At 52.1% G+C, this 115,343-nt stretch carries 78 protein-coding genes (2 of these 78 cut by a window edge); 20 read left to right on the top strand and 58 right to left on the bottom strand.

The window, feature by feature from the left end; translation table 11 throughout:
* Positions 1 to 913 carry the 3' portion of a histidine--tRNA ligase gene (locus PBOR_RS12090; RefSeq protein ID WP_042211875.1) on the top strand. 365 nt of this gene lie to the left of the window's left edge, so 913 of the gene's 1,278 nt are visible here — the last part of the coding sequence; the start codon falls outside the window, past its left edge; it ends in the stop codon at positions 911 to 913.
* A 497-nt stretch (positions 914 to 1,410) separates the two neighbouring features.
* Here the strand turns inward: PBOR_RS12090 and PBOR_RS12085 are convergent, their stop codons facing one another.
* The 8 genes from PBOR_RS12085 to PBOR_RS12050 form a co-directional block, all read right to left on the bottom strand.
* A complete protein-coding gene (locus tag PBOR_RS12085) occupies positions 1,411 to 3,189 on the bottom strand; it encodes a glycoside hydrolase family 2 protein (RefSeq protein WP_042211874.1) in 1,779 nt (592 codons plus the stop codon).
* Between the two features lie 95 nt (positions 3,190 to 3,284).
* Entirely contained in the window at positions 3,285 to 4,925 is a 1,641-nt protein-coding gene (locus tag PBOR_RS12080) for a response regulator (RefSeq protein WP_042211873.1), read from the bottom strand.
* Entirely contained in the window at positions 4,918 to 6,729 is a 1,812-nt protein-coding gene (locus PBOR_RS12075) for a sensor histidine kinase (protein ID WP_245648138.1), read from the bottom strand. The genes PBOR_RS12080 and PBOR_RS12075 overlap by 8 nt, the downstream gene beginning before the upstream one ends.
* 29 nt (positions 6,730 to 6,758) lie before the next feature.
* On the bottom strand, positions 6,759 to 8,075 hold the full coding sequence (locus PBOR_RS12070) for an ABC transporter substrate-binding protein (RefSeq protein ID WP_042211871.1): 1,317 nt from the start codon (positions 8,073 to 8,075) through the stop codon (positions 6,759 to 6,761).
* Positions 8,076 to 8,120: 45 nt separating this feature from the next.
* On the bottom strand, positions 8,121 to 9,785 hold the full coding sequence (locus PBOR_RS12065) for a family 43 glycosylhydrolase (protein WP_245648137.1): 1,665 nt from the start codon (positions 9,783 to 9,785) through the stop codon (positions 8,121 to 8,123).
* 134 nt (positions 9,786 to 9,919) lie between these two features.
* Positions 9,920 to 10,753 (bottom strand): carbohydrate ABC transporter permease, encoded by an 834-nt coding sequence (locus PBOR_RS12060; RefSeq protein WP_042211869.1) that lies wholly within the window; start codon positions 10,751 to 10,753, stop codon positions 9,920 to 9,922.
* A complete protein-coding gene (locus PBOR_RS12055; RefSeq protein ID WP_245648136.1) occupies positions 10,754 to 11,647 on the bottom strand; it encodes a carbohydrate ABC transporter permease in 894 nt (297 codons plus the stop codon). It lies immediately after the preceding gene.
* A gap of 94 nt (positions 11,648 to 11,741) precedes the next feature.
* The gene (locus PBOR_RS12050) at positions 11,742 to 13,046 is read right to left on the bottom strand and encodes an ABC transporter substrate-binding protein (protein ID WP_042211868.1); all 1,305 of its coding nucleotides are present in this window, start codon (positions 13,044 to 13,046) and stop codon (positions 11,742 to 11,744) included.
* Positions 13,047 to 13,806: 760 nt separating this feature from the next.
* Here PBOR_RS12050 and PBOR_RS38560 point away from each other — a divergent pair.
* Positions 13,807 to 14,052 (top strand): transposase, encoded by a 246-nt coding sequence (locus PBOR_RS38560; protein WP_081972010.1) that lies wholly within the window; start codon positions 13,807 to 13,809, stop codon positions 14,050 to 14,052.
* 803 nt (positions 14,053 to 14,855) lie between these two features.
* Here the strand turns inward: PBOR_RS38560 and PBOR_RS12045 are convergent.
* The 18 genes from PBOR_RS12045 to PBOR_RS11960 form a co-directional block, all read right to left on the bottom strand.
* Positions 14,856 to 15,398, bottom strand: coding sequence for a hypothetical protein (locus PBOR_RS12045; RefSeq protein WP_042211867.1), 543 nt, complete (start codon positions 15,396 to 15,398; stop codon positions 14,856 to 14,858).
* 83 nt (positions 15,399 to 15,481) lie between these two features.
* Complete coding sequence (locus tag PBOR_RS12040; RefSeq protein ID WP_042211866.1) at positions 15,482 to 16,387, bottom strand: M23 family metallopeptidase; 906 nt, start codon at positions 16,385 to 16,387, stop codon at positions 15,482 to 15,484.
* 45 nt (positions 16,388 to 16,432) lie between these two features.
* Positions 16,433 to 17,782, bottom strand: a complete 1,350-nt coding sequence (locus PBOR_RS12035) for a hypothetical protein (protein ID WP_042211865.1) — start codon at positions 17,780 to 17,782, stop codon at positions 16,433 to 16,435.
* Positions 17,783 to 18,172: 390 nt separating this feature from the next.
* Complete coding sequence (locus PBOR_RS12030) at positions 18,173 to 18,445, bottom strand: CD3324 family protein (protein WP_042211864.1); 273 nt, start codon at positions 18,443 to 18,445, stop codon at positions 18,173 to 18,175.
* Positions 18,446 to 19,047: 602 nt separating this feature from the next.
* Positions 19,048 to 21,081: a methyl-accepting chemotaxis protein gene (locus PBOR_RS12025; protein WP_042211863.1), complete on the bottom strand. Its 2,034-nt coding sequence runs from the start codon at positions 21,079 to 21,081 to the stop codon at positions 19,048 to 19,050.
* Between the two features lie 262 nt (positions 21,082 to 21,343).
* On the bottom strand, positions 21,344 to 22,387 hold the full coding sequence (locus PBOR_RS12020; RefSeq protein WP_042211862.1) for a bile acid:sodium symporter family protein: 1,044 nt from the start codon (positions 22,385 to 22,387) through the stop codon (positions 21,344 to 21,346).
* Between the two features lie 135 nt (positions 22,388 to 22,522).
* On the bottom strand, positions 22,523 to 23,533 hold the full coding sequence (locus PBOR_RS12015; protein ID WP_042219299.1) for an L-rhamnose/proton symporter RhaT: 1,011 nt from the start codon (positions 23,531 to 23,533) through the stop codon (positions 22,523 to 22,525).
* Between the two features lie 254 nt (positions 23,534 to 23,787).
* Positions 23,788 to 24,741, bottom strand: coding sequence for a radical SAM protein (locus PBOR_RS12010; protein WP_042211861.1), 954 nt, complete (start codon positions 24,739 to 24,741; stop codon positions 23,788 to 23,790).
* 204 nt (positions 24,742 to 24,945) lie between these two features.
* The gene (locus PBOR_RS12005; protein WP_042211860.1) at positions 24,946 to 26,196 is read right to left on the bottom strand and encodes a stalk domain-containing protein; all 1,251 of its coding nucleotides are present in this window, start codon (positions 26,194 to 26,196) and stop codon (positions 24,946 to 24,948) included.
* Positions 26,197 to 26,371: 175 nt separating this feature from the next.
* Positions 26,372 to 27,331, bottom strand: a complete 960-nt coding sequence (locus PBOR_RS12000; protein ID WP_052429447.1) for a nucleoside hydrolase — start codon at positions 27,329 to 27,331, stop codon at positions 26,372 to 26,374.
* A 405-nt stretch (positions 27,332 to 27,736) separates the two neighbouring features.
* Positions 27,737 to 28,918, bottom strand: coding sequence for a MalY/PatB family protein (locus PBOR_RS11995; RefSeq protein WP_042211859.1), 1,182 nt, complete (start codon positions 28,916 to 28,918; stop codon positions 27,737 to 27,739).
* 80 nt (positions 28,919 to 28,998) lie between these two features.
* On the bottom strand, positions 28,999 to 29,361 hold the full coding sequence (locus PBOR_RS11990; RefSeq protein ID WP_042211858.1) for a LytR/AlgR family response regulator transcription factor: 363 nt from the start codon (positions 29,359 to 29,361) through the stop codon (positions 28,999 to 29,001).
* A 158-nt stretch (positions 29,362 to 29,519) separates the two neighbouring features.
* Complete coding sequence (locus tag PBOR_RS11985; protein ID WP_039303936.1) at positions 29,520 to 30,209, bottom strand: S1 family peptidase; 690 nt, start codon at positions 30,207 to 30,209, stop codon at positions 29,520 to 29,522.
* A 31-nt stretch (positions 30,210 to 30,240) separates the two neighbouring features.
* The gene (locus PBOR_RS11980; RefSeq protein WP_042211857.1) at positions 30,241 to 38,949 is read right to left on the bottom strand and encodes an FN3 associated domain-containing protein; all 8,709 of its coding nucleotides are present in this window, start codon (positions 38,947 to 38,949) and stop codon (positions 30,241 to 30,243) included.
* 81 nt (positions 38,950 to 39,030) lie between these two features.
* Positions 39,031 to 46,845: an S-layer homology domain-containing protein gene (locus PBOR_RS11975; RefSeq protein ID WP_081972009.1), complete on the bottom strand. Its 7,815-nt coding sequence runs from the start codon at positions 46,843 to 46,845 to the stop codon at positions 39,031 to 39,033.
* A complete protein-coding gene (locus tag PBOR_RS11970; RefSeq protein WP_167549534.1) occupies positions 46,846 to 52,398 on the bottom strand; it encodes a hypothetical protein in 5,553 nt (1,850 codons plus the stop codon).
* A 485-nt stretch (positions 52,399 to 52,883) separates the two neighbouring features.
* Entirely contained in the window at positions 52,884 to 53,537 is a 654-nt protein-coding gene (locus tag PBOR_RS11965) for a deoxynucleoside kinase (RefSeq protein ID WP_042135585.1), read from the bottom strand.
* A complete protein-coding gene (locus PBOR_RS11960) occupies positions 53,534 to 54,157 on the bottom strand; it encodes a deoxynucleoside kinase (RefSeq protein ID WP_042211854.1) in 624 nt (207 codons plus the stop codon). The genes PBOR_RS11965 and PBOR_RS11960 overlap by 4 nt, the downstream gene beginning before the upstream one ends.
* A 234-nt stretch (positions 54,158 to 54,391) precedes the next feature.
* Between PBOR_RS11960 and PBOR_RS11955 the strand changes: the two genes are divergently transcribed.
* From PBOR_RS11955 to PBOR_RS11945, 3 genes are read left to right on the top strand one after another with little or no spacing between them, the layout of a single operon-like run.
* A complete protein-coding gene (locus PBOR_RS11955) occupies positions 54,392 to 55,918 on the top strand; it encodes a stalk domain-containing protein (protein ID WP_042211853.1) in 1,527 nt (508 codons plus the stop codon).
* 15 nt (positions 55,919 to 55,933) lie between these two features.
* Complete coding sequence (locus tag PBOR_RS11950) at positions 55,934 to 56,521, top strand: DUF2441 domain-containing protein (protein WP_042211852.1); 588 nt, start codon at positions 55,934 to 55,936, stop codon at positions 56,519 to 56,521.
* 22 nt (positions 56,522 to 56,543) lie between these two features.
* Entirely contained in the window at positions 56,544 to 56,801 is a 258-nt protein-coding gene (locus tag PBOR_RS11945) for a hypothetical protein (protein WP_042211851.1), read from the top strand.
* A 159-nt stretch (positions 56,802 to 56,960) separates the two neighbouring features.
* On the opposite strand, the gene PBOR_RS11940 is transcribed toward PBOR_RS11945, so the two are convergent.
* Together PBOR_RS11940 and PBOR_RS37685 are read right to left on the bottom strand one after the other, a co-directional pair.
* A complete protein-coding gene (locus tag PBOR_RS11940) occupies positions 56,961 to 57,944 on the bottom strand; it encodes a phosphotransferase enzyme family protein (protein ID WP_042211850.1) in 984 nt (327 codons plus the stop codon).
* Positions 57,945 to 58,288: 344 nt separating this feature from the next.
* The gene (locus tag PBOR_RS37685) at positions 58,289 to 58,468 is read right to left on the bottom strand and encodes a hypothetical protein (protein ID WP_157764017.1); all 180 of its coding nucleotides are present in this window, start codon (positions 58,466 to 58,468) and stop codon (positions 58,289 to 58,291) included.
* Between the two features lie 386 nt (positions 58,469 to 58,854).
* On the opposite strand from PBOR_RS37685, the gene PBOR_RS36950 reads away from it, so the two are divergent.
* Positions 58,855 to 59,001, top strand: coding sequence for a hypothetical protein (locus PBOR_RS36950; protein ID WP_157764016.1), 147 nt, complete (start codon positions 58,855 to 58,857; stop codon positions 58,999 to 59,001).
* On the opposite strand, the gene nspC is transcribed toward PBOR_RS36950, so the two are convergent.
* Together nspC and PBOR_RS11925 are read right to left on the bottom strand one after the other, a co-directional pair.
* Entirely contained in the window at positions 59,002 to 60,138 is a 1,137-nt protein-coding gene (nspC, locus tag PBOR_RS11930; RefSeq protein ID WP_042219296.1) for a carboxynorspermidine decarboxylase, read from the bottom strand.
* Between the two features lie 26 nt (positions 60,139 to 60,164).
* On the bottom strand, positions 60,165 to 61,364 hold the full coding sequence (locus PBOR_RS11925) for a saccharopine dehydrogenase family protein (protein WP_042211848.1): 1,200 nt from the start codon (positions 61,362 to 61,364) through the stop codon (positions 60,165 to 60,167).
* A gap of 774 nt (positions 61,365 to 62,138) precedes the next feature.
* Here PBOR_RS11925 and PBOR_RS34975 point away from each other — a divergent pair.
* A complete protein-coding gene (locus tag PBOR_RS34975) occupies positions 62,139 to 62,411 on the top strand; it encodes a hypothetical protein (protein WP_218918898.1) in 273 nt (90 codons plus the stop codon).
* Positions 62,412 to 62,450: 39 nt separating this feature from the next.
* Here the strand turns inward: PBOR_RS34975 and PBOR_RS11915 are convergent, their stop codons facing one another.
* The 5 genes from PBOR_RS11915 to PBOR_RS11895 form a co-directional block, all read right to left on the bottom strand.
* Positions 62,451 to 63,185 carry an alpha/beta hydrolase gene (locus tag PBOR_RS11915; protein WP_042219294.1) on the bottom strand — a complete coding sequence of 245 codons (735 nt, stop codon included), beginning with the start codon at positions 63,183 to 63,185 and terminating at the stop codon, positions 62,451 to 62,453.
* 48 nt (positions 63,186 to 63,233) lie between these two features.
* Positions 63,234 to 64,262 (bottom strand): FecCD family ABC transporter permease, encoded by a 1,029-nt coding sequence (locus PBOR_RS11910; RefSeq protein ID WP_042211847.1) that lies wholly within the window; start codon positions 64,260 to 64,262, stop codon positions 63,234 to 63,236.
* Between the two features lie 31 nt (positions 64,263 to 64,293).
* Positions 64,294 to 65,304: a FecCD family ABC transporter permease gene (locus tag PBOR_RS11905; RefSeq protein WP_042211846.1), complete on the bottom strand. Its 1,011-nt coding sequence runs from the start codon at positions 65,302 to 65,304 to the stop codon at positions 64,294 to 64,296.
* A gap of 110 nt (positions 65,305 to 65,414) precedes the next feature.
* The gene (locus PBOR_RS11900) at positions 65,415 to 67,070 is read right to left on the bottom strand and encodes a helix-turn-helix domain-containing protein (RefSeq protein WP_081972359.1); all 1,656 of its coding nucleotides are present in this window, start codon (positions 67,068 to 67,070) and stop codon (positions 65,415 to 65,417) included.
* A 105-nt stretch (positions 67,071 to 67,175) separates the two neighbouring features.
* Positions 67,176 to 68,015: a helix-turn-helix transcriptional regulator gene (locus tag PBOR_RS11895; RefSeq protein WP_167549533.1), complete on the bottom strand. Its 840-nt coding sequence runs from the start codon at positions 68,013 to 68,015 to the stop codon at positions 67,176 to 67,178.
* 156 nt (positions 68,016 to 68,171) lie between these two features.
* Between PBOR_RS11895 and PBOR_RS11890 the strand changes: the two genes are divergently transcribed.
* Entirely contained in the window at positions 68,172 to 69,992 is a 1,821-nt protein-coding gene (locus tag PBOR_RS11890) for an acyltransferase (RefSeq protein ID WP_042211844.1), read from the top strand.
* A gap of 135 nt (positions 69,993 to 70,127) precedes the next feature.
* Here PBOR_RS11890 and PBOR_RS11885 read toward each other — a convergent pair whose 3' ends face one another.
* Positions 70,128 to 70,742 carry a TetR/AcrR family transcriptional regulator gene (locus PBOR_RS11885; protein ID WP_042211843.1) on the bottom strand — a complete coding sequence of 205 codons (615 nt, stop codon included), beginning with the start codon at positions 70,740 to 70,742 and terminating at the stop codon, positions 70,128 to 70,130.
* Positions 70,743 to 70,949: 207 nt separating this feature from the next.
* Between PBOR_RS11885 and PBOR_RS11880 the strand changes: the two genes are divergently transcribed.
* On the top strand, positions 70,950 to 72,395 hold the full coding sequence (locus PBOR_RS11880) for an MDR family MFS transporter (protein WP_042211842.1): 1,446 nt from the start codon (positions 70,950 to 70,952) through the stop codon (positions 72,393 to 72,395).
* A 122-nt stretch (positions 72,396 to 72,517) separates the two neighbouring features.
* Here the strand turns inward: PBOR_RS11880 and PBOR_RS11875 are convergent, their stop codons facing one another.
* Positions 72,518 to 72,724 carry a hypothetical protein gene (locus tag PBOR_RS11875; protein WP_042211841.1) on the bottom strand — a complete coding sequence of 69 codons (207 nt, stop codon included), beginning with the start codon at positions 72,722 to 72,724 and terminating at the stop codon, positions 72,518 to 72,520.
* Positions 72,725 to 72,742: 18 nt separating this feature from the next.
* Complete coding sequence (locus PBOR_RS11870) at positions 72,743 to 73,360, bottom strand: ATP-dependent Clp protease proteolytic subunit (RefSeq protein ID WP_281192349.1); 618 nt, start codon at positions 73,358 to 73,360, stop codon at positions 72,743 to 72,745.
* A gap of 171 nt (positions 73,361 to 73,531) precedes the next feature.
* Here PBOR_RS11870 and PBOR_RS11865 point away from each other — a divergent pair, with 171 nt between their 5' ends.
* Both PBOR_RS11865 and PBOR_RS11860 read left to right on the top strand, forming a co-directional pair.
* On the top strand, positions 73,532 to 74,296 hold the full coding sequence (locus tag PBOR_RS11865) for an RNA polymerase sigma factor (protein WP_052429445.1): 765 nt from the start codon (positions 73,532 to 73,534) through the stop codon (positions 74,294 to 74,296).
* 55 nt (positions 74,297 to 74,351) lie between these two features.
* Positions 74,352 to 75,236, top strand: coding sequence for an NAD-dependent epimerase/dehydratase family protein (locus PBOR_RS11860; RefSeq protein ID WP_042211839.1), 885 nt, complete (start codon positions 74,352 to 74,354; stop codon positions 75,234 to 75,236).
* On the opposite strand, the gene PBOR_RS11855 is transcribed toward PBOR_RS11860, so the two are convergent.
* Positions 75,225 to 77,216, bottom strand: a complete 1,992-nt coding sequence (locus tag PBOR_RS11855; protein ID WP_218918897.1) for a methyl-accepting chemotaxis protein — start codon at positions 77,214 to 77,216, stop codon at positions 75,225 to 75,227. The genes PBOR_RS11860 and PBOR_RS11855 overlap by 12 nt on opposite strands.
* Positions 77,217 to 77,425: 209 nt before the next feature.
* Here PBOR_RS11855 and PBOR_RS11850 point away from each other — a divergent pair, with 209 nt between their 5' ends.
* The 3 genes from PBOR_RS11850 to PBOR_RS11840 all read left to right on the top strand — a co-directional run bounded on the left by PBOR_RS11850 (position 77,426) and on the right by PBOR_RS11840 (position 79,903).
* Complete coding sequence (locus PBOR_RS11850) at positions 77,426 to 78,343, top strand: helix-turn-helix transcriptional regulator (RefSeq protein WP_042211837.1); 918 nt, start codon at positions 77,426 to 77,428, stop codon at positions 78,341 to 78,343.
* Positions 78,344 to 78,406: 63 nt separating this feature from the next.
* A complete protein-coding gene (locus tag PBOR_RS36180; protein ID WP_042211836.1) occupies positions 78,407 to 78,925 on the top strand; it encodes a DUF1761 domain-containing protein in 519 nt (172 codons plus the stop codon).
* Positions 78,926 to 79,333: 408 nt separating this feature from the next.
* Entirely contained in the window at positions 79,334 to 79,903 is a 570-nt protein-coding gene (locus PBOR_RS11840) for a YdeI/OmpD-associated family protein (protein ID WP_042211835.1), read from the top strand.
* 909 nt (positions 79,904 to 80,812) lie between these two features.
* On the opposite strand, the gene PBOR_RS11830 is transcribed toward PBOR_RS11840, so the two are convergent.
* From PBOR_RS11830 to PBOR_RS11795, 8 genes are all read right to left on the bottom strand, one after another.
* Positions 80,813 to 81,220, bottom strand: a complete 408-nt coding sequence (locus PBOR_RS11830; RefSeq protein ID WP_042211833.1) for a VOC family protein — start codon at positions 81,218 to 81,220, stop codon at positions 80,813 to 80,815.
* Positions 81,221 to 81,522: 302 nt separating this feature from the next.
* Positions 81,523 to 82,695 (bottom strand): N-acetylglucosamine-6-phosphate deacetylase, encoded by a 1,173-nt coding sequence (locus PBOR_RS11825; protein ID WP_052429444.1) that lies wholly within the window; start codon positions 82,693 to 82,695, stop codon positions 81,523 to 81,525.
* The gene (locus PBOR_RS11820) at positions 82,689 to 83,468 is read right to left on the bottom strand and encodes a glucosamine-6-phosphate deaminase (RefSeq protein ID WP_042211832.1); all 780 of its coding nucleotides are present in this window, start codon (positions 83,466 to 83,468) and stop codon (positions 82,689 to 82,691) included. Before PBOR_RS11820 ends, PBOR_RS11825 begins: the two co-directional genes overlap by 7 nt.
* Positions 83,462 to 85,105, bottom strand: a complete 1,644-nt coding sequence (locus PBOR_RS11815) for a response regulator transcription factor (protein WP_042211831.1) — start codon at positions 85,103 to 85,105, stop codon at positions 83,462 to 83,464. Before PBOR_RS11815 ends, PBOR_RS11820 begins: the two co-directional genes overlap by 7 nt.
* Before the next feature lie 19 nt (positions 85,106 to 85,124).
* Complete coding sequence (locus tag PBOR_RS11810) at positions 85,125 to 86,924, bottom strand: sensor histidine kinase (protein WP_042211830.1); 1,800 nt, start codon at positions 86,922 to 86,924, stop codon at positions 85,125 to 85,127.
* A gap of 117 nt (positions 86,925 to 87,041) precedes the next feature.
* Positions 87,042 to 88,403 carry an ABC transporter substrate-binding protein gene (locus tag PBOR_RS11805; protein WP_042211829.1) on the bottom strand — a complete coding sequence of 454 codons (1,362 nt, stop codon included), beginning with the start codon at positions 88,401 to 88,403 and terminating at the stop codon, positions 87,042 to 87,044.
* Between the two features lie 150 nt (positions 88,404 to 88,553).
* Complete coding sequence (locus tag PBOR_RS11800) at positions 88,554 to 89,342, bottom strand: carbohydrate ABC transporter permease (RefSeq protein ID WP_042219287.1); 789 nt, start codon at positions 89,340 to 89,342, stop codon at positions 88,554 to 88,556.
* 64 nt (positions 89,343 to 89,406) lie between these two features.
* Positions 89,407 to 90,261, bottom strand: a complete 855-nt coding sequence (locus tag PBOR_RS11795) for a carbohydrate ABC transporter permease (protein WP_081972358.1) — start codon at positions 90,259 to 90,261, stop codon at positions 89,407 to 89,409.
* Between the two features lie 474 nt (positions 90,262 to 90,735).
* Between PBOR_RS11795 and PBOR_RS11790 the strand changes: the two genes are divergently transcribed.
* The 3 genes from PBOR_RS11790 to PBOR_RS11780 are packed head-to-tail and all read left to right on the top strand — an operon-like array spanning position 90,736 to position 93,787.
* Positions 90,736 to 91,500 carry a sugar isomerase domain-containing protein gene (locus PBOR_RS11790; protein ID WP_042211827.1) on the top strand — a complete coding sequence of 255 codons (765 nt, stop codon included), beginning with the start codon at positions 90,736 to 90,738 and terminating at the stop codon, positions 91,498 to 91,500.
* Entirely contained in the window at positions 91,497 to 93,308 is a 1,812-nt protein-coding gene (locus PBOR_RS11785; protein WP_052429443.1) for a family 20 glycosylhydrolase, read from the top strand. The genes PBOR_RS11790 and PBOR_RS11785 overlap by 4 nt, the downstream gene beginning before the upstream one ends.
* Positions 93,308 to 93,787: a GNAT family N-acetyltransferase gene (locus PBOR_RS11780; RefSeq protein WP_042211826.1), complete on the top strand. Its 480-nt coding sequence runs from the start codon at positions 93,308 to 93,310 to the stop codon at positions 93,785 to 93,787. Before PBOR_RS11785 ends, PBOR_RS11780 begins: the two co-directional genes overlap by 1 nt.
* A gap of 125 nt (positions 93,788 to 93,912) precedes the next feature.
* On the opposite strand, the gene PBOR_RS11775 is transcribed toward PBOR_RS11780, so the two are convergent.
* On the bottom strand, positions 93,913 to 94,680 hold the full coding sequence (locus PBOR_RS11775; protein ID WP_042211825.1) for a class I SAM-dependent methyltransferase: 768 nt from the start codon (positions 94,678 to 94,680) through the stop codon (positions 93,913 to 93,915).
* Between the two features lie 656 nt (positions 94,681 to 95,336).
* Between PBOR_RS11775 and PBOR_RS11770 the strand changes: the two genes are divergently transcribed.
* The gene (locus tag PBOR_RS11770) at positions 95,337 to 96,320 is read left to right on the top strand and encodes a zinc dependent phospholipase C family protein (RefSeq protein WP_042211824.1); all 984 of its coding nucleotides are present in this window, start codon (positions 95,337 to 95,339) and stop codon (positions 96,318 to 96,320) included.
* A gap of 1,337 nt (positions 96,321 to 97,657) precedes the next feature.
* Here PBOR_RS11770 and PBOR_RS36945 read toward each other — a convergent pair.
* Positions 97,658 to 97,828 carry a hypothetical protein gene (locus PBOR_RS36945; protein ID WP_157764014.1) on the bottom strand — a complete coding sequence of 57 codons (171 nt, stop codon included), beginning with the start codon at positions 97,826 to 97,828 and terminating at the stop codon, positions 97,658 to 97,660.
* A 178-nt stretch (positions 97,829 to 98,006) separates the two neighbouring features.
* Between PBOR_RS36945 and PBOR_RS11765 the strand changes: the two genes are divergently transcribed.
* On the top strand, positions 98,007 to 99,164 hold the full coding sequence (locus PBOR_RS11765) for a glycosyltransferase family 4 protein (RefSeq protein ID WP_042211823.1): 1,158 nt from the start codon (positions 98,007 to 98,009) through the stop codon (positions 99,162 to 99,164).
* A 195-nt stretch (positions 99,165 to 99,359) separates the two neighbouring features.
* Positions 99,360 to 100,754 carry a helix-turn-helix domain-containing protein gene (locus tag PBOR_RS11760; protein ID WP_052429442.1) on the top strand — a complete coding sequence of 465 codons (1,395 nt, stop codon included), beginning with the start codon at positions 99,360 to 99,362 and terminating at the stop codon, positions 100,752 to 100,754.
* A 294-nt stretch (positions 100,755 to 101,048) separates the two neighbouring features.
* Here PBOR_RS11760 and PBOR_RS11755 read toward each other — a convergent pair whose 3' ends face one another.
* The 9 genes from PBOR_RS11755 to PBOR_RS11715 form a co-directional block, all read right to left on the bottom strand.
* The gene (locus tag PBOR_RS11755; RefSeq protein ID WP_042211822.1) at positions 101,049 to 101,450 is read right to left on the bottom strand and encodes a MerR family transcriptional regulator; all 402 of its coding nucleotides are present in this window, start codon (positions 101,448 to 101,450) and stop codon (positions 101,049 to 101,051) included.
* Positions 101,451 to 101,637: 187 nt separating this feature from the next.
* Positions 101,638 to 102,672 carry an SDR family NAD(P)-dependent oxidoreductase gene (locus tag PBOR_RS11750; protein ID WP_174479813.1) on the bottom strand — a complete coding sequence of 345 codons (1,035 nt, stop codon included), beginning with the start codon at positions 102,670 to 102,672 and terminating at the stop codon, positions 101,638 to 101,640.
* A 579-nt stretch (positions 102,673 to 103,251) separates the two neighbouring features.
* Positions 103,252 to 104,346, bottom strand: coding sequence for a response regulator (locus tag PBOR_RS11745; RefSeq protein ID WP_042211821.1), 1,095 nt, complete (start codon positions 104,344 to 104,346; stop codon positions 103,252 to 103,254).
* Complete coding sequence (locus PBOR_RS35415) at positions 104,347 to 108,336, bottom strand: PAS domain S-box protein (protein WP_052429441.1); 3,990 nt, start codon at positions 108,334 to 108,336, stop codon at positions 104,347 to 104,349.
* 278 nt (positions 108,337 to 108,614) lie between these two features.
* Positions 108,615 to 109,532 (bottom strand): helix-turn-helix transcriptional regulator, encoded by a 918-nt coding sequence (locus tag PBOR_RS11735; RefSeq protein WP_042219279.1) that lies wholly within the window; start codon positions 109,530 to 109,532, stop codon positions 108,615 to 108,617.
* A gap of 191 nt (positions 109,533 to 109,723) precedes the next feature.
* Positions 109,724 to 111,118 carry an ABC transporter substrate-binding protein gene (locus PBOR_RS11730; RefSeq protein ID WP_042211820.1) on the bottom strand — a complete coding sequence of 465 codons (1,395 nt, stop codon included), beginning with the start codon at positions 111,116 to 111,118 and terminating at the stop codon, positions 109,724 to 109,726.
* 124 nt (positions 111,119 to 111,242) lie between these two features.
* The gene (locus PBOR_RS11725) at positions 111,243 to 112,067 is read right to left on the bottom strand and encodes a carbohydrate ABC transporter permease (RefSeq protein WP_042211819.1); all 825 of its coding nucleotides are present in this window, start codon (positions 112,065 to 112,067) and stop codon (positions 111,243 to 111,245) included.
* Positions 112,064 to 112,975 (bottom strand): carbohydrate ABC transporter permease, encoded by a 912-nt coding sequence (locus PBOR_RS11720; protein ID WP_245648251.1) that lies wholly within the window; start codon positions 112,973 to 112,975, stop codon positions 112,064 to 112,066. Before PBOR_RS11720 ends, PBOR_RS11725 begins: the two co-directional genes overlap by 4 nt.
* Positions 112,976 to 113,294: 319 nt before the next feature.
* A protein-coding gene (locus PBOR_RS11715) for a choice-of-anchor I family protein (protein WP_042211817.1) crosses the window boundary here: on the bottom strand, positions 113,295 to 115,343 show its end. Its footprint extends 2,061 nt past the window's final position; the window shows 2,049 of its 4,110 coding nt (coding positions 2,062-4,110); its start codon lies off the right edge, out of view — the gene reads right to left on this strand; it ends in the stop codon at positions 113,295 to 113,297.

Raw genomic sequence — 115,343 nt, 5'->3', positions numbered from 1 at the left:
TGACGCCGATGTCGTCGGCATTGCCGGCCCGCAGGCTGAAGCGGAGCTGATGCAGCTGGCTGCGGAGGTCTTCCGCAGACTGGAGATTCCGGTGGTGCTAAAGTGGAACAACCGCCGGTTCCTGGGTGAAATTCTCGGTGCGGTCGGTGTTCCGCCGGAGGAGCAGCTGTCCGTGATGCTGACGCTCGACAAGCTGGCCAAGATCGGCAGCGGCGGGGTGCTGGCAGAGCTGACGGATAAGCAGCTGACGGCTGAGACGGTTCGGCTGATTTCGGAGCTGCTGGAGCTGGATAATCCGGGGTTCGGGCAGCTGGTGGAGAGATATCAACTGGACGGGCAGCCCGGTGCGCTTGAAGTACTCGCCTTGCAGCAGCTGATTGATGCGATTGGACTAGGCGCCGTTTGCGTCTTCGATCCTTTTCTCTCACGCGGCCTCTCCTTCTATACCGGAACCGTCTACGAAATCTTCGATGCTTCCGGCAGCTATACTTCAAGCCTGGGCGGCGGAGGCAGATATGACGCGATCATCGGGAAGCTCGTCCGGCGTGATGATATCGAGTACCCGACGGTTGGGATCTCCTTCGGCATGGAGTCGATCATGGCCCTGCTGGGCGAACGCCCGGCAGATACGGCGGACCGTTCCGGCGTCCTGATCATTCCGATCGGCGGATATCTGCCGGAGGCTCTGGTTGCCGCCGCTGCGCTGCGGTCCGCCGGCATCCGCACGGGTGTAGACACCGGCTCGCGCAAGCTCAAAAAAACGCTGGCCGCAGCTTCAGCCAAGGGCATCCGGTATGTCATTATGGTTGGTGAGTGTGAAGCGGCTGAGGGCAAGCTGCGGCTCAAGGATATGACGCTGGGGAGTGAAAGCTTGGTTACGGTAGAGGAGGCGGTTCGGCTGACTGCCGGGTAAAACTTATTGAGTCTGCTCCAGGTCCAAATTCACTCTCAGACAAACAAGTTTGCATACGCTCCACTCACCAGCTTTGGAATACAAGCGCTGGCGGCTGATAGATGTACGTTTGCAGGATTGCTAGCAGCTTGCTTGACCTCTGGGACTGCTCATTGTTGAAATTTGTGCAAGATTTCTGTCAACCGGGTGTGCCAAGCCTAAAAATGTTGTACTTTTTGCAGGATTTCCGCTCAGTTGGCGGCTGCCTTCACAAATTGTTGTACTTTTTGCAAGATTATCATCAGATTGGCGCATCCCGGGCACAGATTGTTGCATTTCGTGCAACAATTCCCTAAAACGGGATTTAAAAAGCACCGATTGTTGTATTTGGTGCAGGATTTCCCATAGCTCCGTGCTAAAAAAGTTAAAAAGCTGCCTCCGTACGATTTCCGTACCGGAAGGCAGCTTTTTTATAGCTTAGACTTAACAGTATGAGCTTCGCTTAACTATTCCTACGCTTATTTCCCCTCATTAATCGCCCGGATCAGCTCCAGCGGCAGCTTCGGTACGCGGTCATAGGTCAGCAGGCCGTTGATCTCCTGCTCCACATCCGTAAGCTGGGTGTAGCAGTAGCCCTGCACCACCCCGGAGAGCAGCAGCGGCTGTATCACCGCCCGCAGACGCGTGGCGAAGTCTTCGTCGTTCTCTGCGCCGGAGTAGCCCCAGCCGTCCCAGTCGCTTTTTTTGTAGGCGACGCCGCCGAATTCTGTAATGAGAATCGGCTGATCCGCATACGGGAAGCCTTCCACCGCCAGCTTGCGGTTGCCCGGCAGGCGGCTGACGGCCTGCTCCACGGAGGAATACCGCTGTTCCAATACCTCGCGCCGCCACTCGTAATCGTGGATGTTGAACAGATCTGTCGTGACCAGCTCCCAGCCGTCATTGGAGACAACCGGCCGCGTCGCGTCCAGCGACTTGGTCAAATGGTACATCGTCTGGGCATGCTGCTGCTGCCTTTTGTCGGCAGCGATGTTCGGCACGCCCCAGCTCTCGTTCAGCGGAACCCAGACCACAATCGAAGGGTGATTGTAATCCCGTTCGATGCTCTCCTGCCATTCCTGGGTGAAGCGGCGCACGTACTCTTCTGAATATTCATAGGCATTGGCTGCTTCCCCCCAGACGAGTAACCCCAGCTTGTCGCACCAGTACAGGTAACGCGGGTCCTCCAGCTTCTGGTGCTTACGCGCACCGTTGAAGCCCATCTCCTTGGTCAGCTCGACATCCCGGCGGATCGCCTCATCGCTGGGCGGTGTCAGGTTGCCATCAGGGAAATACCCCTGGTCCAGCACCAGCTTCATGAAATAGGGACGGTTGTTGAGGCAGAGCTTGCCGCTTTCGATGGAAATTTTGCGCATCCCGAAGTAACTGGTCACCTGATCCAGCACCTTCCCGCCGTCCAGCAGGGTGAAGGTAACATCATAGAGATTCGGCTGCTCCGGCGACCACCAGTGCCCGTGCCCATGATCGTTGAAATCACTGAGGGTAATGCTCCGGGACTCTTCCAGGTTGCGCACAGAGTACACGTCACTTGAAATCGGCTGTCCTTCAAACGTGATCTCCACCTGAAGTTTCAAGGAATCACTGTTCAGCTCTCCATTACTGGTTAGCGCACCTTTAATGAAGGAACGGATCTCAATGCTCTTACGGTCAATATCCGGCGTCAGCTTCACCTTGCCGAGATAGACGGAGGATACCGCCTCCATCCACACGGTCTGCCAGATCCCCGTTGTCCGGGTGTAGAAAATGCTGGCCGAATCGCTTTTCCAATATTGCTTGCCCCGGGGCAAAGTCACGTCCTTGCTGTAATCCACAGCTTTGACCACCAGAATATTAGGCTGGCCCGCGGGCGCCAGTGCAGCGCTAATTCCGGCATGGAACGGCGTATGCCCGCCCTCATGCTTCGCCACCAGGATCCCGTTGAGCCAGACGGAGGCTTCGTAATCCACAGCGCCGAAATGCAGCAGAATCTCTTGTCCTTCAAATGCCTCCGGGATCTCCAGCTCCCGCCGGTACCAGACGATGTCATGAAATCCGGGATCAGCGATCCCGCTCAGGCTGCTCTGAAAAGCAAACGGAACCTGTATCCGCCGGGCCAGCGGTTTATTTCCCAGATGCCACTGCTCCCGGCTGCCTACATTGTCGTCGTCAAAAGCAAACTCCCACTCTCCGTTCAAATTCACCCAGTTGTCGCGCATGAATTGCGGACGCGGATATTCCGTACGTTGCTGATTCGTCATTTTACATCCTCCAGTATCCCGTGTGATTAGATTTCATCGCGATCAACTTTGCTACAGTCCTTGTTAGTCCTTATTAATCCATACTAGTCCTTACGTCAGTCCTTCCTATCAATTAGAGCCGCCTGCACGTTACGAGTGCTGTCCCTGTATTCTTTAGGCGAAAGACCGCAGCAGTTTTTGAACACCCGGTTGAAGTGGCGCACATTGCCAAACCCCGTCTCCTCAGCGATCCTGCTGATTTTCTCACCTGTGAAGGCCAGCTTCTTGCGGGCTTCTTCTATCCGGATATGTGTCAGGAACTCGATAAAAGTAACGCCGGTCCTCTGCTTAAACAGATTGCTGAAATACGCCGGGTTCAAATACACCTCATCCGCCACTTCCTTAAGGCTTAGCGGATGATCATAATGCTGGGTAATATAGCGTTGGGCGGCAGTTACCGGATCGATATCCTTCACCTCTCTGGACTTCGCAATGCAGCCGGTCAGGGTAAGCAGCAGTCCGCGGCATTTCTCGGCCAGTTCCTGCCGCGAAGACAGGCTGCACACATCGAACAGCACCTTGCGGATATCCTTTGACCCCAACCAGGATTCGGTAACATTAAGCTCTTCGGATAATTCGTAGTAGTACAGCAGCAGCTTGCAGATTTGCTGATGAATGCTCTCCGGCGATTCTGCCATACTGCACAGCTCTTCAATCATATGTTCAACAATCGGGCCGATGCTGGCCACTCTGCCCCCGGTAATCGACTTCTCCAGCATCTCCCATGACCATTTCAAGGGTCCGCTTCCCGAATGGGGGCGTTCTGTCATTTTGGCATAATCGAGCAGCTTATCACCGCCTTCGATCAGCCGGTACAAGAGGGCGATTCCTGCTTCATTGTAAGCTTTCGGAATGCCCGGCAGTCCTTCCGCCGGATTACTGACCCCGATGGTTACCGTCAGGTTGGACAAAGAGCGGATCTGTCTGCGGATCAAATCTCCCAGAGTTCCCGGTGCCGATAAGGAATGCTGCGGCTCAGCTATATTCAGCAAAGCCACGACCTCGGTATCCGACAGCACGAAGCTTATGCCTGTCGCATGGCGGTCAATCATTTCCTGGACTACCTGCTGGATATACAGGAGGAACAGGGAAGCATCGCCCCGCTGATAACGCTCCTTCTCCACCGAATGCTTATCCAGCTTGATCACCATGCAGATGAAGTAGGGATGCCCGAAGGCAAAGCCCATCTCCCGCAGCAGCTGCAGGTCGCTATCTTCTGTTTTGCCTTTCAGCAGACTCTCGATCAGATGACCGGCCACATGCCGCTTCAGCACAGGCTGGACCTGCCACGGTTCATCCCTCCGCGCAGGCAGCGCCTTGCGCTCCGCCAGTTCCCGCCCAAGCCTCTCCAGCACACGCCCCAGCTCCTGGCGTTCGACCGGCTTCATCAGATAATCCTTCGCCCCCTGGCGCATCGACTGCTGCACATAAGCGAACTCGTCATAACCGCTGACCACGACGGTCATCAGATCCTTGAAACGTCCTCCCGCCATCTGCTGCAGCTGGATTCCGTCCATCCGCGGCATGCGGATATCGGTGAGCAGCACTTCAGGTGACAGCTCGGCCAGCTTGTCAAGCGCATCATAGCCGTCAGTGGCTTCACCCACCACCTCCCAGTTCCCCTCCAGGCTGGTGATCATTTTGCGCAGACCTTTGCGGAAGACAGATTCATCGTCAACAATCAGTATTTTAGGCAACTCCGTCATCCTCCCTTGCTCTGCCCTGATGGATAATAACCGGCAGCTTCAGCACTGCCTTGAAGCCCTGATACGGCATACTCTCCAGTGAAAGACCATATTCATCGCCATAATGCAGTACAATCCGGCGGTGAACATTCAGCAGACCGTTGCCTGAGCGTCCACCCAGATCCTTCGTATTCCGCAGATGCAGCCGGAGCGCCTCGAGCGCTTCCGCATTCATGCCGATGCCGTCATCCTCGACGGTTATTCTAAGCACCTGACCACTGCAGTCTGCGGTCAGCGAAATCCGTCCCCGGCCTATGCCCTGATCCAGCGCATGGTTGATGGCATTCTCCACCAGCGGCTGGATCATCAGCGGGATGACCTCGCAGCCCAGCAGCGAAGGCTCGATGGTCATAGTGAAGTGAATGCGCTCTTCATAACGCATCTGCTGGATTGTCATATACCCGCTGACATGGTCCAGCTCATCCTGAAGCGTCACATGCTCCTTGCGTCCGCTGAGGCTGTAGCGCAGCAGCTTGCTCAGATTATTGGACATTGTAATAATCTCTGGACTGCCCTCAAGCTCGGCATACATGCTGATAGAGCCCAGTGTATTGTACAGAAAATGCGGATTGATCTTGCTCTGCAGCGCAGCAATCTGCGCATCCTTCTCCCGGATCTCCGTCTCATAGAGCAGATACCCCAGCTCACTGAGCTTGGCAAGCATGCCGTTAAATGAATGGCCCAGCATCCCCACTTCATCCGTACCGCTCACCGGAAAAGCCATGCTGAGATCGCCGCGCTCGACACTGCGCATCAGCCGGCTCAGCTTGCGCAGCGGCTGGGTGATCCGGTAGGCGATGAACACATACAGCAGCAGGGCCAGGCCTACACAGATGATGCCAATAAGAATAATGTATGTGCGCAGAACCTCGGTATCTTTCATCAGACTGGATACAGGAACAACCCCCACCGTGGTCCAGCCTGTCACTTCAGAAGTTACGTGGGCCATCAGCAGCCCTTCGCCCTCCGACTTCACATGACTTACTCCTTCACCAGAAATACCAGGAGACAGGGAAGGCGCTGCCTTCGGCAATCCATGATCCTTACCGATGACCAGATTGCCGGAATCATCCGTAATGTACAGCAGCTCCTTGGCATCCAGCTTTACTTTGGACAGAATCTCACTGATGAACTTGGGGTCCACATCAATGACAATGTACCCGAGGGTCACCCCGTCATCGAAGCTGCGCAGCTCCCGGACAATGGAGAAGGCCCGATACACATTTCCGCCGCTTGCACTCAAGTCATGCGTGGCAACATACACGGGCTGCCCGTAGTGCCCTTTGAACTTGTTCAGCCAGCTGACATTTTCTTCGAGCTTATAAGTCGTCACATATTGGCTCTCCGGCATGACCACATAGGAGGCACCGCCGGTGCCGTATAATGAGACCCCCAGAATATCCACCCGGCCGTTCAGAAACACCTGAGTGACGAAGCTGTTCAGTCCGCTGATCTCATCCAGTGTCAGAGGTTCACCGGGGGCACGCTTGGTTGCAAGATAGTCGGTAACCTTGGGATATTGATAGGGCATTACGGTCAGCCGGTTCAGCTCATTCATATAGGTGTCAATATTCAGGGTAAGCTGCTTCAGCGTCTGAAGCTGATAATCTCCAACCTTGCGCTCTGTCGTTTCGGTGAAGCGTGCGAAGGCGAAATAGCCCATCAGTCCCAGCGGCAACACAATGAATACCACATTGATAAGAATAAGCTTGCGCGCGAGCGCCAGATTCCTGAACCAGCCGCGAAATGATTTCAACCGCATTCTCCCCTTTAATCCTTTTGCATTTATTTCTTCAGCTGAAGGTTAATGCTGTCCACCGCTTTTTGCAGAGCCTGCTCCGGGCTTTGCTCTTTATAGATCATTTTTTCAAACTGCCGGATAATCTCTTCATTAATACTCCACTGCTTCACATTTCTCGGCCAGTAGGCTACGGAGTTGGCGGTATTGGCATAATCACTGCGGAACTTCAGTGCAGCATACGCTCCGCTCTCCACGACCTTCCGGGAACTCGGCACATGCCCTGCTTCTGCCCACATCACTCCATGCTCCACCGCCCAGCGGGCAAAAATCATAGCAGCATTACGTTTCTCCGCACTCATCTCGCTTTTGGCCGGAATAGCCAGCGTATGCGAATCTCCCCAGACCGCCGGATGATCGTAGATGACCGGAACCGGCACGACGCCCAGCTCCAGTTGCTCATCCTGCTCAAAAGCGCCGGTTCCCCAGACACCCGTAATCAGCATAGCGGCCTCTCCGTCATAGAACAGCTTGAAGGCATCATTAATATCCGGCGGAATCAGCTCCTGCTCATACAGGCTGTTCACGAACTCCAGTGCCTGAAGCGACTCCTTATTGTTAAAGACAGCCTGCGTACCTTCCGGATTATAAAAGACACCGCCGCCCTGCATCTGATTGTACAGGCTCCACCACAGCCACACGGAATCAATACGTGTGCTGGGCAGAGCCAGCGGAGCCACTCCGGGCGGTAACTCCGCCTTCAACTGTTGCAGGAATTCCGTAAACCCCTGCTCTCCTTTGCCGATCAGCGGTTTGTCCCCGGCATCCAGCAGCCCGGCTTCCTTTAAATACTTCTTATTGTAATAGAGCACTAACGTATGCGTATCCAGAGGTACAGCATAATGGGCACCGCCGTAGACCGTGGACTCAGCGATTTTGGTATTGAACTGGCTCCAGTCCAGCCCGCTATCCGCAGCGAGTCCGTCAAGCGGTTCAATATAACCGTTCTGCACGAATTGCGGCAGATTGGTAGCGTGAATAATGGCTAAATCCGGTGCATTACCGGACAGAATCGCCGTGCGCAGCCGGGAATAATAATCATCCAGCCGGGAGTTGATCTGATCGATCCGGATATCCCCGTGCTCCCGGTTGAACTGCTGCACCAGTTCGGTCATGAAAATGTTGTCTCCGCCGCTGAATGGAGTCCAGTACTCCAGAGTTACCGGCTCAGCGGCAGCCTGTGGAGATTCTTCTGCCTCATCTGTACCGCAGCCGCCCATGACCAGCAGCATAGTCAGCAGCAGAATTGAAAGCGTAATCAGTTTATTCCGTTTGTGCCCGCAATAGTATCTCGTATCTCTCATATGTTTAAGCCCCCGTCATGCATGCAATCTATGAATCTACCCGGCTTATTCACTCTTCTGCCATATATCCATATAATCTATACCGAAGCTGCCTTGTCTGTCAAAAAGAATGATTTCATTCCTACCGCTCTGCAATTTCAGCTCCAGCTCAATGAAGGATAATTGGTTTCGTTCCTGAGATTCCAGGGTCGATACGATCGTAGAATCCCCGTTCACCGCCACCTCCAGCTTCGCGTCCGGTGAAGCGTTAAGGACAGCTAAGGAGACGGTGTAAGTACCGCTTCGTGGAACGTGAATATTGCTTAAGCGCAATGCAGCATCACTTCCGCTCAGATTTGCCGCTGCCCCGCCCGAGGCATACGGGTTATCCTGCACATCAGCATTCCCCTCCAGCGTCTGGGCTTCACCTTCATACCGGGGAATTTCAATGGCCTTCAGTTCAGCTGCGCCTCCCTCCGGCAGCTCAATGGCTACTGTATTCATCCCGGCTGTGAACGGCAAGCTCAGATAGGCGTATCCGGTCAGTCCCTCCCCGGCAGGCAGCAACTGAAGCGTAGACGGTGGTCCAGCATTCACTGAGACCGCCGCGGCGGCCGGTTCTCCCCCCGGATTCACATAATGCGCCAGCAGCGGAGTATCGCTATCTACTGTAGACGGCAAGGACGGGAACTCCAGCCGGTTCCCGCTGCGGATGGCATTCTCAGCCTGGAATACTCCCATTCCAGCGGGAACCTCAAGCGCCGTGCTCAGCGCCAGCGGCTTCCCGAACACCGGCAGGCCGCCATCGTCCCAGCTGACCGGCTGGGCCCGTGCTTTGCGGTTGTTCCAGCCGTCCGCCGCTCCAGTAGTCGCGTGATAGACAATCCACTGCTCGCTGCCATCCGGCGACACCGTAAACGAGTTATGCCCCGGCCCGTACACTCCGGCGGCTTCATCCATTGCCAGCAGCGGCTGCTCCGCCTTGGTCCAGTCTGCCGCCTCCAGCGGATTGCCGCCGGGCTTCAAGGCCAGCAGGCCCAGACTGTAATACGGAGTCCAGCTGCCCGCGCCGGAATAGACAATGAAGACGCGCCCGTCATGATGAAGGACCGACTGGCCTTCATTGATGTACGGCGGACCTCCGGCCTGCTCCCACGGAAGCAGAGGCTCGCTCAGCAGCACCCTCGGTCCGCTGATCGTCAGCGGATCACTCATTGGCGCAATATAGGTGTTCTGCGCAGTGTTGACATCGCCTTCCCAGCCGGACCAGACGAAATACAGCTCATCATCCACTTCCATTGCCAGCCCGTCGATCGCCCACTTGTTGGTATCGTCGGTGACTTGGCCCTTGAAGGTATAATCGCCCAGCGGATCACCGCTGTCCCCCTGCAGCACATACATCCGGTGATTCTCGTTATTGCCATCATCTGCGGCAAAATAGATATACCAGCTGCCCCGGATGTACTGGAGCTCGGGCGCCCAGAGATTCGCCGAGTAGGCGGTCTCCGCCGGCGGATACCATACCACCTTCCTCTCGGCCTGGCGGAAATCCATTGTGCGTGACTTCATCACCATAATATCCGTTCCGTTATGGGTGAAGGTCATGTAATAATATCCATCCTTGTAGATCATGCTCGGATCAGGAGTATCAATCTCGGCAAGTGTGTTCTTAAACGTCCCGCCATGCCCGTTGTAGACTTCATCCGTCCCGCTATTATTGTACTGCAGCACCAAATATGCACCTCCCGCCAGTATAAGTAACAGAACTGCCGCAAGGGAGTAGATTATTCTACGTGAGTTCTTACCTGTCCATGCCTTCCGCGGTTTCGCTGATATCTTTCCCATATGCTTCCCCCTATCACCCGCTATTTCACACCCGAGCTGGTAATCGCCTTAACGAACGACTTCTGCCCTACGATGAAGATAATCAGCACCGGGAGCGCTGCGATGGTAGTCATGGCCATTAATTTGCCGTAGCTCTGGGTGTAGCTTCCGGTGGCCATCATGGCAATCCCTGCGGTGATCGTCCGCATCTCCGGCGAGGTGGTTGCATACAGCGGCCAGACAAAGTCATTATAGATTCCCATGAAGGTGAAGATACCCAGCGTCATCATGATCGACACTGCCGAAGGCAGCAGGATCCTGGCATACAGATTCCATTTGTTCACCCCGTCGATCCGGGCCGCCTCTTCGATTTCTTTCGGGAAGGAGACAAAGAACTGGTACAGAAGGAACACTCCGAACGCCCCGGCTGTAGCCGGCAGAATCAGCGCCTGATACGTGTTGATCAGCCCCAGTGTATTGAACTCAATGTACATCGGCAGAAAGGTCAGCACGCTTGGAATCATCAGCGAGGCAATGAACATGGACAGCAGCGTACGGCGCAGCGGCAGATCCGGCAGCCGGGCCAGGGCAAATGCCGCCATCGAATCGATCAGCAGCACGATAGCTGTACCCACAATCCCTACTGACAGGGAATTGATGATCCAGCGCAGAATCGGTGTATTCATCAGCTCCCCGCTCAGCCCCTGAACGAAATTATCAAGCGTGGGCTTCTGCGGGAAGAAGTTCATCCGCCCGGAGAGGGCTTCGAAGTCATTTTTGAACGCAGTGGACAGCATCCACACGAGCGGCAGCAGCACGAACAGTGCAATCAGGATGGCCAGCACCAGCAGGCCTATTTTTTTGGCTTTACCCATTTATACCTTCTCCTTCCGGTTCGTAAGACGGAACTGCACGATAGACACCATCATGATCAGCAGCGCCATCAGAATCGCCATCGCAGAAGCCGAGCCGATATCCTTGCGCACGAATGCCTGGTCCAGCACATTGATCAGCAGCACCTTGGTCGTGTCTCCCGGCCCTCCGCGCGTCAGCAGAAACGGCTGGGCATAAATGTTGAAGGACGCGATTGTTGAGGTAATCATCACGAACAGCATCACCGGCCGGATCGAAGGCAGTGTAATCGACACGAACCTGCTCCAGGCGCCCGCCCCGTCAATAGCAGCAGCCTCGTAATAATCCTCAGGCACCTCATTGAGTGCATTTACAAAAATAATCATATTGAATCCGATCGTCCACCAGAGCGTTGTAAGCACCAGTGCAATCCATACCCAAGGGGTAGCTGTCAGCCACGGAATACCCGTCAGGCCCAGCTTTTGCAGCAGACTGTTAATGAATCCGGCATTGGTATCGAACATCATCAGCCAGATCACGGCCATAACGGAAGCCGACAAGGCATAAGGCAGGAAATAGAACGTCCGGAACAGCCCCCGGAGCTTCGCCGGCAGTGCATTGACCAGCATCGCCATCCCCAGCCCCACAACGATCAGCAGCGGCACGGAGTACAGGACAAACTGGAAAGTCGTCCACAGCCCGCGGAAGAAGATACTGTTCTCATAAGTCCCCGGGGTGAAAATCGTTATATAATTGCGCAGCCCCACAAAAGGATGCGCGGCAGACAGCAGCTCAAAGTCCTGCAGGCTGATCACAAAACCGTACAGGATCGGAAACAGCAGAAACAGTCCGAAGGCTGCAAGATAGGGCAGAATGAACAGGAATGAGGTGAAGCGGGAAGTCCATGTGCTTTTCAAAAGAGATTCCTCCATTTCTTCGTATAGGGAAAAGCGGGAAGCTATTCCGCGCTCCCCGCCTTTGCTTACCGAAAAATCCACTTCATCATAAGTGTTATTTCATCGCCTGACGGGATTTGGCTACAGCATCATCCATGGCCTGCTGCGGTGATTTTTTGCCGAGAATCGCATTGCTCAGCTCGCTCCACACCGGCTCAACAATGGTGCCCCAGTTCAGCACATTCGGTGCAAACTGTACGGAGGAGAAGCTCTGGGATACGGTACTCTGGAACTCCATAGCCTTGAATTCTGCACTGTCCATAACGGTTTTGGAAGCTACCGCCTGACCGGATTCCGCCCAGTCCAGAGAGTTGCCGGAGACATATTTCAGGAAATCACCGATACCGGCCAGCGTATTGCTGTCTGTCACAGCCTTCGGAACCACGAAGCCATGCGAGCCTGCATAAATAGCCTGCTTCGCTTTGCCGATCTGCGGCATTACTGCTACGCCATAATTAAGCCCGGCTTCATCAAACTGCGACTTCATCCACGGTCCGTTGAACTGGATCGCATTCTTGCCCTGCAGGAACAGCGTGTTCTCGCCGTCCTGCTGCACATTAGCCGGGGAGATTCCCTTGTCGACCATATCGCGCAGCCACTGCACCATTTCTACCGCTTCCGGAGAATTGTAAGCTACGTCCGTTCCGTTCCACAGCTCTCCGCCATTCTGCCAGACAAGCGACGGGAAGATGAACTGCTGCGGCCAGAGGGTAGGCACTACATATCCGTAGACTCCCTTGGATTTATCCGTCAGCTTCTCCACTGCCGCGTCGAATTCAGCACGGTTTGTTGGCGGGGCGGTGACTCCTGCTTTCTCGAACAGATCCTTGTTGTAGTACATCACCACCGGGTGAATGTCGAGCGGAATAGTGTACAGCTTGCTGTCGATGGTAGCGTATTTAACGGGTGCTTCGGCAAAATCAGCAGAATTAATTCCGGCAGTTGCCGCCAGCTCATCCACAGCCTGCAGCTGATCCTTGCTCTGGTAGGTAGGCACCTGATCCACGTGCATAATCATCAGGTCCGGCCGTTCCTTGCCGGTGCTGAGCGCTACATCCAGCTGCTTGTAATACTCACCATTCGGCTGGATCACGAAATTCACTTTGTATTTATCCTGGGAACTGTTGTATTTATCTACGATCTTCTTCATGAACGGGCCATCCGAGCCGGAAAATGGTGACCAGAACAGAAGCTCTGTTTTCTTGCCGCTGCTGCTGCCTTCTCCCTGCGTCTCCTTGCCACTGTTGCCGGCGTTTGCGCTGTTGTTCTTCGCGTTGTTCCCCCCGCAGGCAGCTACTACCATTGCCAGCATCATGACCATCAGTATTAGTGATGTTACTTTTTGCATGGATCGTTTCATCTGTGTACTCCCCTTTTACCCGGTAATTCAAAGCTGGCTGCGCTTTGATGTCTTTATGTTACCGCCCCGGGGGATCGCAAAAAATGTCCTCAGTCTAGGATCAATGGACATATTTACAGATTGGCGGGCACGCTGCCGGAGTCTGCCGGATGACTTCAACACTCAAGGGGGGCCGAATTCAACGGCGGCTCCCGGCGGAACAAAATCGCTTTGAGGGCGATCAAGCAGCACAAAAAAGTTCAGTTAACGCAACTTGCCCTTTCCGTAATTGAAAGGGGTTCCCTCCACCTCATTCCCTCGCAGTGACACATTGTATTCGGTTTTTCGCATACATTTGGCCCTGTTACCTTCACAGTGACACATTATATTCGGTTTTTCACTTACATTTGGCTCGGTTACCTTAGCAGTGACACATTGTATTCGGTTTTTCACATACATTTGGCTCAGTTACCCTCGCAGTGACATATTGTATTCGGTTTTCCGCATACATTTGGCTCGGTTACCTTCACAGTGACACATTGCTTTTACAGCTCATTTCCTCCATAACTCACTGCGGGAATCTCATCAATACATCGCATAATTTTCCGGCATAACCACCTGGAATAATTTACTAAAAAAACAAAAAAAGGCTGGTCAGATACCTCCCAATACATCAAAAAAAGCTGCCCCACCGGCATAATCACCGGGGAACAGCTGATATTGGAGAAGCAGACCGCAAAGGGCTCTGCTATCCCCGCCAGCGTCCGGCGGGGTCTAAGTTATTCAAGCGCTTCAAACCTTGCGTGGCGTTGCTGAAACGACAGCGACAGGAATCGTAGCTGAGGTATGTTCATTCACTCGATTTGGAAATGCGAAGGCTTTTATGGGTTACACCGGTTTAGTGCCACGAGAATATTCAAGTGGTCAGAGTCGATGGCAGGGGAAGATTACAAAATCCGGGAATACTCACCTTCGCCGCTTGTTGGTAGAAGCCGCTTGGAGTTATCGTTATAAGCCAGCACTGTAAGGAGAGATAAAAAAGCGCCAACAAGGTCAAGATCCCGGAATTCAGTCGATTTCTTGGAAGGATCAACACCGGTTACATCGAAAATACACAGCGATGCTATCCAAGGGGACGCCCAGTGGAAAAGCAATTGTAGCTGTAGCACGAGAGTTAAGTGGGTTTATTTGGTCTGTTGCTCGAGAAATTGAAGAAGCCAGAAGACAAGGATTGGCCTTAAGTCAAAGGTCGGAGGGGAAATGTTTGCAGGTTTAAGAATCACCCAGACCCAATAAACAAAAAGAATTTAAAAGCTGAGTTGAAGGCAAAGAGAAAAGCCGCAAGAGAGAATCCACGTAAACGCTATGTGCCTAACCCTAGAGGTGAAGATGCACGCGCACAGTTCGTGGTGCACTCTCTGCAGACTGAGGGAAAACATGCGGTATACCAAATCCGCGAATATCAGACTGCTCACCGACGATACCTTTTGCCTTCTAGTTCAGCTTGTTCAAACCCCTTCTTGTTATAAAAGGAAATGGGGAAAACCGAAGGAGCTACAATTCCGTTTGACAGTCTCGTTCATATCAGCGATTGGATCAACGGTCCGTTCGCGCAGCGTCCTCACCTAGCGCAACCGTCTATCCGACTCTAAGAACAAGGGGCGTTCCAGCCATTTCTTGGCTTATGGGACAGCCCCCTAGTATCTCCATGCTCATCTCGTGCAGTTTGCCTGCGCAAGCAATAGGGATAAAGCTGTTCCTCTTCGCTTAGCTGGTACCCGATTCATGGATACCGGGGCTACGATGGTATCTTAGGAGCTTTAATGCTCCCTATTTGTCATTGTTGTACATCTCTAATTTCAATACATACATGCTCGATTCCAGGTTATAAATACCGAGTGTATCAGAGGTAACATTAAATGAATTCATGTTGTCCACGATTTCTTTCCGTCCACCAGACGCCAAGAGAACCCCCCAATTTGCATGAGACTTTCCATCGGCAGTTATAGTAACATCACTCATATCGGCGGTTAAAACGGTAACACTTGCGCTGGGATAACAGACAAAAACACTATATTCCCATGGGTTACCTCCGTCATCATTCATGCTTTCGGTTCGAACTTCATAGACATTGGTTACTTCAAGTTTGAGTCCGCCATCACTAAACGTCTTAGTTTCTCCGATTTGTGTCGGACTTGGGATTTGTGAAGGTGTTTGAGGTAAGGTTGAAGTCGGTGTTGAACTCGAATCGATGCTGGGGTTCATAGTTTCAGTAGGCATACTGTTGTTATTGCATCCGACTAACAACATCAACAACATAGTGATAGTAATGAGTATTCCCGAAGCACGTAGCATTTGATTGGAGTTGTTCATTAAAGATTTCTCCTTCCCCGAATGTTTCTGAACTTCGTACACCCACGCAGATAGCTGCGTGGGTGTACTCCGATGACACTATCTTATGAGACTGTGTTTGTCCAGTATCCATACGTGTAGGAGCTCGCGTTAGGATTGTTATCCGGCTGATAGAATTTTGCAGGACCGAAAGCTGCCTGAGATACACCACTTCGCATAATTCTTATCATCCATTGTACGGATGTCCCCGAAGATACCTTTCCGGTAAAATTATAATTGTAGGTATCGCCAGATCTAGGTATAACACCTCCATCAGTCCACGAACCCGAGGTTGTGCGATAGTACATTCTGACTTCGGAAAAGTACTCTTTAGCGCCGTCATTCATTATATAAGAGGTAAAAGACGCAGTGTTGCTACTCCATGTCACTTGAGCATAAGCGTCTAGGTGTTTCCCAGAATTCCAATTCGTCGAAGATAAATGCCTGTAATTGACCTCGTTTCTGAGCCATACCAAGCCACTTGATGTTGAACAGATTCCAAAATGAAGGTGTGCAGCGGTGGTTCCTTGATTGCCTGACTTGCCTATCAGAGCACCCTTGCTCTTCTTTCCTGCTGCCTCCCTACTATTCATATGATAAAACCTGATGTGATAATCTCCATCATCTTGTAAATTATTGTTGTTTGCATCCACCAAAAAATCGATATCATACGAACCTGTAACACTTATACCAGTTGACCAACCGTCATACGGCGCGTATACATTCGTATTCAACGGTGCATTTAGGTCTACTCCATTATGGGGATTTGTTCCACTCGAACGCGGCTGATTCCACTTGCTGTTAACTGCCACAAACCCAGAGGTTGAACTGCTAGAAAGCGGCGAGTTGAAATTAACGGTAGATGGCGCTGTATTCCCGAAAACGATACTGTAATCGGCCGCGAATACGTTTGATGTGAAAAGTAACGAAATGGCTATGGAGAGTGTAAATGCTGCTAATTTAAATTTCATTTTTTTACCACCTTTCCTCGAAATACTATGCTATTCTGTCACTTATTACTCCTCTTGTGATTTGATCAGGAAGCTGGAGTGTTCGCTTCCATGTTGCGTATCAACGAGTACTGCATCATCATCTATCCAAAGGAAACGGGCATTAGTCCCTTTCACGGCCCGAGCGTTTTGCAGCGAACTGGAGAGCAAATCATGTGATTTCGTAGATAAGTCAACGAACATTACGTCGTCAACGCCAACCATCGGGTCCTCACCATAACCTACAGCAACTTTACTTCCCGATGGCGAAAAACGGGGTTCGCCATCAAGATATCCGGATAGACTGGTAATTTCAGATACCTTCCCTGTTGATACATTGACACTACTAATGAAAGCAGTGGTATTAGAACTGCCTTCTTCGTAACTTGAGAACACGATATTTTCATTTTTAACGTCACTGATACGTAAATTCGGCAGTTTTGGGACATCTATATTGACGGCCCTTTTACTATTAACATCAATCATACGCGTGTCACTGAGTGCTCCTACAACAACATTGCTATCATTTATGAACCCAATAATATCGTTGTTATAGGCCGGATTAATCAATTGACTTTCCTCTCCGGTATTAAGATCAATTTCCCAAATAGACGTCTCGTTAAGCTCGATACTATCCCGATTCGTTCGATAAACGACATAATTCCCATCAGGACTGATCTTTACGCCATCGACCCAAGTAAGGTACGCATCCGGATGAAGCTTCGTGATCTCACTGCTGATTTCAGCTTGCGCTTTGCCGGAGTATTCATCGGACGAGAGTTTTTCTGCGGACATTTTTTCTGGATCTATGCGCCAAATCCCCATATCCGTATATGCTATAAAGATATTTTTTTCACTCAAAGAAATAAAGCCACATGACTGGTTCCCCCATTCGGAAGGAAAAACAAAGCTATCATTACCAACGCTTGCTTTATAAAATAAACTACTGTACTCGCCGTTCGATTCATCTGTAATGGAGATGTTAAATGGTGACAGCTTAACCTCTGTTGTCTGCTCTCCAACTAATGAATACGCTCTCATATGTTCGGCGATAAATTGTTCACGAACTTCGGCAAGGTTGTTTATGCCAGGAATATCTTGACCTTGTGCATCTACTGTGCCGTTAGGGTAAAGTATACTCATCATTTCCGTATACTCTTTGTCGTCAATTGAATCGACCAATAGAACCGCACCGTGCTCGCCCACCATAACATTACTGACATTTTCTTCGTACGGAACAGCCATTAGCATATTATCGCTCGAAATGGGCTCATTTGCTGCTTGTATTGCTTGAGTGGTCGCACCCCAAAGAAGAATAAGCGCAGCTACTATAACTATAATTCCCGACCACTTTTTCCTAGTCATAATCATAATCATAATCATTCCTTTCCTACGTTCAGAAGTGATGAAGAAAGAACAGAGCGCATGCTTGCTTTGATGAAAACGACTATCCCCCTTAGAAAATTGATTTCGTAAAATACCTCACGCCTCTCGAGTGACTTACTGATGTTTGCGTAATATCCTCATTTGACTTCTATACAATTACTAATTTACCATATATATTCATTCGATATTATCAAACTATATTACTAAAAATACTACACAAAATTACACCATTCGACTTTAGTAAGTCTCATTCTAACCCGACTGGAAGCTATCAGCCATTTCAGTTGCTCTATTGGATATAGCAGCTGCAATTCATTTTTTGCGCAAAAAAAGAAAGAGTCCTGTTCGACTCCTTCTCTCTTATTTCAATATAGGTGCTGCTCATATTTGCTTGCTTCCATATACAATCTTCTTGATGCTGTCGCCTGACAGGTAAAATTGCTCGGCAATCTCGGTTACGCTTAAGCCCCTGGCATAATGTTCGCGGATGGATTGATTCCGGTCACTCAGATAGGTTCTGCCGCCTGAGTTCTCCCCCCACTTTTTGCGCTGTCCTTCCGGCTTGGGGATATAGAGCATCCCGCCTTGCATATATTTCTGAACTTCCTGCAGCAGCTGCTGCGGTAATATCAGATCTGCATTTACATATTTCATATAGCTCCGCTCCTTTAAAGTATTGAACTTGTAAAGGCAGCAAAGTCTATAGAACAGACCAATTTATGCGGCGAATCGTTGCAGCGGAGACTTGCTATCAGCTCTACACAACAACCACTGCCATGTCGTCCATAGACTTTGCGTAGAGCTGAGCATTAATCTTCTCATGAAGCGTCCTCCTTCCATTATCTGACTTGGCTTATATTTAATATAGCATACCGAACCTTCGTTTTCCTCCATAAAACCCAGCTTACACCGTAATTCACCATTTGCAGAAGCATCGGGTTGAGGAATGTTGAGATTGTGTGGTCTGGCTGAGTGTAACGGAATGAGCAGCGCTTATTTATGCCAAAAGCTTCTTTTACGCAGGCTAACGGACACCAGTGCACTTAAACGCGGATATTCACCTCCATTATGCTTGCGGTGAAACTGAACTCAGGTGATGGCCACAATCCGAAGAGTAGGTGATCTGCCAACAAAAAAAAGGGACCCCGCCAGCGTCCGGCGGGGTCTAAGTTATATTAAAGGGGGGTTATGTGTTTAATATATACCCCAAAGCTTAAAATCAGATGAAGCGCGGGTAAAAATCTGCTGAACCCGGCTTAGATTTTGAACTTCTCGACCAGAACCTGCATCTCCTTGGCGCTCTGCGTATTCTCATCAGCCATGGTGGCCTCATGGAAGGTCTTCTCCACAATATCCGCCGTCTTCTCGGCGATATCCTGCACACCGATCGCGCCTTCGTTCACAGTAGCCGCTACTTCATTGACAGCGATGGCGATGCTGGACACCGTTTCGTTCAGGTGATCGGCTGCCTCCTCGAACTGGTTCATCAACTCGTTAATCGTTGAAGCATCACTGTTATACTGCTGGCTGACCTCTGTCAGCCGCTCATAATCACCCAGCACATTCTGGTCAATGAACGTCAGCATTGCTTCGGAATGCTCGATCATCTGCTCTACAGAGCTGTATACACTTTTAACGACGCCCTGGATGCCTGCCGCAGTCTCCGACGACTTCTCGGCCAGCTTGCGGATTTCACCCGCGACAACTGCGAATCCGCGGCCGGCCTCTCCCGCCCGTGCAGCTTCAATCGCCGCATTGAGGGCCAGCAGATTCGTCTGGCTTGTAATGGAGAGAATCGTATCCGCCAGCACATTGATCTCGTTGATGGCACCCGATTGCTCTATAGCCTTCTGCATCTCGCCGCGCACCGAGCCATAGATCTGTTTCGCATTCTCGGTGGAAGTTACCGCATCATGCTGAAGCGCCAATGCCCGCTCCGTAATTTGCCCGGATACGCCGGAGCCTTCTTTTACCTTGCCGGAGATCATTCTGACATTGTTCTCAATCTCATGAATCGCTGCCGTCATCTCCTGGGTAGATGCCGCCGTTTCTTCCATTCCTGCCGACAGCTGCTCCGTAGTGGCTGAATTATCATGCGCATTCTCTCTGACGTCGATGGACAGCTTCTCCAGCGTCTCCGCATTATCCAGCACTTTCGAGGAAATCGAGATCAGGCTTCCGGCCATCTCACGCAGAACGGCGCGGGTATGGAACATTGCCTTGGCAATGGTGCCTGTCTCATCTTTATTTTTGGTGAGGTATTCATACTGGTTGTCATACTTCAGATCCAGCTCCGCCGTGCGGTTAATCAGCTGGGTAAGCTTGATAATCGGTGAGGAGATACGGGTAGCTACAGTAACCCCAATCAACAGCGTAAGCAGCAGGCTTCCCACTCCGAGTAAAATAATAAAATTCGTCATTTTCTGTACAGGCAGCATGATCTCCTCCAGATCTCCGGTCAGTACCAGGGTCCAGTGAGTCTCCGGGAGAACGGTGAACGCCGCTTTTTTCTCCGCGCCTTCATATGTGTACTGCACCGTTCCATCCGGTACGGTCTCGCCCGCCTTCACACGCTCCACAACCGCTTTGATCGCTGCATTCTCAACCACGGAACCGATCTTCGTTTCATCCGGATGGTAGAGGATATTGCCGGTTTCGTCGACCAGATAGGCGTAAGATGAGGGCGCATTGGTCACCTTCGCATCGGCAAGATACTTAATAACACTGTTCGCATTAACCGCCGAAGCGACGAAACCTATCATTTTGCCCCCGCTCTTCACAGGATGAACAAAGGCCAATACATAAGCTCCGGTGGATTTAGATTTCAAGGTCTCACTGACGACAGCTTCACCTGTCTTGAATACATTCTTCGTGTAGTTTCTTTCGCTGAAATCGGTGCCGACCAGCTTGGTATCACTGTCTGCAACCGCAACTCCCTTCATATCAACTACAAACATATGCTCCAGGTTGCCTGCATCCTTGACTAAGCCCTGAAGCTTCACATTCACTTCATTCTGCAGTGCATCTCCGGTAGTAAGTTCGCCGTTTCCGGCCTGAAGCAGCAGTTCCGCGATTTCGCTTTCACCTGCAACTAGCTGCATGCTGCGTCTCTCTTTATCAATCATTGCCGCAATAGTCTGCGCTTTGTTAGTGTTTACTTGCGCCATAGAAGATTCAGTCAGATTCAAGATGGTGCCAGTGGACTTGGTGTACGTAAAAACCCCCATTAATGCTGTAGAAATCAGTGTAACGACAATCATCATAACCGATAGCTTCATACGAATCTTCATAGTTTTCTACACCCTTCCGCCTTTATCTCATCCACTAGTACCAGTACAGCTAAAAACTGTAACATTTATTACAATTACTATCGGATTTCCCACAGAAATAATTAATATTGCTAGACGAATTTTCGGAAATAATATCGCATTTTGTCGAATCATAGTGAAATATAACTATTTTTATTTATATTCAGCCTGAAAAACCCGCAAGTCCCCCCAGCCGCATACAGCGGTACCGAACAAGGAGGAATTGCGGGATTCCAGGTAAGTTCTATAATGAAATGCGGCCCTCGGCAGGTGTGACCTTTGGCCCTCCTGGATGAACCAGGGATTCTGCCTCCAGTCCGGCCTGCAACAGACGTTTGGCCCGGCTGCGGATGAACATGCCGGAGCAGGCGGCCAGAATCTGCTGGAACAGCATGCCGGAAATGACCGGCAGAGCGACGGCTGGCGGGAAGTATTTCACCGCCAGTACCGCCCCCGCACTCAGATTGCGCATACCGGAGTTGAACTGTACCGCAACAGCATCCTTATAATCCCAGCGGAGGCGGCGTGAGACTACAGCACCGATGACATAACCGAGTACGACTGTAACGAAGGTAACGGCAATAATCAGGGCCAGCTTGCCGTCCGGATGCTTCAGATACCGGGCAATGCTGGCGCCATTGATCGAAACCACGGTGAACAGGCCTACTTTGACAAATGGCGCCAGCGGCGGGCCGCAGACTGCCGTAACCTTGCCTTTGCTGAACTGATTAAGCAGCATCCCCGCTACGGACGGCAGCACCACCATGTACAGCAGACCCCGCATCATTTCACCGATCTCAATCTGTACGCTCGCCCCCATCAGCAGATACAGAGTCCCCGGTACAACCAGCGGGGAGAGCAGCGTATCAATCAGGATCAGAGCCAGTGTAAGGGCAATATTCCCGCCATGCATCGATACCCAGACCACACTGACCACACCGGTCGGAATGGCGAAGAGCAGCACATACCCTGTAACTGTATACGGATCTCCCGGGAAAAAGGCCATTGCTGCCAGCCAGCCGATCAGCGGCATCACCACATGCAGAATAATCAGCAGGATGATCAGTTTCTGCGGTTTGGAGAGAACCGCCAGCAAGTCACGGAAATTGGATTTCAGACTGCCGATCAGCGTCATAAAAGCAAAAATCCACGGCACCAGCCAGGTGAACGGCAGTAGCGCCGCCTCGTTAAGCACACCAACCACAATGGCTGTAGGTGTGAGCAGCGGCATTATTTTCTCAAGCACAACATTGGAAGATATTAATCCGCGTCTTATTGCACTAAGCATGTTGTATCCCTCTATGTATGGCGGGCCACACATTCCTTCTCTGCAGATTTCTTGGTCTTGGTTAACACCTCTAATGAAATCATAACAGAACCAAGCCGCCCGGAAGAGTGAAAAATTGCCAATTTGCGGAATATCCTACGCCATGCTGTTGGCGATCCCCACCACAATCCAGGACAGAATCAATATTACATTCCCCCACAGCAGCAGCTTCTTGGGAGCCGCGAACCCTTTCCACTCCCCATCCTTAAGTCCCCACGCATTGCTGATGATCAGTGACAATCCGTTGAAGGCAAGCCAGCCCACGACCGAGCCGAGCGGACCCAGCAATGCCGTTGCCTTGGCGTAGACACCAAGTGCCAGGAACCAGACAGCCGCGGTTAACAGTGCCTTACCGTAAGCCGGGCCTGCACCTTTGGCGAAATAATCCTTATAGGTGCGGTTCCTGATTAACAGAATAAAGGCATACGCGAAGTTAGCGATGAAGCCGCCGGACAGCGTAATTACCCAGGAAATAAGATTGGCACTAATCCTGGCTGTTCCATCTGCAACGGCAATATCCGCAGCCTGGCTCGCATAGGAGAAGCCGATATTCATCGCAGCAGAGCCCAGCCCGGCAGCTGAAGCGATAATTAGGCCCTTGGTCAGGTTAGTGCCGGAGCTTGTCCCTTGACCGGAAGCAGTAATAATCTTTTCTTTGAGCAAGCCGGCCTTGGTGATTACAGCAACGCCGGCCAGCATAATTACTGTGCCGGTCAGCAGTACCGTAAATGACCATGCCGCCGGGATATTGCCAAAGATGAACAGCGGAATCAGCGAACCGAGTGATGCCGAAATCCCCATATTCACGCCGTAGGTCAGCGAGACACCGATGGAATCAATCGCTTTGCCGAACATGATCGAGCTGATGCCCCACAGGAAACCGCAGAAGGAAGCCGTCCACAGCACATCAGCAGGCGTCTGCCGGATATAGCTGAAGAAGTTGGGCACTTCGATCCAAGTCCAGACAACCGGAATAATTAATATCCCTACCAGCGAGAAAATCGTCCAGAACGCTTCCCAGGAGAACGGCTGGTATTTCTTCATCCCCAGCCCGAAGCTGCCTTGGAAGCAGCAGGCCAGCAGCAATAGTAAAAATCCGTAAATCATGATGAAATCCTCCCAGTCCATATGTGTTATATCTGTTTCTATAGTAATGAAGCAGAAGGTTTCTGCATTGTTATACAGTTCATGCTGATGATTATACATGAAATTTTTCATTTATTGTTGAAATAAAGTCATAAATACCTGTCATTCCAGGTCATCCCCAGTAAAAAGCAGGACCACAGCTGTTCAGCTGTGATCCTGCCTGGTAGTAATGCGCAAAACAGTGTCCGCACATGATATCTTCTGCCGCCGCCGGACTATACCCCTTGCGGGAAAAGCGCATCAAGCGCCGGGCAAGGCCGCTTCTCCAGATACTTTTCGAGCGGTGTTGGCATATTGCTGTACAGATCTTTCAGCGAGGTGCCACTGTAAATATTGCCGATAATAACCGGGTGGCATAGCTCGGAGATCAGAATATCGCCATTCCCGTGCAGGTGAAGCTGCTTCATACCCTCAATACAGTGCGGGAAGTAGACTCCCGGCTGTTCCTCGAAGCCCATAGCGTCCATGAACCGGTCCATACAAGTGAAGTAGAGCGTGGTATCCTCCGGTTTACGGGCGATCAGCTCGTTCACGGCATTCTTCAGCTGTTCACGGGCGGCGATCGCTTTCCAGCCGGTATGCCCCATAATAATGCTGTTCTGGATCTCATGCGTTCTTACACCCATGGAATACACATGATCGTTGATCTCGCGCATATTGTCCTGCGTTTCGTTGAACAGCAGCGTTTCCAGTACCACATTCACCTTTGTTTTGGCGAACATGGTGATGTTCTCTCTGATTTTGTGATAGATGCTCGTATGAATATTGTAATAACGCGAGAAGGCTTCGGCGGTAGTGAAATTGAAGGAAATATGTATAGTAGTCAAGCCGGCATCCACCAGCTGTCCGATCCGTTCTTCATTCAGCAGACTGCCGTTCGAATTAAGCTGGGTCTGAATCCCGCGGGAGGTGCAGTAAGCCACAATGTCCACACAGTCCTGGAACTTCAGCGTCACCTCACCGCCCGAGAGGCGCACACGCTTCAGATTAGGCAGCTCCTCCAGAATGCGGATAACCTCCTTGCCGTTAATGCTCTGTCCATCATTTCTATTATAAGCGCAGCAGTAATCGCAGCGGAAATTGCAATTCGAGGTGACTCCGACTTCCAGCCCCTCCAGCTCATAAGTCATCGGTTTATCCAGTTCCAGTGCTTTGTATTTCGTACTCATGCTCTATAGTCCTCCTATATTTAGAATCATCATTGAAAAGGTCAACCTATAGAATTATACAGGTTTGTCCGTCAGGTTAATGTGACATTTGATATCGGTGTGAAATATATACATGCTTATATTTGCAAAAAAGACTGCTGCACGGTCTCATTCACCATGCAGCAGTCTCTATTGAATTATGAAAGATAATAGCTTGCAGCCTTGTTATAACTCTACCGTTTCGCCCATTCTGCTGAACACCGGCTGGCCAATGAGACCCAAACGCCAGATGGCGATTCCTTTGAGGCCATAACGCTTGGCCAGGCCAATCTTCGCATTGACCGAGGAATCATTCTCGCTGAACACCGAGATGCCGAGAATCAGTTTGTCTTTGCTGACCTGCTGCAGGGCCAGCCGGATACTTTCATCCACTTTATCCATCGGCTCCGGCCCCTTCTCGCCCTCGTAGGCATAGGCCATAATGACCAGATCGTCAGCGAGCGAAGCAAGCGTTTTGTAATCATAGCCTTTATAGGAGCTGTTGAGCGGATGCAGAATCACCGTCAGCTTCAGACTGGCAGCGCGTGCGGCCACGGAGAGATTTTTGACAAAAGCATTATACTGGCTCTGCACAAGTGCCTTATCTCCGGTCAAGCCGAGTCCTTCCAGATCCAGTCCGATGCCCTGGAATCCCTTCTGTGAAGCCAGATCCACAATACTTGCAATCGTCTGCTGCTGCAGCTGCGGGTCCTCCAGATTCTTGCTCAGTTCCAGAGCTGAGTCACTGGAGTAAACCATCAGATACGGGGCTGTACCTCCCGCTGCGGCATTCTGGACAATGGATTCCGGCGTTACCTCTCCTGCAGCCTCCGGCCACCAGAAATCCTTACCGGTTGTAGTGAATTGACCGGCCGGGTCAATCCGGCTCCAGCCGAAGGCTACCGCATCAAAGCTTGGAATGAGTGAAACTTCGCTATAGGCCTTCTGTGCATAGAATCCTAAGGTGTACAAATCCCGCTTGGGCGATGTAATCGATACGGTCTTGGAAGCCTGATTCCAGGAAGCAACCGCCCCAAACTGCTGGCTGAAGAACTTGAGCGGAATCATCGTCGTCCCGCGGATATTCTGCGGCGCTACATCAAGCTTCACTACCGCCCCGTTCACGGATGCATTTTTGCTGCCCAGGGTCAGGATAACTTTTACCGGAGCTGCTTCACCAGCGGACTTCTGCGTAGCAGTAATCTGGCGGGCCGCCTGATTCCATTCCACCCCAATGCCCAGTGCCTCAGAGATCGCACGGAAGGGTACCATTGTCGTTCCGCTCATCATGGCGGGTTCTACCGGAAACGGCAGCGGATATCCGTCCAGCAGAATACTTACACCGCCTGGTGCCGCCTGTGCAGCACTTGCAGGAAGTGCCGAGTAGCTCCCCAGTGAAATCGCTGCGCATAATACTATTTTAGCCAGATGCTTCATTAATTAGTTCCCCATTCTCTATTAGATAGATTATGAATCTCTCAACCTTACATCCCCTACCATTTTACCAAACCAGGTAATTATAGCAAATTAATAGATTGTAACTATTGGGAGATTCAAATGTCTGCTATGGAAGTAGGGCTGCTGAAGCATAATCATTTCACTTATACCACACTCACATAAACGCATTCAAAAAGACGCCAACCGCCCGTTCAGCCTCCACATCCACCGCCACCTCAATGAAATGTCCAACCTTCGGCTGCGGCCGCAAATCTGCCACGACCATACCTGAGGTGAACTCTCCCTGATGCTCCACGCGGACCTTCATCCTGCGCGTAGTCACAAGATCCGGCTGCAGCGCAGCCATGAGGGCAAGCGGATCATGCAGCGGCGCACTGTTGATCAGATAATTGGCTTCCCGGTAAAATTTGAAATAGTACTCCAGCGACTCCTCCATGAAGTCTATGATGGATTTGTTCTCTTCGCGTCCATGGCGCTTCAGCAGCTCAAGATGCTCTGAGGTAATCCGTGTCTGCAGTGTAACGTCCAGCCCGATCATCAGCACAGGCAGGCCAGAGGTAAATACACGGTCAGCTGCTTCCGGGTCGCCCCACAGATTAGCTTCGGCCACCGGAGTCACATTGCCCGGCTTAAAGACCGTGCCGCCCATGACCACTACCTTCTTCAGCTTGGAGGTCAACTGCGGGTCCAAATCCAGCGCAAGCGACAGATTGGTCAGCCGCCCGAGCGTTACCAGCACAATCTCACCCGGGTTCTCATCCGCCATCCGCGCAATGAACTCTGCCGCCGTCTCCTGCACCGGCACCTGCCGGGAAGGGGGCAGCTGAACACCGCCAATCCCGTTCTCCCCATGCACATGGGTCGAGAAGCCCGTGAGCTCACGGACCAGTGCCTTGGACGCTCCAAGCGCTACCGGGATTTCATACCCCGGAGCGGCGAGTTCGAGCAGCCGCAGCGTATTGTCCGCCGCCTGCTGCACATCAATATTGCCAAACACCGTCGTAATCCCCTCAACCACCACATCCGGTGTGCGGAGGGCATACAGAATAGCCAAAGCATCGTCTATTCCTGTATCACAGTCAATAATCATCCGGGTTATATTGCTATTGCTCATCTCTATCTCTCCCACTCTCTATATATACTTACTCTGCCAGCCGTACTGCCCATCTTAACACGGGTCTGCGGTCTGCTCAATAAGCGGTTGTGGTTGATGCGCATGCCGGGAACGAGGGGAAGACCGACTTGAGTTGCGTTGAGAATGGAGCTTGCTTGTTGATAGAGGAGGTATGCACTTAATTTCCTGTGAGGCAGCAAGGGGTGTTGACCGCGAGGTTGGCGGGACACCTTCAACCTTCGCAGGCAGCGGTATAACAAGAAATCCGCTACCCCTAAGGGCGCGGATTTCTTGATCGCAGTAAATGTTTTAATAAAGCGTCTGATTTATGGTATGCTACTTTTCGCTGCTTGCAATTGCACACTATACAACTATATGCCGCAGCTAGAAGCATACGTATAAGCTTTATTGCTGAACATAAGGGGCAGCAGCCTGAGTGAACCGCTCCAGCGCTTCGGCAAGAATGGAACGCGGACAGGCCAGATTGATACGCAGATGGCCTTGGCCTTCCGTACCGAAGACAGAACCTTCGTTAAAAGCCACCTTGGCCTCACGGTACATCAGCTTCTTGAGCCCGTCCGCATCCAGCCCCAGTGCACGGCAATCGATCCACAGCAGATAGGTGGCTTCGGGTTTCATTGGCTTCACCTGCGGCAGATGCTCGGCGAGGTAGCTGATGGCATACTCGGCATTACCGCTGACATGCTGCACCAGCTCATCGAGCCATTCTCCGCCTTCATTATAAGCCGCCTCAACCGCCTCCGGCGTGAAGAATGGCGACATGTGCAGACTGAGTGCCTTCAGCTTGTACTCGAATTTCCGCTTCAGCTCGGGACTAGAGGTTACGATATACGAGGTTTGCAGGCCCGGCAGATTGAAGGTTTTGGTCGCTGCCAGCGTGGTCAGAGTAATATCCGACAGCTCCGGCGACAGGGACGCAAACGGGATATGCTTGTAGCCCGGCATTGCCATATCGCAATGGATTTCATCCGAGATTACCGTTACACCATACCGCAGGCACAGCTCTCCAAGACGCAGCAGCTCTTCCCGCTCCCACACTCTGCCGCCAGGATTATGCGGACTGCACAGCAGCAGCAGCTTGGCGCCGCCGGCCATCAGCTCTTCAAGCTGGATATAGTCCATAACGTAATGGCCTTCTTCGAGCTTAAGCGGATTGACCGCCACCTTACGGTCATTCATCCGGATCACATCATAGAAAGGATAGTATACCGGCGACTGCAAGATTACCTGGTCTCCCGGCTTGCTGAAGAGCTCTACGGACAGGCTCAGCGAGGTCACAATTCCCGGGGAATCGGTGATCCATTCCTTCTGAATCTCCCAGTCATGACGTCTGCGGTACCACCCGGCAATTGCCTCTTTGTAGGAGTCACTCGTCACACTATAGCCGTATACCCCTTCCTGCACACGGCGCAGAATCGCTTCCTTCACGGCAGGAGGGCTCTCAAAGTCCATATCCGCGACCCAAAGCGGAAGAATCTCCTTGTCTCCGAACAGCTTCTCGGACTGGTCCCATTTGTATGAGCGGGTATTGCGGCGGTCAATGATACGGTTAAAATCGTACTTCAACTAAATCACCCATCCTTTCTGCTTGTCCGTTTATTGTAACATGGAGAGAGACTTCCGGCATCCTGATTCAGTCTGATGCTTCAGCTACCCTTATGCAGCCGTTCGAGTGACTGGCCCAGGCGGACCTCCTCCAGCGGCTTCAGCACATAATCCACAATGTCTTGGTCGAAGGCCCACAGGGCATGCTGTTTGCTCTCTGTAACAATCACAATCTGAATATCCGGCAGCTTCTTTTTTACCCGTTCGGCTACAACCATTCCTTGCTGGCCGGGCAGCTGAAGATCCAGAAACAGTACATCCGGCTGCAGCAGAACAATTTTGTCCACAACATTCTCGGGATAGGCCGACATTCCAATCACATTCACCTTGCCTGTATGCTGCAGCATGGAAGACAGCTTATAGAGATCCTTCTGGTTCATATCCAGCAGAAATGCCTTGATCATCGGGGTTCCTCCTCCTTCCGGACGGGTGAATTACGCAGTCTATTGATACAGGTTTCTAAAAAAAGTGCTGTCCCCGCGTTTGCTCCAAACGTCAGAGGACAGCCATTGTTATTATTATGCAGCGGCCACCCTTGGCTAAGCCGCTTCTGGAATGAACACTACTTGAAGGATGCCGGCAGCAGGCTGCGCAGATCCTCCATATTTACAACCAGATGAATGTTATTCATCGTCCGCAGAGAACCGGAGATAATTCCCGCAAGCTGGCCATGCGTATCCAACAGCGGACCTCCGGACATCCCGCTTGCCACCTGGGCCGAAGTCAGAATCCGGCTTCTTCCGTTGATCTCCGCAGCAGGCGTGTTGACAATCCCTTCGGTGATAATCGCTGTATTCTTAAGCGGATAGCCCAGTGCGAATACAGCTTCTCCATGCTTCAGCACGTCTTTGCGCAGAGGAAGATATGCATATGCATTGCCCTTCTGCTTCATAGCAGCAGGACTTGGCAGTTCAAGGACTGCCACATCCTTAAGCTCATCGAATTTCGTGACCTTAATCGGACTGATAATACTTCCATCTGCCATCACCCCTTCCATCCGCTCTGCACCTTTGACCACGTGATACGCCGTTGCCGCTGTTCCGGCCGGTGACAGGATAATTCCTGTCCCCGTGGAACTTGCGGTACCGTCACTTTTGAGTACCCGCAGATAGAACATGGCTTCATTCGCAATTCCGTAGCTCTGTTCAGCGTTATACACGCTTGGTGTATCGGCGCTGGTAGTGCCTGAATAGAAGAGCACCGCCGAGATCAAAGAGAAGATCAGGCTTACGGCAAGCAGTTTTGTTTTCATCCGCCAATCTCCTTCATAAAAGAACTACAAATTATTGCACAACCGACATGATATCTTTGTATGCCCAGTGTGTTGCCGGTAGATCCTTGAACCGTACAGCTGTTACAGTCAGCTTCTTCGTACCGGCGATCCGGTTGATCAGCACTACAGCCTGAGCACGGGTAATCGGTGATCCCGGCTTAAAGGTACCGTCAGGGAAGCCTTGCACATAACCCGCTTTGGACAGCGCGTTGACATAATTCTCTGACCAGTGGCCCTTCAGATCCGATTGCTTCGTAACTCCGGCCGCTGTAACATCCAGCTTCAGCACTGTAGTCATGATCTTGGAGAACTCGGCTCTCGTCAAGCTCTTCGTTCCTCCGAAGCCGCCGTCCGGATAGCCTTCAATTATGCCTGCCGAAGCGAAGAATCCGGTCAAAGCCTCGTTGCCTGCACTTACATCATTGAACAGGTTTCCTACATTCACTTCTTCCATATCCAGCAGCGGAGCAAGAGATTGGATCAGCTCATATCTGGTAATGGCTGCATTAGGCATAAACAAACCATTCGGATAAGCAGCGATATACTTAATTTCTCCTGCGTTGCTCTTCAGGCTGTACTTGGCATTCTCCACTACATAATCAATGGTGGTCACAGTATCATCTTTATCTGTGATCATTTTGATCGTCATGGTCTTGGTAATCAACAGCTCACCGGTGTATTTCATGCTGTTTAATGTCGGTGTACTTCCGTCCGTTGTATAGTAGATCGTTTGCCCTTCTGGAGCTGTCAGCTTCAGCTTGCTGTTCTTGGCAATCTTCACTGGAGCTTCACTGTCTCCGTTCACCGTCGTAGTGCCGGCAATAGCGGTAATCACCGGAACAGGGGTCGGAGTCGGAGTTGGGGCCGGTACAGCGCCACCACCACCACCACCGCCGCCGCCTCCGCCGCTGGAAACTAACAGCGTCCAGGTCCAGGCCGATACCTTGCTATACTCTTTGCCCGGAACAATGGTGATTGCTTTAACAGTTGTCTTGTCCTTCAGTACAATCGCTTCACTGTATAGCTGAGAAGCTTCGGTAGGATCTGTGCCGTCGAGCGTGTAATAAATTTGGCCGCCCGGCTCCGCTGTTGTCAGCTCTACCTTCACTTCCGCCGAGAAGCTCAGCTCCTCAGGTGTTGCAGCTGGTGCGATAGCGGCCGGATCCGGGTATTGCAGTGCAGCTGCATTAACTGTAATGCTTCTGCTCTGTCCTCCTGCTGTTGCCTTCAGTACTGCGCTGCCGCCCTGTTTCAAGCTTCCTGCAGCACCGTTCACTTCAGCCTTGGACGGATCTGCGCTCCAACCCAGTGCTCCGCTGCCGCTCAAGTTGAATGCCGAACCCACACGGTTAATCAGATCCTGCGGGTTCAGTATAACAGCCGCTGAAGCAAGAGTTCCTTCTTCTGTTCCGTCAAAGGCCAGAAGCGCCGGATAGAATGTGTTCTGTGCTTTCCAGATTCCGGCATCCAGACCTGCCGGAAGATTCGGGCTGGTAAGCTCTGTGCCAAGCAGCCCCATTGCACTGCTGCTGTTGCCGGCTACTGCTTGGCCATCCAGATTGTAGAAGGCAATATTATTCTTCAGCATCTGTCTGTTGAATAAGGACTGGCTGATGGTTGCATGGTCTGACTTCTGTCCGGCTATCCCTCCGAAGAAGGCCTGCAGCGGCAGAATTTTACCTTTCACACCAGCTTTCACTTCTCCGGTATTCAGGGAAGAAGTAATAGATCCGCTCTCCGCCAGACCGGCGATACCGCCAGCCCATGCTGTAGACATTCCTTCTGCGTAAATGGCACCGGCAGAATAGCTGTTCTTGATCTCTCCCGCGTTCAGACCGCTGATCCCTCCGGCTATAGCCTGGGCCGAAGCCACATGGATATCGCCATAGACAATCGACTCTGAAATTGTACCTTCCGCACTGTTCTCACCAGCTATTCCGCCGGTTGCCAGTGTGGCAGTAACATCAATATTGCCTTTGGACACTGCCTGGTGAATGACTCCGGCGTTGCGTCCGGCAATTCCGCCTTTACGGCCTTGTCCCGAAAGAGAAACTCCGTCATTAGCAGCCTTCTCAATGCTGCCTTGATTCACACCTGCTGCTCCGCCTGCTGTGGCACTGCCAGCTACGGAACCACTGACGTTAACATTCTGGATTACTGCGCCTGCATGATTGATCCCTGCAGCAACACCGGAATTTACTGCGCCGGAAATATCCGCTCCGGTAAAGTTCACATTCAGAATCTGACCGTGGTTTTCTTTAATGAATCCGGCTGTCTGCTGCTCTGGGGATTTCAGTGAAAGTCCGCTAATCGTATGACCTTGACCGTCAAACACTCCCTTGAAGCTGTCGAAAGCGGTCCAAGTGCTTCCGGCAAGATTAATATCCGCTCCAACCAGGATGGTTGCCAGCTCCGGTTTGTCTTCAGCTGTTCTGTTGAACAGCTTGTAATAATTCAGCCCTGTCTCGTTATAGAACATGACTGCACCCGAGAGTTGCAGCGGGGTCTGAACCGTAATTGTTCCGTCAGTCAGATCGTTCAGGAATGTGGTGTCATAATCGATAACCCATGTGCCCGAGCTAAGCGGATTAACCGCCGCTGAACTCACAGCGCCCGCTGCCGCACCTGCGTTATGGCCTACAGCATTCAGTCCTGCCGTCAGCGTACCTGTCGTATACGACGAACCGGAAATTTTGCCATCCCGGAAGTTATAGCCGACCAGCGCGCCTGTAGAGACGTTATTGCCTGCTACATTAACTGAAATCTCCGGAACATTGGCATAGACGCCTGTCAGAGTCCCGTCATTATAACCGGCAAAGCCACCGTTGTAAGAGCGGGTCGAAGACTTCACTCCGACTGTAGAAATCTTGTTCTGCAACGCGTAAGAATTGCTGATGCTGCCGCTTCTCTCCACCGCTGCTGCGAAACCGCCGCTGCGTGTATCGAAGCCGGTATTGCTGATGTCACCGGACGCATAAGAATCCGTAATCGAATAATGATCTGCTGAACCGGCGAAGCCGCCGGCATAAGAGCCTAATTTGCCGCTGACGTTCAGCTTGCCTGTTGCATAGGATTTCTGGATTTGTCCGGCAAGCGTACCGTTATCACCCAGAAGTCCGGCAAAGCCGCCCGCATAGATAGTATTGTCCTGGTTGGTATCTGTAATCAGTACCGGAATATCCGCATGGGTATGCGTAATTCTGATTGTATCCCCCATACCGGTTACCCCGCCGGCATGTGTCGCCGGTACAGATTGACCCAGCGTTAACGCTGTGCCAACCGTCAGAGCTTGTCCAGATCCGGCGATCACCTTGCTGTAATGAATCTCGCCGCCTGATCCCCAGCCGACAAGTCCGCCGGCATTATACACTCTGCTGGTATCCGCATGCAGACCGGTCTTCACGATGGTATCTACAATGATACCGCTGCTGTATCCGGCAACTCCGCCTGCATTCACTGTGTTTCCGCCGGTTACATTCAGCTCGGAAGCAACCTCAGAACTATAGATTGAGGCATTGTCGTTCTTGCCTGCCACACCGCCCACATAGAGGTCAGCAGTATTATCTGCCCCAGTGACCGTTATTTTGCCGTTATGAACTTTGGCAATGTAAATGCCGCTGTACAGCGGATAGGCTTTGCCGAAATCATAGCCCCGGTGGATATCATCCGCAGAGACCGTTCCGGCGATCCCGCCGACTGCTGCATCGCCGTTCTTCGCTGCAACCTGAAGATCAGGTGACGCATCCGCATTGTACAGGATAGAATTCACACTCTCTCCCAGGATACCTCCGGCAGTAATGGCTTCCCCTGCGGCCTGCAAAGAAGCATTGAACCGGACATCATTGACCGCCGTATGGGCTGCCGATCCGGCAATCCCGCCGAGTACTGCCTTCAGGCTGTCGCCAGTCGTAACCAGCTTCACGCCTGCAACTACTGCATGATCGATATCAAAGCTGTTCCCTGGATCAATGGACCGGGCTAACATTCCGCCCAGCTTGCCTTCTTTAACGCCTACAACACCACCGGCAGTACCGTTGGCGGTCAACTGCACACCGCTTCCGAAGCCTGTCACTGTGACATTGCTGATGCTGTTTCCGGCATCCGATTGGCCGATGATTCCGCCGAGAATCGAGCCGAGTCCGCGTGCTTCAAGCGTTCCGTCTGCGAAGGTCAGCGTAAGATCCTTAGCCTGGCCTGAAGTGAACTGTCCAATCATTCCGCCGACAGTGGATTCCATTCCCGTAGCCGAAACCCGGTAACGCGAATTCACTTCAAGCTTAAGACCCGTTACATCACCCGTCTGGACTCCGATAAGCCCGCCGACAATAGCATGGTCAGCAGCGCTGCCGATGCTTCCGTCTTTATCCGTAATTGTATAAGTCTCTTTTGTGAAATCTGCTGTATTCTCACCGATTAGCCCACCGGCAATACCGTGGTCAGCGACTGTTTCAATCCGGCTTCCGCCGTCCAGTGTAAGCTGCAGGCCTGCAATACTGCCTGAGTTCTGGCCGATAATGCCTCCGACAATCCCGCCGCTGACCTTCACGCCGCCAAGCAGCTTAAGATCCACGTTGTTCACAGTACCCAGGTTTGTCCCGGCAAGGACTCCCGTGTACTGGTTGCCGGAAACAGAGAGCGGCTCCAGATTGATATTCTGCACTATTGCCTTCGTACCGATGACTCCGAACAATCCGGAATACTTGTACACAGGCTGCAGAGTCAAACCGTCAATCAGGTGATTGTTTCCTTCAAGGGTTCCTTCAAAAGGATTCGCTTCCTTATCGCCGATAGGCACCCACTGTTTGGACTGGATATGGATCGGATTCATAATCGTCACCGTTCTGTCCGCAAAGTCGAATTTGTCTACTCCGGCAATAGATCCGTTGACGATGCCCGCAAGACCCGCAAGCTCCGCTTCAGTAGTAATCTGGAATCCAATGGCATTCTTATCCTTCATATACCAGTTGATATTGGCATTGACCTCATTGCCGGTTTCACCGCCGGTATTAGCTGCACGGTTCACCTCAGGATATTGGTATACCGCGTTAAGCGAGCCGTATTTCCAGGCGCCTTCAAAATCCCAGCCTGACAATCCCGGGAAGACGCTTCTGTCCTTCAGCGTTTCGGACAGGATCGTGGTCAGACGGACATGCACGTTCAGCCAGCGGTGATTGCCTTCAGCGAAATCAGGCAGATCACTGTTGATGTTCAGTGCTTCATCTTTAATGTAATAAGACTTGTAGAGAAGTTCTTTGCTTGCATTGTCATAACGTCCGGCGAAACCGCCGGCATAAGCGCCCGGACCGGCAGTAACTTCTGCCGCCGAGTATACATTGCTTACTTTACCGTTCGTAATTCTGCCGATGAAACCGCCGACGTATGAATTAGCTTTGGTAGCCGCTACACTTTTTGCAACGTAAGAGTTCTTGATGTTCCCGCCGGAGTGTTCCCCGACCAGACCGCCAACATTTGTATATACGCCGTTCGCCGTAACCTTGGAGGAGGAGTAGGATTGCTCCACCGTACCGGCCGTATTTCTGCCGATCAGTCCACCCAGATAGACCGAACCGCTTGCTGTTCCTTTCGCGTTGCCGGTAACGTCGATATCTACATAAGAACCAATAACTGCCCCTGCATTCTCCCCGGCTAATCCGCCAGCATGAGTACCTGTACCCTCAATGGTCAGGTTAGCATTGGAATAGGTGTAATAAAGCGTTCCTGATGCAGTATTTACACCGGCCAAACCGCCGATGATGGAAGAATCGCCTCTTGAGATTACCGTGATCTTATCAGTAATACTGTTGTTGGCAATCAGACTGCGGTTCTCCCCAACCATTCCGCCCACGATTGAAGTAGGTGAAACAGCGGATACAGTCCCCAGTGTACGGGTATTCTGGATCGTACTAACCGCTGTAGCGGGATTCAATACGGGATCAATGGTCTGGGCAGCATTCAAGCCCACAATCCCCCCGATCATTGACGATACCGCTCCGGCGTTAGCTTTCAGATTCAGGGAACTAATATAACTGTTCGCAATAATTCCCGAAGAACTGCCGTGGTTATATCCGGCAACCCCGCCTGCAGTAGCGCGCGGTGCATTAAGCGTCAGACTAACTGCCGTTCCTACCAGCCGTTCCAGTCTGGAGGCTTCGTTATAACCCACAATACCGCCAATATAGGCATCCGTAGCGGCTGGCGCTACCAGAATCAGCGTATTTTCCAGATTCACTATTTTGCTGTCACTGTAGATAGCGCTGTTCTCAAGTGCACCTGCCAAGCCGCCGACTGACGGTTTAGCTGCTTGCGCCTGGATGATCAGCTGGGCTCCGTCCTCTGCGTTCACTTCCGGATCTTTGATATCCGTAGTTTTCGCAGCCCCTACGATCGCTCCTGCTTTGGATTCCGCAGCAGCCAGCGTAATCATCGGGGCATCCCCGGGAACATTCAGCACAGCTGACGTAATTCCTGCCCGGCCAGCCGGATCAGCCGTTCCTTCCGAATGCCCGGCAATCCCGCCGGCTTCAGCGCGCACACCTTTTGCCTCAATAGACAGTTGAGTAACTTTAGCATTGACCAGCTGTCCGGTATTGAGACCGGTATTACCGCCAAGCTGGTAGTCCGCCCCTGTTGCGGTGATGACTACATTCTCCGCATGAGTTGGAGAAAGCGCTGCTGAATGGTTCTCACCAAACATTCCGCCTGCTTTTACCGAAGCGCCTGTAGCCTTGATTTCAGTACGGCTCGTGTGTCCATTGAACTTGGCAGCCGAGTTATTCCCTGCGCCGCCGCCGAAGCTTACCTTATCTGCCTTCAGCTCAACTTGTATATCCTGCACTTCCACAGGTACGGCCACAGTACCGATTTCTGCATCTGCAGTAAGCTTACCTGCTGCGCCGCCAATGGTATATCCGCTTTTGCCGGCTTCATTCAGGAAGCTGATCCGGGCAGCCTTGCCGCCGTCCAGAACCAGTGGCATAGTGTTCACGCCTACAAGGCCGCCGAACGTGATATTGTCCTGGCCGTCTGCCGGAGCAGCCACCACAGCTTTCAGAATTAACGTGCTGTAGCTTGCCGAGGAAGCATCACCAGCAGTGATGTTGTTCATGGTTCCTTGTGCATTGCCGGCAATTCCGCCGATAACCCCGCCTGCAGAAGTTACCTGCAGTGTTGCATATTTAACAGAAGAATCATTCAGGGTACCTTCCAGATAACCGGCGATTCCGCCGATTGTACCATCTGAAGTTATCGCCAGAAGATCGTTTGCGGTTTTGCCGGTTACTGATGATGTAATCGTTCCGCCGACTTCATACCCTACGATACCGCCGGTGTATACATCCGCTGTACCTTTTACATTCAGTGCACCTGTGGAGGAGGCCTGACTCATATTCCCGCCGGCATCATAACCCGTAATACCACCGGTGTATACCGCTGTTCCCCCGTTAACAGAGATAAGCGCTGTATTCTCAAACGCTGCCGCTGTGGCGTTGCTGGTTACCAGTCCGCCTGCAGCATGTCCGACAAATCCGCCTGTAGATATATTTTGTGTACCTGTAGCTGTAATCGGCTGCGTGTTAACATACGCATGTGTCCAGGTGAATTTACTGCCGGTGTATCCGGCAATTCCTGCGGTGTATACATTCTTGCCGCCGTTATTCACTACCGGAGCGGTATTTACAAACGTAATATTTACCGGTGGACTGGCAACCGTACCGGTTGCCCCTACAAGCGCTCCGGCTGCTGAGCCTTCTGCCGCAGGTGCATTAACCGAAATCGCACCATTATTGGTAGTCATGTTAGAGAATACTACGGTGTTGTCTACTTTACCGACAATCCCGCCTGCCGTAACCTGGTTTCCGCCAGTAATCGTAACAGAAGCAGTATTGGTGATTGGAGTATCTTCATCACTAAGGCTAAGCGGTCCTGTAGTATGACCTGCAATCCCGCCGGCAGTCACTGCCGCACTGCCAGTACCTTGTGCGAGAATTGCTCCGTTATTTACAACTTTTTTGATGATGATGCCTCTGGAATCTCCGTAGCCCAAAATTCCGCCGATATCAGCTGAACCTTGCGCCGTAATGGTTCCGTTGTTGATAGAGTTAGAGATCATGCCTGCGCCCATTCCGACAATTCCGCCCGTGTAGGAGTGGTACGGGGATGCATGAGTGCTGATATTAATATTGTTGGTAATATCAAAAACAATGCTGCTGCCGCTCATTTTACCTACTGCGGAGCCTGCATATACATCATAGGTTACAGCGGTGACAGTGATGGAGCCAGCCCCTTCAAAAGTCAGACCGCCGACTGTCCCGCCCTCCATATTTCCTACCAGACCCTGATAGGACAAATTTGTAACGACATTCATATTGGAGATTTTCTTGATTAGACCACCTTCAGTGATCAGAGTACCCTTGAATGGATGCTCGGCTGTACCAATGGGAATCCATTGATAGTCTTTGAGATCCATGTCTCGCGTAATTTCAAGAATTTTGCCTTGCAGACCATTCCCAGTGCCTTCATTAACCAGCTTGGCAACACCCGCAAGCTTTTCTTCACTATTAATTTTGAAGGTATCATTGGTCGCTACATACCAGTTGGTATCAGCTTGGCTGTCCCAGGTCTGCGGATCAGCCTTGGCCATGATTCCGCCGGCAACTGCCGCAACGACAACCACTGCCAGCGCGATTAGATACCCTATAATTGATTTCCGCTTCAAAGCCATTTTGACACCACCCAAATAGTATTGTGAATTTCCAGCAGAGTGTGCCCGCACTCCACAATAGGCGGTACGGGCACATTCCTGTTATTGCTTAGCTGTAATCCATTGATCAAGTCTGATAGCAATGGCTGCCGCCTGTTCACGCGTAAGCGGACTGGACGGATTCACCTTGTTGCCTTCCCCAAGGATAATGCCGTTCTTGATGCTCAATGCCACTGCTTGTCTTGCCCATGCCGGAACTTTATCTTTATCGGTAAAACCAGCCAGAATTGCTGTTACTTCTGCATCACTGAGCTCACTGCCCGTTCTGACAAGGTTGAGCAGTCTGCCCAGCATCGTCATGGCTTCAATCCGTGTCAGCGTATCCTGAGGCGCATACTTGCCGCCTTCAAGTCCGGTGACAATAGCCAGCTGTGCAGCAATGGAGACGCTGCGGTTATACCAGCTGCTGCTGCCGACATCACTGAAGCCTGCAGAAGGTGCCTGTTTGTTCATCAGACCTGCAACGCGCAGCAGAATCGTCGGATATTCTGCTCTGGTAACTTTGCCGGTCGGATCAAAGGTATCTGCAGATTTGCCTAAGACGAACAGCTTAGCAGATGCTGCTGCAATACCGTCCTTGCCCCAGCCTGCAGGCATATCCTTGAAGTTCTTCTGATTGCGGATGAAGTAGAGGCTGCCTTCTCCGGTCAGTTGCACATTCACTGCCGTACCGCTGCTGTCCAGCTTCCATGGTACGGTAGTCCAGTTACCGGCGGCATCCTTCAGCACGATTGCTGTAATTTCGGTTGCTGCAACCGGCGAAGGAATAGCGATCTTGGCGGCAAGTGCGGGAGTCCAGCTGCCTGCAGGCAGGTTAGCCGTAACCGTAACACCTTGTCCTGCTGCCAAAAGTGTGAATCCTTGCTGATCGGCTATGGTCTTCATGGCCTGCTGATCTGCAGTGCTGTTCTGGCCAATGCCCACCACAAGCTCACCATTCAATGCGGTAAGATTCTCAGGTTCAAGAACCAAACGGCCCATAGGAACCTCGATAATCACTTTCTTCTTCGCTGCTACGGCCTGCTTCACAACATTCTGATCCACATGGATGCTGAATGCACGAGCAGCCGGATCTGCGGAACTAACCGTGAGATCGCTGCCCGCTGCGGCTTCTTTATCCGTAATCCGGATTACCGCCGTAAGCCCATTCCATTCAGTGACAACCGGCTGTCCGTTAACAGTTACTTGTGCGGCTGTATCTGGTGCTTGCTCTTCCACTGCGCCCGGTGTGGCAGCTCCGCCGCCACCGCCGCCACCGCCACCGCCTGCTCCAGCACCGCTGCTGGACCATACTGTTGCTGCAACCTGACCCGCTGCTTTAACCAGCTTATCGGTAGATGTCCGCTTAGCGAGCACGATTACATCACCGTAAGAAGCGCTGATTATGCCATCCAGCGGAAGGAGCGGCCACGAGCTGACATTATCATCGAAGGCCGGCAGCACAGCGCCGGAACGATAAACCTTATAAGCAATCTGCTGTCCGGTCATATCCCCGGAGGAAGTCATTGTGATCTTGGTACGGCTACTGTCTGCATAAACATAAGATGTGCTGGCTGCAGTGGTACCAAGCTTCTCTGGTTTCGGTACGGCTACTGTTGCCGCAACCATGCCTTTGAGCGTTACATCCTCGGACACCTTATACTCTGCTTCAATTAAGCTGGAGCCTGTGGCAAGAGCCGTAACACTGCCGTCTGCCGACAAGGACACCGCATCGCCTACAGTAACTGTATAAGTCAGATTCTGCAGATCCTTACCGGTAATCGGCTGGTCCTTGAATTTCGGCTTGCCGGTAATCTCGTCCTTGCCATCCGAAACCTTGAGATAAGCCTGAATATTGCCTATTTGTCCTGGCTCCAGGTTTTTCTCCACTCCCTTAAGAACCAGGGCAACCGGAACCTTGTAGCCTGCGTTTGTAATATCTACAACCGCTGTGTTCTGATTTTTCGCTTCATCTGCAGCCACAATGTTGAGCGCTACAGAAGGCTCATCAGAGTCAATCTTCACTGTACCCTTGAAGTCACCAGTCAACGGATTCACCGTGATTGGCGTAGTGACATCATAGGTTCCGTCCGGCTGCAGTATCTTTCCTTTATACTTCACTGCAAGCAAGGTTCCGGTTGTTGTAGTCCCGGCTATGTTGACCTCTCCGTTCTCTGCCCGTTCACCCGTTACCGGCTGATCAAGATAGAGGACCGGTGCGATCGTGTCCACAGTCATATACAGCATCGTGACTGAGATATCCTTGGTCGTCATGTTTCTGGCTCTCAGTTCGAGCGCAAACGGCCCGTCTGTCTGGAACTGGTCGAGATTCAGGACGCCTTCACTTCCGCCGCCAGCCTTGTTCGTCAAAGCTACCGTTCCAATGGATTTATCAGCATTGAAAACTTCCACCGTTACATTGGACTGGTTTGAAGTGAGCGTCAGCTTCTGCTTCGTTTCACTTGTCAGCAAGTTAATGTAGTTTCCGGTATCCTGCACCGTACCTGATCCGCTTGCCACAGTAAGCTTCGGCAAGCTTGGAACCGGCAGCAGCTTCTTGCTGCTGTTCTGGTGCTCAGCATAGTGATAGTTCTGATTCTTGTCCGCATCTTCAGTTGGAACTGTTGCGGCAGTGACACCGACAACATACTCCGTTCCAACTTCCAGACCGGTATACTTCACCTTGGTCACATCCGTAACCGTTCCTTCCAGGCTGGTCGTATTCACTTCATCTGAAGTGGATAGGGCCTTCCAGCCTCCGATCAGAATACCTTCATATTTACCGGTTGCTGCATTCCAGTAAGGCTGAAGTTCATCTTCGGTGTACAAAATTTCGCCAAATGGAGCATAAGACTCCAGCTTGCCGTTCACTTGGGCCTGAGCATCAATGACGAAGCTATGCTCGTAAGCGTTATGTCCCGCTTTTTTGGCTCCCGGCTTGAAGGAGAGCGAGAACAGTCCGTTACCGGCAGGTACAACCGAGACGTCACTAACAACCTGCGGTGCAAGCGGATCAATGAGCTCGAATCGCTGCGGTGAAGTCTTCGTGCCGAAGGTAGCGCTGGATTTCAGCTCGGCCCGCAGATAGTAGTTGCCTTGTCTGAGCAGCCCGCGGATATCCTCGGGATTGCCCATAAGCGTTACATTCGTTACATCAATTACCGTACTGCCGCTGGTTATGCCACCACTGACAGAACCCCCGGCACCAACCGGCACATCTTTGGCAATCAGCATCCCCGGATCTCCCGGTGAGAGCACCTCTTGCCCATCCACGATAGTCTTTTCTGTTGTTACCGCATCTTCCGCCAGATACAGATTCACTGTATCTCCTTCTGCTGCATTCGCAACTTTCCAGGATGCTGTGAATTTATTGACATTCGAGCTATCCTTCGCGAGATTTACTTCGCTGAGCTGAGGCAGGGTTGGAACATTCATCAGCTTGGTTTCTACAGCCGAGACTGCAGTAAGCTTCCAGGTTCCGCCTTTTTTGGCCTCATTCTCAGGAATAATGATGTAGGCTCTGCGGATATCCACTTCAGCATTAAGCTTGGATGGATCCGGTGATACATCACTTGCAGGAATATATTGTGTAAAAGCATTAGCTTTAGGATTAGGCTTGTCCGGATTCGCAAAGGTTTCGAATACCACCGGATAATCCTTGCCCGCTGCATCCTGCAGCTTAAATTCCGGCATATCCTTACTGCTGTATTCCATTTCGATAATGGCATTACCGGTTGCAGCCCCCATAGGAATCTCATGGATTCTGCCGCCGTTCTTGACCGTAATGCCGCCTACGCCGACATTCACCGATCCGTTCTCAACAATTTTCACACCCTCTGCTACTTCACGGTAGATAATTTCCTGATTCTCTTCCTCAGCAGCAGGGGCGGCCGAAGTGGCAAGAGTCTCTACCCCTTCACCAATAACCATCAGGCGCGGTCCATTATCGGGATCATCCACTACGAGTTGGATCATACCTTCCGGCAGCTGATCTGTTGAAGTGCCGAACTCTATGCCCCCACTCCAGTAGTAGGTAATACCCAGCGAGATGAAGAGAATGCCGATACTGCCCCATACCTTATCATTGTTGACCCCGAGGAACATACTGGACAGCGGCATTCCACCGACAACCGGTACACTATTCGGGATCTGTACTTTGGAGCCGATATAGCCTTCAAAGTCAGTGCGGTTCTTCTCCAGATTCTGTCCGACGAAGATACCGGCCTTGCCGATGATGATATCCCAGCCGCCGATATCCATTGCCGCTTCTACACGCACGAACCATGGAGTTACCCATTGCGCCTCGAGCAGTGCTTTGGTCAGCATCGGAAGACGGTCATCCTTCTCAGCTTCTGCATCCGCGGAGAAGTCAAGCCTTCCTTCGATCTTGAGGCCGGTACGCTTCACCGTCAGGTCAACATCCCCGAAGAAGTACGCCGGGGCAATCCCGAACCGCATCCCTACGCCAGCTTCAATCGTCAGCGGGAACGGGTCCTGCGCCGTGCCGCCGGCAATGGTATCCGCCAGCTCGCGCACCGCACCGCGTACAGCGGTCAGATAGGTTGCACCGGTGACAATAATACCCGGAGCCGGCAATTCAGCCCCAAAGGCGATTACATCTGGAAGAATCCGGCCGTCTTTTACCTTTTTGAGCGAGAATTCAATCTCCACACCCAGCATGTTCTTCAGCTGTGCCGCGAACTCCAGGCCGTATTCATTACCAACTCCACCGCCCTGCACAGCATGCTTGATGGTAACCTTGCCGCTGGGAGCGTCCGGACCTTTCTTCTTATCCGCGTCTTTCTTCTTATCCGGTCCGAACAAGCCCATCTCCTGATTCAGATCGAAGCCAAGTGAGGCATCTACGCCATAGAAGCCTGCGCTGTTGAATATTACATTCTTAATTTCTGAATTAATGATCTTCAGGGACAGCGAACCGCCGAAGGATATACCATTCTCTCTCAGAATGAAATCATTGAAGGAGAAGCCGAAGCCGTCAATCGCGAAGCTTGGAGCCCCAAACAAAGACTGCTTGTTGAAGTACACATCCCCGATCATGACCTGGCGCAGCGGATTCAGTCTGTCGCCCACACCGCCGATGGCCCATTTCAGACTGCCGTTCTGGCTGTCGTCTTCCGGATTACCGTCATTGCCTTTATCTTCCTTACTGCCTTCTTCCTCTTCATCGTCATCCTCTGGCGTCTCCACCTTGGACGGATTGTAGTTCTCATCTCCAAGGGATTTGGAGAAGCCGTTGAAGAAATCCAGCGTCCATTCGCCCTTATGGAAGACGAACCCGCTGCTCGCTACACTGAGCGTTCCGTCACCCTTGATGAACAAGGTATCCAGGAAGGGAAGATCGCCCGGAAGGCTATTTCCGAAGATGTCCAGCTTGCCGCGTACAAAAGCCAGATCCTTGCCTGTATATGCAACAGCATCATTAATAATTGCCGGTTCTGTCTTGGTATCCACGATGACCTGCTCTTCTTCACCCGTGCCGACCTGCTTGATCATTCCGCGGACCGTAACCAGAACCTCACGGTCGAATTCCGGGTCCTCGGATTCTGCTTCTTCCTGGAAGGCTTCAAAGTCCTCTTCTGTTGCAAACAATTTGTAGGCATACAGTGGAGTCTCTTTGAGCGCTTCATCATCCATGAATTCACTGATATCAAATTCAGGATCAACCGCCTTGCTGGCTGCTCCGAACAAGGCCTTGGTCTTCTTATACTCGGTGACAGCAGAGTACAGGAACGAGCCGTTCTTGAATGGCTCACCCGGGAACAGCGAGTTCAGCTGATCCAGCAATTCATCCTTTACAGAGGCGCCGTTCGCGAGGCCGCTGATATCCACAGCTTCCCTGTACACAGCCATAACTCCGGCTTCACGGATCCGCGTCTCATCATTATCTGTAACCAGGAAGGATTGCGGGGTAGTAATATCGTAAAGTGCTGCTACTTCCTCGTCGCCTCCGGCATCGCCTTTATAGTCGATCTCAACTGCGTATTCACCCAGCGGCAGCTCAGGTCCCAGTCCGGATTCCAGCACATTGCCGCCTTCATCAACCCGTTCCCCGCCGCGGTAAGTAATCCGCATGGCACCTGAGAAACCATCGTCTGTAGGCTGCATAACCACTGCATCCTGCACATTCACCTTGTACCGGCTTCCGGATACCAGATCCTTGAGGTACAGGTCAAAGTTCGGTGCTGTGGTTGCATTGCCCGTATTATAGGCTTCAATGTTCGACAGATTCACAGTCAGATATTTCACATCTGAGCTATACAGCTCTGCCGGTGACAGAGCGTATGAATACGTAGCCGTTGCTTCGCCTACCGGCGGCAGCAGAATGAAGTTTGTACGGTTCGACTCATATTGGGCTTTGATGCCTTCATCCTCAATGCCCTCAATCTTGCCCTGTGTTTCCGGGCTTCTCGCGGAAATCATGTAATCCCGCGTTACCGGCCAAGGTCTGCCTTTAGCCTGAACACGGAAAGTCGCAGTGATGGCATCACCCGGCTTGTACTTCGGCTCAATTCCCAATGCAGCTTCCTCAGGAGAGGCTGACTTTTTGAATTCAAGCATTTTGCTGCGGTCATTCTCCAGGACAGGATTGCCACTTGCGTCCATGACGTCTTTGCCGCTCTCATCCTGCCTGACGAAGCTGAGGTCGCTCTCCAGCGTCATCTCCACTTCGATCTTGGAGTGCTCCATATTGTAGGCCTGCAGATTCTCAACCTCTGCAGTGATTGTGAAAACTCCGTTGTCCTCGTACTTCGACGGAACCGTCTCTCCTTCTTCCAGATCCGCCGTAGCCAGCTGCTGAACCTGATCTACATAACGGATCGAGAATACTTTATCCGGAGCGGTAATTTCTCCAAGCCCATAGACAGTCTCGAAGCTCTGGAAGCCTCCGGCTGCCAGCTTCTCCGGGTTCCAATAGAAGGCGACGGCGGAGTCCGCCGTGCCGTAATCATTGGTATCTCTAGTGAAGTCCAGGTTGGGATGTACTTGATAATCCCATTTCGTATTCGCCAGGCCGTTCCAATGCCCGACAATCATTTCATCCACAATATTAATGTTCTGTTCGGCAAAGTTATTGAAGCCGTAGGCGACGACATTGGTTGCCTGAGGATTCGTCAAATCCAGCTTGTCGCGCATTACCCAGTAAGAAGGAATCTTGAAGTAAGCTCTGTCCTCTTCCGGGATTCCGGCATCATCCTCCGGATTATGCACCAGCTTCCGCTCTACCTGCAGCGGTGACTTGTAAGCTGTGCCAATCTGGAACTGCGGCCCGTCGTTTCCGCCGACCATCGTATCCAGCAGGATCCGGCTTCCGATCTCAACCTGCGCATTGCTCCGGTTGTTCACTTCATAGCGGATGTTGACATTTCCGGAATTGACAGCATCCTTGCTGTCGGTGTAGAGCATCAGAATCTGCTTAATCTCTACGCCTTTAATCTTCCAGATCATCTCCAGCTGCTTCGTGCCATTCGAATTCTCTACCACCTTGGGTGTAGTAGTCTCTGAATAATGACTGTTGTCAAACTTGTACTTATTCCCGTAAATATAATCGGTTCCGTCAATCCGGAACGTCGTGAACGACGTTTCCGGATCATCACCCTGGAACAGCAAGTTTACGTTGTTGTCATTCTTGCGGATGGGCTGGCCATCCACGGTCCGGATCCCGTAGCGTCCGGTTTCATTATCCACAGTAACCTTAATAAAGTTATTCTGTACAACGGTTGTCTTTGTACTGCTGGCCGCCTCCACAAGCGCATGAAAGCTCTCGGAGGTGGACAGAAATACCATGATTATTGTGAGCATGAGCGCGGTAGCGCGTTTGAGCAGCTTCACCATGTATTCCCCCTGTTTATCGTTCATTTATTTCATATTGCCAATAAAGAAGGTGGCAAATTCGCGGTCCCGCTCCTGGGTTCTCACAACAATGGTGTACCAGCCTGTTTTCGGGAAGGTGACTTTAAATTGACTGCTCACAAGTTCGTTATAGGTTAGCTTCTGCTGCACAAGCTTCAGCTGTCCTTCACGGTACAAACCAGGGTAATACAGAATATCAAACGTTCCTGCCTGGTTGACCTTGTCTACTCCGGCTACCTTCATAATGTTGTAGCCTGATACCTTAAAGGTAAGTGTATTGGTATTGAACAGTGCAGACTCTCCGGAGGATGCCGAGATTAAGGTATCGTTACCGAAGATCAGCAGTCCGCCATCCTTCACGACCACCACATCCTGATAAACAACCGTCTCATTCCCTACTTGGTCAACCGCCGTATAAGCTACGCGCTGGCGCCCAAGCTTGCTCAGATCCAGCCCGCTGATTGATACCTTCACGTTACCTGCTTCCGATACATTATCGGAAACTGTGAAGCCGCCGAGATCTGCGCGGAAGTTAAAGTCTTTCTTGTTCTGGACAATACCTGCTGTTTCGTTATTCAGTGTCAGCTCAGGCGGTGTGTTATCAAGACCCGCTATTGTAACCGGAACCTTGTTCACATTGCCCAGAAGATCCGAGATGGCGACTACCGCTGACCCGCTGCTCTCAAAGGCACGTGAGTAGCTGAACGTTCCGTCAGCTTTACTGATCTGATTCGAATACGCCGCTCCGTCTGATATTGGTCTTACTCCGAAGAACATTTTATTAGGTGCTGTTACGCTGCCGCTAAGCGTAACCTTCACTTTACCCTTGGCATATTTCTGTCCGCCGATCGTAACAATCTGATCGGCCGGAACCGCTTTGCCTTCCGCATCTACAAAGGTGTAGGCAATTTTATCTGCTTCAGGCGGTGCGGAGAGAATATTCGTAACCTTCTCTTTAATAACCGTCGTATTGCCGTACTCATCTACAACTGTGAAGGAGGCTGTTCCATTCTCAGTCAGTGTAATGCTCTTGGCCTGACTGATAATGTTAATAGCTTTAGCCGAGGCATCTGCCTTCTCAACCGTTACTGTAGTGCCGGTGGAGAATAGTACATTGCCGTCATTATCCTTCACGGTATTGAAGGTGCTGCTGCCGTTCAGGCCATATTGGTAGGAACGGACCACTTTCACCTTCGGAGCTTCTTTGTTAATGTTCTTTACCGTGGCTTCGACGGTATTTGTATTCCCGGCCGCGTCCTTAATCTCAAAGACGAAGGTACCATTTTCCTTGAAGGTGTAGGCATTTTTGCCGCCATTGTTCGTAATCGTTACAGGCTCAGAGGTGCTCTGAAGATAAGCAACCACATTACCGTTCGTACGCTCCATGTTCGAGTATTCAACCGTTCCCTCTGGAGGCGTACCGTCAATATTCTTCACAACCAGATACAGGGTATCTGTCCGGTCCGGATCACTGAGATCGGTCAGATCAAAGCTGTAGTAGCCATTCTCATAGATTTTGAATGAATTTCCGGTCCGCACAGGCACCGAAGGGTTAATCTTCGAAGGCATCACACGGATACCCGGCGGCAGCGTGATTTCAATATCTGCCCCAACCGTCGCATTTACCGGACTGTTCACGCTGAGCGTTGCAAGCGCATAGACTGGCTGTTCGGTTGTAGAAGCGCCTTCGATATCAAGCTTGGCCGCTTCACTGATCAACCCGCCCGGTGTTCTGTACTTGACCCACACCTGCAGCTGCGTCGGATCACCAGTCGGAACCTTCACGGCTACGAAGTTGGTATAAGGCTTCCAGTTGATCCAGCTTGCACCGTTATCAGGTGATACCGAATATTCATACCCCGTTTTGTCCTCTGTCTCGAGGCTCAGCTTCACAATTGCTGTGTAGCCATCCTCTGTATCACCGGACAGATAGATGAGAGAAGACTTCGCATCGGATACAGGTGCCTCCGGTTTGGAAGATGCTGATACCTTGAAAGTTCCTCCGCTTGCCGTCACAGAGCTGTTGCCTGCCCCGTCAACCGCGAGTACATATAACCGGTATTCAGCAATTTGTCCCGCGTCCAGCGATTTGTCGTCTATGGACACCGAACCTCCTGCCGGAACGTCCTTCCATTCTGTAGAAGACTCTGTAGGTACTTCTGCACCTGTTTCTTGTTTGACCCATTTATATTTGCTGACAAGTCCTGTTTTGCTATAGAATTCCGACACGCTGATCCGCGTCTTCTGCTGCGGCAACGGGTAAGCAATAGCATCTGGGCTGAAATACACCACCGGTGCTTCATTGTCAAAATAATAGGCTTTCGAATAGTAATACGTTCTGTCGCTGTGCTTCACCATAAGATGAATGTATTGCGTTCCGTTCAGTTCAGATTTAGCCGGAATGACATAGCTATAGGTGGCTTCACTTACAGAAGCATTAAGTCCCATCGCTGCCAGCTTGGTATCCGTGTTATCTTCTGTTGCCTCCGCTGCGGCTTCTGCTGCCGGTTCAGTGGCGCCTGCTGAAGCAGCAGGTGTAGTTGCCGGCTCGGCACCGCTCTCTGGTGCCGGTAATGATGTCAGTTCAGGCTGAACCGGTCCTTCGGACAGGAGCTTAAGGATAGCCACCGGTCCGATGTTTGCCGTAACTTCCGATTCTACCGGAGTACTCGGCTCTATTGGAGCTTCAGGCTCAGCAGATTCCGCTCCGTCTTCAATCACTTTCTTCTCAGACAAAGGTGATATATCCGATGCCTTGGCAGCATCCAGTCCGGTGAATGAACTGTCCTCATTTGGATGAATGGAGCTGCTGCTGAAGGCATAGCCCACATAATCCGGTGTCACTCCGCTGATCTGGAACATGACATCATGACTCTTAACATAATTAGGATTAGCTTCCGGTGTGAACTGTGTCGGAATCGCTGCCTCCGAGCTCACAACAACAGCTCTTTCCTGTGGTGTCTTGATCGTCTCGTTGCCGGCATTGTCGAGTGCCTTAAGATAGAGCCAGTAAGAGCCATCCTCATCAATATCCTCATAGGTGGACCGGGTTACGGTATTACCGGAGTAGGTAGTATCTGCCCACTTGATGTCCTGTGGAGAATCCCCGTCCTTCACCCATTGATACTGCACACTCTTGACTCCGCTATGCGGGTCCTTCACAAGAGCTTGTACAGTGGTGTTGTCCTCGGCAGCCATTGTAATGGCAGGTCCCTGGTTGTCCAGCTTCAGGATGCCCACTTCATGGGTCCAGTTGGAATCGTCCTGTTTGAAATCGTCCACTTTCCAGACACTCAGGTCGCCGTATTGTCCAACAGCTGCCAGTGCCTGATTGTCAGCATAGAACACTTTATCTGCCTGCGAACCCGGTGCTTCTGCGATCCAAGCGTCATACTGCGCCTGATGGCTCGCCACATAAGCTTTTTTCTTCTCGTACTGCATCAGTTCTCTGGCAGAATCCCAGGTCATATCCGCTGTCCAAGTGTGCAGATACCATTCCCCGCTGTTTCCGGCCTCGAACGCTTCAGGCGGAGGAGAGAGCAGGTTGGTCTTGTTATTCACTACAGACAGCTGCACATTCTCGAATTCTCCAGGATACAGCTCTTCCGACGGCTGTTTGGCGGAGAGCGCGTAACGCTTGAGTGCCGCGTTATTGTCTCCGGATACAGAAGCAAACGGATCCGCTTTATCCTGACTCCACCAGTAGTAGACAAGTCCAACAGAAGGCGATGCTTCCGCACTCATATTGGAAGGCCGGTAGATTCCGCGGCTCGGCCGTTCTGCACCACGGTCTGCTTCAGTCGGATCAAGATGGGGTACTTTAATCGAAGGATCATTGGCATCGATCGTTACCTTACCTTTTTTCGAATAGGCTACATCACTCGCGCCCTGTGCCTCGAACCGGTAACCGATAATCGGTTTCGTATTGTCGATGAACAGGTTCGCCCAGTCAATCTTAGAGTTGGCGAGCGAGAAGTCACTGCCGTAAGGTTCAATTTCTTCTTCATGTATTCCATCGAAGTTAGCGGGCTGAATCATCAGGTTGCCTGCGTAATCCTGGATAACATCCGTATCCATATTGATAGGCAAACTGCCGCCCTTGGCATCATTAGATACGGCGACGGCCTTGAGCAACGGTGTTTCCACAGTTAGTCCGTCAGGCACTGTCATACGGAAGCTCCAATTTCTTGTATTCTTGCCTGCAACATAATAGGCTTTCATTCCGTTATTGAAAAGAATAAAGGTTTTCTTCTCATCCCAGCCGGTTTTGGCAATCGCCTCTTCCGTCATCTGCAGGGTGAAATCAATAACATCTCCCTTATTCAGCGTAACGCCGGTCAGAATCTCCGGTTGAATGCCGTTAGCAGTCTTGGAATACTTCGGACGCACCGCATCCACGATGACGCGGAAGCCGCCTCTGTCGAAATCAAACGGGTTTCCGCTTTTATTGTTCAGCCATGCATTGCTGCCGCTGCTCGGTACAGTGTTGAGATTTACAACTGCTTTATTCCCTGCCGCATCACTGAGCACGGCTTCTTTCAATTTATTATCCAGCGACAGATCCATCGGTGCTCCGCCGGTGGTTCCCCCGGTAATTAGCGGTCTCAGGGGAAGATTGCTGCTGTTATGAAAAGGAACTCCTGTATACCTGTAGGAGATTATTTTCTGATAAGAAGTTAAATTGCTGTTATTAAAGGATGTATTCTGCAGATACTGCTGCTGTCCGGCAGCCGGAAGTCCGGTGTCCGGATCATTAATGAACAGCTTGTGCCGCAGGAAATAATCGGAGTTCGCTGCCACTACCGAAGTCGGTCTGACCGGCTCGCTGAAATTGTAGCTGAGCGTGATGTTCTCATCTCTTTTGACGTACAGCTCTTTCTGATTAATATTCTCGTTCAATCGTTCTGCACCGTTGCCGGTGAAGGTATAGCTGTCAATGACGGGACGTTTGAGATCCTGGAACTTGAGGTAGAATCCGCGTACTCCCGCTGCTTCACCATCGTCATCCCCTTCGCCATATACCCATATTCTAATGACAGAGTCAGGTTTAATTATCGCCTTAGCTGATTTGTTATATCTCTGACTGCTGCCGGTTCTTTCATTAATAATCTTTTTTCCGTCGATGCTCACTTCAATTGCCGATTGACGCGTCCATAAGAACCCAGAGTGACGCCGCAGCACTGCAAACCCTGTAATCATCTCGGCATGTCCGCTCAGCGCCATTTCCTTCAGAATCGGATTGTCGGCTACACGAACCTCAAATGTGACTGTTGCTTCATTATCATCTACACCGGCAAAGATATCTCCCTTGGCCCAATCATACTTGGCGTCTGCATCCGTCTCAGTCTGCTTGAACCCTTCCACCTGGTTATTGTAAAAGTTAATAAACGTATTCTCTGCGGGGTAGGACAGATTCCCGATGTGTGCCCCGGTTCTAAACATGACCTCAAAATCATCACCCGCAGCTTCTGCCAGGCCACTAAAGGAACCGGGTATTAACGACAACAACATGCTGAGAATCAAACTTAGCGAGGTATATTTCTTCAATCTCCTGCTCATTAACAATGTGATGCTCCCCCTTATTCGTTCATCATTTCCTGTCCGGCGTGTAGCAAGATTCGCTGCAGTTTCTATTAGCTCCCTTAGCTCCCGCATTCTCCTTTCGGCTTGCCATCCCGCGGACCAAAAACAATTAAATTCTATTTACTGCAATTATCATATCTGCGATCCATTCTATCAGGCAGCTCTAAACAAACTCTTAACAAATCTCGACAAAATCCGTTTCAAACGGCCCCAAATAGGGTTAATACACTCGAAAAGTGAAAAATGTCCCGATTTTTCTAAAAAAATTGTCCTGAATAACAAAAAAACGCATAGAGTTTTCACTCCCATGCGCCTTGCCCTTGCTCCAACCAACACACGCTAGATTACACGCAAAACATCCTCACAACATAAAATCTTTTAAAAAAAAAGCAGCCCCAGATGAACTGGTGCCGCTTTTTTACATTACTATATCTTATAAACCATCCGCTTAAATAAAGTCCTTATTTCCCCACCGGAGCCCGGCCAATCGCCGCCCCCACCTTATGCAGGATATCCGCCATAGAGGCAGCATCCTTCACATCATATTCATCAATGTTCAGCCGCAGCACCGGGCAGGCGCTGAATTCGTTGATCCATTGGGAATACCGGCCATGCATATGCTCCCAATAAGATACATCGGTCTGAATCTCCATTTCGCGTCCGCGCTCATTGATCCGGGTCAGAATCGAAGGCAGACTGCCTTCAATATAGATCAGCACGTCAGGATGCGGGAAATATGGCGTCATCACCATAGCCTCGTACAGGCTGGTGTAAGTTTCATAGTCGGTCTTAGACATCGTGCCTTGATCGGCATGCATTTTGGCAAAAATCCCCGTGTCCTCGTAAATCGAACGGTCCTGCACGAACCCTCCGCCCAGCTCGAACATCTTCTTCTGTTCCTTGAAGCGCTCCGCGAGGAAATAGATCTGCAGGTGGAAGCTCCACCGCTCAAAGTCATGGTAGAACTTCTCCAGATACGGATTATGATCCACCTGCTCAAGTGACGTCTGGAACTGCAGGCGTTCCGCCAGTGCTGCGGTCAGGGTCGATTTGCCGACGCCCACTGTACCGGCTACCGTGATAATTGCATTGTCCGGGATATTGTATGAGTTCATTTCATAAGCTCCTTTAATTGTTCCGCGATTGCGGCGAAGTCTTCCGGGTTCTCTACAAAGTCGACCTTGTTGCCATCGATGGTAATAATGACCGTAGAGGGTTCGCGGCGGGCCAGTGAAGCCATCGCATCGTCATAATCCTCGATCAGCTGCTGCAGGTACGCAGGCGCAATGATCTCTTCGAACGTACGGGCACGTTTGGCAATTCTGGCCAGCAGCGTATCGAGATCGGCTCGGATGTAGAAGATAATGTCCGGCTTCGGAAAATCATCGGTCAGGATATGATAGATCTCCCGGTATTTGTCCCGTTTCGATCCCTTCAGTGTCCGTTCCCCGAAAATCAGATTCTTATAAATATGATAATCCGAAATGACCGACTTACCTTTATCTATGTACTGGGTCGTAGTGTCTTCAAGCTGCTTAAACCTGTTGCAGAGAAAAAACATCTCCAGCTGGAAGCTCCAGTCGTCCATATTCTGATAGAACTTGTCCAGAAACGGATTTTCATCCACGATTTCTTTAATGACCGGAAGCTGCATTTCGTTTGCAAGCATCGTGGCGAGGGTTGTTTTACCGGCTCCAATTGGACCCTCCACGGCTATAAAAGGTGCATGTTTCATTAACGCTGATTTCCTCCTCAAATACGGACAATGCCGGGTACAGCTTATTAAATTTCGGTGCACAAATCAATTTCCACAAAAAACAGACTAAATCATTGTAACACAGGAGGAGCGGCTATGAACGGTTAATTTTCAAAGAAACTTTCCGCCCTAGTACAGCGTCTATATTGAAGGAAATATATTCTTTTATTTACCTATATCAGTAAAAATAAAACAGGGATAAAGGGTGATTTTATGAAAAAAAGTAATCTGCTTCTGAGCTTAATCATGGGTCTGACCGTGATTTTGAGCATTGCTCCAGAGACCGGCTTAGCCGCAAGCACCTCAGGAATTGCTTCTTACGGAGCCAATTATCTGATTAAGGATGACGGTTCCCTATGGATCTGGGGTGATACCAAGTCCGTACCTACGCAGGTGCAGGGATTGAGTGATGTACAAGCTTCTTTCCCGCTATGGAATGGCGCGCTGGTAGTTACCAAAGATGGCTCCGTTGCGAAATGGGAGACCAACGACCGGACTATGGGAATCGAAGTGACTCCAGTCGGGGAAATGAAGAATATGACCGCATTCTATGGCCTGGACTCCCGCCGTTTCGCTGTCACTGGAGAGGGTAAGGTATACACTGCCGTTACAAGGTCTGACGGAGCGGAAATGACTGACTTTTCACTCCTTCCAGGCATTGAAGATGTAGCTGCTGTCTCCGGATACTTCGATAATATTGTAAACACCGACGGGCAATGGCAGGGTGACTTGCGGCGCTTCCTTTTCTTAAAAACAGATGGCTCGGTATGGGCTACCTTCGATGAATTCGCTTCCTTCGCTCCTATTCCGAATCTTACAGATGTCGTGAAGCTTGAATCGGATTATGCGCTAAAAAAGGACGGCAGCGTCTGGACATGGCCAACCGGCAAAGATTTTGAACCCAACACTACCGGCGATCCTTCCATGGTAATCATCTCCCACATACCTGCATTGTCGAAGATTAACATGATGCGCAGCAACGGATACAGTAAACTGGCCATCGACGGACAATCCCGCCTGTGGTTCTGGGGAGCAACAATTACGGGTTCTTCCGATGGAACTACATACACGGATCAACCCGTTCCTATCGTTCTCTCGGGAATCAGCAAGGTGACCGATGCCTACATTGTTGAACGTTCTATCGTTGCGCTGACCTCGGACGGTAAGGTGTATACGACGACCATTGATACGACCAAGATGTCTCCGAATGCTAAGTTCACTCTGCTCACTTCCGATGTTCAGTCCATGAAGGGCGGCGGAAGACATATGATTATGCAAAAGAAAGACGGAACGCTCTGGGGCTGGGGTGTGAACAAGAATGCTCAGCTCGGATATGGCACCTATGAATTTAATTACCCTGCTCCCGTCCCGATGCAAAAACCGGTCTCCGTCACCCTGAACGGCGAATCCGTCGCCTTCACGAACGGGGTAATTACCCGGAACGGGCAGAATTTCATTCCACTGCGCTCGCTGTTCAGCAAGATGGGAGCCACAATCGGCTATTCTATGGATAAAGTAGCAACTATCACCGGCACCGCGGAGGGCAAATCCCCACTATCGATTGCGATCAATACTGCGAGCGGAGCCACGACAGTTAACGGTAAAAGCATTACGCTGCTTACCCCGCCTTTTGTAGTCAATGGTACAGTCTATCTGCCGCTTCGCTTCATCAGCGAACAGCTCGGAGCTACTGTGGAGTGGCTGCCGCAGGAGAGCCGGATTGCGATAAGTATGAAATAGGAGGGGCAACATTCTATGCAAGACAACGATTTGTATGTTTATCACATTGTAACCAGGAAAAAAATGGACCTTGGGCAGATCATCTGCTTTGACAGTGACCAAAAAAACACCTTATATCGCTTCTTTTTTGAGAAGGAGCAGCTGAACTCCAAGGGTGAAGACTTTATGCAAATTTTGCACGGTCAGTATACAAATGACGGCTTAAAGATGGATAAAGAGAATGCAGATGTAGCTATTAGATATGCGGACCAGACCATCCGGGCGATAAGAGAAGCACTCGTTGAAATGGTCCGATTGCAGGAATATCCTGAATATCCTTCACGCTTGTCATGCTTATACGCTGCGAAGAGCTATGAAGACGCTTTGAAATGGAAAGAACTTTTCGTGGCTCACCACCGGAAAGTACTGCAGATCGTTAAACTTCGGGTGCAGGGGAGTATCTTTGAAGGTGACGGTAACTTATTGCCTAAGGAGGATGGCATCCCTTTCTCCCGCAAAATCGAACAAGCCAGGGAATATTGGAAAGGCAATATCCTTAACGAACTTCCTGAGCTGCTGATTAGCGGAACTATCGAAGTCGCAGAAATCATTGATGAATTCTAACGTTACTAGGAGGCAAATTGTAATGAAGAAAGTTGAAGACGCATTTGAAGATATGGGCGAGGAGGAAGACGAGGAGGACTATTTGACAGGAGATTACGAAACAAGAGTATGTGATTTCTGTGGCCAAGAGGTGGACTGGACTGAACCTGTTGATGATATTAATGATAATGGAGAAAAAATTGAGCTGCGTACGTGCTTAATGTGTTCCTTTGACGGAACAGGTATTGCAAGCAGGGAAGAGATTCAAGCAATGATGGATCAAATGAAGAAACGCGAATAATGGTAGTGAAATAAAACAGCGACAGCAAAGGACGGGGAATTAAATTCCTGGCTGTCGCTGTTTCAATTACTAGGTAGCCTACTACTGATTTGTCTGCTGACACCACTCAGACGGGCCGGGCCGGCCCGCTGTACAGTTCAGCTTAATTTCAGCTTGTGCTTACCCAACAAGTCCACCAAACCGTGAAGCCCTAGTCGCACATGCATTTGCCAGCCGGCTCCGCAGCGAAGTCAGCCATTCCGGCTCATTCTCCCCCTGCTCCGCTGCGGATCTCAAGATCCGGATGTAGCCATACAGATCTGCGAACCGTCTACACGCTGCCATAGAGGGTCCGTCCTGCGGAAGCGGGCGGCGGCTGACATAACCGCTCATGAAGATCTGCTTCTTGTGCTCATATTCCTCCGGCGCTGCCTCTCCTTCCAGGCTATCCAATGCCTGTTCTATATCCATAGCATACCAGTGGTACATCGCATCATCAAAATCTATGACGCTGATGGCATCCGTGGCCTCGTCGTAGAACACATTGTCGGGTTCAAAGTCATAATGGATCAGCCCGTAATTCTCTGGAGTGACAGGTTGTCCGGCAAAATATTCTTCCAGCAGCCTTGTCTCGGAAACAGCCGCTTCTTCCCCGGGAAAATCAGCCAACACGGACAGAATCCATTCCAGCACAGCCTTGTGCGTCCATCGGCCAGGCTGTACAGGCGTGTATTCATTAGACAATTGATGAAGCCGGCCCAGCGCTTCACCATATTTATATACGATGTGATCACCAAGCTCAGTGCTGCCCAGCTGCACACCAGCTACCCTCTTAAATACGGAAGCGTAGTATGGCCCCCACGGGGTCTCTGCTTCAATAAGCTCCGGTCCTGTGCGCGATGCTACTGCTTCAAGCGCACCATACCCTTGCTCCCGCAGGTATGTGATGAACTCAAGCTCCGCCAGTATATTGTTCTTCTGCTTCTCAGCTACTGGCGCGAACCGCAGCAATTGGCTATGCCCTGTGTTCTCAAACGGATACACCGCATTGGAGGATATTCTGTAATACTGGAACAAATGCAGCGACTCCTGATCATATTCCCAATTTCCCAGCAGCATCGCCGCGAGTTCCTCATTATTATATAGATATTGTAATTTCAGCACGCTTAGCAGCTCCCTATATGTTAGTCAACAGAGGAAGACGCAGCATTAACTTGAATCGCCATTCTTGGGCCCGCAGTCTTCAGCTTACTGTCTCTGTCTTCTGTCCTCTATCTTTACTCATTGTTCTTCGCTGTTCCTTCTGCTGTCTTCCGCTTCTTCTACCACAGCTGCAGCAGCTGCCCGTTCGTATAACCCGGCCTGTCATGCTCATGCCGCTCACTCCCTTCACATTCAAACCATTCTCTGTTCAATGCTACGCCAGATTCAGATTAAGGGCAATGTAACAAACTTATTTAAGTATGTTTTACAAGTAAACATCGGCTTATAGAAAAGACCTGAACGCTTCACATCAGCGACGTCCTTCCTCTCGCAGCAAAAACTCTCACATTAGGCGTTATTAGGTTATTGTATTCTTTGGATTCTTTGGATTCTTTGGATTCTTTGGAATCTTTGGATTTCTTCGCTTCCTTCGCTTCCGCTTCCATTTTGAGCTCAACGGAGCTGAATTGTTGTACCTTTTGCAAGATTTGCGTCCGTTTAGCGGCCACATTCACAAATTGTTGTACTTTTTACAATATTATCAGCAGATCGGCGGGCTTGAGCTTCAAATTGTTGTATTTTGTACAAGATTCCTCTTATTTAGCCGATCCGCGCCGTGGATTGTTGTATTTTATGCAGCATTCCGTTAGATCGGCGGATTAGGGGCAGCAGGTAGGGATGAGCTTGTAAGTAGTGGGTTATATGCTGGGTTTGATGGTGGGTTTGATGGTGGGCTGTATGGTGTAGTTTGATGATGGGTTGTATGGTGAGTAGTACGCTGAACTGTAAGTAGTGAGTAGTATATTGAGCGGTTGGTGGGCAGGCAGCGAGCAATGGGCAATGGGCAGCAGGTGGTGAGCAGACATGGGCAATGCGCAGTGAGAAATCAGCGAACAGCACCAGCCAGCAGAAAACAGCACCAGCCAACAGCAAACTGCAGCTCCGCGGAACCTCCCACCCCTCAAACCGCAAAAAAGCGCCCCATCAGCCGCAGCTGAATGGAACGCTTCTATACTAATTAAGACAAACGGCCGCTGAAATCGCTATATCCGAACTCGCGAATCACCTTGATGCCTTCTTCCTCATTATAGGAAGCGATAGCCGGCAGGTTCACGCCGTTGAACATGTGGTTCTTCACCATGGAATAATGCGCCATGTCGAGGAAGATGAGCTTGTCGCCGTATTTCAGCGGCTCCGGGAAGGAATAATCCCCGATCACATCCCCTGCCAGGCAGGTCATGCCGCCGAGCCGGTAGGTGTGGGCGAATTCGCCCGGCATACCGGCACCAATAATGCCCGGACGGTAAGGCATCGCCAGCACATCCGGCATATGGCATTCGGCTGAGGTATCAAGAATCGCGATATTCATGCCGTTATGCATCGTGTCAAGCACCGTGGCTACCAGATATCCGGTGCCCAGGGCAATCGCCTCTCCCGGCTCCAGGTAGATCTCCACATTGTACGTTTCTTTCATATGCAGAATGCACTTGATCAGCGTATCCAGATCATAATCGGGACGGGTAATATGATGCCCGCCACCGAAGTTCAGCCATTTCATGCCGTGCAGATACTGGCCGAACTTCTCTTCCACCACCTTAAGCGTACGCTCCAGCGTGTCTGAGTTCTGTTCGCACATCGTATGGAAATGCAGTCCGTCGATGCCGTCCAGCTCCTCCGGCCGGAAGTTCGGCAGGGTTACCCCCATGCGGGAGTAGTTGTAGCAGGGATCATACAGCGGCACTTCAATCTCGGAATACTCCGGATTGACGCGGATGCCGCAGCTGATCTTCTTCGGTGCGTTCTGCACCCGTTCCTTGAACCGGCTCCATTGGTCAAACGAGTTGAACACAATGTGGTCGCTGTAGCCGAGCAGCTCATCGAACTCGCGGTCTACATAGGCCGGCGCATAGACATGAACCTCTTTGCCCATTTCCTCGAAGCCCAGACGGGCTTCGAACAGGGAGCTGGAGGTGACGCCATGCAGGTATTTGCCTACCAGCGGGTACATGGAATGCATGGAGAAGCCTTTTTGTGCCAGAAGAATCTTCGCTCCGCTCCGTTCCTGCACGTAGTTCAGAGTTTCCAGATTCTTCGTCAGCAGGCGTTCATCCACCAGATAAGCAGGTGACGGCAGCGTGCTGATATCGATATCTATTTCTTTAATCTTCATGATTCTAAGCCCTAATCCAGCAGCGTCGGCGAGAAATCTTCTTGCCAAGGCAGCCCGTGTTTGTTAAGTGCATCCATGAACGGATCCGGATCGAATTCTTCGATGTTGTGTACGCCCGGTTTGTTCCAGATGCCTTTGATAATCATCATAGCCCCGATCATTGCAGGAACGCCGGTAGTGTAGGAAATGGCCTGGGAGCCAACCTCTCTGTAGCACTCTTCGTGATCGCAGACATTGTAGACATAATAAGTTTTTGGCTGGCCGTCTTTAGTTCCTTGAATGATACAGCCGATGTTGGTTTTACCTTTGGTTCTTGGTCCCAGGGAAGCCGGGTCAGGCAGAATGGCCTTCAGGAACTGCAAAGGAATGATCTCTTTACCTTCATAAATGATAGGCTCGATCGAGGTCATGCCGACATTCTCAAGCACCTTGAGGTGAGTCAGGTAGTTCTGCGAGAAGGTCATCCAGAAGCGGATTTTTTTCACGCCAGGAATGTTAACAGCCAGGGATTCCAGCTCTTCATGGTACAAAAGATAAATATCCTTCGGACCGATCTCCGGGAGATCGTAGACTTTTTTCTCAGACAACGGTGCAGTTTCAATCCACTCGCCATTCTCGAAGTAACGTCCGTTCGCTGTAATTTCGCGGATATTGATTTCAGGATTGAAGTTGGTTGCAAACGGATAACCATGGTCGCCCGCATTCGCATCCACAATATCAATCGTATGAATTTCGTCAAAATAATGCTTCTGCGCATACGCAGTGAACACGCCGGTTACGCCCGGGTCAAAGCCGCTGCCGAGCAGCGCCGTAATTCCGGCCTTCTCGAATCTTTCCTTGTACGCCCACTGCCAGGAATATTCGAATTTCGCGGTATCCTGCGGTTCGTAGTTAGCTGTATCTACATAATGCACTCCGGTAGCCAGGCAGGCATCCATGATCGTCAGATCCTGGTATGGGAGAGCAACATTAATCACGACATCCGGCTGGAAGCTCTTGATCAGTTCAATAACTTCTTCCGTGTTGTCCGCATCGAGTTGAGCCGTAGAAATCTTAGTCAGGCCACCGTCCAATTTCTCCTTCAGAGCATCGCATTTCGCGACCGTACGGCTGGCAATAAGGATCTCTTCGAATACATCCGGGTTCTGGCAGCATTTATGAACAACAACGCTCGCTACACCGCCAGCGCCAATAATTAACGCTTTTCCCAAAATTAATAACCCCCTAAATTTGCTTAAGTTATTAGTTATTAGCCTTGCTGCTCTGGATCCGTTTCGTTGTCAGTCGTTTCGTTTCATCAAGCTTGGGCAGGCTACATCCTATGAAAAATCAACAAGGCTGATTATACAGAAACCTTCTCAATAAATCAATAAAAAACGACAAAAATTGATATGTTCCGTGTAAAATCTGATGATTTCTCCATTAATACTCTATAATTCACCGCAATACACACAAATGCTTCGTTTTCCTGCGCTTATTAGCTCTAATCAATCCGGGGCTCTTCACCAGCGCCGGACGGTTAACCATGCACAAGGCCAACCGGATAATTGTATCACAGCAGAAGAATTCTTCATACGATTTATTTTAAAATTAAGTGGAAACGGCTGGACTGCCTCTATGAGAGGCCGATCTGTTTCAGCGAAATCTGTTCACCTCCCGCCAGTTCTTCGTAACTGTAAAGAAAGCACATTATAGTAACTTACCCGTTTTTCACGCCGCACTAACTGCTTAACCGGCAAAGATACATTAGAATGTACGGCAGCAGCACCATATGGTTATTATGTGTAACGCCGATAATCCAATACTCCGTGCGCACAAATAAACCCCGCAGATGGAACTCTGAGGGGTGCAGTCAAGCTTTTATACAAAAAATGCGCGTATCGTTGTTCCGGCCAAACACTGTCCGCAAGATGAACAAGGTAACTACAATGTGAATAGATAATGTGACATATAGTAGTCTTGATACTACGGTAATAGATGTCTGCATGGCAAAAGATGCACACATCCACGATAGCGGTGAACACAATCATTTCAATGGAATTAAAGCTATTAAAGAATGGCGTGGAAAATCTATCGAATTTGAATTGAAATCCAAAATTATTGACGTGGAAAATAAACACGGGATAATAATTGTAAGTTCATTAACCAGTGGTATCTTCCCGGGCAGTCCTCAACTGTTTTATTATTTCTTTACTGTTGCCAATGATCTAATAACTAATATTGAAATTGTCCCGGGAGCGGAAAACTTTAAACAGTAAGGCACACTTGGCGGGGACTCCAAAACATATGAATTCTGACTATGCCCCGCCAAACAGCCACTTCAGCGCCGGCGGGAACTGCCGGCTGAAGAACATCAGGTCATGGGTTCCCTCCGGATCACCCTCCAGCAGTAGATCATTGCTGTCGAAGCCCTGTTCCAGAAGCAGTTGATGCGCCGCCTTGGAGCGACCGGCCATTTCCTTCTGCACGTTGGTTTTATAGCAGCCTTCCAGTTCCCCGTAATACATATAGATCCGCTGCCCTGCTCTGTCCACAGGATGAGCCCGCATATAGTCGAGGATACCTTCGTACCAGAAGGAGGCAGACAGCAGTCCTATCCGCCCAAACACTTCAGGATAGCGGTAAGAGGCATACAGCGAGATTAATCCGCCGAGAGAATACCCGATAATCCCCGTATGCTGAGCATCTTGCAGCGTCGGATAATGGCTGTCGATGTAAGGTTTGATCTCTCCGGTCAGCGCCAGCAGGTAATCGTCTCCGCCCCCGCCAAATGAAGGTGCTCCAGGGGTCACTTCCGGCAGAGGCCATGGCGTATAATCATGATTCCGGTCCTTCGATGCAACGCCGACAAGGATCAGCTCATTCAGTTGTTGCGATCTGAACAGATGGTCCAGATAATTCACCGTATGCTTCATTACACTGCCTTCGTCCTGCAGATAGACTACCGGAAACCGCTTGTTCTCTGTCCCGCAGCTGAATGGCAAACGTATAGTCAATTTCCAGCCGTGTACCTCTGCGTGAATATACTTCATTCCCATCTTGTGACTTCCCTTCTAGGCCTCCATACATCACCGGGGCGTTTATCTGGCACGGTTTCTGAACAGCAGGAAGATGAAAAACGGCACCCCGATAATGGAGATTACAATGCCTACCGGCAGCTGAACGGGAGCAAATACAGTTTTGCCGATAAAATCACCAATGACCACCATCAGCATTCCAATTAGCCCGCACAACGGCACGATGTACCTGTAAGTATTACCGATCAGCCGCCGCGCAATATGCGGGGCAATCAGTCCGACGAAGCTGATAGCGCCGGACACAGACACACAAGCGCTGACCAGTCCGACACAGCACAGCAGCAGAATCTGCCGTTCCCTGCCCACAGCCACGCCTACGCCTTTGACACTGACCTCATGGAGCTGCAGCAGATCAAGCACCGCCGCGCGGCGCCAGATCACCGGAGTTAATAGGACCAGCCAGGGAAGTGTGGAGAGCACCTGTCTCCAGTTCGCATTGTATACACTTCCGGCCAGCCAGACGGTAGCCATCTCGAAATTCTCCGGGTCCATCCGGAGTGATACATACAGCGTTACCGCCCCGAAACCTGAGGCTAATGCGATCCCGACAAGAATTAACTGCTGCGGGTGGAACTCCCCCTGATTTCTGGCGAATACGTATAGAAGAACAATGGAGCACAGACCCCCTATGAATCCGAACATCGGCATACTCATAACCGAGATCCAGCCGGGTGCTTTCATCGTGCCGCCCATGAAGAACATGAACACCACGACAAAAGCTCCGGCAGCAGCATGAATACCCAGTATTCCAGGGTCTGCCAGGGAGTTGCGGGTAATGCCCTGCAGCACAGCCCCGGCGATTCCCAGCCCAAAGCCAACCAGTGCCCCCAGCAGGATGCGTGGAAGCCGGAATTCGAAGATGACGAGATCATGATCCGCCACAGGATGAATCCGCAGCAAGGTGCGCACAACATCCTTGGCCGAAATATCAAACGTGCCATTAGTCAGACTGACATACATCCCGCAGACAATCAGGACCGCAAACAATAGGAACAAGCCCCAGAAGGCCAGTGCCTTGGATTTGGGCTTCAATAAAAGTGAATCCTTCGAATCCTTCGGATCATTACGAATGATGGCCTCCCCCTCTCGTTTTGATCAGATAGAGGAAGAAAGGGACGCCGAATAATGCAGTAACGACACCCACCGGTGTTTCGAACGGAAAGTTGATATACCGGCTGATCAGATCGCTTAGGGCCAGGAAGATGGCTCCCGCAAAAACAGTGCACGGAATGATCCTGCGGTAATCCTGCCCGACCAGAAAGCGTACAATATGCGGAATGATGAGGCCGATAAAGGCGATTTTGCCGGCTATCGCTACGGAAATCCCGGTCAGCAGCACCACACTCAGCATCGTCAGCATTTTGATTGTCCCCACCTTAAGGCCAAGGCCTGCGGCCGTTTCGTCGCCGAGTGAGAGCATCGTCACCGGTCTCGCCATCAGCAGCGCGAGCACCAGACCCACGGCAGCAAACGGGAGTGCAAGCCTGATCACAGCCGGGTCCATCATATGCAGCCGGGCATTGTACCAGAAGCTGATATCCTGTGATACCTGAAAATAGACAGCCAGCGCCTGCGAGACTCCGCCGAGGAAGGTGCCGATGATCGTGCCAAGCACAGCCAGCGTCAGCGGCGATACACCGCCTGGCAGCAGCTTGGCCGTGCCGAAGACGAGAAATGCCCCCAGCGCGGAGCCGGCCAGCGAATATACGATCATCGTCATGGAAGAAGCGCCCGGCAGGAATACCATGCACAGCGTAACGGCGAATACAGAGCCGTCGCTGATCCCCATGATAGACGGAGAAGCGAGATAATTCCGCGTCATCCCCTGCATCAAAGCGCCTGACACAGCCAGGAAGGCACCAATCAGCAGCGCACCGGCCGTACGCGGAATACGCGAGGTCCGTACAATGACATGATCAATATTCTCAGGGTCTGCGTGGAAAATGGCATTCAGCACCGTACCGAAACTCATCGGTTTCGTTCCGTACGCTACAGATAACACACTAATAATAATAATGAGGACAACCCCCAGAACCAGCAGGGAGGCTGTCTTAATTCCGCTTGTCCATTTCATGTCATCCCACTCTTTATGTACTTTTATAATGATCATTGTAGTGATAATGATTATCAATTAGAAGTATATCGAAGCGCGCTGTCCCGCACCATGGACAAATTACGGAACAACTATGGACGATTGGCCGGAAGTAACTGAAGGATCTGCCGCAGCATCCGCAGCTGTGCATATGCAGAATCCTCGCGCCACGGATCGGAACTCAGTACATGCACATGATGCCGCTGGACGGCGGGGATCTTCATCCACACGGGGTCAGTCTGCAGCTTCTTCCACTCCCCCAGCGTGTCATACTCTTGACGGATCAGCATCAGTAGATGATCTGCCGGCAGCTCCGCAAGCATAGCCGGAGTGACAGGAACATTATAAACCTCAGTCCCGCACTCGTAAGCCGGATGCAGTCCAAGCTCACGATACAGTATGCTCGCCATCCCCTCGTTGCAGTGCAGGAACAGCTGGCTGCCCAGCATACGGATAACAGTAACCGTTCTCTTGCCCAGCCCTTCGTGCAGGCGGTCTTTCGCTTCGCCCGCTTCCCGGTCGAAGGCCGCCAGCCATTGCTCACCCTGCCACTCTTCACCCAGCAGCCGGGCCAATTCGTGAAATTGTCCGCGCCAATCCGAACTCTCTGTGGTGAGATAGTTAACCGGAGCAACCTGCTCAAGCGCTGTCCGTTCATCGTCAGCCAGCCCTGCCGGGGCTAGGATAAGCTCTGCGTTAGACTGTTTAAGCACTTCAATATTGGCCTGCCAATCCTGGTTGCTGCGGTAGGCGCTGATATGTACAGGAATATCGGTGCGGTAGTTCCGGTAATAATATTCGGTCCATTTCGGATGCAGCGCCGCTGCATATGGAGTGATATTCAGCGGCAGCAGCTGGCCGAGCAGCCCGGGCGTATAGGCGGCCAGCTTACGCCGCCGGCTTTTCATATAGACTGCGGGCGGTATGCCGATCATCTTCTTGAATTTTCGGCTGAAATAGAATTCATCGGCATAACCGACCTTATGGGCGATGTCCCGCAGCTTAACACCGCTCTCCGCCATCAGGCGCTTAGCCTGCTGAATACGCAGCTCGGCTGCGTATTCCAGAGCGCTTTTGCCATATTTCTTCTTATACAGGTCAACGAAATATTTAGCGCTGAAATCAGCAGACTGAGCCACCTGCTCTACGGTCAACGCCTCGGTATAATGGGCCTCGATGTATTGCTTGGCCTGCTCCAGCGCCGAATTTGTATCTCTGGGCCGTTGCAGGCTGGTCACGCGGAGGTCGTACAGCAATTCCTGGAAATCAAGCTGACTCCGGAAGCTGATGCTCTGTTCACCCTGTTCGGCAAGCAGAAACAGCTCACTCCATTTGGCCGACATCCCTTTGGACGGATGAAACGGCAGCCTGCCGTCCCCCTGGTACAAGCGCACATCCTTCACCGGCACACTACTCCCGTTATCTCCTGATTTCCCATGAACGTACACATCGAAATACAAGATATACATCTCCAGCCCCCCGGCCGGCTGCACCGTTCCGCAGGTCTGTTCCGGTAAGCAGAGCACAGCCGAACCCGCCGCCAGCTCATACTGGCAGTGATCCGCGATGAACTGGACTGAACCGCCCTTCACTACGGCTAGTGCATAAGAGAAAAGCAGCTGCTGTGCAAGATGGACTTCCCCCGTTCCCTTCAACGCCTGTACAGACAGAAGCCGGAAAGACAACGGGTCCCAATCGTCCGGATCATCTTGGTTATCTATAGAAGTTGTCTGTTGTATAAGCTCCATTACAGTGCACACCACCAAATCTGAACGAATGTTATGAAATATACCTTTAGTATATTGATAATCATTCTCATTGGCAATGTCAATGGGAGCTAATTTCATAGAGAATTATGATTCGCTCCTAATACTGCCTTTGGTCCGCATAGCAGAAGGCGGCTGCCCGTTCAGTTGTTTGAAGCTTTTGCTGAAGTGAAATTCGTCGCTGTAGCCGCAGGCGGCTGCAATCTCCTTCAAGGTCAGTCTCGTGTACAGCAGCAGCTTCTTCGCATGCTCATAGCGGATCTCACTTAAATAGCTTTTGGGGCTCTTGTGCAGATACCGCTGAACAAGGCTGCGTAAATAGGAGGAGGAAATCCCATAGCGCACCGCTAATTCATGCATAAGCAGGGGTTCATTGTAGCGGTGTTCAAGATCATCCTTGATCCGTAAAAACAGCTCATAGCCCTGCCCCCGGCCCAGATTGACATTCGCCTGAGCCTGAAGCAATTCGTTCATAAGCTGATAGAGCAGCGACTGGGTCATCAGCTGGCTCCCGGTGCTTCCGGGGACCCAATCCGCAGCAATTCGATGGAACAAATGTCCAAGCTGTTTGCCCGGCTCGCCCTCCGGCTTCAGCATGAACTGCAGCGGCAGCACATCCACCGGCTCTACCCTGCCCTGATTGTCCGCCGAAGGCGACAAGGTATAGAGCGAGAGCAGGATCATCGTTATCCGCAGCGGCTCCCCGCTTCCGCAGCTCATCTCCATAGGCAGCCCCGGCCGCAGATAGAACAGCATTCCCGGCGATACGGGATGGTCTTCATCTGTGCGGAAGATCCCTTGTCCTTCCTGAATCCAATAGAAACTATGCACATGGATATTCTGGCGGATATCACTCCAGTGCGGGAATGTGACCTTATCGTGAATCCAGTGAATATCTATGGCAAGATTCTGCAGAACCTTCTCCACTCTCTGATCCCCCCGTTTCTCTGATTCTCCTGAAATCAGCATAGGATGCTGAAGCGTTTTTGACAAGCTAATCGTGTTCTTTATGCCATGTCCCTGTCCTTCCTCCACTGCTACACTTAAGTAATCAACGACTTGCGTTATGAAGGAGAGACTGAGATGCCTGAACAATTATCCGCCTCACGGAAGGCGCTCGATTACATGCCCTGGATCGGCCCCTCCGCGCAGGAGCGGCAGGAGCAAATCCTATACCAGCAGCAGCTTGCCGCTGTGTATCCCTGTACCTTTGGTGAGTCCTGTTATGTCTCGCCGCTGGCGGTTGTACTGCCGGATGAGCTTCAGATGGGCGACCGGAGCTATATTGCAGGCGGGGCCGTTGTCCGCAGCGCCCGCCTCGTCATGGGCAGTGACTGCTCACTCAACAGTTATAGTGTGCTGTCAGGCGATATTACCATGGGAAATGGGGTAAGAGTTGCTTCACATGCAAGTATGTACGGGTTCAATCACGGATTTGCGTCCACCGATATCCCGGTCTTCCGCCAGCCTCTGACCGTTAAAGGGATTATCATCGGTGACGACGTATGGATTGGAGCCAATGCCGTTATTCTGGACGGTGTGCAGATCGGTTCCCACAGCATTGTCGCTGCCGGTGCCGTGGTTACCAGAGATGTGCCCGCTTACAGTATTGTCGGCGGTAATCCGGCCAGGCTTATCCGCAGCCGGCTGTGCGGGGATACAGCAGAAATGGCAGCGGCACATGAACAAGAGGAGGATATAGGGATGAAGATGGATACGCAAGCTGGAGGAGCGGCAGTGAACACAGGTACGGGTACAGATGCGGCTGATGCAGCTGTACCGGCAGATAGGGAATCAGCCGGAAACATGAAGCCAGTTACTCAGGGTGTGCAGCCATTCAGCCTGCTCGCACAGCAGCTGGCTGATTTCGGCAATCAGGCGGGAGAGCAGCTGATTCCGCTGCTGGAGTACTACTCAGAGGTAACGGAGGAAGAGAATTTCTTCCGCGACCGGCCTGGATTTAAACGGACAGTCAGAGCTTACTGCGATGCAGTGGAGATTGCCGCGATGTTCGGCAGCCTGCCCCCTGGCTGGACGCGGGAGGAGCTTATCGCTACATTGCAAGGATTTCAGGATGCCGGGACAGGACTGCTGCCCGACCCTTGGTCTCCGCCTGGAGCGGATAACCGGCCCGAACTGCTGACCGACCATCTCTCCCGGTATCATCTTCTTGCTGTAGGGTACGCGCTGGAAGTGCTCGGTTCTGCCCTGCGCCATCCGGTTGCTGTTGCCGAAGATATGGATATAGTGGTGTTGTATCAGCAGCTGAATGATCTGCCGTGGGAGGACAATGCCTGGGGCGGCGGCGACTGGATCGACTGCTTCGCCACGGGCCTGTACCACAACCTGAAGACGTTCGGCTCCCGCAAACGGCCGGATGACCTTTTCGGCTGGCTGGCGACCCATTGCCGCCAGGACTCCGGGCTGTGGGGCCTGCCAACAGCGGAGGAAGGCTGGCTTCAGCCGGTGAACGGTTTCTACCGGCTCACCCGCGCAACCTATGCGCAGTTCGGCCTTCCTCTGCCGTATCCGGAGCGCAGCATCGATACCGTGCTGGCTCATAGCAGGGACCGCCGGTTCTTCCGCGCAGAGGTGCTTAACGCCTGCAATGTGCTGGATGTGGTCCATCCGCTCTGGCTCTGCCTGAAGCAGACCGATTACCGCCGCCCGGAAATCCGTACCTGGGCGGAGAATATGCTGAGCGAAGTGCTGAAATTCTGGGTTCCGCAGCGCGGCTTCGCCTTCCAGTTATCCCAGCAGCAGGATACGGGGCTGCAGGGAACCGAAATGTGGCTGAGCATCATCTATCTGCTGGCTGACCTGTGCGGCGTAAGCACATCGCTAGGATATTCTCCAAAGGGAGTGCACCGCCTGGACCCTGCCTTCTCACTGCCCCCGAGATAACTTCAGTCCGTTATCACCTCCGCAGTAACTTGACATCCTTGCCCGCTCCGATCTTCAGCACAAACACAAACAAACCGCCGCTTACCGGAATGCTATTCCGGCGTGCGGCGGTTTGTTTGTACTCTTGGAGACCCGTCACCTGAGCCGTACAAGCGGCAGGAAAATATCATCGATGATTCCGGTAACCGTCTCATCAGATACAGGTTCATGGGTAGTAAGCAGCTCATAGCGGAATAAATCGAGGGGAAGCAGAATTACCCGTTCAGGAATGCGGTCCAGACGCACCTCACCCCGTTTCTCGGCATTCTCCAGAATTGTCCCCATGATCGCGTTCAGCTTGCCTCCGGTTTTGGGAGGCATGATCTTCGGCAGCAGCGCAATCAGATCATCGCCGTGATAATCCACCAGCAGGCCGTGGATCGTCTCAGCGCCTAAGCCCTGCAAAGGCCGGGCGAAGCTCTGAAACAGCTGCAGCATATCCGTGCGCAGATCGCCAGAATCGGGAGCGGCCAGAGTAGTCTTAGGCATGTGCTTCTTAATCGCGGCCGCAACAATCTTGGCTTTATTCGGCCAGCGGCGGTAGAGTGCGGTTTTATTGGTTTGCGCCCGGACCGCAATCCCCTCCATCGTCAGCCGGGCATAACCCGCTTCGCCAAGCTCTTCCCAGGCGGCCTGCAAAATGGCTTGTTCGAGAACCTCCCCGCGGCGGCGCCCGCCTCTGGGCTGATCTTCTTGCTTGATATCGTTCATGTCGTTTCCTACTTTCGGGAGATTTCAGGATGTATGTTGCTATGGAGCTTCCACCATACGTTGCTTTTATTGCCTAGTTTTCAGAACGTCCAGACGCCGCAAAAACGGCAGAAAATTCTCTTGTTGCATTCCGGCTGCTTTTACTCTATCTTATTCATATAAGGTACGCAACGTACCGTACCTTATTATGTGGAGAGGAGCATATTTATGTCAGACCAAAAAACCAAGCCCAAGAAAGCACAGAAAGAGAAGCTTGATCCCGCCATTCTTAAAGTAGCCCTCATTCTGGTCTTCGGCGCACTCGCGCCGTTATTCGATTCCACGATGATCAACGTAGCCATCAGGACACTTACCTCAGACCTGCAAAGCTCTGTAGCCGTTATCCAGTGGGTTATTACAGGTTACGTCCTGACCATGGGTATGGCAATTCCAGTGTCCGGCTGGGCAGTCAACCGTTTCGGCGGCAAAAAAGTATACATGTTCTCGCTCGCCGTATTCCTGGCCGGTTCGGTCCTCTGCTCGCTGGCCTGGAATCCCGGCAGCCTGATCGGATTCCGCCTCCTGCAGGGTGTTGGCGCAGGAATCTTAATTCCGACGCTGCAAACCGTGCTTGTCCAGACTGCCGGGGGCCGCAACATCGGACGTATGATGTCAATCATCAGCATTCCCACCCTGCTGGGGCCCATTCTCGGTCCCGTGCTGGGCGGGGTCATTATCAACAGCCTGGGCTGGCGCTTTATTTTCTATGTGAATATTCCCATTACCCTTATTGCCATGCTGCTGGCCTGGCGGGGCATTCCGGCGGATGAGCCGTCCACACGCAAACAGACGCTTGACCTTACCGGTCTGCTGCTGCTGTCTCCGGCATTCGCCATCCTTATCTACGGCATCGCCCAGGTCAGCACCTATGGCGGATTGAACAGCAGCAGAGTGATTGTTCCGCTGGCGGCTGGCCTGATCCTTATGGCAGCCTTCATCATCTATGCCCTGCGGACACGCATAGAGCCGCTGCTTGATCTGAGGTTATTCAAATCGCGCATCTTCTCCGCTTCGAATGTCACTGTATTCCTGGCGGGCATGGTTATGAACGGGGCTTTACTTCTCCTGCCATTATACTATCAGCAGGTACGCGGTGAAAGTGTATTGTATACCGGAATGATGATGATTCCGCAAGGACTGGGTATGCTGCTCACCAGAAGCTGGATCGGCAGTCTGTCCGACCGCATCGGATCGCGCATCATCGTCATTCTGAGTCTGCTCGTCACTATATTTGCTACACTTCCGTTTGCCTTCGCCGGTTCGGATACGAATCTGATCCTGCTCGCGGCCGCACTGGTAGTCCGGGGGGCTGCCCTGAACGGGCTCCTGATTCCGGTAATGGTATCCGCCTATGTTGGGCTGCGCAAGGATCAGATCCCCCATGCCAGTATCTCCATGAAGATCTGCCAGACGATCGGCGGCGCCTTCGGGGCAGCAATTCTGGCCACTGTATCCCAGCACCAGCTGTCCGGGCAGTCTGCCTCCAGTCTCCAGAACATTGCCGGAGCGTACGATGTGGCTTTCTGGTGGTCAATTGGCTTTGCCGTGATCGCATTGATTCCTGCACTCATCCTGCCATCGCACCGCAGCAGCCCTGCGGCTGGCAGGGGATAAACTTCAAGCGGATAGTAAGGCGGAACATCAGCATCACCTGCCTGTGCCAAAACCAAAACCCCCGGATCCCGCTGATAGAGCGGAGATCCGGGGGTTTTGGTTGCTTTTAAAAGGGATGGACTTTACTGCCCGAAACCGACACGCGGACGTTCCCGTTCTTTGGTCTGCACCTCAACAGCGCGAATCGAAGTGATTGGAATGTAGAGAGTCTGGTACTCCGTGCTGTACTTCACGAACTTCTCATCCAGCTCCTCCAGTACTCCCCCTCTTACAGTTGTGCCATCCAGGAAATGAATCGATACTTCCTGCCCTTTCAATGCTGACAACATCTTCATCCGCTCCTTCATTTACAGATTGGTAATAATCGTGTCGATAATCCCGTATTCCAGTGCCTCTTCTGCCGACATGAAATAATCCCGGTCCATGTCCTTCTCCACCTTCTCCGGCGGCTGGCCGGTACGGTCCGCCGTAATCTGGACAATCTTGTGCCGGATCTGGAGAATACGTCTTGCGCTGATGGCGATATCACTGGCTTGACCCTGTGCGCCGCCATGCGGCTGATGGATCATGATCTCGCTGTTCGGCAGGGCGGATCTTTTGCCGGTAGCTCCTGCCAGCAGCAGCAGCGAAGCGAAGGAAGCCGCAAAACCGGTGCAAATCGTATTCACCTGCGGTTTGATTACCTGCATCGTATCATAAATGCCAAAGCCGGCGGTAGTCGAGCCTCCGGGGCTGTTAATAAACATCTGGATGTCCTTGTCCGGCTCATCCGCCGCCAGGAACAGCAGCTGGGCGATAATGCTGTTGGCCAGCCCGTCATCAATCGCCGCACCCACGAATACAATCCGGTCCTTCAGCAGCCGGGAATAAATATCGTAGGACCGCTCGCCTCTGGAAGTCTGTTCAATGACGTAAGGTATAATACTCATCAGGTTATGCCTCCTCTGATCTGTCTTTGTGTTTATATCCTGTAAACGGACCAGGGGAGGTTAAAGATACGGGCGGGCGGAATCTGGCGGGTATAGAGGAATCGCGTACCTTTTACAAAGCGCCGTTCGTTTATATAATAGTAGCAATAGCTATCTATATAAGCTGAATCGCATTAAATAACAACATGCACAAAGGAGAGAGCCAAGATGAGGATTCTTGAACATCACCGTATACCGGATACAATGATGGATATAGATAAGAAAAATCTGCAGGCGCTGGGGACTGCGCTGCACCGGTATTGCCTGTCGCTCACCCGTTCCAGCTTCGACGCCGAAGATCTGGCCCAGGAAACCTGGACCAAAGCGCTGGGATACAGTAAGTTCAATGTAAGTCCCAACCCCGAAGCCCTGCTGCTGCGGATTGCTAAGAATACGTGGATTGATGCTGCGAGGCGTAGAGGCTCTCTGATCCGTGCACTTGAACGCTCAGAAACCCTGGCAGATTCAGCCCTTGTCCCGGCTCCACAAGGAGACCGTTCCGAAATCGAACCCGCCTTTCAGGCTTTGATTAAACATCTCTCTCCGCTGCAGCGGGCCGCCTTCGTGCTCCGTGATGTTATGGGATATTCAGCCTCCGAGACAGCCGCACACATAAGCACTACCGAAGGTGCAGTCAAAGCGGCTCTGCACCGGGCCCGCCTGGCCTTATCCAGAGTCCGGGAAGAACTGGCTGAGAATGAGGGGCCTGCTCTTCCGCCGAATGCTGATTACCGGGCTTATCTCCAGGCGCTGGCTCATGCCTATGAGCAGGGTCAAATCCCGGTTATGCTGGAGCTGCTCCGTCAGGAGACAGCCGCAGAAGTAACTGTTGCCGTAAGTACTGCCACAGTGCATGCCCAGTATTCCGGAAGCGGAAGCTTCTCCTATCTGAATGGAAGCAGCACATATGCCGGGCTGCGGATGGCAGCTTAACTTTATAATGTGAGTCTTAGCTCCTCACCACACTAAACTTTAGGAGTGTAGCCAAATGAAGAATGTGCTTGTACTCGGAGGAACGCGGTTTTTTGGTAAAAGACTGGTGGAGCTGCTGCTTCAGGACGGGGACAGCCGGGTAACCATTCTGACCCGCGGTGTAACAGAGGATGATTTCGGTGACCGCGTAGCCCGCCTGGCCGTGGACCGGACTGATGAAGCTGCGCTGGAGCGTGCTGTAGGGGATATTGACTGGGATATCGTCTACGATAATATTTGTTTCTCACCGGATGAGGCAGCGGCGGCGGTGCGGATATTCTCCCGACGGGCGAAGCGGTATATTCTGACCTCAAGCCTGTCTGTCTATAATCCGCAGCCTGCGATACTGACTGAAGCGGATTTCGATCCGGAACACTATCCCCTTAAGCTGGGCGGGAAGGCGGACTTCAGTTACCAGGAAGGTAAACGGCTGGCCGAGACTGTTCTGCTACAGACAGCGGACTTCCCGGTGGCAGCGGTGCGGTTCCCGATAGTGCTGGGCACGGATGACTATACGCGCAGGCTGCATTTTCATATAGAGCATGTACAGGCAGGGCAGCCGATCGGCATCCCCAATCCGCAGGCGGAGATTTCATTCATCCGTTCCGATGAAGCCGCTGATTTCCTGCACTGGCTGGGCACATCCACATTGACGGGTCCCGTGAACGCCTGCTCGGACGGTACACTAACCATCGGCGGGGTTATCTCCATTGTTGAAGCGGCAACAGGTAAACCTGCCGTAATCCGGAGTGAAACTGCCGATAAGGACCAATCTCCCTTTGGCATCGAAGAATCATGGTACATGGATACGGCAAAAGCCCGCTCTGCGGGCTTCAGCTTCCTGTCATTATCCGAATGGTTCCCGGAGCTGGTCACTTCGCTGAATCGTTCACTTAGCTAGGACCAGTAGCTCTTCCTCTGATTCGCTCTGCTGACTCTTGGATTCCTCGATCACCAGCAACACTCCAGACTGAGGCCGGTGAATTCCGGCTCCGGTCTTTTTTTCAGGCTCCGCAAATGTTCCGGCTTCTGACTTTGGGGCCGGCTTCTCTGATGTCTGGTCCGTAATCTTCTCCAAAGTCTTCTCTGCCGTCTTGTTCACTTCTTTGGTTTCCGCCTTCTCAACGTTCGCCTCTGCTATCTTCGCTTCAGCCTTTGCAGCTGTATTGTCAGCCGCTTGAACTTCAGGCCCGTCCGCAATTTTGAACACATTAATCTCCCGGAATAACCGCTGCGAGATTTCATTAATCTCCTCCGCCTGCCGTGCGATGTCGCTGATGGCCTGATCCTGCTGTGTGCTGGAGGCATTCACTTCCTGCACCCCCGCCGCTGTCTGCTCAGCCACGGAGGCTACGGAATGGACCGATTCGGCAAGCCGCGAGTTGATTGTACGGGTCTGTTCCACCTTCTCGTGAATCTGCCCGATCTGCGTGCTGATGCCTGCAATGGATTCATCGATAGCCCCGAAGGATGCCAATGTCTCCGCCACCTGATGATCCTGCTGCTCGAGACTTTCTTTGGTCTCCATCATATATCCCTGGAAATCAGCCATGCCGGCCTGAAGCTCCTGGATAATCCGGCTGATATGCACGGACGAATCATTCGTCTGCACAGACAGGTGTCTGACTTCATCGGCAATAACGGCGAAGCCTTTGCCTGAAGCTCCGGCCCGTGCTGCCTCAATCGCGGCATTGAGCGAGAGAATATTCGTCTGCTTCGAGATCTCCGTGATTGAATTGGTGATGCGTGAAATATCCTTGGACTGGTTCACCAATTGCTCCAGCGCCACGTAAACCTTGTTGATCGACTCCCGGGAATGCTGTGAAATCTGGCGCAGTGCAGTAACCGTATCAGATCCCTGCTGCGTATTCCGGTTAGCCGTTTCACTGGTCACCAGCATCACATCCGTATACTCGGTAATATCCTGAACCCCGCGGGCCAGCTCCTCCAGCAGCAGCGTGCTCTGCTCAGACTGAACGGCCTGCTGGTCAGCGCCAAGCGAAATCTCCTGAATCGTTCGGACGATATCCCGGTTCGTATGCGCGGTAATCGCCGATGACTGCTGAAAAGAATGTGAGTATTCGGCAAGTGAACCCGCAGCAGACAACGTCTGCCGCAGCATGCCCTGCACCCTGCCCACCATATGATCGAAATGATGACTGAGCTGTCCCAGCTCATCATTGTACGGAGAGTTGATCTGCTGCCGCAGATCACCGTCGGCGATTTGCCTGAGTGCAGCCTGGAGCTTGCCGACCGGCGACAGGAATGAGCGGATCAGCAGCCAGGCGAGTACGAGCATGAACAGGAACACTCCGCCAGCAGCATAAGCCACAATCGAAACCGTATCGTCGAGCAGCGTAAATGAAACATTCTGCGCCTGCTCTGCATTGTCGGCGGCTGCCGTATATAGCTTCCCGTTCGTCTCAAGCATGGATTGATTCAGCGCAAGTGCCTTCGTATGTATAACATCAATCTGTTCCAATACAGTTAGCGGATCAAGTGTTTCATCCGACATTGCTCCGAGCAGTTCCGTAATGAATTCCCCATATTCTGCGGCCTGAGAGCCCAGAAGTCCAAGCATTGTGAATGCTGGTGTGTCCTGCTCAAATTCCACCTTGGCAAGTTCAGCCAACATCTGCTGCTGTTTCTCCTGCAACGGCTCCGCCAGCTCTATATCGCTGGATTCAGCGAGGGAGGTCTCTGCACGGTTCAGCTCCTGCAGCAGCTGGGTGATGGTTGAGACTGTAATTCTTTTCTCCATTTCGCTCTTCTGCCGTTCCATAGATAGCTCTACCTGGTTAATCTTATGTCCTTGGTACAGAGCCACGCCCAGAAAAATAAGCGTAATTGCCGAGAAACTGAAGATAAGCTTCCATTTCATCGAAAAGTGCAGCAGGTTCCCCTTCAAAAGTATCATCCCTTCATATCAAGCTAGTCTTCGCAATAGGTATATTCTGCTAATAACCTCATTGTAGAAGCCGGATATTAACTGTTGTCCAAGCTTGTGTATGCGGAACGTAAAGAATGTGTTGCGAAAATGTTAACAAAACGGCAGAATTTAAGAAAATAGGACCAACGGGGGGGTTACGTATGAAATTGGAGCGGCTGATCTCCATTATCTATAAGCTTTTGAATCACGAGGTGCTGTCTGCGGCCATGCTGGCTGAAGAGTTCCAGGTATCGCAGCGGACCATCTACCGGGATATCGATGTAATCTGTGCGGCGGGGTTCCCGGTCGTATCGTATCAGGGAATGAAAGGCGGATATGGCATGATGGACGGCTACAAAATGGATAAAAGCCTCCTCGGCACTTATGATGTCAATGCCCTGATTACGGTGCTCCGCAGCCTCTCTACCGTGTTTGAGGACGGGCGTACGCAAGGGACCATTGAGCGGCTGCAGACCATCGGACCGGAGCATCTGACACAGAGCCTGTCTGTAGACCTCGACACCCTGCGGACGGAACCCGATGCGCTGCGTCATATACGGACAGCCATCACCGGGCGCATAGTGATCCGCTTCGATTATATCGACACCATGAATGAACGTACGGCCCGGGCTATCGAGCCGCTGCGGCTTCATTACAAATACCGCAACTGGTACATTTACGGTTATTGCCGCACCCGGCAGGCTTACCGGGAGTTCCGTCTGTCCCGGCTGATGAATTTGCTCCTGACCGGGGAAACCTTCAGTCCGCATCCGGAGGTGCCGGAAGAGGCTACCTCATCAGACAAGGTGTGGCATGACCAGCTGGAGGATGTAGTGATCCGGGTGGGACCGGAAGCGTTGGCCGAAGCGCTGGATCAGTTTCAGCAGATGGACAAGCAGTTCCACGAAGATGGAAGCATGACGATGCGCATTCCGGTATATCAGCCGCTCACAGCACGCTGGTTATGGGCCATCCTGCTCAGCTTCGGCAGCGGTGCCGAGGTCCTCGAACCCCTCCCACTGCGCGCCATCATCCGGGAGCAGCTCCAAAACGCACTCAAACCTTATGAAGAAGTATGACACGCTGTTGTCAAACTTCTTTTTTTATGATGTAAGCAGACTCAAACACACGAGGAGGACATTATGTTTAATGTAATTCAGGAGATCAATTGGATGGCTGTTGTACTTGGAACCCTGGCGTTATCTTTGGTGGGAGGCCTTTGGTTCACTGTTATCTGGGGCAAGGCATATGCCTTTGCACTGGGAAAAGAGAATGCGCCCAGTGGAAACGGCTTGGCCGTCCTTTATGAGGACGGTATCGTTACAGCGGTAAATGGAAGGAACATTAATGATACGAAACAACCTATGAATCCTTCTGTTTCCAAAGAAAAACCGGCGCTCCGTTTCATCTTGGGTCCCCTGGTATGCGGACTGGTAACAACAGTAGCGATGGCGGTACTGTTCTATGCGTTCGATATCGAATCCTTCACGGATGCTCTTCTCTTTGGCGGGATTGTCGGAGCTGGATTATTGGCATCCACAACCGTGAATACCGGGATCAATCCCAACATCCCCAGGCCGCTTCTCTACGGACTGGTTAGCGGGAGCTATTTTTTCCTGTCCGGGCTGATTGTCAGTATAATTCTTGTAGCGATGAGTTGAACAATTGAAGCTGTTGTACGTGTTGCAACATTAATTCATAGTTACCACTAAACAAAGCTGCCTGGTCCTCTTGTGAGGGCCTGGCTGAATTTATTTTCCTATTGCACTTCGTACAACAGATGGTTCAATAATCCGCTGATAAATAGAATCTGCAGCACTTTGTACAATAGAACTCTATGGAATCGGTGAAATTGGACAGATAGCCGGAAATCAATTGCATGAAATACATCAGAACTGGTTTTAGCAGACGATAACGCAGAATCTATTGCATAAAGTGCATTTTAATGAAGAACCATACAGCTGTTGAACGGGATTCTCATACCAGGGCAACCTGCAATTTAAGCCAAACGTCCGGTGTGAGTTCCAAGTTCATGCTATATCGCTGACAGAAGGGATTGTAAAGTAACTATGAACACTGAAAATCTCATTGCGGCAACATCAAGGGAAGAGTTGAGAAACTGGCTGATGGTGAACAGTACGGCTGAACTCTTTTGCCGGGTGGAAGTCAGTATGAAGCCGCTCCCGGGCACGCTGCTATACCTGGACGCCGTTGAAGAGGCTTTGTGCTTCGGCTGGATCGACGGGGTGAAGAAAGTGAACGCTGAAGCGAAGCTGGTCCAGAGATTGTCTCCCCGCAGCAGACGGAGCTCATGGACTGAGCTTAATAAAGAGCGTGTTCGCCGCCTGGAGAAGCTGGGCTTGATGCGTGATGAAGGACGGCGGGTCCTTCCTGATATGGACATTAATTCTTTTAGAATAGATGAGGTTATCGAACAGAAGCTGAAGGAAGATATGCAGGTGTATGAGAACTTCATAGCCTTTCCGGCGCTCTACCGGCGGGTGCGGATCGATACGATACAAAGCTACATCCATCAGCCTGATTTGTTTCAGCGCAGACTGGAGAAATTCATTGCCAACACCAGAGACAATACAATGTACGGCCAATGGCATGATAACGGGCGCCTGCTGGAGTATTAAGTTAAGTCCTGCTGTACTGCTTGAGTTAAGATAAGTTGGCCGGAGGGTGATATAGTGTGGAGCTTAGCGCATACGCATTGTTCGGCGGGACTTGGCGGGGACAGGGTGAGAGCATAGCGGGAGCTTGGCGGGAGCTTGCGGCGACTTGGCGGGGCTTTGGCGGGGGAAGAATAGCTTCACGATCGTATCCGCTCATGAATAGGACTGAGAATCCGCTATTTGGGCAAAACAGGCGGTTTTGCGGGTCAAGCGGACTCAGAATCGCTTATATGTCCGTCCACACCTCGTTTCGGGCTTCAATGAACAAGTTAGCGGAATCTCAGTCCGTTTGGGCGCACCAAGCAGTGTTTTTTGGCAAAATAGCGTCTTCTCAGTCCGCATCCCCCTGCTGACGGGCATCTGCTCCGCTATCGGTCCTGCCACGCTGACGGCCATTCGCTCCAGTAACAAAACCGGCCTCCCTCCTTCGCCATCAAGCTTCAGCTTTTCTGCGATGTCCGCCCTGGTACAACATGAGGACTAAAGAATTGAGTTTCTTTCATGCAGCAATTTATGTATGCCGTATCAAGTGGAGACTCTGTGATAGTTGTATTCTGTACAATTAAAAACAGCGAACAGGCAGGCTTGCCTTATATAAGTGTATTCTGTACAACTATATCTGCCCGAATGGGCGAAATCCTTCAACAATCGGAAGTTTAATTGTACGAAATACAACTAAACGAATAACTGGTTAGAAATCCGATGATTTAGTTGTACAAAGTGCAATTAAGCATACACGTAACGCGTACCTCATTCCGCATACCCTAATCGGGTCACTGCAAACCCTCACCATATTCCTCTAGAATTAAACAAAAAACAAGCCCCCGTAGCCGGAAGCCTGTCCTCATGCACACCTATATCCACACTATGCTATTGCGCGCTCTCATCCATATACATGACTTCCCACAGATGTCCGTCGATATCCTGAAAGCTCCAATTGTACATAAATCCATGGTCGACCGGATCATTGAACGGTTTGCCGCCGGCCTCAAATGCCTTATGCACCAGCTCGTCCACCTCTTCTCTGCTTGCTGCGGAGAAGGCTAGGATGACCTCCGTGTGTCCGGCAGTATCCACAACCGATTTCGAAGTGAAGGTGTTGAAGAATTCTTTGGTCAGCAGCATGGCGAACGTATTGTCATTAATGATCATACATGTTGCGTTCTCATCCGTGAATTGCGGGTTGAACTCAAATCCGAGTGCGGTAAAAAAGCTGATCGAATCCTGCAGATTACTCACCGGCAAATTAACAAAAAGCTGGCTTGCCTTATATCCCACTTTCTAATCACCTCTGCATCCTGGAGTGTGTTCCGCATCATTATAGCATGAACTTGTCTCAGGCAAAAAACCTCTGCGGGTGCGGGTGCGAGGGGCGGGCGGGTGTGGGGCGAGCGCGGTACAGGTGCCGAGGCGAGCGCAGTACAGGTGCCGGGGCGAGCGCAGTACAGGTGCCGGGGCGAGCGCAGTACAGGTGCCGGGGCGGGCGGGTGTGGGGCGAGTGCGGCACAGGTGCCGGGGCGGGCGCGGATGCGGGCGCAGCACCCCGCAGCCCCTCCCGGCGAAAAGACCGCCGCCGGGCATCAGCCCCGGCGGTACACCCATTCGCCGGCTTTGCAGAGCGCCGCCAGCGCCGGCCCCGCGCTGCCCCGGCGGAGCAGCGCAATATCCGCCGGCGCGCCGGCGGCCAGGCCCGCTGCCTCCGGCAGGGCCATGAAGCCTGCCGGGTGCACGGACGCCATGTCCCAGGCGTCCGGCAGGTCGGCCAGGCCCGCGGCGCTAAGGCGCGCGATATGGCGCAGCAGCATCTGCGCCGAACCGGCCAGCAGCCCGGGCTGGCCGGCGAGATGCAGCCGGCCCTCCGGGGTCAGCACGACGCGGCCGCCGACCGGCGTGTCGTAGCTGCCGGGCGGCAGGCCGGCGAGGGCAACGGCATCGCTGATCAGCAGCGCCCGGCTGCCCTTGACCTTCATCGCCACCTTCAGCACCTCATCCGGGAGGTGGAAGCCGTCGGCGATCAGCGTGCACCACAGCTCTTCTTCGGCGAGCTGGGCCCACAGATAATTCGGATGACGCGGCAGCGTGGCATGCGCCCCATTGCCGAGATGCGTGGACAGCCGCGCTCCGGCCGCGGCCGCCTCCGAGATCTGCGCCGTGCTTGCCGAGGTATGCCCGATGGAGACCGTAACGCCTTGCCGTACGCAGTGGCGAATAAATTTCGCACTCCCCTCCCATTCCGGGGACATCGTTACGATGGAGATCCGTCCGCCTGAAGCTTCCTGCCATTGATCGAACAAGGCCGCATCCGGCGGACGGATATGCTCCAGACTATGCGCTCCGCGCGGCCCGTCTTCGGGAGAGAGAAAAGGTCCTTCCAGATGGATGCCGCCAATCGTCGAAGCGGCGGCAGCATCCTCTTCGCAGGCCCGGGCAATCGCCCGCATCGCGCCGTGAATCGTATACGGGGCACCGGTGATCACCGTCGGATAGCAGGTGGTTACTCCTTCAGCCCACAAGGCGCGGACCGCTGCCTTGACAGCCTCTGCGGTCAGCACCGGATGATTGAAGTCATGGCCGCCGAAGCCGTTGATCTGCAGATCCACCAGGCCGGGCGCGGCTACCGGCAGCTCCAGCAGCTCATCCGGCGGCAGCGCCAGCGGTCCGTCCAGCGGTTCAATTCCCGCAATGATGCTGCCCTCCAGACGAATCCGGACCGGCTCACCTGTCCGGTAATGCAGCGCATCCACGTTCACCATACCACTGCTCCGAACGAGTCCGTGTCCACAAACAGCCGGCAATCTCCATGGCTGCGCAGAATCGTGGACGGGCAGTCCGTGGAGACGGATTCATGCAGCGTGCGGGTAACTGCACCGCGCTTCGTCGGGCCCGGAACCATACAGAACAGCCACTTGGCGGAGAGCAGTACCGGGATCGTCAGGGTCAGCGCCTGCTGCGGAACCTCCTCCAGACTGGCGAAGCATCCGTCATTCACCTGCTGATTGCGGCAGGCGGCATCGAGAGTGACCGCTTTGACCAGCAGCGGATCATGGAAATCCGCCACCGGCGGGTCATTGAAAGCCAGATGGCCGTTCTCCCCAATGCCGAGGCAGACAATATCTATAGGAGCTTCCGCCAGCAGCCTGCCATATCGCTCACATTCAGCCTCAAGGTCAGCGGCAGGGTTGATATAATGAACCCTGCCCGGCTTCACCTTGTCAAACAGCGATTCCCGGAGGAAGCTGCCGAAGCTCTGCGGCGAGCCTTCCCGGAGGCCGAGATATTCGTCCATATGGAACGCCGTAATCCGGCTCCAGTCCAGATCCTTGGCTGCGGCAAGCTCGGCAAGGAATTCATTCTGGGAAGGTGCGGCGGCGAAGATAATTCTGACCGTAGTCTTGGAAGCCAGCAGCGCGCGGATTGCAGCCGCAGCTTCACGTCCGGCCGCCTCTCCGAGCATCCGCCGGTTCTCAAATACACGCACCAGCATGGAACCTGCCATTTCGGTATGGATTGGTGTCACTTTCAGCATGAGTAGTGCCTCCCTGTCCCTTGTGGTTGTCCGTTCCTTGTCCCTTCCTCGCCCCGGAATTCACCCGGGGTAAGGCCTGTATGCAGCTTGAACAGCTTGGTGAAATAGCTTTTGTTCTCGTAGCCCAGCTGCTCAGCGACCTGCTCCACACTCTGCGGAGACTGGTCCAGCAGCTCTTTGGCATGCTCCATCTTGGTGTGGGTAACATAGTGGATGAAGCTCATCCCGGTTTCTTTCTTGAACAGGCGGCTGAAATAGCTCGAATTCAAGTGAGTGTATTCGGCGACCTCCTCCAGCGTAATTTTACGGTTCAGATGCCGGTCCACATACTGCTTCACCTTCTTGATCTCATCCCGCCGGGTCTCCTGGTACATCTCGCGGATCACGGGCAGACGTTCATAGAAGAATTGCAGTGACCACTCTTCCAGACTGTCGATATGCTCGATGGCAGTAATAGTGTCATGCAGCATCTCCAGGGAGAAGGTCGACTGGAATTGTTGCCGGGCCATGAGCCGCATCTGGTTATCGTAGAGCAGCTTGAGCATCCATTCCTTGACCTGGCGCGGGGCAAAACGCTTCACCCGGATATAGTCCATCCATTTGGACAGCAGCTCCTCGAGCCGCCCGGCTGATTCCTCAAGGAACGCTTCACGGATCTCCCGGGATGCTTCGGTGTACTGCAGAAACAGATCCTCGCCGTTGAACGGCTGGAGCTCCTTCAGCCCGGCCAGCTCGCCCGGCTTCAGATAGAAGGCATTCTCCCGCCCTTGTGTAAGCAGCGCTATTATCCCTTCTTGGAAATGCCCGCTGCCAGGCGGAATACACAGATATTGAAAGGATGCCCCTACCCCCGGCATACTCTGAATCGCGGAACGCAGCCTGCCTAGCATGGAGATATGGCCGGCACTTGCACCATTGCCCATACCTCCGGTGAAGACCAGCACGCAGTCCCGTCCGCTGTAAGGCAGACATACGGCGGCCGCTCCATCCTGAAGCACCGCTTCGGCGGCGGATTGCACCAGGGCCATTAGCGCAAGATCATCCCGGACCGTCTCGCCGGTACTGCCGCTGACCCGGCAGAGCACGGCTACATTCGCCGTCAACTCGGGTACAATCCCCAGCTCGGCGGCATCCGGAAGCCATTCGGTGTCCGGCAGCTCCCGGGCGGCAATCCGCCGCAGCACACTCTGCTTCAGCAGCACCTTTTGATTCTCCGCCATGCTTTTCCACTTCAATGTCTGGGCTCTGTCCGCATCCCTGCGGCGCAGATCATCGCCAATCTCCTGCAGCAGCCCGGTAATCAGCTCGCGGCTGATCATCTCCTTAAGAATGTAATCGCTCACCATCAGCTTTACTGCCTGCTGCGCATACGTGAAATCATCCATGCATGACAGTACCACGACGCGTAATTCCTCGTTCATCAGCTTCAGCTCGCGGATCAGCTCAATGCCGTCCATATAGGGCATGCCAATATCCGTAATCACGATATCGGGCATAGCGGCCTGCGCTTTCTCCAGGGCAACCAGACCATTTTTGCAGGCCGAATGAAGGGTCAGTCCAAGCTCGTTCCAGGGAATCACTGCCGAGAGAAAGTCCAGTACCGGATAATCATCATCCACCAGCATTACGCTATACATCGTTTCCACTCTCCCTTTCCTAACCTTGATCCGGAATTTCTTCAGGAAGCACAAACAGGAAGGTTGTCCCTTGCCCGGGGATACTGTCAATGGTAACCTCGAAAGCTGAACCGTAAGTCAGATACAGGCGCTCGTATACGTTCGACATTCCAATATGGGCCAGTCTGCTGGACGGCATAGATTCCTGCTCCGGCAGCTCAGAGCCTACCTCAGCCCGGAGCCGGTTCAGGGTAATCTCATCCATCCCCCGGCCGTTATCTTCAATCGCTATGAACAGACGGCTGTCCTGAGTCCAGGTGCGGATCAGAATGCGTCCGCTCTCCTGGCGCAGGCCATGAATATAAGCATTCTCGATGACCGGCTGCAGCAGGAAACGCGGGATTTTCAGCCCAAGGCTCTCCGAGGTGCAGTCTGTATCCAGCGTAACTTCATCAGCCTGACGGAAATTCAGCAGCTCTACATAACTCCTGACAATATGCAATTCATCATGGAGTGTTGTGTACTCATCACGCTGTTGAATGGTCATCCGCAGCAGGCGGGACAGCGAGAACAGCAGCTCCGCATTCTCCTCATCTCCCCGCATCATAATGCGCAGGCGGATGGAATTAAGGATATTGAACAGGAAATGCGGATTGATCTGCGATTGCAGCATCGCCAGCTCGGCCTTGCGCTTCTGCGCCTGCTCCACCTTAATCTGCTCGATCATCTTCTCCACCCGGTCCAGCATATGGTCAAAAGACTTGCCCAGCCGTCCAATCTCATCATACCCGCGCACGCCGGAACGGATGCCAAGCTCCCCCTGCTCTACTCTGGCCGCCACGCTGTCCAGCCTGATTACAGGCTTCGTGAATTGACGGACCAGCAGGACCAGAATCAGCAGGAAGAACGCTCCCGACACGATCTGAACGGCTGTACTCCAGCGGTGGGTTGCACTGATCTGGCTGACCGCCTCGCGGTAAGGCGATAGGCTGACGATCCGGTAGTTCCCATAGGGAATCTCCAGGCTGCTGAGCAGATATTGCTCATTACGGTAGTCCATGAAACGCGAATCCGCTGTACCCGTCAGTTCATCCGCAAGTGTAAAAGGCTGACCAAGCCGCGTCTTGTCCAGGGAGGCCAGTACCGTTCCGTCAGGTGAGATCAGCAGTGTCTCCTGGCCCTTACGGTTATCATTAAAAATCTGACTGATCCGGCTCTCGGCGATACTGATGATGACCGTCGCATAAGTGGAATTGGAGGACAGCTTCAGATTGCGGGCAATCGTCAGCACCTGCGGGCTGGTCTGCGCAACGGTAGGGATATAGTTATCGAGCACACCCGCCCAGTAGAGATCGAAGACAGGCTGCTGGCGGGCTTTTTCCATCCAGGGCTGGAGCAGCAGGGCGCCGACATCCAGTTTGGCGTAAGGATAATTTGAATAATATTGGCCGTCCGAGGTAAGCACGGTGACAAACGTTTTCTCCATCATGGAGGTCACGCTTTCCAGCTTTTCGGTAACCTCTTTGAATTCCAGGACATTTTTGGCTGTATCAGGCTGGTGCAGCTTACTGCGCTGCCAATTTTCTTTGAGAATAAGCGTGATCCCGGGATCGAACTGAATGTAATTCGACACCAGCACCATATTGCTGAGAAGGTTCGAGATATACATGCTCTCCTGCTCCAGCGAACGGCGTTCATTCTGGATCACCTGGGAGCGGAGGATGTGCTCGGTATAGGAATTGGAAATATACAGGGTAATGGAGGCGGGAAGCAGCAGACAGAGCAGGGAAGCGACGAGCAGCTTGTTGCGAAAACCGAGTTTCCATCCTTTTGGCAGCAATGGCAATCCCCCTTCACAATCAGACTATCGTTGTCTTTGCCTCTATCATATCAGCTTTCCGCCTCCAGTAATTCATTTCCCAGTAATATCTCGACAAAATGTGACGGTTCGCCTTATTTACTTATTGGCATCCACGATCTTTTGCAGTTCAGCTTGCGCTTTGCTGACCGTAGTTTCCAGATCCTGCTGTTTCAGGATGTACAGCTCGGTTTCTTTGGTAAAAGCAGTTTCCAGCTCACCCTGATAGGTCGGCGGCACACTAAGCGGAGCAGGCTTGGCATTCTTGATCACATAGGCCAGTGAGGTTTCGTCAATCTTGTCCGGGCTCATGGCTGAGGCCTTCACTCCGGCGATGTATTGATCGACATCCTGCTTCTTCCAGGCGGAATATACATTCTGCATCTGCTCACCTTCTGTGGAATACCAGCGGATGAAATCATAGGCTTCCTGCTGATGCTGCGATTTGTCCAGAATGCCCACATAGTTGCCGTTGGCAATACTGACTCCGGCTGGCTGTCCGGCGCTGTTGGAAGGCATCGGTGCAAACGCAGTGGTGAACGTAGCCGGGAATTCCTCCGATCCGCCCGCTTCTCCAATCATCCAGTTGCCGGTCACAATCATCGCGGCATGTCCGGTGAAGAATTCCGAGCGGTAAGCCAGCTTCTGCGAGATGGTATCCGCATACGGTACAGCCACTCCGGATTCCTCTGCTTTGCTGCGCAGCTCCAGGGATTGGCGGATACCCGCACTGTCGATATTTACAATGCCGTTATTGACCAGGTTGTTGTCCTTCTCCTGATTAATGACGGCCAGCTCCCAGTACATGGCCCAGGTATGGAAATAAGTGCCGAAGGTCTTGGACGGCCCGGTGCCGCTGGTCAGCTTGGCAGAATAGTCAAGATAGTCATCCCAGCTCCATTCCGTAGGGACAGCCAGTCCTGCCGCATCCAGCTTGTCCTTGTTCAGCAGGACGAAATAATTCTCCAGGGTATCGGGGAGTGCGTACACTTGTCCGTCTACGGATGGATCAATGGTATATTCATCCGTCAGCGTGATGCCTTCCTTGCTGATCAGATCATTCAGCGAAGCCAGCAGTCCGAGTCCCGCACGCTGCGAATAGTCAGTTGCACCCGGCATGAACACGACGTCCAGATTCTCGCCCGAAGCGACGAGGAGATCCAGCTTCTTCATTCCGGCTACGGAATCGCCGTTGTCAGCCAGCTCGACGTATTCCAGTGTGATTCCCGGATGCGCGTCCTCATAAGCCTGCAGAATAGGCTCCATATCCGCCGCAGGTGACCAGTTGGCCACTTTGATGGTTACAGGTTCTGCGGAAGGCGCGGCACTCTCGGCCGCATCCGGCGCAGCAGTTGCGCTATTAGTGGGAGATGCATTATTAGTGTTGTTCGAATTGCCGCAGCCCGCCAGGGCTACAAGGAGCACGGTGATCCATACCAACGCGAATACATTCTTTTTCATTAATAACACCCCTTCTAATGTGAGTTCTCCCTGCCCGTGAAGCTTGTCCGGCAGCGGTTCCTTTTCGTCTATACTTTCCGATGTATACACTGACAGTCACGTCCGCTCCACCAACCTCCGGTTATGCAACTTCCGGGAACTTGCCAGCCTTCACCCCTTCACCCCCCCCAAGGATATACCTTCGATGACCTGCTTCTGGCCGAGGATGAACACTACCAGCAGCGGTACAATCGCCGAGACGGAAGCCGCCATGATGAGGGAGTAGAATGCGCCGTTACGGTCAGCGAAGGCATTCATGCCAAGCTGCAGGGTATAGAGCGTCTTGCTGTTCAGGAAGACCAGCGGCGTCTGAAAATCATTCCAGGTCCAGATAAACCGCAGAATGGCATAAGTGGCAATCGCCGGCCGGACCAGCGGAAACAGAATGGAGAGGAAAATGCGGATATGCCCCGCCCCGTCAATCTGTGCAGATTCGATGTATTCATTCGAGAGTGAGGCGAAAAACTGGCGGAGCAGGAAGGTCCCCAGCACGCTGAACCCGCCCAGCAGAATCAGGCCCAGATGCGTGTCGTACAGCCCGATGGAGCGGAACATGATGAACAGCGGCACCAGTGTGGCTTCCGCAGGGATCATGTAAGTGGCCAGCACCACCACAAACAGTGCATTTCTGCCCGGGAAACGGATCTTGGTAAAGCCGTAGGCGGCCATACTGGAAACGGCTACGGACAGGAGTGTCGTTAATGCTGTGACTTTGATGGAGTTCCAATAATACAGGGTAAAGTTCGCTTTGCCAAACCACACAGAGTGGTAGTTGAACGATGCTCTCCAGGTTTGCGGAATCCATTCAATCGGATATTTGAACACATCAGCCTCAGGCTTGAGCGAAGCGGACAGCATCCATATAAAAGGGAGCAGGAATACGATGCCCAGCAGCGCCATGAGTAGAGTGATGACCGCTTTTCCCCAGTCCAGATTTTTTAATTTCACAGGGGTCCCTCCCTTTCTAGTAATTGACCCAATAGCGCTGTCCCAGCCACTGCAAGCCGGTGATGGCGAGTACGATAACGAACAGAATCATGACCATAGATGAAGCATACCCGGTCTGGAGATCCACAAATGCAGTCTGATACATGTCGTACACGACGACTGAAGTAGAGTTGGCCGGACCGCCCTCCGTCAACACTTTGACCAGCGCGAAGGATTTGAAATTGCCGATAATCCCGGTCACCAGCAGGAAAAAGGTCGTCGGCGTCAGCAGCGGAAAAGTAATGGAGCGGAACTGGGCGAACTTCGAGGCACCGTCAATCGTCGCCGCTTCATACAGATCGGCAGGAATATTCTTGATCCCGGCAATGTAGATAATCAGCGAGACCCCGAGGTCAATCCAGATCATCAGCAGCATGACCGATGGAAGCGCATACGACGGATCGGCCAGCCATTTGGGCGGATTGTCCACTCCGAGTGCCGTCAGGAAACCGTTAACCGGACCGTAGGAGGGATGGAACAGAACCTGCCACACGACAGCGACAGCGACGACACTGGAAATCTGGGGCATGAAGTAGATGACCTTGAACGCACCCGGCGCGTAGACATGATTGGTAATAATCACCCCCAGGATCAACGCTATGGCCATCCCGACCGGCACCGCCAGCAGCATAATGAAATTATTGCCCAGCGACTTCAGAAACACATCATCCTGAAACAGCTGGCGGAAGTTGTCCAGTCCGTTGAAACGGATCCGGTCAAAGCCGGTAACGAACGACCACTTGGTGAAGCTGAGTACGAAGGAGAAAATCATAGGGATCAGTGTAAATACAATAACTCCGAGCAGCATTGGCCCCGTGAACAGATAACCCATCCATATTTCTTTCCATTTCCGTTTATTCCGGCGGATGACGGGAATCTCCCGGGACTGTGGCAAGGCAACTGACGTCTTCAAGGCTCTGTCCCCCCTCTTGCGTGATGTTATCTCTCATTATAGAAAAGCAAAGAATTTTACATAAGTCACGATCCTGACCCGTTCAGAAAAATTTTTACCTGCCGCTGTTCCAATCAGCGATTTACACACATCATGGCATGCTGCTGGCCAAATCAGTCAAAATCGGTGCCGTTTTGCGCAAAATAGTTGATTTACTCTGCCCGGCCGCTTTGTTATCTTCTAGGCAAGCGGAAGCTTATGCTTACAAAACTTAAAGCGTATGCTTCCGAAGCCAGTTTTGCGAAGAGACTCAGGGGGCTTATGCTTACAAAACTTAAAGCGTATGCTTCCGAAGCCAGTTTTGCGAAGAGACTCAGGAAGCTTATGCTTACAAAACTTTTAGGAGGAATGTAAATGAACGCAAAGTCAGATATTATGTCCGCTTATATGGAAACTATTGTGGAGCTGCTGAATGAGATACGGAGCGAGCCGAGGGACAAGCTGCTTCAGGTGGCGGAGCTGCTCGCGGATCATATTGCAGAGGATAAGCTGGTCTATCTGTACGGTCCGGGCGGGCATTCCAATATGAATGCGACCGAAGTCTTCTTCCGCGCAGGCGGTCTGATGCATATCAGCGCTATATTAGATGAAGGCACGATGATCTCGAACGGCGCACTGCGCTCCATGGCTGTTGAACGTACCCCCGGCTATGGAACACTTGTTATTGAAGATAACCGTCTAGGCGAGGGTGATATTCTGATTCTTGCTAACGCTTACGGTATTAACACAGCCTGTGTCGATGCTGCTCTGGAAGCACGGCGCCGGGGGGTTATAACGATTGCCGTTACCTCTGTCGGCCATGCCGAAGCTACCCCCAAGAACCATATTGCCCGCCACCCATCGGGGCAGAACCTGTATGAGCTGTGCGACTATGTTCTGGACAGCAAAGTCAAGCCGGGCGACGCTGCCCTGCATATTGAAGGAATCGAACCGAAGATGGGCTCGACCTCAACGTTTGCTAACGCTTTCCTGCTGAATTCCCTGATGATGACCACGGCTGCCTGTCTCGGGGACAAAGGGATTGAGGTGCCGGTCTGGCGCAGCGGCAACGCTCCCGGCGGGGATGAATGGAATAACCGCTTCATTGAGCGCTTCAAGGGCCGGGTCCGCTGGCTATGAACATTCCACTGATTCCGCAGCCTCAGGTGGTGCAGAGCCGGGGACCGGAACCGGTCAGCGGCATCCGCGGCTGGACGGTGGAGCTGTGGATGCCCGGGAATGATGTCCGGTTATTGGCGGCAGCGCAAGGAATATTCGCGGGGGTGACAGAGGTTAAGGAGTCCGGCGGCAGCGCTGTATACGCGCTAGTCTCGGAGGGAACCCGCTTCAATACCCGCATGGCCCGGCGGGTAGAAGGCAAGCATGACGGTTACGTTCTGATTACTGATACGGACAGGGTTGAGCTATACGCGCTTAGCGCTTCCGGATTGTTCTACGGGCTTAAGACACTGGATCAGCTGCTGGCTGCCGGGGGCGGCTCGGTGCCGGCGGTGACCATTGCCGACTGGGCGGATCTGCGGCTGCGCAGCGATTATCTTGATCTGCGCACAGTCTATCCGACTTATGAGCATATGCTGGAATATATCGCAGAGCTGGCCAGCTACAAGATCAATACGCTGATCATTGAATATGAGGACAAGCTGCCGTTCCGCAAGCTGAGCTTCCTGCGCCATCCCGAATTCGCCTTCACCGAAGAAGAACACCGGCAGCTCCTGCAGACTGCACATGACCATTTCGTCACCGTGATTCCGAAGCAGCAGTCCTTCGGGCATCTGGAATATATTCTGAAGCATCCGGTCTATATCGGGCTGCGCGAAGTCCCCGAGACCGTGTCGGAGCTATGCCCGCACCGCGCAGGCTCCTTCGAGATGATGGCCGGCATTCTGGAGGAAGTGGCTGCCCTACATCCGTACAGCGAATATCTCCATCTAGGCTGTGATGAAGTCTGGACGCTCGGCACCTGTGAAGACTGCCGGAGATCCGGGCTTACCCCGGAGGCCTCCTTCATCCGCTTCGTCAATCAGCTGGCGGAGAAGACCATCAGCCTCGGCAAAACACCGATGATCTGGCATGACATGATCATGCACGCCACCCTAGACGAGATCGCCGCACTCGACAAACGTGTCGTAGTGGTCGTCTGGATCTATGGCGGACACCGGATGAAGGCGGATGCCCGGCTCATTCTCCACAAGCTGCGCGATGCCGGCATCGAGACCATCGGCGCCTCCTCTGTCCGCTGTTGGGATGATAACGGCGACCAGAATTATCCGGTGATTCATAACCGGATCAAGAATGTGCTAGACTGGATTCAGCTGGCGCAGTCGGAGCAGCTGGACGGAATCATTCATACGAATTGGGGATGCCCGTTCTCGCTGGGCAGTCCATACGGCCTGTTCGAGACCTCGCGTTACCCGGCTTTCTTCGCTGCAGAGCAGAGCTGGAATGCCAAGGCTGACATTCCCTCCTTCCTGGTCCGTTTCCTGCACCAGTTCCATGGTATGGAGACGGCTCAGCTTATGGGCGAGGAATGGGCGGATTATGCGGTAACCGATTATTATTCCCTGATCCCGCAGCTGCTGCCGGATGTGAAGAAGAACCGCTTAACCGCTGAACTGATCGACGCCATGATCCAGTATGAGATCCCGGCGCAGCGCCGCTCTCCGCTGCATACGTTCCTCTTCCGCGGAGCGATGTCGCCGGACAGCGAGGAAGTCATTACCTTTCTCCGGGATAAGTACAGAAGCGGATATGGGGATTTATTCAGAGCCAGGCAGCGGATGCAGAGCGTGCTTGCAGAGCTGCTTCCGCCGCAGATGGCAGAGCTGTTCATCCGCTCCCGGTTCTACCGGCCGGAATTATTCGAAGCAGACCTGCGCGGGATGATTACAGATCTTGAGATGATTGAACAGAAAGCGGGGGATAGCTGATGCCTGATATGCTCGTTAAGCTATATGATCTGCCGGATAATAGTGCGCTGCTGGAACGTCTGCGGGGCGAAGGAATTGCCATCAAACGGGCGATGACCGGGGATAAGCAGGCCATTGTGGATTTTGTCGGCCTCCATTTCACGAATAGCTGGCGGAATGAATGTGAGACGGCCTTCTCACATCTGCCCGTCCACTGCTACATTGCCGTGAAGCAGGGCGAAGTGATCGGCTTCGCCTGCCACGATGTTGTAGTGAAGAACTTCTTCGGCCCGACCGGCGTGCTGGAGGAGTACCGGGGACTTGGCATCGGGAAGGCACTGCTGCTGGAATGCCTGTCCGCGATGCACCGGAACGGCTACGGCTACGCCATCATCGGCTGGGTCGTGGACGCAGTGCCTTTCTATGAGAAGAGCGTCGGCGCGATTGCGGTGCCTGATTCTTTTCCCGGCGTATTCCGTGACCTGATCAGCATGGACTGAACTCGGCTCTGACACAGAAAACAGCGGCAGCCAAGGACCTAAATGTCCCTGAACTGCCGCTGTTTTATTGTCGTTACAGATGACCTATTCCGCCGAGCTAGCAGAAATCAAAAATCGGAAACCCTTCATTTTCTGCCCAAATGCAGGTCAATCGTATCATACACGTTCAGGATATCACCGGATTGAAGTATTGCGGCTCTGATCTCGTCCTCAAACGATTCTTTTATAGCAGGTGGCATACTTCTATGGTCTGAATATGTATTAAGCAGGGCAATGTAATCCGCTGAGGAGAAGCTTCTCGTTAAATGATACAGCTTAAGCTGTACATCCCGGAACCCGTAAGTATGCAGATTCTGTGAGATGGCATTGTATCTTTCCGTATCATGTTCGATTAATTTGGTATTTGAGGGCCTGTACTGCTGGTAAATACGCTGAATATGCTGATGTAACTCGTCATCCTCCCGTGCTGCAAAAGGCCGGTTCCAGAATAAGGCCAGTGTGCCGCCGGTTTTTAACAATTCGAATGCCTTCGGGTAACCAACGTCCTCTGGAATCCAATGAAATGCAGTAGCGGAGTAAATAAGGTCTACGCTGTCGTCCGGGCCTGTGAATTCTTCAAATGTACTATTGTGCACGCTGAATTTCTTATACTCCCGGAACTTTAATCGTGAATACTCCGCGAGCTCCTGCCCCAGTTCAATGGCCGCTAATTCGCAGCCGGTTTCCAGAAAAGGCCGGGTTGCCTGGCCTGTCCCAATCCCGATTTCAATAGCCTTCCTGCCCTGCCCGATCCGGGAATACGCAATAATGTCCTGGAATAATTCCGCACAATAGGCCGGCCTCCATTTGTCGTAGTTCGCTGCATCCTCATTGAATGTTAACCGTTTATCCACACATCATCCTCCTCCTTCTTTGATCTTTCGAAAGAACAGTCCGGTTTATCCGCTTTTTGCGGCAGAGCTCCGGTAACTTTTCGAAATCCTGCACATAATACAACATTTTCCTCAATATACCAACCTAAATCCAGAATTGTTGTAGAAAATGCAGCATTTCTCCTTCTCCATGCGGCTTAGCGGGACAATTCTTGTATTTCATACAACAATCCTCCCGAACACCTGGGTATCCAGGCCTCAAAGCTGCATAACGTACAACATTTATGCCTGCAGTGCTTACTGAGGAGTCTCCATTCTGCCAGCAACGGATCAGGTGAGAGGAACAGAGGTATTTTGTATTTTGTATTTTGTATTTTGTAGTTCGTATTTCGTAATTCGTATTTCGTATTTCGTATTTCGTATTTCGCTACTCCGCTACTCCGCTATCCCGCTATTACGTTATTACGTCATTCCGCAATTACGTCATTCCACTATTACGTATCCCGCAGTTCCCGCAATTCCGCGAATTCCCGCCAACGATTGACCGGTGCCCTGTCCGAATGTTGTCTAAAGGTTACTGGTTTGGATTAAATTTCTTTTATAATTCTCATTTTCTTTTAACATATCAGCGTTACAATGAATGAAGATTATGAACTTGTTTTGCAGGAGGGATAATTATGCCTAATATCTGGATGCATCTCGAATACGGGCAACAGCTGGCCGGAGAATTCCGCAGCCGGTTCCCGTTCTTACATAATCTGCAGCAGCAGGAACGCCTGTATAATCTCGGCTGTCAGGGGCCGGATTTCCTGCTGTATCACAGCTTCCTGCCATGGAGCAAGGATGCCGGAGCCCTTCATCTCGGGGATCTGATGCATACCCAGCACTGCGGGCCTGTGCTCATTGATTTCTGGGAAGCTGCGCGGACTCTCGAAGGAGCTGATGCGGCTCAGGCACAGCTCTATTTCCTCGGCTTCCTGACCCACCATCTGCTGGACCGGAACCTGCATCCGTATATTAACTGGAAGGCAGGCTACAAATTCCGCGATCACCAGCGGTTCGAAATTGATCTGGATACCTTGTTTATGAAGCGCCTGCGCGGGATCAATACCTGGCAGAACGCCGCCTGGACAAGAATAGATACCGGTTCCCGGCTGCCTGTGCCGGTTCACAATATTCTTCACACCACTGTACTACGGCACTATCCGGATGCAATGGGCAAGCTGCCTGAAGAAATCTGGCAGAGCTCCTACCGGGATATGGTGCTGGCCCACAGATGTCTGTATGACCCGAAGGGCTGGAAGAAAGCCGTCACCTGGGGCAGGACACGCCGGCTGTTCTCACGTAAGCTGACTGCTCATGAAGAGCGCCTGGATTACCTGAATGAACAACACTCCGAGTGGCGGCATTCGGCACTCTATTCCGAGGTCCGGACGGAATCCGTCTGGGAGCTGTGGGAGCAGGCACTGGAGGAAGGCCGAACTGTGCTCACAGCACTCGCCGATTGGCTGGAATGTACGGATGCTGCCGCAGCAAGGCACAAGCTCGAACAGTTCACCATGGTACTGGGCGACCGTTCGTATGATACCGGCAAGGATTGCAGCATGAACCTGCAGAACCAATATGCTGAACCTATCTGGACCAGCCTCCCCGGCAGCTGATCGCAGTCAGCAGCTCCTCCGACTCTGCCGCCGCTTCAATCGGGGGCAATGAAGCCGCCCCGGAGGGCGGCGGGAATGTGGTGGCTTCGCAGAAACTTGACGGCTTCCGGCTACACCTCTCAGTAACTTGGCCGCTCCCGGTTGTACCTCGCAGTAACTTTACAGCTCCAGGCGGCGCTTGGCAGTAACTTCGCCGCTCCCGGTTGTACCTCGCAGTAACTTTACAGCTTCCGGCTACACTTCGCAGTAACTTGGCCGCTCCAGGCGGCGATTGGCAGTAACTTCGCCGTTCCGGCGGCACTTGACGGTCACTTCATGACACGTCAGCTGATGAAGCGGACTGGAAATTCGCTATTTAAGCAAAACAAACAGATTTCCCGCCCAATCGGACTCAGAATCGCTTATTTGTCCAACTACTCCTCATTTCAGCCCCAAATGATCAAGATAGCGGATTCTCAGTCCGCATACTCTTCATCTGGAGGTTTTTTGCTGAAATAGCTGATTCTCAGTCCACTTCAGCGAAAAGGACAAATCATATTACTGGCGCGAAGCAAATACAATGTATACTTTGGAACAACATCATCCCGCTCGCTTCAGGCGCCACCAAACCGAGTTATCACAATGTTCAAACTGTGTAAACTCCTAAGCAGGAACAGAATCACCCTAACGGGTGAAACAAACCGGGGCTTATGTGGCCTGTGCAGCTTATGCAGATTTAAGGCCACTTCACATTGCTCTCTAATCAGACAACTGTGTAGGCCCGGTGCAATCAAGTGCGCAAATGCTCTTCATTTCCCCATTCCGCCCACTTCCGGCAGTATTAGTGGGATTTATCCCTTTGATTTCCCCTGTTGCCAACTTTCGGCAGCATTAGTGGGATTTATCCCTTTGATTTCTCCATACTGCCCACTTCCGGCAGAATTAGAGGGATTTATCCCTTTGATTTCCCCATACTGCCCACTTTTGGTGGAATCAGAGGGATTTATCCCTTTGTTGTCCCCCATACTGCCAACTTCCGGCAGAATTAGTGGGATTTATCCCTTTGATTTCCCCCTGCTGCCCACTTTCGGTGGAATTAGAGGGATTTATCCCTTTGTTGTCCCCATATAGCCATCCCCTTCTGGAGGATTCAATGGGATTCTTGAGACAAGAACGCATTCTTACTTCAGTCGGAAGCGGATCTGCTTCAATTTCACACGTTTTTATCCACAACAGACGCACATCATAGTTTCCGCTACAACAAAAAAACGCCCGGTTTCCCGGACGCTCCACATCATCCATCCTATATTGTTTCCTATTGTCACGTACTATTCCTATTCTCCGGCTTATATCATCCATTACAAAGGTTCCTTGGGAATAATCTCCGGCGGGGTCTGTGGCATGATTTCCGGCTGCTGCTGCGGCGTAACCTCCGGCGGAATCACAACCGGACCCGGTTCAGGGATCCTGTCCGGCTTCACTTCGGGTACAACGTTCGGCGGAACCTCTGGCGGCAGATCTTTATTCATATCCTCTTACCTCCTTCATTCCTGATACCTATGTATACCCGCTCCCGCCCTTCTTGAACAAAACCGCTCAGAATCCTCCCCATAGTCCCCTCTATGCCAGATGTTTAACCTGCGGTTGATCTCCATGAAATAATCGCCTGCTAAGATCAAGGCAACAAGAATACAGGGAGGGATTCCGATGCGTCTGGCTCTATTCACGGACACGTTTCTTCCGCAAACCAATGGGGTTGCCCGCACGCTTAGCCGGTTAACCAGTCATTTGCACCGCAGGGGGATTGAGCATCTGCTGTTTACTCCTAAGTCTGCGCTTGAGAGCAGCTACCCTGATCCCGTCCGTCCCATCGCCAGCATCCCGTTTTTTCTGTATCCCGAGTGCCGGATGGCCTTGCCGGGCATGTCCTCCATTCAAAGTGAGCTGTCGGCTTTCGCCCCTGATCTGATCCATCTGGCAACCCCGTTCAACATCGGCTTATCCGGCCTCCGCTATGCCCGCAAGCAGCAGCTCCCTCATGTCGCCTCCTACCATACCCACTTCGACCGCTACCTGGAATATTACAAAATGAGAAGAATCGTCCCGCTCTACTGGAAATACATGAAGTGGTTTCACCGTTCCTGCGATGCTGTGCTTGCACCCTCCCAGGAGACATTAGCTTCGCTGCGCGCAGAGGGCTTCATGAGACTGCGCTTGTGGTCCAGAGGCGTCGACTGCACGCTCTATTCTCCTGAGAAACGAAGTGAGGAGTTGCGTGAGCGATATGGTATGCACGCGCCTCTGATTATGCTCTACGTCGGGCGGATTGCCCCGGAAAAAGATATCACCACACTGCTTCTCGCCATGCAGCTTCTGCCCGAATCCGTACGCTCCGGAGTGCAGCTGCTGATTGTCGGAGACGGGCCGCTCCTGCCTGAACTAAAATCGCAGGCCCCGGACAATGTAACCTTTACCGGTGCGAAGCATGGCGAGGAGCTGGCGGAGCTGTATGCTTCAGCTGACCTGTTCGTGTTCCCTTCCTGCACGGAAACCTTTGGCAATGTCGTGCTTGAAGCCATGGCTTCGGGGCTGCCGGTCATCGCCGCAGATGCTGGCGGCACCAAGGATCTGGTCGTTTCCGGTATCACCGGAAATCTGTTTGAGCCCCGTAATCCGGCAGCGTTAGCACTGCAGATTAGTTCGATGGCCGCCCGGCATGCTCAGCGGACGTCAATGGGCCGGGAGGGCCGGCGGCTTGCACTCGGGCGCTCCTGGGAGCATATTTTCGACGGGCTGATTCAGGATTACGAAGAGGTGATCGAGAGCCGGAAGATTAAGGGCGGGGCGGCTATCTTTACTGCCTAGTGCAGCTTCGGAATTAAACTTCTCTTATCACGGTCTGCAAAAAATCGGAGAGAGCGTTCCTGTTACAGCGGGGATGCTTTTTCCTATTGTTCACTGTTTCTACCTATCACGCTCTTGACCGGTGGTATAATGGCGCATATTATACACTTATAACATTAAGGACCTAAATTATGGTATTGGATTGGTGGTGTTTCTTTGGAGCCTGTAACCACGATTCGCAGTCATTTAGAGGCTTATCTCTCAGCACAGCAGATGTCGATTAATCAATTTTCTATACAGACCGGCATTAATTCCGGAACGCTCAGCCGTTTGCTTAGCGGCCAGCAGCCGATTGCCATGAGTCACCTGGAATTGATCACCCGGGCCATGGGAGTTCCGGAGGACCATTTCTACAGCTTGTATGTGGACGAGTGCTTCTATCATTCAGCTCCAACCTGGCGGCGTCTGCGCCCGTTCATTCTGAGTTCAGCAGAGCTTGGGCGGCTTGACTGTATTGAACTTGTGGTTAAGAATCTGCTAGACAATTTAATTTATGCACCCATGTTGTTTGAAGTGGCCGAAGGATTATTTCAGGAGGGCCAATGGCAAGCAGCAGCGGTGCTGTACAGGAATGTGAGCGCAAGTGAGAAGTATCAGCATTCCGAACGGCTTGCCGTATGCCAGTACCGCTTATTCCGCATTTCGCTGGGTGACAGCCAAGCCCTGAATTTACAGGCTGCCCTTCTTTTTGAATGCTATATTGAGCGGTTAGAGGTGGCGGACCAGCTGGATGGGCTGAAGCACCTGATGCATGTGTATTATTCACTGCATAAGTGGGATAAGGTAGACGAACTGGCACTGGAAATGCACCGTCTGGCCAGTCTCAGCTACAATCATCCATATGGCTCAGGCCGTAAGGACCACGGTGAGAAATCTCCTGAGAAGCCGCTCTACTTCTACATCCTGTATACATATCTTATGCGCTCCAGTGTGCAGGAAGAGTATGGGGACTACACGGCGGCTTTGGATCTGATTCCTCTATATATGGATGGAAGCTGGATACAGGAAGACAATGACGAGGTCCAGGAGACGTTAGCTCAATTTCAGCTTTGGGGAACGGCAAACACCTACCTCTATCGTGTAATGGCGGGGCAATTCGAGATTTTGCAGGATTATGTTGACTATATTTCTAACCACGAGGGGCAAGTTTTTACAGCTGTCTATAATATCATTAAATCAGCAAACCGCTACAGATGGAATATAGATTACATTCTTGCCAAGTTTTCTAAGCATGTTCCTTATGAACCTTACAACTCCGGTTTCGGCAAGTATAATCATCAGATTATTGCGGACCAGCATGCCAGATTTCTTACTGAATTAGCCATTTATAAATTACACAATAAACGAAACGATGGAATTAGCGTAATACTCAAAAGTTTGGAATCATCCGTTAGAATCAATAATGAAAGCCTAATCATTAAATGCGTGAATCTGTTTGAGCAGCACCGGCATGAAGCAAGCGAAGAAGAGCAAGCGCAATATAAATTCCTAATTAGAGAGGTGCAGGATCCAAATGACCAAGAAGCTTATCGTGTTTCTAACTTCGGTTAGTCTGCTGCTTGTTATTATTTTACCGGTTGGAGGTATCGGATTTACAACCGATGGTAACAGCTCACAATTAATTTCTACTATGGGGCATGGCGCAGGGGAAGGTTAAATCTAAGTATACTTAATATTCATGTAAAAAAATATTATATCTATAGTGCTAAGATGCTCCCGGAACCGGGAGCGTCTTTCTTTGCAGAAACGGGCTAAGATTTGAAGTATAGCGGAATGCAGCCGCAGGCAGTTGGTGAAGCCTTATTTAACTGGATACAGAAGCTCGATGCCGAATAAAAGCTATGCTCAGCACAGACCCATGTGGTTACCGGCATTGGGGTCCGGCTGGCCTTTCAGAATCGTATCATACCGTGACAGCTTCATATTCACTGCTGCAAAAGCCCGGTCCAGCTCCTCCTGCCTGCGCATAAGCTCGAGCTTATGGGCTTCCAGTATCGCCTGCCTTTCGGGTATCGTGGAATCTCCTTCTGCGGCAAGGTCAACGATCTGCTTCAATCCGGCCACTGGCATTCCGGTGGCCCGGAAGCAGGTCATAAGCGAGATCCAGTCCAGATCGGCCTGTTCAAATATCCTGTTCCCCTGCTCATCCCTCTGTAGTGAAGGCAACAATCCTTCTTTCTCGTAATAGCGGATGGTATGAGCGGGGAGTCCCAGCTTGGCCGCAGCTTCTTTGATCAATATACCCAAAGCAGTCACTTCCCTCAGATCACGGCAGTGATCAGATTTTTCCTATAGTATAGGGGTTAAAATGCACTTTAAGTCAAGCTTGAGCACTTGTTTACTCGTGTACCTGTGTGTCCAGAGCCAGCCTTGTGCTTGCCATAGCTCCTCAACCCGCAGATCGTCCGCTGAACCCCCGCAGCAGAATATCCGCTTAAATTGCGAATTCCACTCCCGTCAGCTGTTCACTGAGCGTCCACAGCCGCTCCGCAATCTCCCGGTCTACCGCCCACGGCCATACCCCGGAGCCTTGCACAATCTCTGCCGGAACAGCTTCGGACAGATCTACATCCTCACAGTAGACTCCCCCCATGCCTGCCAGCTGCCCGCTTACTGCGCACCAGACGCTGGTTGCCGCGCCCTGCTCTACCGTCTTCATCCGGTCGGCTCCGGCACTGCCAGCCGGCTGTTCAAGCTTCACTTCCTGCGCCTGCTTCTGCTCTTCCTGCGCCGCCGGGACCGGCTTGACGCCAATCTCTTCCGGTTCCAGAAACCGTCCGATTCCTGAGGAGGGGATTAATCCCGGATGCACCGCAAAGGCACGGATTCCCTGATCCTTAGCCTTCTCATCCAGTGCCACGGCGAACAGCACATTGGCCGTCTTCGACTGGGCGTACGCGGTCCATTTGTCATATTCACGGTGCGTGAAATTAGGATCGTCCAGATCGACACCGCCCAGACGGTGTGCCCGTGATGTTACGGATATAACGCGGGCATTGCCTGCCTGCTTCAATGCCGGCAGGAGCCTGGCCGTAAGCTGGAAATGCCCCAGGTGGTTGGTTGCAAACTGGGACTCATAGCCCCGGGTATCCCGCGCCAGTGGTGCAGCCATAATGCCGGCACTGTTAATCAGCATATGCAGCGGCCGTCCTGAATCCAGGAAACGCCGGGCGAAGCTGTCGATGGAAGCAGGGTCCATCAGATCAAGGGCTTCAAGCTCCAGACGCGGAATTCCTGCGGCTGCAGCCCTGGCCTTGTCCGGTGTCCGTGCCGGTACGATGACTGTAGCTCCAGCACCGGCGAGTACCCGTGCAGTTTCCAGGCCAATGCCGGAATACCCGCCGGTTACGATGGCTACTTTTCCGCTCAAATCAAGGTTGCCGATTACTTGTTCAGCCGTAGTCCCGGCACCAAATCCGCTCCCGACCGGAGCCTGTGGTGTTGCGCTGCTATTCATATGCTTGTGCATAGTTGTACCTCCTAAATAAATTTCTTTCAGGCGCATGGCCTGCATGAACATAATAATCCTTAAAGTGCACTTTAAAGCAAGCATCCATTTATACCCTCCATTTCCGCCTTCAGCCCTCTCCCCCCAAATAACGGTGCTTAATCTCCCAAAGCAATATCAAAATCGCCCGGAGGGCGAATCAAGCAACACATCAAAAGTAAAATAATTCGGCTCACCTGCCCTATTATTGGCACATTGTATTCGGTTTTTCGCATACATTTGGCTCTTCTACCCTATCATTGGTACATTGTACTCGGTTTTTCGCATACATTCGGCTCACCTGCCCTATTATTGGCACATTGTATTCAGTTTTTCGCATACATTCGGCTCACCTGCCCTATTATTGGCACATTGTATTCGGTTTTTCGCATACGTTCGGCTCGTCTCTACTCTCGTTCACTTAAGCCCCCTAATCAAGGCGTACGAAGCAGCAGATTGCACCCCGGGCCGGCGGCTCAAAACTGCTTCCCATACAATAAAAAAACCTTCCCCCATCTCCCAAGAGATGAAGAAAGATCTTTATATACTGAAACGGCTTATTTAGCCTACCAGCTCGCTGGTATATCTCTCGGCAATTTCCTTGAATTTATGTTTGTTTTTCACGAATACTTTGACGATGTCAGGATCGAAATGTATTCCGGCATCGCCTTCTATAATCCCGACCGCCTCCTCATGCGGCATTGCATCTTTATAGACTCTCTTGCTCGTAAGCGCATCGTAGACATCGGCTACCGCCATCAACCGGGCTGACAGGGGGATCTGTTCACCGGCAATCTGCTCGGGATATCCGGTTCCGTTCCATTTCTCATGATGGGAATAGACAATCTCCTTGGCGAAGCGCAGAAAAGTCTCCGGCTTGTCCATAAGCCGTTCTGCCCGCAGGATGGCTTCCCTGCCCAGTGTCGTGTGCGTCTTCATCACTTCGAATTCCTCGCGGGTCAGTGCCCCCGGCTTCAGGAGAATGTGGTCAGGAATGCCCACCTTGCCGATATCATGCAGCGGCGCAGAAGTCACAATCAGGTTAATATGCTCCGGACTCAGCACTTCCGCATATTTTCCCGTCCGGCTAAGCTGGGTGGCCAGTTCTTCAATGTAGAGCTTCGTCCGTTGAATATGATTGCCGGTCTCCGAGTCACGCATTTCAGCAAGCGCGGCCATCGCCATAACCGAGACCTCCTGGATCAGAGAGATTTCCTTAATCCGCCGGGAGATTTCCGCCTCAAGAAACTCATTCTTATCCGCAAGGAAGTCCTTGGACTGCTTCAGGGTGAGATGGGTTTTGACACGGGACAGCAGAATCGGCGAACTGATCGGTTTCGTAATATAATCTACGGCCCCCAGATCAAATCCCAGATTCTCATCCTCCACCTCTTCCTTAGCCGTCAAAAAGATCACCGGAACCTCTCTCAGCTCCCCGTCTTTTTTAAGCCTGCGGCAGGTCTCGTAGCCATCCATGACCGGCATCATAATATCCAGCAGGATCAGATCAGGAGGTGAGGACTTGGCCACCTGCAATGCTTTTTCCCCGTTGGTGGCTACCTTTACTTTGTATTGCTCCTTCAGCAGCCCGCTGAGAAGTGAGATATTGTCCGGCGTGTCGTCAACTACCAGGATTACGGGTCTAGTGTCCAGCATTTATATCAACCTCTGTTCATAATTACTTTCTGGTATCACCGTTTCAATACTGGCGATGGCATCCTCATATTCAAACCGGTTCAAACTGTCCGCCAGCTGAACCATCTGCTCTGGCTGCATGTATTCTGCAAGCTGTCTGCGCACCGAAATGAAATAATCAACGGCTTCACTGTCACTATCCTTCAGCATCGCGAGCAGCTTACCGGCTATAAGGGCCAGAGGCTGTGCATCCGATTCCGGATAAACTTCAGCAATCAGGGCGGCAGAGGGCTCTACAGACTCCCATTCCCCGCGAATCGCTGTAAAGCTCTCCAGCACAGCCGCCTCCAGCCTCAGCAGCAGTGCTTCCACCTTCGCAGGCTGCTCATGATAATTCGGCAGCTTGCCGAGGGAATCTGCAAGTCTCTGTACTTCCGTTACACCCAGATTCCCGGCAACTCCCTTCAGACTATGTGCCAGCATATACACCGCTTCCTCATCCCCCTGCTTAATGAAGCCGCGGATCTTCCGGGCGGTATGGCGCTGGCTCTCTGAATATTTCAGCAATAGCTGTATATATAATGCCTCATTACTTCCGACACGTCTCAGGCCATTCTCTGTATCAATACCTTCAATGCGGAATCCGGAAGTCTCTTGCGCCTCCTGCGACGGACGTACGCGCTCCCGTTCATCGTAATCCGGCTGATCCTCCCTGGGAGCATCCGATGTCCACCTGCTAATCTTGGCAAACAGGATATCCGGATCGACCGGCTTCGCCACATGCCCGTTCATGCCTGCTGCGAAGCTTCGTTCCCGCTCCTCCTCCATAGTCCTTGCGGTCATCGCAATGATTGGCAACTCAGCTTCTCTGGCCCGGATTATCCGCGCCGCTTCGAACCCGTCCATGACCGGCATCTGCAGATCCATCAGCACCAGCTGATACGGCTGATCTGCGGACATCTCCCCGATCTTCTGCACGGCCTCCGCTCCGTTGCCGGCAATATCAATGATCATCCCCTGGCTCAGCAGCAGTTCTTCCGCAATCTGCTGATTAATCTCGTTATCCTCCACCAGTAATACCCGCACACCGGACAGGCCGTAATCCTTGTCCTTCACACCAGATGCCTGACCGGTCAATACTCTTGCTCCAGAGTCCGGCACAGCAGGAATTCCGAACCAGGCCGTGAAGGAGAAGGTACTCCCTTTCCCCTCCTCACTCTCTACCCACAGGCTGCCGCCCATGATCTCCACCAGCTTCCGGCTGATGGCCAGACCCAGTCCCGTTCCGCCGAATCTTCTTGTCGTTGAGCTGTCTGCCTGGGTGAACGCCTGGAAGAGCTTCCCTTCACTCTCCTTGCTCATGCCGATCCCTGTATCCTGCACACTGAATTTAAGCTTCGTCATGCTGTCGATCATGCTGATTCTTTCCACCAGAATGACCACTTCACCACTCTCGGTGAATTTCACGGCGTTGCTGAGAAGGTTGGTAAGAATCTGTCCCAGCCGCAGCGGGTCGCCGCTGAGCTGACGCGGAACATCCGGAGGAATCTGAACAGACATCTGCAGCCCCTTGTCCAGTGCAGTCTGTCCTGAGATATCCACCACATTCCCAATGACATCCGGGAGCTCAAAATCAATATTCTCCAGCTCCAGCTTCCCCGACTCCACCTTCGAGAAATCGAGGATTTCATTAATGATGCCGAGCAGTGAAGTTCCGGCATTATGAATCTTGGAGATATAATCATTCTGCTTCGCATCCAGATCTGTCTTCAGCGCCAGGTAAGCCATTCCGATAATCGCATTCATCGGAGTCCGGATCTCATGGCTCATATTCGCCAGGAACTGCGATTTGGCAGCAGTCGCCTCTTCCGCCAGATTAAGCGCGTATTTCAGCTCCTCTTCCTTGCGCTTTACCTCGGTAATATCCTCGGACACACTAAGGAGATAGAGGGGTTTCCCCTCCGCATCCAGGATCGGCACCTTCGAAGCCAGCACATATTTCAGATTGCAGAGCTCGGCATCGTCCGTAACAATCTCAATTTCGCTGAAGAGCCTGCCTGTCTCCAGTACCTTCCGGTCACTGCCGTTCAGCCTTCCTGCCAGTTCCTCAGGGTATAAATCGTAATTATCCTTGCCTTCCATCTCTTCCGGAGTTAAGCCGAGGAACGACGCTCCGGCCTGATTCGCCTTGAATATCTTCAAGGATTGCGCATCCTTGACGTTAATCATGACCGGAATATGGTTAATTATCGCATCCAGAAAATTCCGGCTGGTCAGCAGCTCCTTCTCTTTATTCTTCAGATCACTGATATCTGTCAGAATCCCCAGGTACCCGCCCACTGTGCCGTCAGACAACCGGTAGGCAGACAGGGAATAGAGAATATCATGCTCTTCCCCGGTGGCGAAGCTGCGCTGAATCTGCCGGGTCGCCGGCTGTCCGCTGGCGGTTACTTCTTCCTTCATTTCACTCAGAATCCCGAAGCCTTCCTTCGAGAGATGCGGGAGCCGGCTCATCGGTGTTCCCGTAAAGACCTGGCGGGAGATCTGGAACGCTTCTTCATAGGCCGTATTACAGCCGATAAAATTGCCTTCGGCATCCATATAGAATAGCGGATGCGGTAAAGTATCCACCAGCTGGGAGGTGAAATACAGCTGGTCCGACAGTTCTTTTTTGATCCGCTTATATTCGGAGACGTTCTCCTTAATGCCCACATAGTGCGTAGTCTGGCCGCTTTCATTTTTGATAGAAGATATAATGACCGCTTCGGTGTACTCTTGCCCGTCCTTCTTACGGTTAATGAATTCCCCTTGCCATTTGCCCTCAAGCGTCAGCTTCTCCCACATATTCCGGTACGTTTCAGCCTGGTTCTTGTCTGACCTTAGAATCGACGGCTTATTGCCGACGGCCTCGTTCTTGGTATAGCCGGTAACTTCCGTGAAATAAGGGTTTATGTATTCAATGAGGCTATTCATATCGGTGATGACTATCGACAATGGGGATTGTTCAACAACATCCATGTAGAGCCGCAGCTTCTCGCTGTACTCCCTTTCGGTTTCCAGCAATTTTCTCGTATAGGCGATCTGTTTGGCATACAGCCGGACGATGAAATAAGCCATGATAATGATGGTGAAATAAAGAAAAACATACACAGAGAATCCTTTGATTATAAAAATCAGTGCCGGATACGCCATGAACAGGACTCCGCTCTTCAAGGTCCGGCCTTCCGTCACAGGCTGTGCTTCAGCAGGCCCTTGCTCCGCCTGTTTCGGATACTGTTGAATCAGAATCCAGCTTGCAGCCGTGCACACAATCGATAATTTATAAAGGCCGTCTATGATGTAGCCGGACATAATCCCATTATTCAGCGCCTGGACCAGATCCACAGAGGACACCAGCGCAATGGAGAAAATCAGCATTTTGAAGCCCGTTGTACGGTATTCACGCTTCATATACACCCAGATCAGCATCAGCGAGGCCAGTGTCAGCAGCGGGGCCAGCAGGTAGAAGAACAGGATAAGGGTACGGTAATCAAGATCCGCCAGACGGTATGACCCGTCCTGAAAAAATACAAACCAGATACTGCCCACAATACATTCCAGCGTTGTGATCTGATCCCACAGCACCTGTAAATTATTGATGCCCCGCCTGAGGATTCCGTATATCTGCAGTACAGCAACCAGAATAATCATTCTGGTGAACGAATACAGGGTAAGTGCGGTAAGGGTGAACTTGGAGGTATCTTCCGTTGAGAAATGAAACCCGTACGTGCCTGTCATCAGGAGCGCATCACAGATCACCCACATGAAGAACCCGTAACTGATCAGCCGGAACGGCCGTTTCAGCAGTGCGGGAGGCGGACCGGATATCCGGTAATACAGGCAGACCAGCACGGGAGCTATAACTGTAATGATTCCAAACATCAGATGATTGTCAAGCAGTACCGCAGCCATATAGGCTACAAGATAGACTGCCAATCCTCCAAGCCATTTGTTAGCTTTACGTGTATCCATCTGACGTTCCCACCCTTGCCTCAATCAATTTTCCATCCTGCCATAGTAAATCTGTGCTTATCCATTCTATACGCAGATGTCATCGAACCTCTACTCTTTTTTTCGACATTGTTCAGCAAAAAATTTAGCCCTTCCTGTACTCCAAAATGGAGACAAAAAGGGCTGAGACAAATAATACTATTCATTTACTTTTATTTGGATTTTGTAAGATAATAATCGCTATAGCCAAACTTTCCGTTCAGTTCTAAGCGGTGATAACCCCCGCATTATGCTGCCATTCAGCTGTAAGTATCCAGAATAATTCCGGCCCTGGCCAGCAGCTTCTCCCGGAGTGACTCCGGTTCAAGAACAGTGAGCTGATGGCTGTGCTGCAGGATAATGCCGAACCAGCCCTCCTCCTCTTCTGGCACCGTAAAGCCCATCACCAGCTTTTGCCCGCGCGTCTCCAGCAGCCTGGCATTCGGCAAAGCCTCTTCCAGCAGCACCCTGTACTCCGCCGGACAAAGCAGCTTAATACTTATATAGACCCGGTTGTCTCCGTGCCCGGCCAGCAGAAGCTCCGCATCCCCGTGAACTGTGGTGAACGGTTCGGGCAGAGCCAGGATATCGCGCATCCGCGACAAGCGGAACAGACGGTAATCCTCTTGCTCACAGCAATAGGCAAATAAATACCAGGCATACCACTTGTAGGTCAACAGCAGCGGCTCAACCCGCCTGCAGGAAGCCGTATGACGGGCATTCGTATATTGAAACTGAACGGTACTCTTCTCACGGATGGCTTGTTCAAGTACAGCGATACTTTCGCCGGTCCCCATACCTTCCTGAAGCACCCCGAGATTCAGCTGAAAAGCTTGCGGAACCGCATCCTTATCCGGCGACAGGGCAATCATTTTCTCCACGGTATCCTGGGCTTGCCTGCTGTCATAGCCGGATACGAAGCCTTTTAGGGCAGCCAGAATATACGCATAATCCTGCGGCCGAAGCAGCTGCCTGTTCATCTTGAAGCTGTCCATAATATAGTAGCCTCCGTTTAGCCCCTGCAGCGAGCCTACGGGAATCCCGGCCAGACTGATCGCTTCAATGTCCCGCTGAATGGTCCGTGCCGACACTTCGAACTTCCCGGCCAGCACCCGCCCGCTGACGGTCTCCCGGTTGAGCAGATAGACTACGATGCCCAGTAAACGATTAATCTTCATGGTCAGCCCCACACTCCATCCTCGTCCTTATGCGTCCCTTGTAGCTTATCCCGAAGCTCCGGATTTTTCCATGATGCATCTAACTGCTCCCTATATAGGAAAAGGGTGTCCAGAGGCCACTGAATAGACTGGCTTAGGACACCCTTTTAATATGCAATTGGCCAAAAGCTGCGTGTGGTGCTTCTTACTATTTATTTCACCGTATCATTGTATTGCCCGATCTTCTCCGTAATCTGCTTGCCGGCATCCTCCAGAGCTTGCTTCGGCGTTTTCTGGCCGTTCAGCGCTTCTTCAACCGCACCTTCAACAATCTGGCGGGCTTCCGGGAAGACGCCCATTACCGCGCCTGATGTTGCAGTTGACGCGCTGGATGCATGAAGCTGGTCCACAGCCGTCTGGAATTGCGGATATTTCACCATATTGTCCTTGAGCACCTGCTGATCGTAAGCCGCTTTATTGATCGGGAAATATCCGGTGCTTACGCTCCACTGTGCCTGCACCTCCGGTGATGCCACATACTTGATGAAGTCCCAGGCCGCCTGCTGCTGCTCTTCCGGCTTGCTGTTCATAATATACAGGCTGGCTCCGCCGACAATAACTCCGCCTTCCTTCGCTGATGCAGGTTTCGGCAGGAATCCTGTACCCACTTCGAATTTACCGCCTGCCGCTTCCACCATATTGCGCAGCGATGCCGTAGAGTTCAGTGTCATCGCCACCTGACCGGCTGCAAAAGCACTATCCGTATCATCCGTATCCCGGCCGAGATTGGCAACTACGCCGTCGTCGACCATCTTCTTCCACCATTCCAGTGTGCTTACACCGGCATCCGAAGCGAGCAGGGATTCCGTAGCCGCGGAATCGCGTCCGTTGCCGTTATTCACATAATCGGCGTTCTGATTGGCGAACAGCTGCTCCATGAACCAGCCGTAGATCGCAATGGCCGCTCCGGGCTTCCCGTCTTTGCTCAGAGCTTTGGCTGCTGCCTCGAACTCTTCATAAGTCTTCGGCGGATTCTCCGCATCCAGTCCCGCAGCCGTGAAAGCATCCTTATTGTAGTAGAGGATTGGATTGGATGTATTAAAAGGCATGGCATTCAGCTTATCATCAATGGTGTAATAGCGGATAATATTCGGTTCAAGTCCGGTCAGATCGAATTGATCCTTGTCGATAAACTGCTGGACCGGCGTGATCAGCTTGGAATCAATCATGAATTTGCTGCCGATTTCATAGACCTGGATCAGATCCGGGCCGCTGTTTGAACCGATGGAAGCCTTGAGCTTATTGAGACTCTCATCATATTTCCCCTGATACACCGCTTCAACCTGGACAGCTGTCTGGCTGGCATTGTACGCGGCAACGATGGCGTTGATCGCTTTCTCCCCGGCACCGGACATCGAATGCCACCAGGTGATTTTGACCGGAGCTGCCGCGGCACTTACCACCTCACCACTGCCTGCCTTCGTTGCGTTGCCCGCAGCCGGAGTTCCGGCATTGCCTGCATTTGAATTGTTGCCGCAGCCGGCCAGTGCCAGCATTAAGCTAACGGACAGCAGTGTGAATCCCCGTTTGAAGTTGAACGTTGTCATGGAATGATCTCTCCCTTTTCCCCTGTAATTTGTAATTAGATTGGTCCAGAAGCGATATATACGTATTCATCATCTGCCGGAGCAGCTGACTTGCTTTACCTGTTAACCCTGTTGCGGCTTGCTGTTATCCCTTGAGCGCACCTGCCGCCATCCCCCGGACAAGCTGTTTCAGACCGAATACGAGCAGCAGGAGCGAAGGAAGGATCGCCAGAGTGATCCCGGCAAACACCAGATTCCATGAGGTGGATTCCTGGAACTCCAGCATAGAGATACCAATCTGCACCGTCCGCATCGGCTTGCTGTTCGTGATAAGCAGCGGCCAGAGATACGAGTTGTACATGTTCAGAAAAGAATACACAGCCAAGGTGCCCAGTGCCGGTCTTGAGAGCGGCAGCATATGGAACAGGAAGTAGCGGATATGGCCGCAGCCGTCGATCCGTGCGGCTTCGAACAGCTCCTTCGGGAGCTGCAGGAAGAACTGGCGCAGCAGAAAGGTGCCGAACGCCGTCGCCAGAAAAGGAACCGTAAGCCCCTGGTACGTATCCAGCCAATCCAGCCCGCGCACCGTCAAATAATTCGGAATCATCGTCACTTCCCAGGGAACCATCATGGTAGCCACGAACAGGCTGAAGATCAGCGGCTTGCCTTTGAAATTCATCTGCGCAAAAGCGTACGCCGCCAGGCTGGCCGTAACCAGCTGACCCGCCATGACAATCGCCGATACCAGAAATGTGTTGCCGATGAAAGTTGCGACCGGAATCATATTGAACACTTCGCGGAAATTCTCCGGGTGAAACGAATGCGGGACGATGGACGGCGGATAAGCGCTCGCTTCGGCCGGGCTCATCACAGCCATAAACAGGCTGTACACCACGGGATACAGTACGAGCAGTGCTGCCAGCGTCAAGCCGGCATACAGCAGCATTTGTGCTGTTCTGGACCTGATCATTGGTAATGCACCTTCTTCTCTACCCATTTGAACTGGATCAGGGTCAGGATCATAATGACCAGGAACAGCATCAGCGCCTGGGCGCTGCCGGTTCCGAAGCGGAAGTTCACGAACGCCTCCCGGTATATGGAATAGACGAATACATTCGTGCTGTTCATCGGACCGCCGGAGGTCAGAATATTAATCTGTCCGAAGGCCTGGAAAGCACCGATGATCGAAACGACCAGCACGAAGAACAAGGTAGGTGACAGCAGCGGAAGTGTTATTTTGCGAAAAACCGTTATGGCCCCGGCACCATCCATTCTAGCACTCTCATAGATTTCTTCTGAAATCCCCTGCAGTCCGCTGGAGAGGATAATGTAATTGAAGCCCAGATTCATCCAGACGGTCATCAGGGATACGGAGAGCAGCGCGGAGTCCGGGTTGACAAGCCAGGCTACCGGAGGGAGTCCGGCCAGCCCGAGCATATAATTCAGCATTCCGAGTGTCGGGTGGAACAGGAACTTCCAGATGACTGCCGCCGAACCGACGGAGAGCACCATGGGCAAGGAGAAGGCGAACTGGAACAGCCGCTTGCCGCGCAGCCTGTGCTGAGTGAGTGCAGCGAGCACAAGCGCCAGCAGCATGCCGGTCGGAACCGTCAGCAGCGCGAACAGCGCAGTAACCCGGATGCCGTCCAGAAACTGGCCGGAGGCGAACAGCGCGGTGTAATTATCGAAGCCGACATAAGCGGCAATTCTGCCGGCCGGATCGGTGCTATGCAGGCTCAAGTAGACCGATTTCAACAGCGGATAGAACAGGAACACGCCGAATAAGATCAGCGAAGGCGACAGGAGAGTATACGCCAGCACATTCTCCCTCAGCTGCAGGCTGCTTCGCTTGGAAGAGCGGCGGGCCCTCACCGCGATTGTCTTCTCCCCTCTTGCGGGAAGAGGTAAAGTGTTCTCAAGCTTACTCAATTCAGAAACCTCCTAAAGTCTGATTCTTAGGGTCTGTTAAGTCTGCCCTGCCTTCTTGCCACCTCTGCCAGTGTAGAGCCTGGATGTCAGCGCAGCATCAGGAGAAGGGCAAGCCCCGGTAAAAGGTTGTAAAAATTGTAAACTAAAGCACAAATGTTCATTGACTGTGTGGATTCTAGCCCGCCTTGATCCTGCTCACAAAATGAGGGGTGTTCAGAGGCCACTTCATGGCCTCTGAACACCCCTCAGAATCATTTAATACGGTTTATTACTGCACTGCTTTGAGCAGTTTGGCTAACAGATGCGCCGTTTCCTCACGTGTAGCGGCTGCCTTCGGTGCGAAGCTGACACTGCCGTCAGCGCTCGCCTGACCGGAAAGAATGCCGGCCTGCACTGCAGCAGCTGCGGCTTCCACTGCATAAGGGCTAATCATCTGCTGATCTGCAAAGGCCGCTGAGCCGCCGTTTGCGGGCAGACTCCACTTTAATGAATCTGACAGACGGATCATCATTACGGCGAGCTGCTCGCGTGAGACCGGTGCCTTGGGCTCAAATCTTCCGTCTCCCGTTCCTTGGACAATTCCGCTCTGATTCGCCCAGTCCACAGCGGCAGCATAATAGTCCCCCGGCTTCACATCCGTAAAGCTTCCGGCAGCTGAGGAATTCAGCTCTGCCCCGGCCAGACGGGCCAGGAGCAGCGCGGCATCGCCGCGGCTCAGCTTGTCTTTCAGGCCAAAGTTCTCGGCGGAGACCCCGGTAACAATGCCGCGTGCCGCAAGATACGTAATGGAGTCCTTGGCGTAACTGCTTCCCGTATCCGCAAACACAAGCTTATTGTAGCCAACCGCGTACACCGAGAAATGATTCGTGCGGAAGGAGAGCAGGCCGTTCCCCGGATCATAGCTGCTGCCCGGAAGGACAACCAGCTCTCCGCCTGCGCTCACCTGATAGGCAGCAACCGCATTGGGGTCTTCGCCGGACGTCAGTATATAAGGGATGCTTACATCCACATTACCTCCGCCGAAGCTTGAAAGAATCTGCGTTCCGGCCTGAACCGTGAGGATTAGCACCGGGCGGCTGCCAATAATGCTGCCTGAACCTGCTCCCTGACCGGCCAAGGTACTGCCGATATCGGCTTTGGCGATGGTCAGGCTGACATCTTCATTGCCTGCCGCCGTGTGAATGGCGGAGAATGCAGCCCGGTCGAATGTAACTGTACCCAGCCCTCCGGTCACGCTCACTGCCTCCAGCGGACTGCCGGCCATTTGAGCCCATGCTGCGGCTGGAATCTTCAGCAATACCTCTCCGGCAGCACGATCCGAAGCGATACGCAATACAAGCTCCCTGGTGCTTGAAGTCTTCAATGTCTCAAGTGCCGCTGCCACTTCATCTGCGGTTACCGCAAGGCTGAGTTTCCCTTCTGCATCTGCTTGTCCCTTCAGTTCCATGACAGCTTTGCCGCCTTCTATGGTAACTGCAGCAGTTGCAGTTGCAGTTGCAGCCCCTGCTGCCGGTGAGGACCCGCCGCCGGAAGAACCCGCACCAGGTACGCTGACAACCGGATCGGCAGCCGCAACCGTTACCTGCGATTCGGCTACACCGTAGCCGTCCGCACTGTACACCGAGACAACAGCTGTTCCCGCTGCATGCGGTGTGATTTTCCCGTTCTGGTCGACAGAAGCTATAGCGGGATTGGATGAACTCCAGCTGAGCGTGCCCTCCGTTCCTCCGCCGGCTTCCACGGTCGCTTTAAGCACTGCCGTCGTTCCCCCGGCTTTCAGGGAAACCGAGGAATGATCCAGTGAAATTTTCGTCACATTCAGCTGATAGACGGCAACCGTTCCCCCGACCTCATTAGCGACCAGCACGAGCGGCAGTCCGGTCGGACTGGCCGGTGCCGGGATGAATTCGATCCCTTCCGGCCCGGTGTCGGTCTCCAGATTATTCTTAGGCGTGAATTCGCGGGAATTGATGTAATTCACAAACTGCGGCTGCCCGGGATTGGTTACATCATAGGTCATCAGACCGCCGATGCGCTCCAGGCCGGTGAAGGCCAGCGCCCTTTTCCCCACCTTGCCTACCTTGACATATTCAGGTTCCGGCCCTTTTTTGGAGCTGCGGCTGTCAAGTGTCGTGTTGCTGTTGCTTGCGTTGAAATAGTCGGGCAGACGTTCAGCTGTAATCTGTTCAAAATCGCTGCCGCTGTCGTAAACCTGCGTCATGTCCGCCGCATCCCATACTGAGAAAGAACGGCCTCCGTACAGGTAGATATCATCCTTCCCCATATCCGACATTACTTCTACCCCGTCATATTTAGT

Origin of the sequence: Paenibacillus borealis, assembly GCF_000758665.1 — a bacterium.
In the GTDB taxonomy this organism is placed as follows: Bacteria; Bacillota; Bacilli; order Paenibacillales; family Paenibacillaceae; genus Paenibacillus_AQ; species Paenibacillus_AQ borealis.
Note: the sequence above shows the minus strand (reverse complement) of the source record. Positions and strands in the feature narration are given on the sequence as shown.

Bases quoted from the DNA above. Each gene is read 5' to 3' on its own strand.
- PBOR_RS12085 (WP_042211874.1), bottom strand. From the start codon at position 3,189: ATGACGAATCAGCAACGTACGGAATATCCGCGTCCGCAATTCATGCGC.
- PBOR_RS12070 (WP_042211871.1), bottom strand. From the start codon at position 8,075: ATGAGAGATACGAGATACTATTGCGGGCACAAACGGAATAAACTGATT.
- PBOR_RS12060 (WP_042211869.1), bottom strand. From the start codon at position 10,753: ATGGGTAAAGCCAAAAAAATAGGCCTGCTGGTGCTGGCCATCCTGATT.
- PBOR_RS12050 (WP_042211868.1), bottom strand. From the start codon at position 13,046: ATGAAACGATCCATGCAAAAAGTAACATCACTAATACTGATGGTCATG.
- PBOR_RS12045 (WP_042211867.1), bottom strand. From the start codon at position 15,398: ATGAACAACTCCAATCAAATGCTACGTGCTTCGGGAATACTCATTACT.
- PBOR_RS12040 (WP_042211866.1), bottom strand. From the start codon at position 16,387: ATGAAATTTAAATTAGCAGCATTTACACTCTCCATAGCCATTTCGTTA.
- PBOR_RS12035 (WP_042211865.1), bottom strand. From the start codon at position 17,782: ATGATTATGATTATGACTAGGAAAAAGTGGTCGGGAATTATAGTTATA.
- PBOR_RS12030 (WP_042211864.1), bottom strand. From the start codon at position 18,445: ATGAAATATGTAAATGCAGATCTGATATTACCGCAGCAGCTGCTGCAG.
- PBOR_RS12025 (WP_042211863.1), bottom strand. From the start codon at position 21,081: ATGAAGATTCGTATGAAGCTATCGGTTATGATGATTGTCGTTACACTG.
- PBOR_RS12020 (WP_042211862.1), bottom strand. From the start codon at position 22,387: ATGCTTAGTGCAATAAGACGCGGATTAATATCTTCCAATGTTGTGCTT.
- PBOR_RS12015 (WP_042219299.1), bottom strand. From the start codon at position 23,533: ATGATTTACGGATTTTTACTATTGCTGCTGGCCTGCTGCTTCCAAGGC.
- PBOR_RS12010 (WP_042211861.1), bottom strand. From the start codon at position 24,741: ATGAGTACGAAATACAAAGCACTGGAACTGGATAAACCGATGACTTAT.
- PBOR_RS12005 (WP_042211860.1), bottom strand. From the start codon at position 26,196: ATGAAGCATCTGGCTAAAATAGTATTATGCGCAGCGATTTCACTGGGG.
- PBOR_RS12000 (WP_052429447.1), bottom strand. From the start codon at position 27,331: ATGAGCAATAGCAATATAACCCGGATGATTATTGACTGTGATACAGGA.
- PBOR_RS11990 (WP_042211858.1), bottom strand. From the start codon at position 29,361: ATGATCAAGGCATTTCTGCTGGATATGAACCAGAAGGATCTCTATAAG.
- PBOR_RS11985 (WP_039303936.1), bottom strand. From the start codon at position 30,209: ATGAAAACAAAACTGCTTGCCGTAAGCCTGATCTTCTCTTTGATCTCG.
- PBOR_RS11980 (WP_042211857.1), bottom strand. From the start codon at position 38,949: ATGGCTTTGAAGCGGAAATCAATTATAGGGTATCTAATCGCGCTGGCA.
- PBOR_RS11975 (WP_081972009.1), bottom strand. From the start codon at position 46,845: ATGAACGATAAACAGGGGGAATACATGGTGAAGCTGCTCAAACGCGCT.
- PBOR_RS11970 (WP_167549534.1), bottom strand. From the start codon at position 52,398: ATGAGCAGGAGATTGAAGAAATATACCTCGCTAAGTTTGATTCTCAGC.
- PBOR_RS11965 (WP_042135585.1), bottom strand. From the start codon at position 53,537: ATGAACTCATACAATATCCCGGACAATGCAATTATCACGGTAGCCGGT.
- PBOR_RS11960 (WP_042211854.1), bottom strand. From the start codon at position 54,157: ATGAAACATGCACCTTTTATAGCCGTGGAGGGTCCAATTGGAGCCGGT.
- PBOR_RS11955 (WP_042211853.1), top strand. From the start codon at position 54,392: ATGAAAAAAAGTAATCTGCTTCTGAGCTTAATCATGGGTCTGACCGTG.
- PBOR_RS11950 (WP_042211852.1), top strand. From the start codon at position 55,934: ATGCAAGACAACGATTTGTATGTTTATCACATTGTAACCAGGAAAAAA.
- PBOR_RS11945 (WP_042211851.1), top strand. From the start codon at position 56,544: ATGAAGAAAGTTGAAGACGCATTTGAAGATATGGGCGAGGAGGAAGAC.
- PBOR_RS36950 (WP_157764016.1), top strand. From the start codon at position 58,855: ATGCGCAGTGAGAAATCAGCGAACAGCACCAGCCAGCAGAAAACAGCA.
- PBOR_RS34975 (WP_218918898.1), top strand. From the start codon at position 62,139: ATGGCAAAAGATGCACACATCCACGATAGCGGTGAACACAATCATTTC.
- PBOR_RS11915 (WP_042219294.1), bottom strand. From the start codon at position 63,185: ATGAAGTATATTCACGCAGAGGTACACGGCTGGAAATTGACTATACGT.
- PBOR_RS11905 (WP_042211846.1), bottom strand. From the start codon at position 65,304: ATGAAATGGACAAGCGGAATTAAGACAGCCTCCCTGCTGGTTCTGGGG.
- PBOR_RS11900 (WP_081972359.1), bottom strand. From the start codon at position 67,070: ATGGAGCTTATACAACAGACAACTTCTATAGATAACCAAGATGATCCG.
- PBOR_RS11890 (WP_042211844.1), top strand. From the start codon at position 68,172: ATGCCTGAACAATTATCCGCCTCACGGAAGGCGCTCGATTACATGCCC.
- PBOR_RS11885 (WP_042211843.1), bottom strand. From the start codon at position 70,742: ATGAACGATATCAAGCAAGAAGATCAGCCCAGAGGCGGGCGCCGCCGC.
- PBOR_RS11880 (WP_042211842.1), top strand. From the start codon at position 70,950: ATGTCAGACCAAAAAACCAAGCCCAAGAAAGCACAGAAAGAGAAGCTT.
- PBOR_RS11875 (WP_042211841.1), bottom strand. From the start codon at position 72,724: ATGTTGTCAGCATTGAAAGGGCAGGAAGTATCGATTCATTTCCTGGAT.
- PBOR_RS11865 (WP_052429445.1), top strand. From the start codon at position 73,532: ATGAGGATTCTTGAACATCACCGTATACCGGATACAATGATGGATATA.
- PBOR_RS11860 (WP_042211839.1), top strand. From the start codon at position 74,352: ATGAAGAATGTGCTTGTACTCGGAGGAACGCGGTTTTTTGGTAAAAGA.
- PBOR_RS11855 (WP_218918897.1), bottom strand. From the start codon at position 77,216: ATGAAATGGAAGCTTATCTTCAGTTTCTCGGCAATTACGCTTATTTTT.
- PBOR_RS11850 (WP_042211837.1), top strand. From the start codon at position 77,426: ATGAAATTGGAGCGGCTGATCTCCATTATCTATAAGCTTTTGAATCAC.
- PBOR_RS36180 (WP_042211836.1), top strand. From the start codon at position 78,407: ATGTTTAATGTAATTCAGGAGATCAATTGGATGGCTGTTGTACTTGGA.
- PBOR_RS11840 (WP_042211835.1), top strand. From the start codon at position 79,334: ATGAACACTGAAAATCTCATTGCGGCAACATCAAGGGAAGAGTTGAGA.
- PBOR_RS11825 (WP_052429444.1), bottom strand. From the start codon at position 82,695: ATGGTGAACGTGGATGCGCTGCATTACCGGACAGGTGAGCCGGTCCGG.
- PBOR_RS11820 (WP_042211832.1), bottom strand. From the start codon at position 83,468: ATGCTGAAAGTGACACCAATCCATACCGAAATGGCAGGTTCCATGCTG.
- PBOR_RS11815 (WP_042211831.1), bottom strand. From the start codon at position 85,105: ATGTATAGCGTAATGCTGGTGGATGATGATTATCCGGTACTGGACTTT.
- PBOR_RS11805 (WP_042211829.1), bottom strand. From the start codon at position 88,403: ATGAAAAAGAATGTATTCGCGTTGGTATGGATCACCGTGCTCCTTGTA.
- PBOR_RS11800 (WP_042219287.1), bottom strand. From the start codon at position 89,342: ATGGCGCTGCTGGGCATCGTATTCCTGCTCCCTTTTATATGGATGCTG.
- PBOR_RS11795 (WP_081972358.1), bottom strand. From the start codon at position 90,261: ATGGGTTATCTGTTCACGGGGCCAATGCTGCTCGGAGTTATTGTATTT.
- PBOR_RS11790 (WP_042211827.1), top strand. From the start codon at position 90,736: ATGAACGCAAAGTCAGATATTATGTCCGCTTATATGGAAACTATTGTG.
- PBOR_RS11785 (WP_052429443.1), top strand. From the start codon at position 91,497: ATGAACATTCCACTGATTCCGCAGCCTCAGGTGGTGCAGAGCCGGGGA.
- PBOR_RS11780 (WP_042211826.1), top strand. From the start codon at position 93,308: ATGCCTGATATGCTCGTTAAGCTATATGATCTGCCGGATAATAGTGCG.
- PBOR_RS11770 (WP_042211824.1), top strand. From the start codon at position 95,337: ATGCCTAATATCTGGATGCATCTCGAATACGGGCAACAGCTGGCCGGA.
- PBOR_RS36945 (WP_157764014.1), bottom strand. From the start codon at position 97,828: ATGAATAAAGATCTGCCGCCAGAGGTTCCGCCGAACGTTGTACCCGAA.
- PBOR_RS11765 (WP_042211823.1), top strand. From the start codon at position 98,007: ATGCGTCTGGCTCTATTCACGGACACGTTTCTTCCGCAAACCAATGGG.
- PBOR_RS11750 (WP_174479813.1), bottom strand. From the start codon at position 102,672: ATGCACAAGCATATGAATAGCAGCGCAACACCACAGGCTCCGGTCGGG.
- PBOR_RS11745 (WP_042211821.1), bottom strand. From the start codon at position 104,346: ATGCTGGACACTAGACCCGTAATCCTGGTAGTTGACGACACGCCGGAC.
- PBOR_RS35415 (WP_052429441.1), bottom strand. From the start codon at position 108,336: ATGGATACACGTAAAGCTAACAAATGGCTTGGAGGATTGGCAGTCTAT.
- PBOR_RS11735 (WP_042219279.1), bottom strand. From the start codon at position 109,532: ATGAAGATTAATCGTTTACTGGGCATCGTAGTCTATCTGCTCAACCGG.
- PBOR_RS11730 (WP_042211820.1), bottom strand. From the start codon at position 111,118: ATGACAACGTTCAACTTCAAACGGGGATTCACACTGCTGTCCGTTAGC.
- PBOR_RS11725 (WP_042211819.1), bottom strand. From the start codon at position 112,067: ATGATCAGGTCCAGAACAGCACAAATGCTGCTGTATGCCGGCTTGACG.